Genomic DNA, 115343 nt, shown 5'->3' with positions numbered 1-115343 from the left:
TGCGGCTTTGCCGTTCGCAACTCCATCAACGGCCTTGCCGACGCCCAGTTTGGCGACATCATCGGCTATGACTTGATCGTTGCCGAGAATAGCCACGTGAGCGAGGAAGAGCGCGTGGGGATAGATGCCGAGCTTGCCTCCGGTGCCGTCGCCAGCCACCTGCCTGTGCGCTACGAAAGCGTGACCAAGCGGGGCGGCGCCAAGGGCGATGACCAGAAGATCAATCTCCTTGTCCCTGAGGACGCGAGCGCTTTTGCTAGTTACCTGCGCATTCGCGAGCGCTCGACCGGCAGGGCGCTCGAGCTGTCTCCGGACGGCGCTGTGATTTCCGAGCGCCTCGCGAGCCTCATCGGCCTGCGCGTAGGGGATACTCTCACGTTCAAGGACGCGGACGGTCGCGAGTGCGGCGTGCGTGTGGCTGGCATCTGCGAGATGTACATGGAACACTTCATGTTCATGAGTGCGGAGGCCTACCAGAACTGCTTCGGCAAGCCCCTGGAGACGAATGCCTTTGTCGTGAACCTGACGGATAACGGCACGACGGCGATTCGCTCCGAGGCGGCGCGCTTCATGAGCCTTTCGGGCGTGATGGGGTGTGTGCAGAGTGCGGCGCTTATCGACCAGATCAACGTCGTGGTGAAGTCCCTCAACATGATCATGGGCGTGCTTATCGTGGTGGCGGTGCTGCTGGCGGTGGTGATCGTCTACAACCTCGTGACCATCAACGTGGCCGAGCGCATCCGCGAGCTGTCCACGATCAAGGTTCTCGGGTTCTATCCACGCGAAGTCTCGATGTACATCTATCGCGAGACGATCATCAACTCGTGTCTCGCGCTGCCGGTTGGCTGGCTGCTCGGTTGGATGCTGCAGCAGTACATCATCGCCGCCGTGCCGCCGGAGAACGTGATGTTCGATCCTGCTTGCGGATGGCTCCCCTTCGTGGTGTCGACGGTCGTCATCGTGCTCGTGGTTGCGGCGATGTATGCGGTCGTCAACCAGTATTTGCGCCGCGTCGACATGCTCGAAGCACTCAAGAGCGTGGACTAGGCGGAAACGAGAATCGTGGTCGGTTACGGATCCAGGATGAAAAGGGCCGGCAGGGGAGCGTCCCCTGCCGGCCACATATTAGTGCGCGCAAAACAATATATGTGCGCGAAGAGGCTGGCGTTGGAATCGGCGTACATCTTGCGCTTGGCACCAGCCGCCTTCGCTTTGCGTCGGCTGGTATGCACCTAGTGTCGGCCGCACACCCCGCGCCAACAAGATTCGCGCATCTTGCGCGGCCTGCCGCTCCGCAATCGCTAGAAGGAGTCGTTGCCAGAAGTCTTCTGCTGCTCGATGCGCTTCTTGTGGATAGCGCGACGCGCGTTGAGCCAGCACAGCAGAACCGTAAAGGCCTGGTCAACCTCCTCGTCCGTGTACTGAGACCTCACGATGGACATCGACTCGCCAAAGTGAACCGCATCATAGTGCTCATGCGCAGCGTTGAGCTCGAGGCCCTTCTCGCTCAGCTCGAGGAACTGGCGGTTGTCCATACCCTCCGCTTTGTTCTTGACGATAAGGCCGCGCGCGACGAGCCTATTCACGATCTGGGAGAACGCGCCCTTGGTCTTGCCAAACGCGAGTGCCATGTCGGTGAGCGTGACACCGGGGTGATCGGCGATGTACTTGATGACGTGGGTCTCCCAGGCGGTGTATGCCTCGCCGGTGCCGTAGTCATGGGGCTTCTTCGTTCCGGAATAGAAAGAAGACATCTGATGGAGGATGTCACATGCCGTGACGTCGTCAATGGGGTGACGAATGCCGTCATTGGGTACTGGCTGCGTCATATACAACCTCCCTTCATTCGAGGTAACCGTATGAGTTTACTACTAAAACATACAGTATTAATAGGGGAATGGCGATACCGTTCGCGGTCGATAAACTACCGTTCATAGTTTAAGCGTAAAACAACGCAAGTTAGCGTCTAAACTACGGCGATGTAGATGCTAAACAACGCCATGGCAAGCCAGTTCGCATCTGGTCGTTTTATAACCTCAAAGAAAAGAGGAAGTGAGTCGATGAGTCCTGCAATCTCTGTTCTTCTGACGCTGATTTACATCGCATTCGTCGTGCGCTGCGTCCTGAAGAAGGTCAACTCCGTCTTCATCTTCATGATGTCCGGCATCGCCGTTCTGATGGCCTATTCCGCCTTCACCGGCACCTCCGTCCTCGGTGAGGACACCACCGGTAACATCATTCTCGACTGCGTCGTGTTCGCGAAGAACTGCTTCTCCAAGAACATGAGCGGCGTCGGCCTCACGCTTATGATGGTCACCGGCTACGCGATGTACATGACGCACATCGGTGCCTCCACCAAGCTGGCCTTCCTCGCCACCAAGCCCCTCGGTGGCATCAAGAACCCCTACATCGTTCTGAGCTTCCTGTTCCTCATCGGCTGCGCTCTTAAGCTCGTTATCCCCAGCGCTTCCGGCCACGCGATGCTCCTTATGTCCATCGCCTTCCCGATCATGATCTCCCTCGGCATCAGCCCGCTCTCCGCGTGCACCGCCGTCGTCATGGGCAGCTTCCTTGACTGGGGCCCCAACGACTCCTCCGCCATCTTCGCCGCTGAGAAGGTCGTCGGCATCCCGATGATTGACTACTTCATGCAGTGGCAGCTCCCCGTCGGTGTCATCCTGTCCGTCATCGCCGCCATCCTTCTTCCCATGTGGCTCAACCGCTGCGACAAGAAGGCCGCCGCTTCTGAGGGCGTCGAGGGTCTCCAGCACGAGGCCGTCAAGGATTCTGACTGCCCGGTTTGGTACTCCATCTTCCCGGTTGCCCCGCTCGTCATCATCATTGCCTTCGCCTTCAGCCCCATTAAGATGGACGTCGCTGTCGCGAACCTGCTCTGCCTGCTCATCGTCTTCCTCATCGAGCTTGTTCGTAAGCGCGACAAGGCCGTCACCGACGACATGGGCTTCGTCATGAAGGAGATGGGTGGCGCCTTCGCTCGCGTCGTCTCCATCCTCTCTGCCGCCGCCATCTTCGCTGAGGGCATCAAGCTCCTCGGTGGCCTGACGGTCGTCTCCGGCCTCCTCGCCGAGGCCAACGGTGCCCCGATCATCGTCGTCCTCTGCATGTCCTTCATCACGTTCTTCGGTGCCTTCATCCTCGGCTCTGGCAACGCCTCTTGGTACGCCTTCGGCCCGCTCGTCCCGGATATGGCCACCACCATGGGCATGGCCACCCAGAGCATCGCCGTCCCGATGCAGCTCGCCACCGCTATGGGCCGCTCCATGTCCCCCGTCGCCGGCGTCATCATCGCTACCGCTGGTATGGGCGGCATCGACCTGCAGGATCTCTCCAAGAGCTGCATGATCCCCTGCATCACCATGTTCCTGCTGAACGTCATCATCGGCTACGGCTGGACCCTGTTCTTCTAAGCCCTCCCTTGTTTTACTGGACGTACCGCTGCTACCATCCAAGTAGTGCGTTGTTTTGCAGTCCGTTCTAACTCAGAAAGAAATGGAGCAAATCATGAGCCACGTTTACGATTTCGATAAGGGCGTTGATCGCCGCGGCACCGACGCCAAGAAGTTTGACCCGTCCCTCTGCCCGGACGACGTCCTCCCCTTCTGGATTGCTGACTCCGAGTTCCAGAGCCCGGTTGAGCTCACCGAGGCCCTCCACAAGCGCGTCGACATGCCCCACTACGGCTACCCCTACATCGACTCCGCTTTCGAGAACGCCGTCGCTCGTTGGTACAAGGTTCGTCACAACACCGTGCTGAACCCCGACTACATCGACTTCTCGCCGAACGTCATCATGGCCATGATCTGGGTCGTCAAGGAGTTCTCCGCCGTCGGCGATAAGGTCCTCCTCCAGACCCCGGTTTACCCGCCGTTCCACGGCCTCATCAAGAACAACGGCCGTCAGCTCGTCTACAACGAGATGAAGCTCGTCGACGGTCGCTACGAGATCGACTGGGAGGACCTCGAGAAGAAGCTCAAGGATCCCGCCCTCAAGGTCATGTTCATCTGCAACCCGCAGAACCCGACCGGCCGCAACTTCACCCGCGAGGAGCTCACTCGCATGGGCGAGCTCTGCATCGCCAACGACGTTATGGTCGGCATCGACGAGATCCACGCTGACATCGTCTTCGACGGCGGCGAGTTCATCCCGTTCTGCTCCATCTCCGAGGAGTTCGCTAACAACTCCATCACCTTCGTCAACCCGGCCAAGACCTTCAACATTGCTGCCTTCCGCACCGCTGCTTGGTTCACGCACAACGAGAAGATCTACCGTCGCATGATGAACCAGCAGGCTTACGCCAAGGGCATGGGTCGCAACATCTTCGGCAACATCGCCCTCGAGGTCTGCTTCGGCCAGTGCGACGACTATGCTGACCAGTGCCTCGCTTACCTCAACGGCACCCGCGACATGTTCGTTGACTACATCAACGAGAACGTCCCGGGCATCACCGCCATCAAGCCCGAGGCCACCTTCATGAGCTGGCTCGACTGCCGCGGCCTCGGCTTCGAGACCCAGCAGGAGCTCAAGGACTTCATGTTCAACGACGCTAAGGTCCTGCTGAACGACGGCACCACCTTCGGCGCCAAGGAGGGCTTCGGCTTCATGCGCTTCAACTTCGCCGCTCCGCGCTCCATGGTCATGGAGGGCGCTAAGCGCATCGAGGCTGCCGTCAAGGCTCGCGCCTAGTTCTTACGTGCAAGCGACTAAAGCCAAGCTGCACTAAGTAGCTGACAGCGGGGTGGGGCGGAGAAATCCGTTCCACCCCGTTTCTGCTTGGTCTCATCTGTTTAGTAACGTAACTATGCGGGTAGAAGTGCGGCAGAGAAGAGCGGGGTTTGCGCCTCGTATGTCAGTGCGATAGGAGGGTCATACGATGACCAACGAAGAACTGCTTGAGATCGGCACCGCCGATGGCGCGCTTGTTGCGCTTGTCTCCGAGACTGGCGAGGTCGTTTGGAGCGCTCAGAAGAGCCCGGCTGGCACCATCGTCAAGGCGATGCTCGCCAATGAGGTTCCCGGCGCGTACGCCCTCGTGGCCACTCAGCTTGGCGCCGCGCTTTCGACCGTGGGAAAGAGGCTTGGCGTCAAGAGGTTTGCGTGCCGTCAGCTCTCTCAGCCGGGCCGTCGTTTCCTCGAGGCTGCCGGCGTCGAGTTCTATGCCGAGGAGGACATTGAGCTCGTGAAGTCCTCGAAGGACCCCTCGAAGGTCTGCCCTGTTGAGGCTGCCCTCTCCGAGATGGAGACCGCAGAGGAGATGTGGGCCTTCCTCGAGAAGAAGTTCTCCTCCGAGGAGAACCCCAGCTGCAGCGTGCCCTGGGCTAAGTAGGAGAAGGGCACTTCCTTTCCATGGGTTAGTCTCCACAAACTAAACGCTTACGAAGGGATGGCGTTTCGTGGTAGGGTTGCCCATGCAACATAGGATGTAGTCGCAGCCATGCATACGCATACGGGCGAGATGAAGTTCAGACTTCGTCTCGCCCGTTTTATTTTGGCTCGACACATGGCCGCGCGCGATGTCCCGCGGAGACAAAGAGAAGGGAATTGCCCACATATGCCTACCAACAAGCGAGAGAGCCTGATCTTCACCGTCATCATGTGCTTCTGCATGGTGCTTTGGATGTCCATCTACAACGTCGCGCGCATGTACGGCCACGTCGGGATGGACGTGATCTTGGATGCTTGGATTGGTTTTCCGCCTGCCTATGTCTTTGCAATGCTGTGCGACGTGTTAATCGCGGGACCGCTCGCCAAAGGCTTCGCGTTCAAGTACCTCGTAACCCCGGGCAAGAGTTCTCCTCGCGCCATGACGCTCGTGGTCTCTGGCTGCATGGTAGTGCCGATGGTGATCATCATGTCGCTCTACGGCGCCTTTGAGGGAGCCTTCCATGCCGGTACGCTCGCGATCGTCCCCATGGCCTGGCTTTCGAACATCCCCTGGAACTTCGTGATGGCCCTGCCGTGGAACCTCCTCGTTGCCGGGCCCTTCGCTCGCTTTGTGTTCCGCCGCGCGTTCCCCATGGGGACCGTGCTTGAGGAGCCGGTCGAGCTGGCGGACCTCGGGGCTATTGGCGACGAGGACGAGGCGGATGACTTCGCTGCCGAGGCGGTGTAGCCAGACCTATACTCAGAGGAGGCGGGCTTACGAGACCCGCGTTTCCTCGGCTGGGAGGCTTTGCATGGAGATTGACGGCATCCAGATTAAGAAGGTGGCGTCGGTCGGTGCCGGCGTCATCGGGTATAGCTACGCGCTTAAGTTTGCGATGGCTGGGCTTGACGTGTGGGCGCAGAACCGCACGGAGGAGTCGAGCGAGCTCGCGCGCGAGCGTGTGACGGCTTCGCTGGAGTCCCTCGTGAAGAATGGCGTCTATACGGAGGAAGAGTCGGCGGCAATCGCGGGGCGTATCCATTACACCACCTCCATTGCCGAGGCGGTCGCGGGCGCACAGTTCATCCAGGAGTCCTCGGCTGAGCACTATGAGGTCAAATGGGAGCTCGTGAAGGAGATTGAGGCGGCGGCAGAGCCAGACGCCATCGTTGCGAGCTCAACGTCTGGCCTGCTCGTGACTGAGATCGCCAAGAACGCCAAGCATCCAGAGCGCTTCTGTGGCGGCCATCCCTACAACCCGCCTCACCTCATTCCGCTCGTGGAGATTACGAAGGGCGAGAAGACCGGCGAGGAGACCGTCGTGCGCGCCAAGGCGTTCTATACGGCTATTGGTATGGAGCCGGTCGTGCTGCAGAAGGAGGCTCTCGGCTTTATTTGCAACAGGCTTCAGATGGCGCTGTATCGTGAGGTGGCGAACCTCGTGCTTTCCGGCGTGTGCAGCATCGAGGACGCTGACAAGGCGGTGACCTTTGGCCCGGGCATTCGCTGGGGCATCATGGGGCCGTCTCTCGTGTTTGAGCTGGGCGGCGGCAAGGGCGGCGTGTCCGGCCTCATGAATCACCTCAATGACTCGATCAACCTGTGGCTTGAGGACATGGCGGACTGGAAGAGCTTCCCGCCCGAGTTTGCGCAGGTGGCACAAGACGGCGTGAACGCCGAGCTTGCCGCGCGTCCCGCACAGACGGGCAATACGCCCGAGAGCCTAGCGGAGTACCGTGACCATATGCTTATCGAGCTGCTGAAGCTCCACAAGAAGCTGTAGCGAAATGGAGGGCGAGCCTGACGATCTGGCTCGCCCTCTTGCTGTGAGATTGGGTTCGGGGGCGATTTCCCGCCAATTCCTGTTCTTACAAATAGCGCGCCTGCACGTTGACCGTGCAGGCGCGCTTTTGTGTCTAGCGGGTTTTGGTGTCTCTACAGCGCGACGTAGGCGCAACGCGACGTAGGCGCGGAGAAGCTCGATCTACAGCGCGACGTAGGCGCGGAGAAGCTCGAAGGTGTTGCGGACGCCGTCCATGTGGGAGCGCTCGTAGTTGTGCGAGGCGTAGACACCGGGGCCGATGAGGCCGTGTCGGATGTCGAAGCCGGCCGTGAGCGTGGCCTCGACATCAGAGCCATAGTGCGGGTAGACGTCGATCGCGTAGTCGAGGCCGGCGGCCTTGGCCGCCGCCGCGAGGTCGCTCACGACGTCATAGTTGTACGGGCCGCCCGAGTCCTTGGCGCAGATCGAAACCATGCGCTCGGTGCAGCCGAGGTCCGCACCCACGCAACCCATGTCGACGCTGATCATGTCGCGGGTATCCTCCGGCACGACGCTACCGCCGTGACCGACCTCCTCGTAAACCGTGAACAGCAGAGAGACCTTGCGGCAGAGCGTGATCTCGCCGGCGGCGACGGCGCGGGCGAAGCCGATGAGGATCGAGGCGGAGAGCTTGTCATCCAGGAAGCGGCTCTTGATGTAGCCGCTCTCCGTGATCGTGGTGCGCGGGTCCATGGCGATGATGTCACCTGTCTGAATACCCAGAGCCAGGACCTCGTCCTTCGTGATTACGTTCTCGTCGAGGAGGATCTCCATGTTCTTCTCGACCTGCTCGACCTTGTCGTCTGCGACGTGGGCGGAGGGCTCGGTATTGAGGACGACACCGGTGTAGGTGCGGCCGTCACGCGTGTGGACGGTGCAGTTCTCGCCATCCGCGGTGCGCCACTGGTGGCCGCCGAGGGTCGTGGGGCGCAGGCGGCCGTTGTCCTTGATGGAGCGGATCATGGCGCCGAGCGTGTCGATATGGCTGGCGAGCACGAGAGGGTTGCCCTCGCCGCCCAGCTGGACGAGCACGTTGCCCTTGTTAGAGATTCCGGGCGCGAAGCCAAGCTCGGTGAGGGTCTTCACGAGATAGTCCGCTGCATGCTTGGTATAGCCGGTGGGGCTGGGGATGGCGGTGAGCTCCGTGAGGCGCTCCGCGATGTAGGTGAGGTTGGAATCCAAGGTTTGCTCCGTGGTCGTGGTTGTTGCTTGTCCTCCATTATCGGCCAGACGTGGGGCGAACGACGCCGAGGCTCGGGCGCCGGCGCACAAAAAAGCGCCCCGGCTCGCGAGGGAACCGGGGCGCCTGATGGCAAGTGGCTACCTGAGTGACGGACGGCTGCCACCTGAAAAAGGGACTGTCCCTTTTTCAGGTTACATGGACTGTCCCTTTTTCAGGTTACATGAAGTACTTCACGCCGCTTTCGAAGACGGGCATGAACTTGTTGCCCGGCACGTTGGCGTAGAGGCCGTCGCCACGGCGCTCGACGTGGCCCATCTTGCCGAAGACGCGGCCGTCGGGGCTGGTGATGCCCTCGACGCAGGCGATGGAGCCGTTGGGGTTCACGTCGAGATCCATGCTCGGAACGCCGGCTTCGTCGACATACTGCGTGGCGACCTGGCCATTGGCGATGAGCTGGGCGAGAACCTCGTCGCTGGCGACGAAGCGTCCCTCACCGTGGGAGATGGCGACGGTGTAGTCGCTACCCTGCTCGCACTGGGCGAGCCACGGCGAAAGGTTGCTCGCGACGCGGGTACGCACGAGGCGGCTCTGGTGGCGGCCGATGATGTTGAACGTCAGCGTGGGCGCCTCGGGCGTGGCGTCGACGATGTCGCCGTAGGGAACGAGGCCAAGCTTGATGAGGGCCTGGAAGCCGTTGCAGATGCCGAGCATGAGGCCGTCGCGCTGCTGGAGCAGGTCGCGAACCGCCTCGGTGACCTCGGGGGCGCGGAAGAAGGCCGTAATGAACTTGGCGGAGCCATCGGGCTCGTCGCCGCCGGAGAAGCCGCCCGGGATCATGACAATCTGGCTCTTGCGGATGCGCTCGGCCAGCTCGTGGGTGCTCTCGGCAACAGCGGCAGGCGTGAGGTTGTTGATGACGAAGACGTCGGCGTCGGCGCCGGCGGCGGTGAAGGCGCGGGCGGAGTCATACTCGCAGTTGTTGCCCGGGAAGACGGGGATGGTCACGCGCGGGCGACCGAGCTTGGCGCCACTGAAGACGTGGACGTCCTTGGCCTGGTAGTTGATTGCATCGACCTTCTCGGCCTCGACCTTGGTGCGGTAGGGGAACACGCCCTCGATGCCGCTCTCCCAAGCCTCCTGGAGGGTCGCGAGATCGCAGGTCTCGCCGGCGGCAACGAACTCGTAGGCCTCGGTCGTGGTGCCGAGGAGCTCGACGGAGACGTTGTCGGTCGAGGCGGGCAGCTCGGCGCCGTCGGCGAGCTCCACGAGGAAGCTGCCGTAGGCCGGGTCGAACAGGCTGTCGGCAGGGACGTCCTCGACGAGGGTGACGCCGAGCTGGTTGCCGACGCACATCTTGAACAGGGCTTCGGCCTCGCCGCCGTAGCCGGGCGTGGAGATGGCGAGCGCGGCGCCATCGCCCACGAGCTTCTCGATGACGTCGAAGGTCTCGAGCAGGCCGGTGGCGTTCGGGCGGTAGTCGTCGCCGTACTCGGCAGGCTCGACGCAGATGACGCGGTGGCCGCTGGCCTTGAACTCAGGCGAGGTGGCGCGGGCGGTCTTGCCCACGGCGACGGCGAAGCTGATGAGGGTGGGCGGGACGTTGAGCTCGCCCTCGGCATCCTCGAAGCTGCCGCTCATCGAGTCCTTGCCGCCGATGGCACCAGCGCCAAGGTCCATCTGGGCCATGAGGGCGCCGAGGACGGCGGCCATGGGCTTACCCCAGCGCTCGGGCTCGGTGCGCAGGCGCTCGAAGTACTCCTGGAAGGAGAGGTAGGCGTCGCGGTGGGCGAAGCCAGCAGCGACGAGCTTGGAGATGCTCTCGACGACGGAGAGATAGGCGCCGGCGAACTGGTTCTTCTCCATCAGATAGGGGTTGAAGCCCCACGCCATGGCGGAGGCAGTGGTGGTCTCGCCGTCGACGGGGAACTTCGCGACCATCGCGGAGGTGGGGGTGAGCTGAGTCTTACCGCCGAAGGGCATGAGGACCGTGGCGGCGCCGATGGTGGAGTCGAAGCGTTCGGACAGACCCTTGTTGGAGGCGACGTTGAGGTCGCGGACGAGCGAGTTCATGCGCTCGGCGAGGGTGTCGCCTGCCCACTCGGGCTCCCAGCGCTCTGCCTTCAGGACGTGGACGTCCATGTGCTTCGGGGCGCCATTGCTGGCGAGGAACTCGCGGGAGAGGTCGACGATGGTGTCGCCACGCCACGTGATGTGGACGCGCGGGTCCTCGGTGACGGTGGCGATGACGGTGGCCTCGAGGTTCTCCTCGCGGGCGTAGCCCATGAACTCATCGACGTCGGAGGCGGCAAGGGCCACGGCCATGCGCTCCTGGCTCTCGGAGATGGCGAGCTCGGTGCCGTCGAGGCCCTCGTACTTCTTGGTCACGCGGTCGAGGTCGATGTCGAGGCCGTCGGCGAGCTCGCCCACGGCGACGGAGACGCCGCCGGCGCCGAAGTCATTGCAGCGCTTGATCAGACGGCAGGCGTCGCCACGACGGAAGAGACGCTGGAGCTTGCGCTCGACAGGGGCGTTGCCCTTCTGGACCTCGGCGCCGCACTCCTCCAGGCTCTCGACGTTCTGGGTCTTGGAGCTGCCGGTGGCACCGCCGATGCCGTCACGGCCGGTGCGGCCGCCGAGAAGGACGATCTTGTCGCCGGGGGCGGGGCACTCGCGACGCACGTGGGAGGCGGGGGTGGCGCCCACGACGGCGCCGACTTCCATGCGCTTGGCCATGTAGCCGGGGTGGTAGAGCTCGGAGACCTGGCCGGTGGCGAGGCCGATCTGGTTGCCGTAGCTGGAGTAGCCGGCAGCTGCGGTGGTCACGAGCTTGCGCTGCGGGAGCTTGCCGGCGCGCGTGGTGGAGACGGGGACCGTCGGGTCAGCGGCGCCGGTGACGCGCATGGCCTGGTAGACGTAGCTGCGGCCGGACAGCGGGTCGCGGATCGCGCCGCCGATGCAGGTGGCGGCGCCGCCGAAGGGTTCGATCTCCGTCGGGTGGTTGTGGGTCTCGTTCTTGAAGAGGAAGAGCCAGTCCTGGTCCTCGCCGTCGACGTCGACCTTCACCTTGACGGTGCAGGCGTTGATCTCCTCGGACTCGTCGAGGTTCTTGAGGATGCCCTGCTTCTTGAGCCACTTGGCGCCGATGGTGCCCATGTCCATGAGGCAGACGGGCTTGGCGTCGCGGCCGAGCTCGTGGCGGACCTCGAGATACTTGTCGAACGCGGCCTTGACGACCTCGTCATCGATCTGGACGTTCTCGAGCTGGGTGCCGAAGGTGGTGTGGCGGCAGTGGTCAGACCAGTAGGTGTCGATGACGCGAATCTCGGTGATGGTGGGATTGCGCTTCTCGCTGGCGAAGTACTCCTGGCAGAACTTGATGTCCGCGAGGTCCATGGCAAGACCGCGGTTGGCGATGAAAGCGGCGAGACCGGCCTCATCGAGGTTGAGGAAGGCGTCGAGAACCTCGACGTCGGCCGGGGTGGCGACCTCCATCTTGAGCGTCGCCTTGGTCGAGAGCGTCGCCTCGCGGGCCTCGACGGGGTTGATCACGTAGTGCTTGATAGCGTCGATGTCGGCGGCGGAGAGCTCGCCGGAGAGGACGTAAACCTTGGCGGATCGAACGTCCGGGCGCTCGCCGGCGCTCACGAGCTGGACGCACTCGCTGGCGGAATCCGCGCGCTGGTCGAACTGGCCGGGCAGGTACTCCACGGCGAAGACGGCGGTGCCGGCCGGGGCGGAGGCGACATAGCCGCGCTCATCGAGCTCGATGCCCTCGACGGGGAGCTCGGCAGTGGCGGTGTCGACCTGCGGCTCGCTGAAGACGATGGGCACGCAGCGCTGGAACAGGGCCTCATCGACCCCCTCGACGTCATAGCGGTTGATGACGCGGAGGCCCGTTAGGCCACCGATACCGAGGATGGTGCGCAGCTCTTGTGCGAGCTGCTGCGCCTCCACGTCGAAGCCCGGCTTCTTCTCAACGTAGATGCGAGAGACCATTGATCCTGCCCTTCTCGGCTTTTGGCCGATTCGCGGTGCTTGGTTTCCTTGCGATGTGAATGCGGCTGGCTAGGCGGTCAGACCCAGCGCCGCGCGTGCCGCGGCACAGCTGGGCGGCCGTTGGCACAACTCCTTATTATGCCGCGAGATCGGCCAGCGTGTTGGCCGCAAGTTGACAAAGGAACAGTCCCTTTGTCAACTTTGCGCGGGCTGCCACCTGAAAAAGGGACAGTCCCTTTTTCAGGTGGCGTGCGTGAGCTCGGACTGCGGTGGCGCTATGCTTGGAGAACTCGCGGGTTGACGGCTCAGGGAGGCCTTTCGCTATGAACGAGTTCGAGGCTACGAATGACGATTTCCGCCACTTGGATGACGGCCTTCCGCCGGAGATTCAGCGGCTCAAGGACGCGGGACAGCTCAAGCGCGCCATCCGCCTCATCGAGGGCGAGCTGCGTGCGGGAACGCGTCCCGAACTTGCGTCTTGCCTGCGTGCCGAGCGTGCCCGTATGCTGCGTACGCCGCTCGACTTCTGCGTGACGCGAGAGGCGGCCCTCGAGCAGGTGCGTGCGGAGTGGCCGGATTTCTCCGAGGACGACCTCGACCGTCTCGTTGACACGCGACGTATCGATTGGCGCCTCGTCGGGGGAGAGCAGCGCTTTCTCGACAACTTCGTCGACTCGCTGCGGAAGTATCCCGAAGACGTGCCTGGTCTCGCGTGCCCCGTGCAGGACCGCGCCGAGCAGCTTGCCGTTCTCGATGAGATGCGCGAGAAGGGCTTCGCCGAGCGACGCATTCGCATCCGCGCGAGCATCGCGGCGGGCGAGGGTGTTGACGTGGCGCCGGATACGCCCGTGCGCTGCTGGCTGCCCCTGCCCGCCAAATGCCCGCAGGTCTGCGACATCCAGCTGCGAGATGCCACGCCGGGCGTCCAGGTGGCGCCCGCCGACGCGCCGCAGCGAACGGCCTATTGGGAGACGTGCGGCGAGCGTGAGTTCTACGTGGACTACGAGTACACGATTCGCGCGCCGTACGTGGACCTTTGGTGCGAGGCGCCGGCTCCTGCCGAGAAGGACGCGCGCTTTGCCTCCGCGCCCGCGCCCGAGGTGGCGGATGTCGCCGAGCAACGGCCGCATGTTACGTTCACGCCCTACCTGCGCGAACTCGCGGATCGCCTGTTCGCGACCATCCCCGCCGATGACGCACTTGGCCGTGCGCGTGCCGCCTATGACTACGTGACGAACAACGTCGACTACCGTTTCCAGCCTGAGTACCTGCTGCTCGATCCCATCGCAGACTCGTGCGCGAAGTCGCTTCGTGGCGACTGCGGCGTGTTTGCCGTCACGTTCATCACACTGTGCCGCCTGGGCGGCGTGCCTGCGCGCTGGCAGAGCGGCCTCTATGCGGCGCCCGATTACGTGGGACCGCATGACTGGGCGATGTTCTACGTCGAGGGACTTGGGTGGCTCTGGGCCGATTGCTCGTTCGGCTCCTCCGCCCGCCGTGATGGCGACGAGGCACGCCGCCGCTTCTACTTTGGCAACCTTGGCCCGTGGCGCATGGTCGCGAACTCGCAGTTCATGGCCCCGCTTACGCCTGCGTGCGACACGCTGCGCGCGGACCCGTATGACAACCAGGTGGGCGAGCTGATTGTCGGCGATCGCGGACTCACCTTCCATGACTTCACCTGGCAAACCACCCTCGTCTCCATGAGCTAGTGGCCTCGCGCGAAACCTGCAAAAGGGACTGTCCCTTTTTCAGGTGGCGGCGCGCGGGTTGACAAAGGGACTGTCCCTTTGTCAACTTGTTTGGGATGAGAACTAGGGATGACATACCTGAGCTCTTGGCGCCGGCGGGGAATCGTGAGGCGTTCCTTGCTGCCGTCGCGGCGGGGGCGGATGCGATCTATTGCGGCGTTACCGGTGAGCTTAACGCCCGCCGCCGTGCGGGAGGTATCGGGCCCGGCGAGCTTGCTGGGCTCTGCGACTTCGCCCACTCCCGCGGCATTCGCGTCTACGTGACGATGAACGTTGTCGTGAAGCAGGCGGAGCTCGTCGGCGCCATCGGCGCGGCGGGCCGTGTGCTCGACGCGGGCGCCGACGCCCTTATCATCCAGGACCTGGGCTTTATTGCCGAGGTGCATCGTGCGTTCCCCTCGGCGGAGATTCACGTCTCGACTCAGGCGAACGTCCACGACGCGCGCGGGGTCCGCCTGTGCGAGCAGCTTGGTGCCTCGCGCGTGACGCTCTCTCGCGAGTTGCTGCTGGCGGAGATTGCCGTCATTGCCGCGGAGACGAACGCGGAGCTCGAGGTTTTCTCGCATGGGGCAATTTGTCCCAGCTATTCGGGCATATGCATGCTCTCGAGCTTCCTGCGCGAGGGCCGCTCTCCCAACCGGGGTCTCTGCGCCCAGCCGTGTCGCTTGCCGTTCGATCTTGTGGACGAGCGCGGCGTGCGCCTTCAGGTGCCGGATCGCGGACGCCCGCTCTGCACGCATGACAACTGCGTGATCAATGACCTGAGGCCCATGGTCGATGCGGGCGTTTCTGCCTTCAAGCTCGAGGGACGCATGAAGCCGGCGGCATACGTTTGGGCCGTTACCTCGGCATATCGAGCGGCGCTTGACGCGATCACTGCCGGCGCCGACGTACCTGGCTCTGCGCGGGCCCGTCTCAAGCGCACGTTCAACCGTGGCCTCACCGACGCGTATCTGCACGGCACCTCGGGAAACGAGCTCATGAGCTATGAGCGTAGTGGCAACCGTGGCGAGGTCGTGGGCGAGGTCGTGGGGTTCGAGCCCGAGCCCGGCTTCAAGCCGCGCGATGGCCAGCAACTGCGTGGCACCGTGCGCGTGCGCCTCTCCGCGCCCGTGGGGGAGGGCGACTCCATCGAGCTCAGGCCACAGGGGGATCCCGAGCGCTTCCTCGTGGTTAAGGCTCCGTGCGACGCGCGAGCGGGAGACGTCATCGAGTGCTCCTGTCCCAGGCCGATGGAGTCGGGTGTTCCCGCTCGAGTCACGAAATCCGTGGCGTTGGAGCTTGCGGCGGCAAAGGCGGTGAGCGAACTTGAGCAAGAACTCTGAGCTCTGCGCGCTCGTGCGCAGCATTGATGATGTGCCCGCTTTGCGCGCTGCTGGTGCCACCCGTATTTACCTCGACGTTATTGACGCGCAGCCCGCGCCTGAACTTCTCGCTCGCGTGGCGGAGGAGGCCGTCATCCCCGTCTTGGACGAGGTTTGCCGCGAGGCAGACCATGCCCGCGTTGACCCGTGGCTGCGCGGCGGGATGCCAGCGGCGGTGGGTAATGTCTCCGAGCTCGCCCTCGCTCGCGAGCGTGGCGCCCTTGTCGAGACGCGCTCCTGTATTCCTGTGCACAACACGTCTACGCTGCGGCTTATTGGCGATCTTGGCGCTCAGTTCGCCTGGCTGTCTCCGGAGCTCTCGCTTGATGAGGCGTGCGAGCTTGCGCGAGCGGATGCCTTGCCGCTTGGTGCGACCGTCTATGGGCGTCCGCGCATCATGACGTGCGAGCACTGTGCCTTGCAGGTCGCCTATGGCTGCGATCGCGACCATGTGCATTGCCCGCATCGGAGTGAGGCCCATTGGCTCGTGAACATCGACGGGCGCGCCCTGCCCGTGCGCACGGATGCCAGCGGTCGCTCTCGCATCTACCTCGATGAACCTCTCGACCTTGTGCCCTATGCGGCCAAGCTTGCCGAGGCGGGCGTTGCCCGTCTGCTCGTCGACGCGGCGTCGACGAGTGTTGACGAGGCCTGCGACGCACTCGCGAGGCTTCGCCGCGTGCTTGCCGATGAGGATGTGGAGCAGCGCGGCATCGAAGGCCTTGCCCAAACGGGCGTCGAGTAGCTAGCCTCCCGGACAGCGTTCCATTGTGGCGAGGCATCCCTGCGGCGAGAACCCCCCTGCGCAGAGATACCCCGCGTTGAGCCGCCCCCGTGCCGAGTCGCGCCCTCTACCGCTCCGCCTCGCCCATGACCTCTGCCGCCGAGCGCCAGGGGCGCAGCCGCGACGGATCTACCTCGACATGAGCGTGCTCCAGCACCTCATGCCACTTGACGGTGTACCCCGCGCCATGGCTGCAAAAGACCGAATCCGGCGTGTTGAGAAGGTCCGCCTCGGGGTTATATCCCGCTTCCGTAATAATGCGATCCGCGTCGTGACACGGCTCATAGCCGGAGAGCTCGAGAGAGATCCTTCCCTGGCCACTCGTGTATTCGGCAAGCTGCAAGGCGTAGTCGCCGAGCTCAGACGCGGGAACCTCGCCTGTGAGGCGAGCCTCGTCACCCATCTGCTCGGGAGAGCCGAAGCGAGCGGACATCCTCGTGAGGTCAGACATCGCACGGCCGACCTTATCCGTGGGTAGCTCGAGCTCAAACGCGTACCACGGCTCCAGCAGCACGCATTCTTCGAGCTCACGGGCGGTCATGAGCGCCTGTCGCATCGCGCGGTAAGTCGCCTGCCTGAAGTCGCCGCCCTCGGTGTGCTTGAGGTGCGCGCGGCCTCCAACGAGGGTTATGCGAACGTCAGTCACGGGCGCACCGGTGAGAACGCCAACGAGCTCTCGTTCCTGCGCGTTCGTGAGAATGAGGCGCTGCCAGTTGCGGTCAAGATCATCCTCGGAGCACTCGGAGCCAAATGTCACGCCGCTGCCACGCGGCGCTGGGTCGAGGCGGAGATGAACCTCGGCGTAGTGACGCAGGGGCTCGAAGTGGCCAACGCCCATGACTGGCCTAGAGATGGTCTCCTCGTACAGAATGCTGCCTGGGCCAAAGTCGATATCGAGGCCAAACCGACGCGCCATGAGGTCGCGGACGACCTCGAGCTGGACCGCCCCCATAAGCCTCAGGCGAATCTCCTGCAGGTGCTCGTCCCAGGAGACGGCGAGCATGGGGTCCTCCTCGGCAAGCTCTCGCAAGGCGCTGAGTACCGTGTGGATGTCGGCGTCGCCCGTGAGCACGCCGTAGGTGAGAACGGGCGCCAAGACGGGACGCTCTGGCGCGGGTTCGGCGCCCAGCACGTCTCCTGGGCGAACGTGCGAGAGACCCGTTACGGCGCAGACGCCGCCGGCGGAGACGAGCGAAACGGGTTCGAAGCGCGAACCCGTGTAGATGCGGAGCTCGTTGATCTTCTCGGACCAAGGGGTGCCGTCGGCGGTGCCGTCCACCTGCTGGCGAGCGCGGAGCTCGCCACCGGTGACCTTGAGCCAGGCGATTCGCTCGCCGCGCTCGCCACGGCCTACGCGATACACGCGTGCGGCAAATTCGCTGGGCCAAGCACGAGTGGGCGCGAGTCTCGCGATGGCATCCAAAAGCTCGGCCACGCCCTCGTTCTTGAGGGCCGAGCCAAACAGGCACGGAAAGACGTGGCGCTCGGCGAAGAGGCGCCGAGCGGTCGCGTCGCTGAGCCGGCCTGTCTCGAGAAACTCCTCGAGCGCCGCCTCGTCCGTCATGGCAGCGGCTTCGCCGGTTAGCTCCTTGATGGGGAGGCATCCCTCGGAGAGCCTTGCGCGCAGGGCCGCGACCAGGGCGTTCTTCTCGGCGAGAGAACCCGCATCAGGCAGAAGGTCGATCTTGTTCGCGAAGATGATGGTAGGGATGCCGTGGCGCTCGAGCAGGCGCCAGAGGGTGCGGGTGTGCCCCTGGATGCCGTCGTTCGCGCCTACGACGAGCACCGCGAGATCGAGGGCGGCGAGCGTCCGCTCCGCCTCGGCGGAGAAATCGACGTGCCCGGGGGAGTCCACCAGCGTGATCGCGGCGTCTGCGTGTTCGAGGGCTGCCTGGGAGGAGAAGATCGTGATGCCACGGTCGCGCTCCATGAGGTCAGTGTCGAGGTGGGAGTCGCCGCGGTCGACGCGCCCGCAGGTGCGGATGGTGCCCGCGTCGAACAGCATCGCTTCTGCGAGTGTGGTCTTACCTGCGTCGACGTGCGCCAATATGCCGACAACCGTTTGCCTCATAGGTCTCCCGGGCGTTGTGTGCTTACGTGTGGGTGCAATCGTCTCCCCGGTGAGCGTCTTGGTCAAGACGTGAGGCGGCCTTACCGTCCCGTCCCGGGCGCCTAAAGACCGCGGGGGCTATGGTGCCGTTCGAGCGGGCCTGCGGTTGCCCTGCGTGCCGATATCGACGCGCTGCCCATTCGTGAGAAAAGCGGCCTTGGCTACGCGAGTGCCAACGGTCGTGATTGCCCACGATGCTCGTTCTCTCCTTGCCGATGCCCTCAAACCATTTGGCGGATGCGTGGCCCGATGACCCTTCTGCGTGGGTATCGTTACACCATTGCACGTATGCGTTGGCGCCTGGGCGCCGGACAGGGGGATACCATGGCAGATCTTATTGGCAAGCGCGCTCTCGTCATTGTCGAGGGCTATGGCACTGAGGAGCCTGAGCTTCTCCAGCCCGTCGAGTTCCTGCGCGAGCGTGGTGCGGAGGTTGATATCGCCGCAGCTCAGAACCCGATTGATTGTGTGACGGGCGATCGCTACGACTCACAGCAGATCGTTCCTGACAAGATGCTCGCAGAGGCTGGTGCCGAGGGTTATGACGTGCTGATCGTTCCTGGTGGTACGGTCAACATGGACCGTCTGCGCATCAACCCCGAGGCGCACCGCATCATGCGCGAGTTTATGGAGGCCAAGAAGGTCGTCGCGTGCATCTGCCACGGCCCGTGGCTGCTCGTGAATGCCGGCGTTGCCGAGGGCAAGACCGTGACCAGCTGCGAGTTCAATCGCATTGACATGGAGAACGGCGGCTTCGTGTGGGTCGACGAGGAAGCTCACGTCGATGACTCTGACGGCCAGACGCTCATCACGAGCCGTTGCCCGGATGACCTGCCGGCGTTCTGCGCCGCCATTGAGTCTGCTCTGGCGTAATGCGCAGGTCTCGGAGGTGACTCGCCTGCTTGAGGTACGCCACGAGGGTATTTGTTAGCGACGAGTCGACAAGGACTACTTTGACGGGGCTGCTGTCCGAATGGGCGGCAGCCCACTTTTGTGAGCTTCTGAGCTGCGGATATAGCATATAAGTCATATTCACAACAAACGATAGCTGCATGGGGACGGGTTTATCTACCTGGCCTTATGACATATAAGTCATATTGAGAGATGAGTTCCTTTTCGGTACGTCTAGCTGCGGATATGACATATACGTCATATCCGGCAAGTACAAGAGCAGCGCCATTAGCAGCCGATATGACATATACGTCATATGGTTCGAGTCAAAAGGCGCGGCCAGCGGATAAAGCAAACGCGCCGGCAGCTTGCTCTTGGCGGCTGCCGGCGCGTCATTCTCGCGCGGTATGTTGGTGCGCTCGGTGGCTCGGTCGCCGCGTCCTAGCTCTGGCGACTGTAGTTCCCTAGCTCTGGCGACTGAATCTAGTGCCCCGGCCATTACGACTGGGCTGAGCGGTTTGGTTTGCCCTAGTTCGCCATGACCCCGTCAGACCAGGCTTCGGTGTCCTCGATGCGCAGGACGTTGGCGACCTCGCGCACACACTCCGCCTCGGCGAGTTCCGTGGCCGCAGCCTGCATGTTCTTCTCGAGCGCCTTGTGCGTCAGGAAGATGACGGAGCAGGTGTCGCTGTCAGAAGAGGCATCCTCGAGCTGGTTGATGAGGGAGATCGAGATGTCATGCTTCGCGAAGACGTTGACCGTCTCGGCGAGGGCGCCCACGCGGTCTGCCACGGTGAGGCGCACGTAGTACTTCGTCTCGAGATCGTCCATGGAGCGCAGCGGCAGCGTGTGGGAGAAGGGCTCTGCCTCGGGCAGCGGCGTGGCGCCCTTGGAGATGGGGTCTGCGAGCGTCATGATGTCGCCCACGACGGCGCTCGCCGTGGGGAAGGAGCCGGCGCCGGCGCCGTAGAACATCGTCTCACCCACGGCGTCGCCCACCACGTAGACGGCGTTCATGGCGCCGGAAACCTTGGCGAGCTGGTGATCGAGCGGAATCATCGTGGGATGAACGCGCACGTCGACGCCCTTGGGGGTGTTGCGGGCGATGCCCAGCAGCTTGATGGTGTAACCCAGCTCGTGCGCCACAGCGATGTCCTCGGCAGCGATGGTGCGGATGCCCTGCTGGTAGACGTCATCGGTGGTGACGCGCGTGCCGAAGCCGATGGAGGCGAGGATGGCAGTCTTGCTCGCGGCGTCGAAGCCATCGACGTCTGCGGACGGATCGGCCTCGGCATAACCCTTGGCCTGGGCGTCTGCGAGGACGTCCGCGTAGTCGGCACCCTCGGACTCCATGCGGCTGAGGATGTAGTTCGTGGTGCCGTTGAGGATGCCGGCGATGGTGAGGATCTTGTTGCCCACGAGGTCACGCTCGAGCGTGCTCACGATGGGGATGCCGCCGCCGCAGCTGGCCTCGCACTTGAGCTGAACGCCGTTCTCGCGTGCCTTGGCGGCGAGGGCTTCGACGTGGCGGCCGAGCAGGGCCTTGTTGGCGGTGACGACGTGCTTGCCGGCGGCGAAGGCGGCCTCGTAAATCTCGGTTGCGGGGTGCTCGCCGCCGATGAGCTCGACGACGACGTCTACGGACGGGTCGCTTACGACGTCGTGCCAATCCGTGGTGAAGGCGTCGTCGGGAACGCCGCAGGCGCGCGCGGCCTCAGGATCGAGAGCGCAAGCGCGGGCAATGCCCAGGTCGATGCCGTAGTTGGCAACGTAGTCATCGTGATGGGAGAGAATGAGGCGGGCGACGCCGCCGCCCACGGTGCCCAGGCCGATGATGCCGACGTTCACAGTGCGCATGGGTTACTCCTTCGTGCCGCTAGCGGCGTCGCGTGCATGTTAGATGGTGCAAATTGTAGCCGAGGCAGGTCCAGCGTAGGTTGCCGACGTGTGTCCTTGTCGCCCCTATGCATCCTGGGCGATAGCGTCGAGAAAGGCCTGTCCGTAGCGCTCCGCCTTCTTCTCGCCCACGCCGGAGACCTCAAGGAGCTCGTCTGCCGTGGCGGGACGCTTGCGGCACATGTCCTCGAGCGTGGCGTTGTTGAAGATGAGGTAGGGCGGCACCTGTTGCTCACGCGCGATGGAGAGGCGAAGCTCGCGAAGGCGCTCGAAGAGCTCTGCCTGATCGGGCGTGAGGTCGGGCGTCTCCTCGCCGGCGCTGCGCGCCTTGCGCGTGCGGCGTTCATCGCGCTTGGGTGCGCGGGGCTTGCCCTTGGCGACGCGCATGATGAAGGGCTTGTCCCCCTTCATGAACACCACGCCGCGGCCGGCAAGCTCGATGGTGGGAAAGTCGCCGGACGAGCGTGTGAGGTACTCGCGAAAAACGAGCTCGTCGATGATGGCACGAATGCGCGGCACGGGCACCTCCGACATGATGCCGTAGGTGGAGAGCGAATCCCAGCCGCGCTCGAGCACCTTCGCGGCGCGGGACCCCCGCAGGATGTCGACGAGCGAACCCGCGCCCACGCTCGTGGCGGGGCTGTTGGTTGCAATCGCGTGCTGGCGGACGCGCGCGACGCAGCTCAGGATCTTGAGGGCATTCGTGCGCTCGTCGACCTCCTCGAAGTCTGCCAGGCAGTTACCGCAATTGCCGCAGTAGGCGGGTGCCTCCTCGCCAAAGTAGCGGAGGATGAAGGAGCGCAGGCAGCCCGTCGTGGTGGCGTAGAAGACCATCTGGCGGAGGCGTGCCTCGTCTGCCTCGCGCATCGTCTGGAGCTGCTCCGGCGTGAGGTCGTCGCGCTGGGTGCGTGAGAGGAGAAACTCCGCGGTGTGGACGTCCCCGGGGCTGTAGAGCAGCAGGCACTCCGCGCGCGTGCCGTCGCGGCCGGCGCGGCCCGCCTCCTGGTAGTAGTTCTCAAGGGAGAGCGGCAGGTTGTAGTGGACGACGTAGCTCACGTTGCTCTTGTCGATGCCCATGCCGAAGGCATTCGTCGCCACCATGACGGTCTTGCGGTCGAAGAGGAAATCCTCCTGGTTGCGTTCCCGCTCCTCGGGCGAAAGGCCAGCGTGGTAGCGCGTCGCCGCAAGGCCTGCTTCGCAGAGGGAATCACACACCTCCTCGACGGCGCGACGGCTCATGCAGTAGACGATGCCGGAGCGATCATCGCGGGCGCGTGCGAACTCGAGCAGCGCGGCGTTCTTATCCGCGCGGCTCGACGGGCGCTCGACGGAGAAGGAGAGGTTTGGGCGGTCGAAGCTCGCCACGACGCGAAGCGGATCGCGAAGGGCAAGCGAAGTCTCGATGTCGTTGCGGACCTGCTGCGTTGCCGTGGCGGTGAGCGCCATCACGGGCGGACGCGTGGGCAGGGCGTCAATGAAGCTGCGGATACGCTGGTAACTGGGGCGGAAGTCATTGCCCCACTGCGATATGCAGTGCGCCTCGTCGATGGCGAGCAGCGCCACGCCGTGCTCGCTTGCCATATCGAGAAACGCAGGGTCATCGAGGCGCTCTGGCGCGACGTAGAGCAGTGCGAGCTCTCCGCGAGACGCCTGGGAGAGGACCTCGCGGCGCTCCTCTGCGCCAAGCGCGCTATTGAGGCATGCAGCGGCCACGCCGGCCTGGCGGAGCGCCGTTACCTGGTCTGACATGAGGGAAATGAGTGGGGATACCACGAGGGCGAGGCCGCCGAGCGCGAGGGCGGGGACCTGATAGCAGATGGATTTGCCTGCCGAGGTGGGCATTACCGCCAAGACGTCGCGACCGGCGAGCGCGGCGTCGACAATCTCTGCCTGGTGCGGGCGGAAGGCCTCATACCCAAAGGTGGAGCGCAGAATGGCGAGCGCGGTGCCCTCGCCATGGCGGGACCTGGCGAATCCCGATGTGCCGCCCCTGCCTATGCTGCCGTGGCTCGTGTCGATATCTCCCATGCGCCCTCCCTCGTGAGTCTTGGTTACGACATTGTACGAGTCATTGCGGACATGTTTTAGCTATCCGGTCACGCTGCTATGCTAGGCAATGAAACCAAGACACAGAAAGGAACTCGTGTGATCAAGGCTGCATTCTTCGATATCGACGGTACGCTTCTCTCGGACAAGACCAACCACCTCATCCCCGCAAGCACCAAGGACGCGCTTGTCCAGCTCAGGCAGCGCGGCGTCAAGTGCTGCATCTGCTCCGGCCGCCCGACGGCCCAGCTCCCCTGGTGCATCAAGGACGGCTTCCCGGGCTTTGACGACGCCTTCGATGCCTATATCACCATGACCGGTTCGATGTGCTATGACGAGAGCGGCGTCTACGCGGACGTGCCCATCGACCACGAGATCGCCTGTCGCTTCGTGAAGTGCGTCGAGGACGGCATGTTCGATGCCCTGTTGCTCAACCGCAATGGCGTCTTCTGCAATCGTCGCTCGGAGAAGGTTCGTGAGCTTGAGCGCATGGTTGCCTTTGAGTACCCTGTGCTCGATTTCTCCGAGGCACTCAATGAGCCTGTTTACCAGTTCTGCGCGTTTGTTAGCCCGGACGAGGAGCACGAGGTCTCCGATGTCATGAGCGACTGCATCATCACCCGCTGGTGTGACCTGTTCTGCGACGTCGTTCCGTCCACGAGCAGCAAGCCCAAGGGCATCGAGGCCACCCTCAAGCACCTGGGCCTCTCTCGCGAGGAGACGATCGCCTTTGGTGACGGCGGCAACGATGCCACGATGCTCGCTTATTGCGAGATTGGCGTGGCGATGGGCAATGCGACTGATGACGCCAAGGCGTCTGCGGACTACGTGACGACGGACGTGGACAAGGACGGCATCGCTCTGGCGCTGCGTCACTATGGCCTGATTGACTAAGTGCTAAACCTGCGTGCGGCGAAAGGGGAACCATGAGCGAGATTGATGAGTTGGCACGTCTTGCCGAGGAAGACTTTGACCTTGGTGATTTCGCGCGGACGGTGCGAGCGTGCCGTAGCTATCGACGCTTCGATGAGGGCGACCCTATTCCCAGGACCCTTCTCGTCGAGCTTGCAAACCTCGCGCGCCTCACGGCGAGCGGCGCCAACCGCATGCCGCTGCGTTTTCGCCTTGTGAGCTCGGTAAACGAGCGTGATATGGTGTTTTCCCAGCTCAAGTGGGCTGGAGCTCTCAAGGATTGGGATGGCCCCGAGGAGGGCGAGCGTCCTACCGGCTATATCGTGATCTGTGACGCTGGCCATGGTGCGACGACTTCGGTCGATGAGGGAATTGCCGCACAGACCATCATGCTCGCCGCTGTCGAGGCCGGTTTTGGCGGCTGCATGCTGCATGCCTTCAACAAGGCCGGTGTGTCTCAAGCTCTTGGCCTTGCGGACGAGGGGGTCGAGCCCCTCATGGTGCTCGCGTTGGGGCGTCCTGCCGAGAAGGTCGTGCTCGAGCCCCTTTCCGCCAGCCCGGACGGATCCATCAACTATTGGCGTGATGCCGAGAGCGTTCACCATGTGCCCAAGCGCTCGCTCGAGGATGTCCTGATCGGGCGATAGATGGAGTTGGCTGTCGAGCGGGTGCTAACCGGCGGGCGGGCCGGGTCGATGGGCGATGGCTGCTTGCTGAACGTGAGCCTGCTTGGGAAGACGGCCATTCTTTGGCTTCGGCTGGGGGGCGGTCGGAATGCGCCGACCGCCCCCTTCTGTTGCGGGACCGCCACAGTTGGTCGCCGCTGGACCATCAAACGACGGTTTGCTTCGAAAATGCATATAGTATTCCGTCTTCTGTATATTATTTTGGCCGTAGGCGCGGAGGGGTCGAATTTGGCGATCTCAACGGCAACCTCGAAAGGCTACTTTCCTCCAGGGTGGTCAAAAACCATTGTGCGGCGGACGGAATTTCTAGGTTTTCGGCACCACAAGATGACGGTCCAAATGAGCTAAAAGACGAAACCGCAGGTAAGCGCGTTGGGGCTATGTGACGTCGATCGTGACGGCCGCAAGAAGAGCCTTATGCATACGATTTTGCCCTCCAGATTGTCTTGAAACGGGCAATGAACGTCCGCCGAGATGGTGTTTTTGACCACCCCAACGGAATTTCGTTTTCGTTGTCGTCGCTCGCGCGAGACACAGCTGACATACAGGCGCGATTCGCGCGAGACATAGCTGGTGTGCGGGGCGCCCACGCGTTTGACGGCGGACACGCCCTTGCTATGCGCTGAAGAGCTCGCGAACGTCGAGGTCGAGTGCGCTGACGGCGATTTGCTCCTTGCCACCGAAGACGCAGACGCCACGGCTCTCGGGAAGCTCGGCCAGGGGACGCGCGAGGTCTTGCAGCTCGTCGGCCGTGGTGGCAAGCACCTCGGAGCGGCGGCGCTCGCGCCAGTCCTCGCCTCGACCGGAGAGGCGCTGGGCGTCAAGCCTGCGTCCGAGCTGGCGCGGCTTCACGGGCGCGTCGAGACCGGCGACACTCGCGACGATGAAGCCCTCGAGCTCCTCGTCCGTCGGCTTCCAGTTGGCAAGCCATTCGGCGGCAGCCTCGAAGCGGCGAATCGTGGGGTCGACGGCGGGGTCGCGGAAGGAGTACATCTCAAGCAACGCGTCGGTCGTGCAGCGGAAACCGCAGCCATAGGCTCCACCCAGCACGCGCACCTCGTTCCAGAGGTACTCATAGGAGAGCGCCTGCGACGCGACGCGCCAAGTGCCACTCGACTTGGTGCCGTGCTTGAGACCGGGCATGCCCTCGGCTACGAAGCAGACGTTGGCGGGAACGATGAAGGCCTCGGCGCGAGCCTGGGGCGCGGGAACGACGAGCGCCTTGTCGGATTCGTCGGCGCTCGCGAGGGCGAGTCCGTCGGCTGCCTCCCAGAAGCGCTTCGCGTCCTCGCCAGGGCCTGTGATGCTCATCTCGCAGTTGCCGGCGGAGAAGATGCGGCGGCAGAGGTCGCCAAGCTTCGCCTCGAGCTCCTCGGCGCGCTCGTCGAAGTGATCGACCAAATCGCGCAGGAACAGATAGAAGTCAACGCCGCCAAGCTTCTCCGCGACGACGGAGCTTGCCATGAACTGCGAGTTCACACGCGAGAGCGCCGCGGCGTGGCCCGAGTTCACGAAGGACTGCTCCATCCCCAGACGACGCTGCGTGAGGCTGTCGGCGATGCGCTTGCGGTCGGTGAACTTGGTGGTAGACCAAATCTCGGCGGGCAGCTTCGCGAGCCACTCGACGTTCGAGGAGAGCGCGCTTGCGCCCACGACGAGCTTCGGACGGGCGCTCGTCTCGTCACCTTCGGTGTTGTAAGTCTCGGTGAAGAAGGAGAGGAAGCCGAGCTTGGACTCGCAGATCGTGTCGAGGTCGTAGGCGCTGCGTGTCTCCGTGTCGAGTCTGCCGAGAAGCCCTGCGAGCACGCTCACGTAGGGGAGTTCCTCGAAGCTCACCTTGTCGAGGCCAAAGTAGAAGTAGGCGTAGTCGATGCCGCGCGTGTCGATGTCGTGGCGGAAGCACGGGACGGGAGCCTCAACGGCAACGGTCTCGGGCTCGGCGGGGCCGTCTCCGATGTCAGAGAGCTCGAGACGCGGCAGCGTGGCCAGAGCCTCGGGGGTGTCCGGCGCGGCCTGCTCCGCATGGAGCTCCTCCGCCTCGCGGGCGATGTCGGCAAGCTCGGCGTCAGAGAGCTCGGCGCGCTTGGCAGCGAGACGCTGGGCCTCGTCGGAGCGCTCCTCCTCGGTGGGAACGACCTCGACCAGGCACTTGTGGTCGCACCCGCAGATGGCCTCGGAGAGCAGCCGCTCGAAGTATCCCTGCGTAAGGCCCTCATGCATGTGGGCGAGCGCGTCCTCGTAGCGGAGGTAGAGGGTCGCGTCCGCGTCATCGTAAAGCCAGCCGCTCATCGCCTGGATGGCGAGGCCGATGCCATCGGGGTAGCCCCAGTCACCCTCGCGCAGGTTGAACTCCGCCTGGGCGAGCGAGGCCTCGAGGTTGTCCTGCCCAAGCCCCTCGCGAGCGAGCGTGGCGCAGGTGTCCTCGACAAGCTTCTGGAACTGCTCGGCAACGCCAGGCTTGGCGCCCTTGAGCTCGAAGATGAGGATGGGCTGGAGGAGGCCGTCATAGAGGAAGCCGCTCACGTCCTGGCCGATGCCGCTCTCGAGTATGGCGCGCTTGAGCGGCGCTTCGTTCGAGCCGACGAGCGCGTCAATCAGGATGTCCGCGGCGAGGACGCGCTCGCGCTGGGAGGAGCGGGCGAACACGTAGGCGACGCCCACGCAGGCGTTGTCGGGCGTCGTCTGCATGGGAATCTGGACGAGGCCGCTCACGCGCGCAGGGCACGCGGGCAGGGGGTTGGGGTCACCTGCGTGGCGATCCTCGGCGCTCATGAAGCGTTCGTCGAGGAACGCGAGCTTCTCGTCGATGTCGAGGTCTCCGTAGAGGATCGAGTAGGAGTTCGAGAGCTGATAGTGGCGCGCGTGGGTGTCGAGAAACTCCTCGTAAGTGAGGGAGGGGATTGCCGCCGGATCGCCGCCGGAGACCCAGCCGTAGGGCGTCTCGCCGAAGAGCTGGCGGTTGATGCCCATGATGAGGATCTCGTCCGGGTCTGACAGAGCGCCCTTCATCTCGTTGTAGACGACGCCGTTGCAGGTAAGCGGACGGGAAGTGAGGCCCGCGGCGCTGGCATCCGCGCCCTCCTCGTCGCTGCCGGTGCCCGCATCCTCGGCGGTCTCGCCGCTGCCTGCGACCCGCGTCTCATCCGCGGCCTCGCCCAGCTCGTAGTGCCAGCCCTCCTGCTCGAAGATACGTGGGCGGCTATAGATGTTGGGGTGGAGAACCGCGTCGAGATAGACCTCCATGAGGTTTTCGAGGTCGCGGTCGTTCGTTGAGGCGACGGGGTACATCGTCTTGTCAGAGAACGTGAGCGCGTTCAGGAAGGTCTGCATCGAGCTCTTGAGCAGATGGACGAATGGCTCCTTCACGGGGAACTTGTCCGAGCCACACAGCACCGAGTGCTCGAGGATGTGGAAGACGCCTGTGTCGTTCGCGGGCGGAGTCTTGAAGGCAATGGAGAAGGCCTTGTTGCCATCCGGGCAGGCGAGCCACATGACGCGCGCTCCGGTCGCGTTGTGACGCATCACGTATGCGGTGCCTGAAATCTCGGGCAAATCCTCGGCGGTCTCGACGGTGAAGCCATGATAGATGCCACCGACAGAAAGCTTTAAATTAAGGGTGGAATATGCGGAAGACATGATGGTACCTTTCACAGGTTGCTGTTGGCACTGACTGTATCACGCAAGGGAAGCGAATGACGAAGGCAAACAACGTGAGGCGTGGCGTTCTCCTCACGCTTTTGGGCGGCACATGCTGGGGCTTTTCCGGCACATGTGCAAAGTTCCTGATGGATGGCTATGGGGTGACTCCGCTGTGGCTTCTCTGCGTGCGCCAGCTCACGGCATCGCTCCTGTTCTTCGTCTATGTCTTCGCCGCTCCGCGCGAGAGGGAGCACTTCGCCGAGCTTGGTGAGGCGGTCAGGACTAGTCCCGGGTCCTCCGGCATTGGCCTGTTCTTTGCGACGGCCTTCTGCATGATGGTTAACTCTCTCAGCTACATCACGACGATCAAGATCACGAACTCCGCGACGGCTACGGTTCTCCAGGCGCTCTCGCTTGTCCTGCTCATGATCTTCTCCTGCGTGGTTGCCAAGCGTCTGCCGCGCCGCCGCGAATCCCTGGGTCTCGCGCTTGCCCTTGGCGGCACGTTCCTGCTTGCTACGGGAGGGGATCCCAGCAAGCTCGCCATGCCGCTCAATGGCTTGCTCTGGGGCTTTGCAACCGCCACGACCTACGCCATTTACTCCGCCATTCCGGCGAAGATTCTCGAGAAATGGGGCAGTCCCGTCGTCAACGCCATCTCGATGCTCATCTCGGGCGGTGGCCTTGCCATCCTGATTCACCCGTGGGAGAACGTGCCGGTATTCGATTTCGCGGGCATTGTGGCGCTCGTCGCTATCTCCGTCGTGGGCAGCTTCCTGGCATACGCGTTCTACATGCAGGGCGTGAAGGACCTGGGGCCGCTTCGCGCGAACATGCTCGGCACGTCCGAGCCCATCTCCGCGACGATCTTCTCCGTCTTGTGGCTCGGCACGAGCTTCTCGCCGACGGACCTCATCGGCTTCGCAATGATCATCACGATGGTGTATCTCACCGCGTAAGGGCTCTGGCCGCGGGCCGGGTGCCTGCCCTGTTTGCTGTTGCGGATGAACCTTGGCGCCTTGCTTTGGTTGCGATGGGATCGTGCTGGGCTTTCGCGGCCGATGCTACAGGAAGCGATACTGAACGGCGCGAACGCCCCACTCATAGGGCGACGAGCAGCCGAAGGCCTTCCAGCAACCGCCAGCGAGGTCGAGGGCGCGGCCGTGCTGGGCGAAGCCACCCACGTCGTTCACGGTTGCGGTGATGGTCCTGCCGCCGTAGCGGATCTGAACGGTACGGCCAAGCAGATAGCGCTGACTCAGCGGAACAGCGACGGTCATGGAGTCGTCCGTGAGGATGTCGCCCGAGGCGGTGGCGTTGCCGCCGGTGTTGTCAGCGACGGAGTAGGCGGATGCATAGCCGATCATCCACTCGCCGTCAGTCTCGACCTCGGAGCCGTCGGTCGCGCCCGGATCGGACTTGCCCGTGTCGGTGCCTGCGTTGGAATTGCCGTTCGAGTTGTTGCTGGAGCCAGTCTCGGGCGTCTGATTCTGTTGGGTGTTCGCGTTCTCGCGAGCGGCTGCCTCTGCGGCTGCCTGAGCGGAAATCTGGGCGTTGAGCTGATCGAGCGCGGCCTGGGCCTGGTTCATGGCTTCCTGCGCCTGGCGCTGCTGGTTGTCAGCCTCTTCCTTGGCGGCGGCAAGCGTCTGCTGGGCGCTCGTGAGCTCGTTCTCCATGTTGACGAGCTCGTTGAGATCATCGGAGTTGGAACGCTGGATAGCGCTGATGTACTGGTAGGTCGTGAGGAAATCCGAGAAATCATTGGCAGAAAGGAGCAGGCTCACGAGACCCGGGGTGTCCTGCTGCATCTTGTAGATGGAGCTCATCGACACCGCGGCGCGGTCGCGCTGCTCGGGGAGGAGGGCGGTGACCTCGTCGATCTTTGCCTGCGACTCGTCGATCTTGGTCTGGAGCTCGTTGACCTTGGCCGTCGCCTCGTCATAGGCCATGGCCGCCTCGTCGACCTTGGCCTGGAGCTCATCGACTGAAGTGGCGTGGGCGATGTGAGCGGGGAGTGCCAGAACGCAGCACGTGGATAGGACGACGCTGGCCACTACGGTCAGAACCGCCTTTGCCTTCACGCTGCGTTTCTTCATGCTACTCCCGAGGTCAGTCTTAGGACCGCACGCGCTCCGGCCCCTTTTTTACCATTGGACAAGGCGGCGAGTGACGCCGGATGGCCCGTGTCCGCGAGACGAGGTTGTACTCGAATCGAAGGGCATACGGACAATAGTCTACCTTTTACCGGCCCACTTCACACATTCCCCAGCTAAATAGGGCTAAGCGCCGTCGATGGGATGTCCATCGACGGCGCTTGTGTGATTTTTGCCAGTTGACGTTCCGCGAGGCGAGCGTTTGCGTGGAGCTGGTGAAAAGCTCTGCCATTACATGCTTTTACCTGCGGCGGCGCTGCTTGGTACGGGCACGGGCCACGATGTGCGGCGGGGCTGCCCGTGTGGGCACGAGCCACGATGTGCGGCAGGGTGCCAGAGCGGGTGCTACTTCACGACGAGGATGTCGCAGTCGGTGTTGCGAAGCAGGAACGTCGAGATGGAGCCGAGCAGCGCGTACTTGATGCTCGAGAGGCCGCGTGCCCCGCAAAGTACGAGGTCGGGCTTAATGACGTCGAGCAGCTCCTCCTTGAGGGTCTCGCGAATGCGGCCGGTCTTTACCTGAACCTCGACCTTCGGGATGCGATCGTTCGCCTTGGCTTCGGTAACGAGGGGCTCAATGGACTCGCGGAATGCCTTGTCCATACCGGGAATGAGGTCTGACGGGAAGGCGCCAGCGGTCTCGAGGACCGTGGAGTCGATGACGTGGCCGATGTATAGCTCCGCACCGTTGTTAGCCGCCACGACGATGGCGCGGCTGAGCACCTTGTCCTGCTGTTCAGAACCATCGAGTGAGACGAATACCTTCTTGTAACCAATGTCGTTGAGGGTTGCCATGACGTACCTCGTTTCTCTGGGTGGGGTCCCTGAGAGCCCCGGCCGGTCATAGGGGTGTTCCGCGTCCGGTCATGCCCTAGGTATACCCCGGCTGCGGAATCTCGAGCGGCTCGTTGACATGCGGGCGAATGCGTCGGTGGACGGCGACCGTGCGCAATTCTGCCTCGCTTGGTTCCGCGGGCGAAGCGGCTGCGTCTGGTTCTGTGGGGTTTGTTACATCGGGTGTCCGATGGACGCCTCGCTCGTTCGGCGCATCATAATCAGTGACTGTGCTAACCGCAGCCACGCGATCAATCGCAGCATCCCGCCGCGCTCAAATCGAAAGGTCCTGAATGATCCCCATGAACCCCATCGACCTGCTCAAATCCTCCTTCCTTGGTCTGGTCGAGGGCATCACCGAGTGGCTACCCATCTCCTCGACCGGCCACATGATCCTGGTCGACGAGTTCGTGAAGCTGAACGTCACCGAAGAGTTCTGGAACATGTTCCTCGTCGTTATTCAGCTGGGTGCGATTCTCTCCGTCTGCGTGCTGTACTTCCATCAGCTCAACCCCTTTAGCCCAAGCAAGGGTAAGGAGGGTCGTCGCGCCACTTGGAGCCTCTGGGGCAAGATCGTCGTGGGTTGCATCCCTGCCGCAGTCATCGGGCTGCCGCTCGATGACTTCATGGACGAGCACTTCCACAACTCTTATGTGGTTGCCGGTGCTCTCATCGTCTACGGCATTGCGTTCATCCTGATCGAGAACTGGCGCGCGCGTCGTCGTTCCGAGATGGTTGCCGAGCGCCCCCACGGTGCGCACTTCGCCCCGGGCGTGACCGATGACCTTGCCGAGAAGGACTCCGACTTCGGTGCTATTACGAGTGTCGATGAGGTCACGTACAAGACGGCGATCGGCATCGGCTGCTTCCAGGTCCTCTCGCTTGTGCCGGGCACGTCGCGCTCGGGATCCACGATCATCGGTGGCCTGCTGCTTGGCTGCACGCGTGCCGTGGCGGCGGAGTTCACGTTCTTCCTCGCCATTCCCGTCATGTTCGGCGCGAGCTTGCTCAAGATCGTCAAGTTCGCGCTCAAGGGCGCCGTGATGAGCGCCAACGAGTGGGGGATCATGCTGGTGGGCCTTGTCGTGGCGTTCGTGGTGTCGCTCGTTGCGATCAAGTGGCTTACGGGCTTTGTGCGCAAGCATGACTTCAAGGTCTTCGGCTGGTACCGCATCGTCCTTGGCGTGGTCGTGCTCGCGTTCTTCCTCGTGATTGCTCCGGCGCTTGGCATTGCATAGGGGTCGCGTGTTCGCGGGCGGCAATTTGTCGGAGTGTATACTGGGGCCAATACTCCGATGACCAAGGAGGGTCCCATGTTTTGTCCTAAGTGCGGAACTCAGCTCCCTGACGGCTCTAGGTTCTGCGCGAGCTGCGGCTCCCAGCTCGGCGGTGCTCCCGCTCCCGCCGCCGCTCCTCAGGCTGGCTATGTTCCGCCCGCTCAGCCTGTCCAGCCCGTCAAGCCCGGCATTGCCGTTTCGGGCCTTGCGACGAACGACCTCGGCATGCTTGTGTCCGTCGTCGCTGCCATTGTGGGCATCGTGGCGTTCTTCATGCCCATCATCTCGCTGAGCGTCTTTGGCTCCACCACCACGTTGAGTGCCAAGCAGATGACCTTCGGCACCACGGTCTATGGTATGAGCATGGACGGCGAGTTCGCAAACATCCTGTTCCTCGTCATTCCGGTCATCGCACTTGTTGTCTCCCTTCTTGTGAAGGGCAAGCCTGGCGCGATCGCTCGCGTCGTTGTCGCCGTGATCCTCCTTGGCTTCGTCTTCGCCTGGAAGGGCCAGGTCGATGACCAGGGCTATGGCTTCTTTACCATGGGGATTGCCTTTAACCTCTTCGTTCTCTCTGGTGCCGCCGTCGCCGTTGGCGGAGTCTTGTCGTTGCTGAAGAAGTAACAGGCGCTGTTCGCAAGTAGCTCTAAATAGGCCGGCCCGGGCGACAAGTCCCGGGCCGGCCTTTGTTTTGAAGTCTGGCTGAGTCACACGTAAAGCTCGGCAATTGTTCCCGTCACGACGTAGGGGGCGGAGTGGTTGGCCGTAGGAGCACAACGGCCGGCCGGCACGGCATCATGGCTTGCGCGCGGGGCATGGCTTGCGCGCGGTGCATGGCGCGTGCGAATAACGGGTTTGTGCGCACGGTGTGTTTTGGGGCCGCAACGAAAAAGTGCGCGGTCCTGTCCGGGTTCTAGTTCACGGCGTTGGTGGGCGTGCGGCCCTCAATCAGAATCTCGGCGCAGGAATCGAGCGACATGCTCGCGAGCGTGAGCGTGCTCTCGCGCGAGAGGTAGGCCGAGTGCGGCGTCGTCACGCAGCGTGGGTGCTCGATGAGCCGGCGGTTGAGGTTGTCCGTGCCGTCGTTCTCGCCTGCGAGGGTGTCGAGCCCCGCCGCCGTGATGCCGCGCTCTCCGTCGCTGGCGATGCTCTCATCCAACGCCGCCACGAGCGCGTCTTCGTCCACGATCTCCCCTCGGGCGGTATTGATGAGATACGCGCTCGGCTTCATGAGGGCGAGCTCGCGCTTGCCGATAAACCCTTCCGTCTCGGGGATGAGCGGGCAGTGGAGGCTCACGACGTCGGACTGGACGAGGAGGTCGTCGAGCGTCTCGGCCTTTTCGACGTCAAACTCCGCGAGGGTCTCGGCGCTCTTCGTGGGCGCCCATGCGACGACGCGCATGCCCAGGCCGCGGGCCATGGGGGCGAGCGCCTGAGCGATATGTCCAAAGAACACGAGACCCAGGGTCTTTCCCGAGACGCGCGTGGTGGGGTAGCCCTCCACGGGGTCCCAGCCGCCCCCGAGCATGGAGCGGTTCTGGAACGTGATCTTGCGGAAGAGGTCGAGCATGAGGCCGAGGGCATGCGTCGCCACGTCTTCGGCGCAGTAGCCGGGGCAGTTCGTGACCGTGACGCCGTGCTCGCGGAGGGCGGCGAGGTCCATGTGATTGGTGCCGATGGACATGCTCGCGACGAGCTTCACGCCGGCGGCCTCCATGCGCGCCGCGCACTCGGCGTCGACGGGCATGAACTCGCCGATGACGGCTTCCATGCCGTCAAGCTCCTCGGCGGTGGGGGAGCAGTAGGGCGCGTGAACGCAATCGACGAGGTCGATGGCGTCGGCGTAGGGCTTCTGGGAAAGGACCTTGTGCCCAAAGTCGAGGTATTCGGGGAGGGCGTAGTAGAGGACTCGATGCCTGGGCATGGCGTTCCTTTCGTCGCAAAGAAATGCGGGACTAGTCAGCATCTGTCCATTCTAGGCGCTTTGAGTTTCTGTCCGCGGTCGCGGTTAGACTAGGAACGATAAATCTCGCGACGCGGTTCGTTCTGGCTTCGCGGCTGGGGTCTTCGCCCCGGTCTCGCCATCGGGTTTCCGCGCGCATGACCAGGGAGACTACGTATGACGCAAGGACCAGCCAAGAGAAGCGCCCGTGACCTGACGTTGCCCAACTTTGTCACGGGAGCGCAGGGCGCCGGCGCGCAGCCCGCGGTCACGAAGCCCGTTGCGCCCGTGACCGAGCAGCTCTTCTCGATCCCCGCCGCGGCTCCGGCGGTGGCTGCGACGACGGTCCCGGCGCCCGCGCCGGCCCCCGCCTCCGCACCGGTCCCGACGCGCCCACGCTGGACGCCGCCCGCGGTGACGATCGACCTCGCGAGCCTCAATCCAGCCCAGCGCGAGGCCGCGGAGTGCACGCATGGTCCGCTGCTCGTGCTTGCTGGTGCCGGCTCAGGCAAGACGCGCGTGCTCACCTACCGCATCGCCCACATGATTGCGGACGAGGGCGTGCGCCCCTGGCAGATTCTCGCCATTACGTTCACCAACAAGGCAGCGAAGGAGATGCGTGAGCGTCTCGACGCCCTGCTGCCGGGTGGTACGCGCGGCATGTGGGTGTGCACCTTCCACGCCATGTGCGTGCGCATCCTCCGCGATGACGCGGACAAGCTGGGTTACACCTCCAACTTCACCATCTATGATGACGATGACTCGAAGCGCCTCGTGAAGCAGATCATGGGCGACCTCAACATCGAGCCCAAGCAGTTCCCGCTTAACGGCATTCGCTCTCGCATCTCTAGCGCCAAGAACGCCCTCGTCCTGCCTGATGAGTTCGAGGGGCTTGCCAACACGCCACCCCTTCAGGCGACGGCTCGCGTCTATCGCGAGCTGCAGTCTCGCCTTGAACGCGCGAACGCTATGGATTTCGATGACCTGCTCATAAACGCCCACAAGCTGCTTCGCGATCATCCGGATGTCCTGGCCAAGTACCAACAGCGCTTCGTGCAGATCAGCGTGGACGAGTACCAGGACACCAACCACGTCCAGTACGAGATCACGAACATGCTCGCCGCGAGCCAACGCAACCTCATGGTCGTCGGTGATGATGACCAGTCCATTTATAGCTGGCGTGGCGCGGATATCCAGAACATCCTCGATTTCGAGAAGGACTATCCGGATGCCAAGGTCGTGAAGCTGGAGGAGAACTACCGCTCGACCGGCCATATCCTCAACGCTGCGAACGCCGTCGTCGCCAACAACAGCCGTCGCAAGGAGAAGCGCCTCTTCACCTCGCGTGGGGACGGCGAGCTCGTACAGGCCTACCAGGCGAGCGACGAGCGTGACGAGGGCCGCTGGATCGGCGCCCAGATCGAGAAGATTCACTCCGCGGGCATGAGCTACGACGACATGGCGGTCTTCTATCGCACCAACGCCCAGAGCCGCATCCTCGAAGATATGCTGCTGCGTGCCGGTGTCCCGTACAAGATTGTGGGCGGCACACGCTTCTTCGACCGTGCGGAGATTCGCGACGTCACGGCCTACCTCAAGCTCGTGGTGAATCCCGCGGATGACGTGAGCGCCCTGCGCGTGGTCAACACGCCGCGCCGCGGCATTGGCTCGACGAGCGTGGCGAAGATCCAGAGCTACGCCCTGGTCAACGGCATGCCGTTTTTGGCTGCCTGCCAGGCTTGCGTTGCGGAAGAGGGCCTCCTCACGGCGAAGGTCAGGGGAGCGCTTGCCCAGTTCACGGGCGTGATCGAGGCTGCGCGCCACAAATCCGGAGAACTCGCGCGCGTGATTGAGTCCATCGTTGATGACGCCGGCCTTATCAGTGCTCTTGAGGCCGAGCACACCATTGAGGCGGACGGCCGTATCGAGAACATACGCGAGTTCCTTGGCGTTGCCCAGGAGTTCGACGAGACCCACGATGACGTGGCGGAGACCCTCGAGAGCCTGGCGCAGCTGCGCGAGGCCGGCATGATTGATGCCGCGGGAGAGGTGCCCGCTGCCGCCCCCGCCGCTCAGCCGACTGACCCCAGCGTGACGGTTGCCGCCGAGAAGCTTCCCGCCTTCATGGAGTGGCTCGCCCTACGCAGCGATCTCGACGCCCTCGCGGGTTCGAGCAGCGCGGTGACGATGATGACGGTGCACTCCGCCAAGGGCCTGGAGTTTCCTGTCGTGTTCGTTGCCGGCATGGAGGAGGGCATCTTCCCGCATGCCGGTCACGAAGATGACCCGTCTGGCGTCGAGGAGGAGAGGCGCCTTGCCTACGTCGCCATCACGCGTGCGGAGCGCCAGCTCTTCCTCACCTACGCCGCAACGCGTCGCACCTATGGCTCCACTACGGCGAATCCGCCGAGCCGTTTCCTCCGCGAGATTCCCGAGCAGGATATCCAGCTCGTGGGTGTTGGTTCAGACGGCTTCTCAGGCGTTGGCTGGGAGAAGCGCGGGGATCGCCGCGGCACGTATGGCAGCGGCACGGAGGCCTATGGCGGCGCGGTGTTCGGCTCTGCCACGCGCTCTGCTGGCGGCAATGCGCAGGATCGTGCGGGTGGCATGAGCTTCCGCTCCGCGAGCGAGGGCTTTGGTGGCCGCAGCGCCTCTGGCATCTCATCCGGCTCTGGTCTGCCCCTCTCCGCCCTGGGCGGACGAGGGTCTGGTCCACGCACCTTCGGTTCCGGCGGCTTTGACGCCGCGGGGTCTGGTCGCGTGTTCGGTTCTGGTCGCGCGTCGGCTCCTGCGGAAGATCCGTTTGCCCAGAACCCGTCAGGTGGCATCAAGCGCGATGCGGCCAAGACGTCCGAGGGCTTTGTCAAGGGCGACAAGGTCTCGCACAAGACCTTCGGTCCCGGCGTGGTCCTCTCGGCCTCGGGTGATGTTGTCGAGGTTAAGTTCACGCGAACGGGCAAGATCAAGAAGCTTATGAAGGGCTTCGCGCCCATCGTCAAGATCGAGGGATAGCTATGGAAGAGGTCACGTTCCTCGGCATGTCGATGCCGGGCCTTATCGCTCGCGTGGTGACGCTCGGTGTCGCCGCGTTGGTGGCTGCCGGGCTTTCGCACGTGGTCACACGCGCTCTGCGTCGTGCGCTCGAGCACACGAACGTGCCGAGCGCCTCCATCTTCGTGAACCTCGCCCGTGCTCTCGTGTGGGCATTCGCCCTGCTCGCGGTGCTGCAGCCCGTGTTTGGCATCGCGCCCACGGCCTTCGTGACCGCCCTGGGCGTTACTTCCCTCGTTATTTCGTTCGGTATGCAGGACACGGTCTCTAACGTTATCGGCGGCCTCGGCCTTATGGCTGGCAAGGTGGTTCAGCCCGGCGACTTCGTCGAGGTCTCGGGTTTTAAGGGCGAGGTGGTTGACGTCAACTGGCGCAGCACCACCGTTCGTGACCGCTTGGGAAACGAGCAGGTGATTCCCAATTCCGTCCTCAACAAGACCGCGCTCACGCGCAGGGCGCCGGCGTCGGGCTCGCTGTGCGAGATGGGCATCATGGTCGCGCACGGATCAGACCTCGACACCGTGCGCGCGGACATCCTCGGCGCGGCATCTGAGATGAGCGATCTCCTCCGCGCCGATTGTGAGTCGTACGCGCGCTTCGTTGGCTCGGATGCGTATGGAATCCAATGCGTAATCGGTCTTTACCTGGCAGATGGCGTGGCTCCCACGCTGGGCGAGGACGCCCTGATGAGTCGCATCTCCGCTTGTGAGTGGATCGCGCGCGCCGCATAGAAGCCCGCTTCTCGCGGTATCGGTGCGTCACAACATAGAAGCCTGCTTCCCGCGGTATCGGTGCGTCACAAGGCCTACGCATGAAAAAGGGGCTCCCGTCCAGCCGATGGACGGGAGCCCCTTGTGCTAGAAGCGGGGGTCTGGAGAGCGGTTACTCGACGGAGAGGGTGAAGTCGGTGCCGTTGTCAGACTCGATGTCGAAGTCACCCTTCGAGCCTTCCCAGGTGAGCTCGTGGCTGAAGCCGCCGTCAGCATCGTCTACGTCGTAGTTCGAGGAGAGTGGGTTGGCGGTGTTGGCCTCGGTGGAAGTGTGGCCCCAGAAGTACGCGAACTCGTAGGTACCCGTGCCATCCTCGTCGATCTCAAACGTGGAGCTGCGCATGTAGTAGGGATAGTCGGGGTCGCTCGCGTCATAAGCGGTCACGATCATCATCCACTTGCCCCAGGGCTTGGAGGCCGTGGCGCCCTTGGGAGCGACGACCTTGCAGGTCTTCTGCTCGCAGCTGCTGAAGAGAGAGGTGCCCCAGTCACCCCAGCTGACGTTCTTCAGGGTATAGATCACGTTGTCGCCGTCGGTCTCGGTGGAGTCGATGGTGCCAGAGACCCTCTCGTCCTGGTCAATGACGGTGATGGTGTTTTCGTCCTCGTCCATCTCGATGCAGAACTCGTGGGTGTAGCCGTTGCCGGAAAGATCGAGCTCAGACCAGGAGCCACCCTTGCCAAACATGGGTACGACGACGAGGGCGATGACGGCGACGAGAACGACGGCCGCGATGCCGATGATCAGCGGGGTCTTGCTCTTCTTTGCGGGCGGAACGGCGCCTGCGCCGGGCGTCGGAGCGGCGTAGTTGACCTGCGGGGCGGGCGGAACCGGAGCGGCGTAGTTCGTCTGCGGCGCGGGCGGAACCGGAGAGCCGTAGTTGGCCTGGGGCGCCGGCGGAACCGGCGCGGCGGCGGGCACAGGGGTCGGTACGGGAGCGGCCTGAGGAGCCTCGTTCACGGGCGTGGGAATGGGCACTGCGACCGGCTCGGGAGCGGGCGCGGGAGGTACGGGTGCGGGAGACTCGGGAGCGGGCGTCGCAACCGGCTCGGGCGCGGACGGCACAACCGGTTCGGGCGCTGCGACCGGCTCGGGAGTGGGCGTCGCAACCGGCTCGGGCGCTGCGACCGGCTCAGGCGTGGGCGGGGCGGGAATGGGCTCGGGAGCGGGCGCGGGAGTCGCAACCGGCTCGGGCGTGGGCACCGGCTCGGGAGTGGGCGGCTCTGGCATGGGTGCCGGCTCGGGAGCGGGCGCGGAAGGCACGGGCGCGGGAGCAGGTGCCGGAGCCGCGGCAATCGGGCTACCGCAGCTGGTGCAGAACTTGGAGCCATCAGGGACTTGGGCTCCGCAATTGGTGCAAAACATATGTCCTCCTTAGGTTGGCCTGGTCGTCGAGGCGATTCGATCCCCATAAGCACAGTTTAAGAGATATGAAGGCCTTGTGAGCACGCTATTCGCCGAGATGCGGGAGGGGCTCGAGATTCGGCGTTGCGCGGTATTTCTGTCTAACACAAGAGCGTTATCATGGGTGCGTCGTTGCTCCAGTTGGGAGCCTGTTGGAAGGATTATTGGCATGGGTTTTCTCGATAGCCTCCAGAACTCGGTCAACAGCGCTACGGCAGCCGCTAGCCGTGCCACTTCAATCCTTAAGCTCAAGAACCAGATGAACGAGGCTCTCAAGCGTCGCCAGGGCTATGCCGCCCAGCTTGGTGCCAGCCTCTATGAGGCGACGAAGGATAACCCCGAGCTGCGTGCCGGCCGCGAGGCCCTCTTTGACGGCATCGCCGCTTGTGACGCGGAGCGTGCTCAGCTCCAGGCCCAGATCGACCAGATCGAGGCAGAGGCTGCCGCTGCTGAGGCTGCCGCCTCCTACTACATCTGCCCGTTCTGCCACTCTCGCGTGGGTGCCACTGACCTGTTCTGCATGGGTTGTGGCAAGCCCATGGCGGAGATTCAGGCCGCGCTTGCCCAGCAGCAGGCCGCCGTCGCTTCCGCTCCTCAGCCGCAGGCTGTTGGGGCCGTATGCCCGCAGTGCGGTGCCCCGGTCAATCCTGGTGACGCCTTCTGCATGTCCTGCGGCTGCAAGCTTGGTGCCCCTGCGCCTGCGCCGGCCCCCGCTCCCATGCCAATCCCCGAGCCGGTTTCCTCCGCTCCCGTCGAGGCAGCAGACCCCGCGCCCGAGGCCGCGGAGGAGTAGCTCCGGGCTCCACGACATCTTTCTGTAATCGCTAACGAGACGACGCCCGCCTCCGCAGGGAGATGGGCGTCGTTTCGTTTGATTCAAGCGCTCGGCCGTGCCTCAAATGGTTCCCGGCTACAGCTCGTTCACGCGTCCACTTGGGCGCTCGCCGGCGATGCTCGCGAGCGCGTCCTGGAGCGCATGCCTGCGGGCGGAGCGCGACGGCGACTGACTGTTCACGAAGGGCAGGCGAGAGAGGAGCGCTCGATTGGCGGCGTGGGTGACCCAGATTTCGGCACGAGTGGCGGCTTCGACGTCGACCTTCGCCTCGTCGTCAAGGACGACCACGGCGGAGAGGTCGGGGTGAGACTCGAGAAGCTCGCTGTTCATCTCGCCGGATTCGAGCACGACGACATCCACGTCCTGAAGTGGGTCCGGCGCCGGCTTGGCTGTGGCATCGGCGTCGTCGGCGTTGAGCGCAGAGACTTGGGCGATTGCCACGCCGCGCTTGCCCCACTCCTCGAGCAGGTCGTGCTCATAGGAGAGGTCGGTTGACGAGCCAACATAGAGAATGGTGCGCATGATGTCTCCACTCAGGTCGAATGTATGTCATAAGCCTAAGCGGACAAGGTTGCCTCATGGTTACGTCCGTGACAAAGCGTCGTTACGGGGCGGGGCGGCGTGGTGGTGGGAGTGTACCCACCCCTACGCCTGGGAAAGACGGCCGAGGGATGCTGGGCCGCGCGTCGGCAAGGTGCTGGGGCGTGCGTCCGAACGTGTGCCCAATGCAGCGGAAGTGTGATCGCCCGGGCGCGCCTCCTGCGGTATCCTCGTGAGCGTATTGCGGGAGCGGGAGGTGGCGCTATGGCTAAGGTGACGCTGAAGGACATCGCCAGAGAGGTGGGGCTCTCTGTCACGTCCGTGTCGCTCGTCCTGAACAATCGCCCGTGCAAAATCAGCGAGGCGAGTCGCCAACGCATTCTCGAGACGGCGCGCCGCAAGGGCTACATCCCCAACCAGATTGCCCGAAGCCTCGTCATGCAGCATACGAACACCATCGGCCTCATCATTCCCAACATCGAGAGCCGCTTCTTCGCGTCACTTGCAAAGAACATCGAGCTCAGGTGCCGCGAAAGGGGCTACGCCCTAATTATTACGAATTCCGACGATAGTCCGGAAAACGATGCCAAGCTCGTTCGCCTGCTCGTGAACCGCGGCGTTGACGGACTCCTCATCGTCGTTTCGGACGAGTTCGCCACTGACGAGCACCTCCTCGCGGACCTTTCGCACCTTCCCACGCCCTTCGTCATGGTCGACCGTTTCATCGAGGGCCTGTTCTGTGACAAAGTTCGCTTCAACAACGAGCTGGGCGGTTACTTGGCGACGCGCCATCTGCTTGACCAAGGTCACGAGAAGATCGCCTGCATCGTGAATCCAAACTCCAACACTGGCCGCGAGCGCTTTGACGGCTATTCCCGCGCTCTGGGGGAGGCGGGCATCCGGGTGCGCCGAGACTACGTACTCAGCAGCGATTACTACATTTCCAGCGCCTATGAGGTGGCGGGCCGCCTCGTGAAGACGGATGCCACGGCGGTTTTTGCGAGCTCGGACAACATCGCCCTTGGGCTGCTCAAGCGCCTCTACAGCTTTGACCTGCGCGTGCCGCGCGATTACTCGGTCGTGAGCTATGACAACTCCGCGGCAGACGTGCTGTTCGAGCCGGAGCTCACCTCGATCGAGCAGAACGTGCCGGAGCTCTCCGGCGCCGCGCTCGATCTCCTCTTCCGGCGCATCGAGGAGTCTGAGACGGGCGAGCTGGGTGGCCCGGATGAGGTCGTCCTCAACCCGAAGCTCGTCCTAAAGGACAGCGTGCGCAGGCTCTAGTAAAGGACGGCGCTCGCGGACTCTAGCCACCCATATGTGGCGACGTCGTGGTGACCTCGTAAGCCACGCGTCAGTCCCGTGCAAGCTGAGTCCACAAAACAGTTAATTCTGTAACTAAGGCACTACCGTCCGCGGGTATAACACTACCGTTCGCGGAGTTAAACGGTTAGGCCGCTTGTAAGTAATTCAAATTCCTCTCCAAGTAAAACGATTTACCCTCATATACTCCGTACCGGTTAGTCAAAGAGGCGTTTCAAGCCAAGCCGGACGGATACCCACGCCCACGCGAAGGCAGAGAAGCGCCACAGCGCCCCGAAAGGGGCAAAGTCGAGCGCGGTCTACCACCGCGCAGGAAGAGGAGAGGCACAATGGCACATCCCGTCATCGGCACCCCCTGGCAGAAGCTCGACGCTCCGGTTCCCGAGCAGGAGCTCGAAGGCATCGAGAAGTACTGGCGCGCTGCGAACTACCTGTCCGTCGGCCAGATCTACCTCCGTTCCAACCCGCTTATGCGCAAGGACTGGGTTGACGAGAAGACCGGCGAGACCCGTGACTTCGGTCGTCCCGACGTCAAGCACCGTCTCGTTGGCCACTGGGGCACCACGCCGGGCGTGAACTTCCTGTTCGGTCACGTGAACCGCCTCATCGCCGACCACAAGCAGAATGCCGTCTTCCTCATGGGCCCCGGTCACGGTGGACCTGCCGGCACCGCTCAGTCCCTGCTTGACGGCACCTACTACGACATCCGTCCGGACATCACCAACGACGAGGCTGGCCTCCAGAAGTTCTTCCGTCAGTTCTCTTACCCCGGTGGCATCCCCTCTCACTACGCTCCTGAGACCCCGGGCTCCATCCACGAGGGCGGCGAGCTGGGCTACACCCTGTCCCACGCTTACGGCGCCATCATGGACAACCCGAGCCTCCTCGCTGTCGCCGTCGTCGGCGACGGTGAGTCCGAGACCGGCCCGCTTGCCACCTCTTGGCAGTCCAACAAGCTCGTGAACCCCAAGACCGACGGCATCGTCCTCCCGATCCTGCACCTCAACGGCTACAAGATCGCCAACCCGACGATCCTCTCCCGCATCTCCGACGAGGAGCTCACCGAGTTCTTCGAGGGCATGGGCTATGATCCGCATTTCTTCGTTGCCGGCTTCGACAACGAGTCCCACATCTCCATCCACGCTCGTTTCGCTGCCCTGCTCGAGGAGGTCTTCAACCAGATCTGCGACATCAAGGCTGCTGCCGAGGCTGGCGACGAGACCCGTCCGGTCTACCCGATGATCGTCTTCCGCACCCCGAAGGGTTGGACCTGCCCGAAGCACATCGACGGCAAGAAGACCGAGGGCTCTTGGCGTGCTCACCAGGTGCCGCTGGCTTCCGCCAAGGACACCCACGAGCACTTCCGCGTGCTCCGCGGCTGGCTCAAGTCCTACAAGCCTGAGGAGCTCTTCGACGAGAAGGGTGCCATCCGTCCCGAGGTGACCGCCTTCATGCCCGAGGGTGACCTCCGCATCGGTGCCAACCCGAACGCCAACGGCGGCGTCGTCCGTGAGGACCTCGTCCTCCCCGACATCCACGCCCACGAGGTTCCGGTTGCCGAGAAGGGCCACGGCTGGGGCTCCACCGAGGCTGCCCGCGTCTTCGGCGCCTACACCGCTGACGTCCTCGCCAACAACATGGAGAACTTCCGCATCTTTGGCCCGGACGAGACCGCTTCTAACCGTCTCCAGGATGCCTACAAGTACACCGTCAAGCAGTGGGAGGGCGGCTTCTACGCCGACGCTGACAACGACGAGCTCCTCGCCCCGCAGGGCAAGGTCGTCGAGCAGCTCTCCGAGCACCAGTGCGAGGGCTTCCTCGAGGCTTACGTCCTCACCGGCCGTCACGGCGTCTGGAGCTCCTACGAGTCCTTCATCCACGTCGTCGACTCCATGGTGAACCAGCACTGCAAGTGGCTCGAGGCCACCGTCCGTGAGATTCCTTGGCGCAAGCCCATCGCCGGCCTCAACATCCTGCTCTCCAGCCACGTCTGGCGTCAGGACCACAACGGCTTCTCCCACCAGGACCCGGGCTTCGTCGACCTGCTCCTCAACAAGGCTAACGACACCCACGTCGTCAACGCCTACTACCCCTGCGACGCCAACATGGCTCTCGCCGTTGCCGAGCGTTGCTACCAGTCCACGAACTGCGTGAACGCCATCTTCTGCGGCAAGCAGCCCGCCCCGACCTTCCTGACGGTCGACGAGGCCAAGGCCGAGCTCGAGAAGGGTGTCGCCGAGTGGAAGTGGGCCAGCTCCGCTGAGTCCCTCGCTGACGCCGACATCGTCCTCGGCACCTGCGGTGACGTGCCGGCCCTCGAGGCTCTCGCTGCCCTCGACATGCTCAAGGGCGAGGGTGTCAAGGCCAAGTTCGTCAACGTCGTTGACCTCCTGAAGATCCAGAGCGCCTCCGAGAACGACCTCGCCATCTCCGACGAGGAGTTCGCCGAGCTCTTCGGCAACGGCGAGAAGCCCGTCCTCTTCGCCTTCCACGCCTACGCCGGCACCATCCGTCGTCTCGTCTGGGATCGTCCGGGCCACGACGCCTGGCACGTCCACGGCTACGAGGAGAAGGGCTCCACGACCACGCCGTTCGACATGCTTCGTCTGAACAACATGGATCGTTGGGCTCTCGCTGCCGATGCTCTCCGCATCATCGACGCCGAGAAGTACGCCGACAAGATCGCCGAGTGGGAGAAGTTCCGTCAGGACGCCTTCCAGTTCGCCGTGGACGAGGGCTACGACGTGCCCGAGTTCACCAGCTGGGTCTGGCCGGACGCTGCCGCTGCTACCGAGGGTGAGCTCTCCGCTACCCAGATGACCGCTGGCGACAACGAGTAAGTCGTCCGCATCAGTTGGCTAGCCTGTCGGCTAGCTGTCTGACAAGTGTTTTCACGGCTCGGGCGAGGTGAGGCCGCCTCACCCGCCCGAGCACACCACACCGGCTCGAAGCTCTGGGGGGAGCTTCGGGCCGGTCTTTTTGTCTAGGAACGCTGCACTTTTGGAGTAGAACGCTCCGCCTTCCAGCTTTGCCCCGATAATAGGCTGCGTTTGATTGCGCGGCCGGATGCGGTCGGCGCCCGGACTTCGCGAGATTTGGGAACCCATGCCGCACGGACTGCACATTCGCCTGCCTAAGAACTTCGTGCTTGAGGAGCGCCTCGAGCGCTATTCCGCCGCCATTGAGACCAACCCGTATGGGTGGGCAGGACGTTGGGCACGTGACTGCGCTCCCATGGATGGACCTGCTTTTAAGGAGGTCCGTCTCGATCTGGGATGTGGCCGAGGCTCCTTCACCGTGGAGATGGCGCGTCGTGAGCCGGACGTCTTGTTCCTCGGCATGGACGCGGAACCAATTTGTATCGCCCACGCGGCGCAGGCGGGTTGCGAGAGCGGCCTTTCCAACGTGCTTTTCATCCCGGGTACGGGCATGCGCATCACGGAGATGTTTGCGCCTGGCGAACTTTCGTGCATCTACCTCAACTTCCCCACGCCGTTTCCGCGCAAGAAGGAGTCGCACAAGCGGCTCGTGAACCTCGAGCGTCTCATGGACTACCGCCGCGTTCTGCGCGATGGGGGAGAGGTGCGCCTGCGCACCGATAGCCAGCCGCTGTTCGATTTCGCGCTCACGCAGCTGCCCATCGCCGGCTATGAGGCCGTGTGGAGCAGCCTTGATGCCCGTGCCGATCGCCCGGATGACCCCACGAGCGAGTACGAGGTGAAGCTGAGTGCCAAGGGCGCTCGCGTGTGCTCGTACATCGCCGTGCCGGGGCCTGAGCCGGAGAATCCCGCACAGACGGCCGAGATGAGCCTCGCCGCCTACATCGCCGAGGACCTCTCCGCCTATGACGGATACGCGCCGCATGGCATGGAAGCCACGGTGACCAACCTGCGCAACCGCGCCGCCAAGAACGACGGTAGCTGGGCGGGTGGCGTGACGCCGTAGTTCGCGCGCCCACGTCGTTGCTGCGGGCCACGTTTCGCGTGGGGCTGTTCGCCCCGCGGCACGTTCTGCGTGCGGGTGCTACCGTGCGCCACGTTTCGCGTGCCGCCGCCATCGCGAGTCACGTTCTGCGCGCGGGCGCCCTCCGTGAGCCACGATTTGCGTGCCGCTGCTCGCCCCGCGGCCTGTGCCGCCGTCTTCGCAACGGGCTGCGAAGCCGCTGCTAAGCGCCCCAACACATCAATTGACTACATCTCTTGTTAACATGTCTTTACAGGTGTCTTGTCAGCTGTAAAGACATGTAGCATAGTGGGCTGTTGAAATTCCGCGCGGGTGGGGTGCCCGCGCCCAACGAGAGGGGCCGGATTGGCCAGCATACATGCAATTGACAGTGCGGACGCGCAGGCTCTGGCGCAGCTTGTGGCGGATGGCGTGGGGTCGTGCACCACGGCTGCCGAGCGCGCCGCGCTTATTCCCGCCGAGCTTTCCTCCGCCATCAAGCGGCTCAAGGCCGAGCGCGACGCCGTGATCCTCGCGCACTACTATGTGGCTCCCGAGGTCCAGGCAGTGGCGGACTACGTGGGTGACTCGTTCTATCTGGCAAAGCTCGCGAAGTCGCTGCCGCAGAGCACGATCGTGCTCGCGGGCGTCGAGTTCATGGGCGAGAGCGCGAAGCTCCTCAACCCGGACAAGCACGTCCTCCTCCCCGAGCCCACGGCGGATTGTCCTATGGCACACATGGTCAAGCGCGAGACGGTGGATGCCGCGCGCGAGCAGTATGGCGATGACCTCGCCGTCGTGTGCTATGTGAACTCGACCATGGAAATCAAGAGCTGGAGCGACGTCTGCGTGACCTCCTCCAACGCCGTGGACATCGTCTCCAAGCTGCCCCAGCACAACATCCTGTTCATCCCAGACCAGAACCTGGGCCACTATGTGGCAGAGCAGGTGCCCGAGAAGAACGTCATCCTCAACAAGGGCTATTGCCCGCGTCACCACGTCATCACCGCGGAGCAGATCGAGGAAGCGGTTGCCGCTCACCCTGGCGCGCTCGTGCTTGCGCATCCCGAGTGCAAGGCGGAGGTGCTCGCGGAGGCGGACTACATCGGCTCCACGGCCGGCATCATCACCTATGCCGAGAAGAGCGAGGCTTCCGAGTTCATCATCGTGACGGTTGCCGGCGTCCTGTTCGAGCTCGAGCGTCGCACGCAGGGGACTGGCAAGAAGTTCTACTTCCCGAAGACGCGTCCTACCTGCATCAACATGGACATGATCAGCCTTCGCAAGCTTGTCGCCTGCCTCGCCTCTGGTTCCGGCGAGGTCGAGATCGGCCTCTCGGAAGAAGCCGCGGCTCAGGCCAAGCTCACGCTCGACCGCATGCTCGAGTACGCCGCGAAGTAGTCAAAACCTGAAAAAGGGACAGTCCCTTTTTCAGGTTTTGCAGGTTTCTAAGTGCCGGGAGGACTTGATGGCTTCCAAGAAGTATGAGGATATGAGCTGCGACGTGGTGATCTGCGGGTGTGGCGTGGCGGGGCTTTATGCCGCGCTCAACCTGCCGCAAGCGCTCGACGTCGTGATGCTCTCCAAGAGCAAGGTTGACGAGTGCGACTCGATGCTTGCCCAGGGTGGCATCTGCGTGCTGCCGGAGGGGGAGGACTACGAGGCCTTCTTCCGCGACACGATGGCCGCGGGCCACTGGGAGAATCGCCGCGAGAGCGTTGATGTCATGATCCGTTCGAGCCGCTCCGTGATCAATGACCTCGTGGCTCTGGGCGTTGACTTCGAGCGCGAGGAGGATGGTAACCTCGGCTTCACACGCGAGGGCGCGCACAGCCGCCCGCGCATCGCCTATCACGCCGACATCACGGGCAAGGAGATCACGACGAAGCTCCTTGCCGCGGTGCGTCGCCTCCCCAACGTGAGAATCCTCGAGCATGTCGCGATGGTCGACATCATCGAGCGCGACGGAGCCTGCGCTGGCATCATCGCGCGTCCGGTGGACGAGGAGAGCTCCCTCGCTCCCGCCGACGAGCTCTCGAGCAGCCGCGAGAAGTTCGAGATTCGAGCGTCCAACACGCTCTGGGCAACCGGCGGCATCGGCGGCGTGTATGAGCATTCGACCAACTATCCGCAGCTCACGGGTGATGCCTGCTACGTCGCCATAGAACACGGTATTACGTGCGAGCACCTCGATTACGTGCAGATCCACCCCACGGGCCTCTTCTCACCCCAGCCTGGCCGCACCTTCCTCATCTCCGAGAGCTGCCGTGGCGAGGGCGCCGTGCTGCTCAACCGCGACTGCCGTCGCTTCACTGACGAGCTCCAGCCGCGCGACGTCGTGGCCGCTGCGATCCGCGCCCAGATGAAGAAAGATGGCATGGAGCACGAGTGGCTGAGCTTTGCCCCGGTTGAGTCCGAGGTCATCACGGGTCACTTCGCCAACATTCGCGAGCGTTGCCTCGAGGACGGCCGCGATATCCTCTGCGAGCCGATTCCCGTTGTGCCCACGCAGCACTACTTCATGGGCGGCGTGCGGGTTGACCGCGACTCCGCGACGACCATGCCCCACCTCTTCGCCGCTGGTGAGGCCAGTTGCAACGGCGTTCACGGCCACAACCGTCTCGCGAGCAACAGCCTGCTTGAGTCGCTCGTCTTCGCGCGCCGCGCCGCGCATACGATGCTCACGGGCGAGAGCCTGCCCGTCGAGCTCGCGGGGTCTCCGGCGCTTGACGGCATGCATCGCGTCAATGGCGACGGCACGCTTGCCATCGACGAGCTTTGTGCCGAGGATGGTACGACAACGGAGGATGCCGCCGTCTTTGGTGACGCCCCCGTCGACTTTGACTCGATCATGCCCGAGAAGGAGGCGTAGACGATGGATCCTATCGCCATGAAGCTCGTGGGAGACGACATCATCCTCCGGGCGCTCAGGGAGGACATCACGTTTGAGGACGTGAGCACTGCCTCCGTGTGCCCCGATCCCCGCGCCGCGGAAGTACAGCTCATCGCAAAGGCGGAGGGCGTCATCGCGGGCCTGGACGTGTTTGCCCGCGCGTTTGCCCTCCTCGACCCCGCCACGCGCGTCGAGGCGACGGTTGCGGACGGCGACGTCGTGTCTGTGGGCCAGCGCCTCGCCACCGTCTACGGAGACGCCCGCGTGCTGCTTGCCGGCGAGCGTGTCGCGCTCAACTTCCTGCAGCGCATGAGTGGTATCGCGACGTATACGCGCCGCATGGCCACAGCGCTCGAGGGCACGGACACCGTTCTCGTTGACACGCGTAAGACCACGCCTTGCCTGCGCGTGTTCGAGAAGGCCGCGGTGGAGATTGGCGGTGGCCGCAATCACCGCTATAACCTCTCGACCGCCGTCATGCTCAAGGACAACCACATCGACGCGGCTGGTGGCGTCACGCAGGCTATCGAGGCCGCGCGTGCCCACGCGTCCTTTACCTGCACCGTTGAGGTTGAGTGCGAGAACCTCGAGATGGTTCGCGAGGCCGTCGAGGCCGGGGCTGACATCATCATGCTCGACAACATGGCTCACGACGACATGGCCGAGGCAATCGCCCTCATCGGCGGACGCGCCAAGACCGAGGCCTCCGGCAACGTGGACGCCGAGAACATCCGCGCCCTCGCCGATCTCGGCGTTGACTTCATCAGCTCTGGCGCCCTCACGCACTCCGCGCCAATCCTCGACCTGTCTCTCAAGCACCTGAGGATGCTGGACGATGGCGAGGGCTGCTAACGTGGGCGGCGCCGAACGCAGGGCCGCCATCATCTCCGAGCTTGCTGCCGCGACCCAGCCGGTTTCTGGCAGCGCGCTCGCGAAGGCCGTTGGCGTGAGCCGGCAGGTCGTCGTCCAGGACATCGCGCTTTTGAGGGCGGACGGACATGACATCGTGGCCACGAGCCGCGGCTACGTGCTGCAGGAGGGTAAGGGGGCCTCGCAGGTGCCCACGCGCCTTCTCAAGGTCCATCATGGCCCCGATGACCTGGAGGATGAGCTCACGACGATCGTCGACCTTGGCGGTGCCGTGCTGAACGTCATGGTCAACCATCGCGTCTACGGCAAGATAACGGCGGACCTCGACGTCAGGAATCGTCGCGACGTCGAGTGCTACCTCGAGAGCATCCGCACGGGGAAGAGCTTTCCGTTGATGACGGTGACGAGCGGCTACCACTTCCACCGCATCGCCGCGGAGACCGAGACGCAGCTCGATGAAATAGAGCAGGCCCTGCGCGAGAAGGGCTATCTCGCACAGGTCCTGCCCTACGAGGACGATTTGCAGTAGGGGAGGGGCTTTCGCCTACGCGAGGGCGGCGCCAAGGGCGCGACAGGCCTCGAGGGCTTCGTCGTCAGGCTCGAGGTTGGCGATGACAGTGTCAACGACCTCGGCACCGTCTCCCTCGGTGCGCTCGCGCCAGGCGTCCATCCAGTCGCCGGTGCCCCAGTCGTAGCTGCCAAACAGGCCGACCTTCTTGCTGGAGAGCTTGTCTTCGACGCTTTCGAACATGGGCTCGAACTCGTCCTCCTCGAGGGATTCGTCGCCCATGGCCGGGCATCCGAATGCGACGGCGTCAAAACCTGCCAGGGCATCTGCGGAGAAGTCCGCCGCTTGGATCTCCTCGACCTCAGCACCGGCGCCGCGCGCCCCATCCGCGACGGCGCCCGCCATGGTTTCGGTGTTGCCCGTGCCGCTCCAGAAGACGACTGCGATCTTGCTCATGGTCTGTCCTTTCGTATGCCAACCCGCCTGCCGGGTCTGGATTCGTTGATGTGGCTGGAGGCCTATGCCGCGACGGTCATGCTTGTCAGCTCCGCGAGCGTTGCCCCGCGACCAAGCATCGCCTCACAATCCCTTGTGCAGCGCTTATATCTCGCGAAGCATGCCTCGGCGCTTTCCTGATCGGAGTAGACCTTCCAGCAGCCGCAACACAGGTAGTCGCGGCCCTCATGCTCGATGAAGGCCATGACGTCGTCATAGGGATAGCCGAGGAAGAGCCCCACCTCGTGGGGGAATCCTCCGTTGGCGCTGCACCGCTGACGGTTCTCGAGCTTGCGGCCCAGATGCGCGATTGCCGCTTCGAGCCAGCCGGAGCCTGTCGTCTCATAGCCCCACGAGAACATCGTCGCGGCGGCGCGCGGTGCAGAGAGCTCGCGCGCGAGAAGCTGTGGCCGGTATACGAGCACGAGCGCGCCGCAGCTCCTGCGAGCGAGTACGCGCACATGAACGCTCGTGCCTGCAAGCTGGCGATTTGCGCGCGCGACGAGTGCGTCGAGCCGGGCGTTGCGTAGCCGTGATGGGCCCTGCTCGCTGGTTGACTGGCCCGATGCACCCCGCGTGCCGGGCGCCTGCCGCGAGCGATCCTGCTCGCCGGTTGATTGTCGTTTCTCGTGCTGTGCGAAGTCTCCGGGCACGTTAAACAGGCATGCGGGCTTGATGCCCACTAGCGTGGGCGAGCAATGTTTGACGATGGCGTGCTCGAATCCATTTCCATCCAACGTCATGCCTGCTCCCTCAAAATAGTCAGCCGCGGTTAACTATGGTGCAAAGAGTAGCCGTAAAGTTAGACAAGGTCAACTAACGAGGGCCGTGCGGCTGGGAACCGAGTGCCGAACGCGTCTCACGCGGAGAGCCTTGCGGAGGAGGCCGAGTGCCGAGTGGCTCGCGCAGAACGCGGCGGGCGGCGACGGCGCACGCGCAGAACGTGGCTTGCAACGTGCGACGCCGGGCGCGCGCTGCCTTCGAGAACGCCACCTCGTCACGAGCTGGAAACCCTACTGCGTTACAATTTCGAGCTACATCGGCCACCAGAATGTGAGGGACACCATGAGTGACGAGACCACGAACGCTAACACCACGTCCAACCGCGCCATTGTCTCCGTTCTTGGCGCAGACCGGTCCGGCATCGTTGCCGCAGTCGCAGGTCTGCTCGCAGAGCGTAATGTCAACATCCTCGACATCTCCCAGACGATCCTCCAGGGTCTGTTTACGATGACGACCCTCGTCGACCTAGGTGATGCCGACTTCGCGGAAATCCATATCGGTCTCGATGAGCTTGCCAAGCAGCTTGGCGTGCAGATCACGATTCAGCGCGAGGATGTCTTCAAGTTCATGTATCGCCTGTAAGGAAGTGTCATGGCGATTTTCTCATCGCATCTAACGCCCCGCAGCGCTCGCGAGCGAGTCGCGCGTCGCATCCTGTCGACGAACGACACCTCGGCACTCCTGAGCGCCACGGATGTCACTCCCATGCCTTCGGACGAGGCTTCGCTCGGCCGTCCCGTGGAGAGCGAGGGTCTTTACGAGGGCTATGCCAAGGTCGACAAGCTGCCGGAGGAGATGTTCCGCGAGTACGACGTCAAGCGCGGCCTGCGCAACGCCGACGGCTCGGGCGTGCTCGTGGGTCTCACGACCATCTCGGACGTTCACGGCTACAACAAGGTCGATGGCAAGGTCGTTCCTGACGAGGGCGACCTCATCATCCGCGGCTACCACCTCGAAGACCTCGTCTCGCAGACGCATGGTGCCGGTCGCTTCGGCTACGAGGAGATAGCGTACCTGCTCATCTCCGGTCGCCTGCCTAGCGCGGGTGAGCTTGCGGACTTCAACGCTCGCATCGATTCCCGTCGCGAACTGCCCACCGGCTATCTGAGCCTGTTCCCGCGCACGACGGAGTCGAGCTCCGTCATGAACGTGCTCGCGCGTTCGACGCTGCTGCTCTACGCCTTCGACGAGTGTCCCGACGACACGGGGCACCAGCATGAGGTCGATGTGGCCCTGTCGCTTCTCGCGCGCCTGCCGCGTATCGCGGCTATCGCCCACGAGGCTTCCGTCTCCGCGCGCGCCGGAGAGAAACTGCTCGTTCCCCCCGTCCGCGAGGGTTATTCCATGGCGGAGACGGTCCTGGATGTTCTGCGTGGCGCCGATGGCTTCACGCGCGAGGAAGCCATGATGCTCGACGTCATGCTCATGCTTCATGCGGAGCACGGCGGCGGCAACAACTCGACGTTCACCTGTCGCGTACTCTCGAGCTCGGGCACGGATGCCTACTCGTCCTACGCTGCTGCCATGGGCTCGCTCAAGGGTCCCAAGCACGGTGGCGCCAACTCCAAGGTGGGTGCCATGATCGAGGACGTGGCCGCTCACGTCGAGCGCTGGGATGATGACGACGAGCTTGCGAGCTATCTCGAGAAGCTCGCGACGAAGCAGGCGTTCGATCGGACGGGGCTCATCTATGGCATGGGTCACGCGGTCTATACCAAGAGTGATCCGCGTGCTCGCCTCGTGAAGCGCTATGCGCGCAATCTGGCTGCCACAAAGGGCTGCGAGGACAAGCTCGCCCTCATCGAGGGCATCGAGCGTCTGACTCCCGAGGTCATCCATGGCGTGCGTGGGACGAACAAGCCCATTTGCGCCAACATCGACCTGTACACGGGCTTTGTCTATTCGATGCTGGGCGTGCCGGCTGATCTCTACACGCCCATCTTCGCCATGGCGCGTCTTGCTGGCTGGACAGCTCATCGCATGGAGGAGCTCTACGGCTGCGGCCGCATCATCCGCCCGGCGTACAACTCCGTCGTTGGCCGCAAGGACTATGTGCCCATCGAGGAACGCGGGGAGTAGAGATTCCCACATACAACGATAAGCGGCGGCACCCCTCGCTCGGGATGCCGCCGCTTTGCTTGAGACGGGTTAGACGGAGACGCTAGTCCTCGTTCTCCTCGGTGCTCTCGTCCTCTTCGTCATCGGCGGAGACGGGGCGGAAGACCGCGGTGTCGCCACCAATGATGCTGTCCTCGACGTAGCGTGCCTCATCATCGTGGGCCTTGCGGACGGCGGCGTCGAAGAGGTCGACGTCTTCCTCTTCGTTGAAGTACTTCTCGGCGTCATCAAGCTGGACCCTGCGGCCCGTGCGAAGGGCGACATACTCGTCGTTGTTCTCGTCATAGGCAAGACCGGCGCGCCTGAGGGCGTCGGGGAGCTCGACGTAGTCGAGGGTGTGCTGGCGCTTCGTGCGGGCGAACAGCGGCACGTACTCGAAGATGACGGAGGAGTTCTGGAGGCCATACCAGTGCGCGGGCGAGCCGCAGACGCGACGGATGATGTACTTCGCGTTGATGATGTTGCGGTCGAACGTCGAAATGTCGGCGGAGCTGGACGGCACCTTGCGTACGAGGCAGAAGCGGAAGTCGCCGACCGAGCTCTTCTTCTTGTAGATCGAGTACTTGTGGTGCTGCGGCGCGATCATGTTGTCCTGAACGAGCTTCTCGACGATCTGGTAGAGGTACTCGTTAACGCGCTGGTTCACGCGGAAGCCAAGGCGGATCTGCACCTTGAAGATGAAGTCGGTGCCAAAGGTGTTGACCGAGAACTCGTGGGTGTACGGCTCGTCGGTGACCTGGATGTTCAGGAAGAAGTAGGCGCGGGCGCGCTTCGGACGCTTATCCAGGATCGAGTAGAGGATGTCGCGGTCGAGCCTGTCGGGCGAGGAGTCGTTCGTGAGGAAGACGAGGTTGTCGGCGAGGTACGGGATCTCATCGTCCTGGCGGAGCTCGGCGAGCTGGTCGATGTACTGCTTGGTGGGCAGATAGACGCTCTGCGTGCGCTCGATGGCGGTGCCGCGGCGCCAGATGTACATGACGACGAAGATGAGGGCCGCGATGACGACGGTGACGTAGCCGCCATGCAGGAATTTCGTGAGGCTCGAGAAGAAGAAAGCCAGCTCGATGGCCATGAAGAAGAGGAGGAACGGCCAAGCGGCGACCTTGCGCTTGCGGACGCGCATGAGGTACGTGAACAGCAGCATCGTGGTCATCAGCATCGTGACGGTGATGGCCAGGCCGTAGGCGGCCTCCATGTGGGAGGAGCTGCGGAAGTACAGCACGACGCCGATGCAGGAGACCCACATGATGTTGTTGACCAGCGGGATGTAGATCTGGCCCTTGGTCTCGCTCGGGTAGGCGATGCGCATGTGCGGCATCAGGTTGAGGCGAATGGCCTCGGAGATGATCGAGTAGGAGCCGGTGATCAGGGCCTGAGACGCGATGATGGCGGCGAAGGTCGAGAGGACGACGGCGAAGACGCGGAGGTTCTCCGGAAGCATCTGGAAGAACGGGTTGAGCTCGTGCAGGCCGGCGAGCTCGGCATTGGTGTTGTTGGCAAGAATCCAGGCGCCCTGGCCGAGGTAGTTGAGAATGAGGCATGCCTTGACGAAGGGCCAGGAGGCGTAGATGTTGGCCTTGCCGACGTGGCCCATGTCGGAGTAGAGGGCCTCGGCGCCGGTCGTGCAGAGGAAGACATTGCCGAGGACCATGAGGCCGGCCTTGTTGAGGTTGCCGTCAAACAGGAACGTGATGCCGCGCAACGGGTTGAGCGCACGGAAGACGTTGAGATCCGCGCCGACGTTCACGAGGCCGACGATGCCAAGGTAGAGGAACCAGATGGTCATGATTGGGCCGAAGGCCTTGCCGATCATGGAGGTGCCGGCGCGCTGCATGGCGAACAGCACGCAGAGGATGGCGATGGTGATAAAGACGACGACGTTTTGGTTGTCGCCGATGATGCCGTGGAAGAACGGGATCGTACGGAGACCCTCGATGGCCGTGGTGACCGTCACCGCGGGGGTGAGGATGCCGTCCGCGAGCAGCGCGGCGCCGCCAACCATGGCGGGGATGATGAGCCACTTGGCGCAGCGCTTCACCAGGCTGTAGAGGGCGAAGATGCCGCCCTCGTTGTGGTTGTCTGCCTTCATGGCGACGAGCACGTACTTGACGGTAGTGATGAGGGTCATCGTCCAGATGACGAGGGACAGCGCGCCGATGACGACGTCCTGGCTCATCGTGGTGAGGCCGCCGTTGCCGCTCATGATCGCCTTGAGCGTGTACATCGGGCTCGTTCCGATGTCGCCGTAGACGACGCCAAGCGTAACGAGAATCATCGCCGCGGATAGCGGGATGCTGGCGGACTTTGCCGACGACCTCTTCTTTGTCGAGGGTTCGGCTGCGCGAGAAACGCCCATGTTCCTTGCTCTCCTTGTGACGGGGGCTCTTCGCCCCGGCCGCTCCTGTGCGCGTCCGGGCCACTATGGTCTTGTTTGTGGCCCATGGGGTCGCAAACTGGACGACGCAGATAAAACTGCCTGACCTCGGCGCGGGCGCTGAAGTCAAGCAGCTTAAGGTACCACTTTATGCGGTCTTTATGTGTGGAGGACGGCGGTCGGTGCCGCTCGCGCGGTCTTTAGTACCTTCCGCGGCCCGGACCGCGGCGGTCCGAGGGCGATGACGAGCGGCGGGGACCGTCGGAGTAGCGGCGCGGGCCGTCCGTGCCGCGGCGGTCGTCGCGCGAGAAGCGGTCGCCGCGCGGGCCGCGGTTATCTCGCGAATAGCGGTCGCCGCGCGGGTTGCGGTCGTCTCGCGAATAGCGGTCGTCTCGCGAATAGCGGTCGCCCCGCGGGCCGCAGTCGTCGCGCGAGAAGCGGTCGCCGCGCGGGCCGTGGTCATCTCGCGAATAGCGATCGTCACGCGTGCGTCGGCGGTCGTCCGGGCTACGGCGGTCGTCATGCATGCGGCGGTTGTCGCCCGAGCTACGGCGGTCACCTTGCGGGTAGCGGCGATCGCTCGAATCGCGACGAGGGCCGTTCTGCTCGCGGCGGAAGCTGGCCTGTTCGCGGCGCGCCTCCTCCGGCAGGTCGCTGGCGCCCTCGGGGCGCGGGGTCCTCTTCACGAGGTAGACGTGGTGGATCTTCGCGTTGCGGCTGAAGTCCTCCGGGATGGTGCCCTCCGTGACGTCCTCGATTTCGACGCCGTACCTCTCGAGCTTCTCGGCGTCGGGCGTGAATCCGCGCAGATTGCAGGAGAACAGGCAGACGCCGTCCGCGGTGAGCAGGCGAGAGACGCCGATGAGGAGCTCGGCGTGGTCTCGCTGCACATCGAAGAAGTCGCGGCCCATGCGCTTGGAGTTCGAGAAGGTTGGGGGATCGCAGAAGACGAGGTCCCAGCGGTTGCGCGTGCGGCGCTGCTCGCTGATCCAACGGACGACGTCGGCCTGGACGTACTCGTGCTCGTCCCCGGTGAAGCCGTTTCGCTCCATGTTGCGCTCGGCCCAGTCGAGGTAGGTGCGAGAGAGGTCAACCGTCGTCGTGTACTTCGCCCCGCCGTCCGCGGCGTAGCAGGTGGCGGTGCCGGTGTAGGCGAACAGGTTGAGGAAGCGCTTCGAGCCCTTGGTGCCCTTGGCGAGCTCGCGCACCTGGGCGCGCACATCGCGATGATCGAGGAAGAGGCCCGTGTCGAGGCGCTCGGCGAGGTTGACCTCGAAGATGAGGCCGCCCTCGTCTACGAGGTGGGAGCCGGGGGCAAGCGCGAGGCGCGAGCGACGGCCGGGACGGGTGTCAGCGCCTTCCTCCTGCTCGCTCGCGTACTGGGAGCCGCCCTTGGCGCGCTTGCGTACACGTAGGGTGACGTCGTTGGGGTCGACGCCAAGGACGCGCGGCGCGATGGCGAGGACGTCGAGTAGACGGCGATGTGCGAGGTCGAGGTCGATGCCCTTGGGTGCGGCGTACTCCTGGACGACGAGCCAGCGTCCGCCCTTGTCGCGGCCGCGCGAGGCCTCGCTCGCCTGGTAGAGGTCGATGGCGACGGCGTAGTCGGGGAGGTCTGCGTCGTAGACGCGGTAGCAGCTCACGTCTTCGCGCTTCGACCACTTGGCGCGGAGCTTCGCGACTTTCTGGAGGCGCGCCGCGAACTGATTGGACGCGGAGACGAGCACGGGGATGGTCGTGCCGTCCTTGAGGGTGACGGTGGCGCGCGGCGCGGGTGCCGCGAGCGCCTCGTTGTCGTCGCTGGTGGCGCGGGTCTCGTCCGTCTCGGTGTAGAGGCGAATCGTGGCCTCGTCGCGGCCGAGTAGCGTTGCGACGCTGTCTGCCGGCGCCATGCCGAGGGCGGCGTCGAGGCTGTCGCCCAGCACGAACGCGGCAAGCGGCGAGCCCGTGGGCAGGGAGTCCGCAAGGGTGGTGACGCAGCCGAGGGCGGAGACCTCGCGTGCGAGCTCTGCGGTACGGAGCCAGGAGAGGTCGCAAACGCCGAGCGTGGAGGAAGCGTCGGCGCCCGCGAGAACATCCGCGAGGGTATCGCGCGAGGTCAGCGTATCGAGAGAGACGTCGAGGCCCGCCGAGCGCAGGGCCGTGCGGGCGGCGGAGGCAGCGCCGGGGCGGTCGTCAAGCGAGATGAGACGAAGGGAACCGGCACGCTCGCCGCCCTTCTCGGCACGCTCGTCCGCTTCGTCGAGGAGGGCCTCCCAGGCTGCGGCGTCATGGCCCAGCCAGCGGTCGAAGCCCCAGCGGGAGCGAAGCAGGCCAGGGGCGCGGTCGAGCGCGGCACCGGCTGCTTCGACGAGGATGGTGCCCGAGCCGGCGTATGCGGTGGCGAGGGTGGGGGCGTCGTGGCGCAGGCAACGGTGCCAGGAGCCGGCGGCGAGCATCGCGGCCGCGTAGTCTGCGCGGAGGCCGCCGAGGCCGTCGTCCGCAGAGCGCCTGCCGAAGCCACGGTGGAAGAGTGGCTCGCCGGAGAGGTCGATGCCGAGGGTCACGCGCTCGCCGCGGACGCGTGCGATGATCGTGACGTCAGGGTGGCGGGCCTCGACGCTCGGGCGGCCGCCGAAGCGAGCCTGCATCCTGTCACAAACCGCGTCCTTGACGCGGAGGGCGACGAACTGGGTGTTCCTGAGCTGGTCGTTCACGCCGTGGGCATCGACGGCAAAGGTAGAGGATAGGGAAAGGTGGCTCTCCCAATCGATCGAGGAGGCTGCGTCATAGAGCTCGTCTGCATCGGCCGCGGCACCGTGGGAGAGGACGAGGACGACGCGCGAGGCGATGCGGCTCCAGAGACAGACGCGGTAGGCGTCGGCGAGGGCGCCGGAGAAGGCCACCTGGCCGTGGAGGGCGCGGACGCCCGTGGCTCCCAGGCTCGCGAGTTCGCCTGCGAGCAGGCGCTCGAAACCCTTGGGACAAGTTGCGAAGAACTCATGCGTGTCTGCCATGCGCATCACCTTTCGATCGGGTCACCATTTGCCCGTAAGGGGGCTGCTTGCCCCTCACATCTCCTGCCGAGGTTAACCCATATGGGCGTAAACGCGCGGCTCACCGGCCGTATACACAGAAAACGCCCCGCTCGAGCAAGGTGCTGAGCGGGGCGTTGGAAGGGAGTCGCGTGGATTGGGGCTCGAGCGCGCTGAGGCGCTTGAAGCTACAGGTCCATGGAGAGGTAGCGCTCGCCGGTGTCGGGGAGGATGGCGACGACGGTCTTGCCGGCAAACTCGGGGCGCTGGGCGACGGAGAGCGCGGCGAAGGCGGCGGCGCCGGAGGAGATGCCCACGAGGACGCCTGCCTTGGCGGCGAGCTCGGCTCGCTCGGCGATTGCGTCGGCCGAGGCGACAGGCAGGATCTCGTCGACGACCTCGCGCTTGAAGTTCTCAGGCTCGAAGCCGGCGCCGATGCCCTGGATCTTGTGGCCACCGGGCTTTCCGCCCGAGAGCACGGGGCTCTCTGCCGGCTCGACGGCGACGGCGTAGACGCCCGGCTTGTGCTCCTTCAGGAACTTGGAGGTGCCGGAGATGGTGCCGCCCGTGCCAACGCCGGCGACGATGGCGTCGACGGAGCCCTCAGTGTCGGCCCAAATCTCGGGACCGGTGGTCTCGTAGTGGGCGCGCGGGTTGGCGGGGTTGGTGAACTGGCCGGCGACGATGCTGTTGGGCGTGGAGGCGTGCAGCTCGTCAGCTTTGGCGATGGCGCCCTTCATGCCCTCGGCGCCGGGGGTGAGGACAATCTCCGCGCCGTAGGAGGCGGCCAGCTTGCGGCGCTCGATGGACATGGTCTTGGGCATGGTGAGGATCATTTTGTAGCCGCGGGCGGCCGCGAGCATGGCCAGGCCTACGCCGGTGTTGCCGCTTGTGGGCTCGATGACGGTGCCGCCTGCCTTGAGCTCGCCGGATGCCTCGGCTGCGTCAAGCATGTAACGGGCGACGCGGTCCTTCACAGAGCCGCCGGGGTTGGTCGCCTCGTACTTGCCGAGGACGCGGGTGCCCTTGGCCTGGGCATCAGCGGGGAGGAGCGAGGAGAGGTCAACGAGAGGGGTGGAGCCGATGAGTGCCTCGACATGGTTTGCGACGTGCATGAGAGCCTCCTTGTGGCTGCGGACGGAGCGCGGCTCCGACCAGACTGGCGGACGGGTTTTGCCGTCCATGGGTGAGAGGAGCGGGTTCTCCTCTTTGCCGAAGCGGGGGGGTGAGCGCGCGTCGCGCGGGACCTCCGCTTCGTTGGGGCAAGTATGGCACCAATAAACCAACTAATCCAGTAGGAATTTATGGTTTTTCATCAACTGGCAATGAGGAATTGTTTGGCGGGCGCGACGTGTCGTTGCGAACACGGCGTTCTCGCCAGTGTGGACATGGCGCCATATTGTTGTGTACACGGCGGCGTTGTCATTGCGGGCACGACGTCATGTTGTTGCGGACACAAAAAATAGTGTCCGATTCCGACGCATCTGTATGTTTTGCTACGCAACACACATATAGATGGTTTCTAAATTCAAACATGCAGCTAGCATAGCTCATGGTTAATCCGCTATTAAAAGCAAGGCCATCTCTCTTCCCGGCGTTGGAAAGTCTGACGGCACTATGGTGAAGGGCGTTGGGAGAACGATGAGAGCAGTTGACGGGTCGTGGCTCCATTCGGGTATGGTCGTAATAGCCGTCGTGGCTTATCGACCATTTGGCGGAAGGCATGGGAGGAAGCCCCGGAGTTGCTCGGCGGATGACGACGTCGCGACCATGCCCGACTCTCCTGACCTGCTCAAGTCTTATATCGCCGACTTACAATTTCGCCTCGATCTGGCGCGCGCCGCGAATATGCTGCTTAGGGAATGCCAGGGCTCCGAAGAAGACGAATAGGCGGACTGGCTTCTGCTGAGTACAATCTGCCCATTTTGAGCTGCCGTCGCGAAGCAAATGGCGCGCGAGTGTTGCACGCCACCGGCCTTAGTTCGCCTCGAGGGTGCCGATCAGGGCCTTGTGGTCCGTGCCGGCGATCTCGACGGTCTTGAGCGAGCTCACCGTGATGCCGGAATCCCTCGCATAGACGATGTGGTCGATCTCGATGAGCGACGGCACGATCTTGTTCGAGGGGTAGGTCATGTGGAAGCCTTCGCCGGACGCCTGGCTGGCGTCAGCGAACCGCGTGCCTAGAAGCGTGCGGAAGCGTGCGTGGTCCCAGGTTGAGTTGAAGTCACCCAAGATGAGGTAGGCGTGCCCATAGTCGGAAAGCGATCCGATTACGGAAAGCCCCTTGTCCCAAAGGTCCTCCGCCCCGCGGACGGGCGAGTTTGGGTGGACGCTCACGATGCGAACGGTGGCCGAGCCAATGACGATGTCTGCGGCGGGCATGGAGCTCGTCTCGATGGGCAGGAGATTGCGCGAGACGTTGCTCTGGGGTGCCGCCGTCCAGATGCCGTTACGGCCACCGTTGCTGATGGCGGATGCACCCTCGGAGACCACGTGATAGGGGAGTACCTCGTCGATTCCCGCCGCCGTGAGGTCTGCCACCATGCCGTCCGTGAGTTCCTGCAGACAGAGGACCTCGACGTGCTCGGCGCGGCAGACCTCGACGATCTGCTTGGCGCTCGCGGCTCCGTTCAGTGTGTTGACCGTCATGACGCGCGCATATGAGTCGTCCGTGGTGGCGCTCGTGGACACGGCGTATTCGGCGGCAGGGGAGACCCGCGTGCGGCCCGCGAAGTATCCGGCGTGCCACCAGCCGTTTATGGCGAGCGCGAAGACACAGACGACAAGGAGGAGGCGCCTTCTCGACAAGAGGGCGATCGCGAGGCAGATGATGGTTGGAATGAGGGCGAGCGGGACGAACGAGACCACTTCGGGGACAATCCGGCCGTTCGCGAGGTCCGTAGGCAGAACCCTTAGCGCCATGAGCGTGTAGACACCAAGCATGGCGAGCCAGAGCAATGCCGAGACGAGCAGGTGACGCGGGCGGTGGTGCCTCCGCGCGGGTCGACGAGCGGGCTTCGCCGCGCGCCTCGCCGCTCTTGCGGAGGTCTTATGCGGGAGGTAGGGCGCTTGCTGCGCGGGAGAGGGGATCGGCGCGCCGGATGCGACCCTCGCGCCCCCGTTCTCCAACGGTGCCGCGCCGTGCCTGTACCCGCTTGTGGAACTGCCCCGCGTCATGTACTGCCCTCCCCGTTGTCAGCATTCATGCTAGCTGAGGAGAGCCGGCAGCGACCATATCTGACGAAACCGCCGCATGGCTTGCAGCGATTGTGTCCTAAACGTGCGGGTCGGTAAACGGTTGCAAGATATTGCTCACATTGTGAAATACTGCGCACGCTGTGTAATAAAAGGAGCCTGGTGGCTCGATGACGCCGCCAACGCCAAGACCTCTGGAGGTTGCGTGCAAGACCTTCTCACTCAGGCTGCTGCCGCGCGCCGTCGCGCCAGAGCCGATAGGCGCTGCATTCGCTCTCGCTCCCAGCTTCGCGACGCTCTCGCTGCGGAGATTCAAGCCACGGGCGACCTGTCGCGCGTGACGGTTACCGCCGTCACCGAACGAGCGGGTCTCACGCGCCGCACGTTCTACTCGCACTTCCGCGACATCCCGGATCTTGTCGACGCCGTCGAGCGCGAGGCCCTTGATGACATAAGGGGCCTCGTCGAGAACATCTCGTCGTCGCACCTCGACGAGCTCACCGCCGCCCTCGCATCGCTCGAGGCCGCCCCCGGAACCGTCGAACTCCTGAGCTACTTCCGCGACAACGCCTCGCATCTCACGGCGCTTCTGGGCAAGGGTGGCGACCCCGCCTTCGTCGAGAAGATCAAGGATGTCTGCCGCGAGGCGGTCGTCTCTCGTGCCCTCGACGGCATCGACTCCCGAGCCCTCGGCCCGTTTTTCGACTACTACCTCGCTTTTGCGGTGTCTGCCGAGGCCGGCGTCCTTACGCGCTGGCTTACGGGTGGCATGCGAGAGGATGTCCGCACGATGGCGCTGATCATGACCTCGCTCATGTTTGTCCGCCCGGGCGACCTCTATGGCAAGTCCATTGACTTCAACGTGCCAGCCTATGCGCTGGCCCTCATGCAACTCAAGAACAATGCGGAGCGCGGGGGCGCTTTCGCGGAGGAAAAGGAGCCCATCCATGACTAACAATCCCGCAGCATCCAATGCGGCGCAGGCCAAGTTGGCCCGCGGCATCGAGCTGGTTGAGGATGGGGCCGAGCTGCGCCCCGCCAACACCACGGACTTCTCGCGCGCCAACCTGCGCCTGGGCATCGATGTGGGCTCCACCACGGTCAAGCTCGCCGTCATCAACGACGCGGACCGCATCGTCTATGCAAATTACCAGCGCCACCACACCGACATCCGTGCCACGGCAAAGGAACTCTTCGAGAAGGCCCGCGCCGTGCTCGGCAACGCCTCCATGCGCGTCTCCATCACCGGTTCTGGCGGCCTCCTGCTCGCCAAGTGGCTTGACCTCGAGTTTGTCCAGGAGGTCATTGCGAGCAAGCGCGCCGTCGAGACCCTCATTCCGGAGACTGACGTCGCCATCGAGCTCGGTGGCGAGGACGCCAAGATCATCTACTTCGATAACGGCATCGAGCAGCGCATGAACGGCACCTGCGCGGGCGGCACGGGCGCGTTCATCGACCAGATGGCGAGCCTGCTGCACACCGACGCCGGCGGGCTCAACGAGCTCGCGAAGCAGGCGACCCATATCTACCCGATCGCCAGCCGCTGCGGCGTCTTCGCGAAGTCCGATGTCCAGCCGCTGCTCAACGAGGGCGCGGCTCCCGCGGACGTCGCCGCCTCGATCTTCCAGGCCGTTGCCAACCAGACGGTCTCCGGCCTTGCATGCGGTCATCCCATTCGCGGCCACGTCGCCTTCCTCGGTGGTCCGCTCCAGTACCTCTCCGAGCTGCGCCATCGCTTCTACGAGACGCTCTCGCTCGACGAGGAGCACCGCATCGTCCCGACCAACGCCCATCTGTTCGTGGCCACCGGCGCCGCCCTTGCCGGCGAGTCCGACAAGCGCGTGACCTTCGCTGAGGTCATCGACGCCCTCGAGAACCTTGGTGACATGCAGGGTAGCGAGGTCCAGCGCCTCGACCCGCTCTTCGCCAATGACGAGGAACTCGCCGAGTTCCACGCCCGCCATGACGCGCAGGTGGTCCCCAAGGGCGACCTCGCCACGTATCGGGGCCGCGTCTTTATCGGCATCGACGCCGGCTCCACCACGATGAAGGCCGCCGTCGTGGGCGAGGACGGCGAGCTGCTCTACACCTGGTACGGCAACAACCGTGGTGACGTTCTGGGCACCGCTCGCGTCATCATGGATGACATCTACGACAAGCTCCCCGAGGGTTGCACCGTCGGTCACGTCACCACGACGGGCTACGGCGAGGCCCTGCTCATCGAGGCCCTCGGCGCCGACTCGGGCGAGATCGAGACTGTCGCTCACCTTCGCGGCGCCAAGGCCTTCGTCCCCGACGTCGAGTTCATCCTCGACATCGGCGGCCAGGACATGAAGTGCCTGCGCGTGCACAATGGCATCATCGAGCACATCATGCTCAACGAGGCGTGCTCCTCGGGCTGCGGCAGCTTCATCGAGAGCTTCGCGGATTCGATGGGCCTCTCCGTCCAGGACTTCGCGCACGCCGCCATGGGTGCCGAGAAGCCCGTTGACCTTGGCAGCCGCTGCACCGTCTTCATGAACTCGCGCGTGAAGCAGGCCCAGAAGGAGGGCGCGACCGTTGGCGACATCGCGGCCGGCCTCTCCTACTCGGTCATCAAGAACGCGCTGTTCAAGGTCATCAAGATGCGCGACCCGGAGGAGATCGGCAAGTATGTCGTCGTCCAGGGCGGCACCTTCATGAGCGATGCGACGCTGCGCGCGTTCGAGAAGCTTACCGGTCGCGAGGCGATTCGCCCGGATATTGCCGGCTGCATGGGCTGCTATGGCGCCGCCCTGCTCGCCCGCGACCGTGCCGGCAAGGACGGCACCTCGACCCTGCTCAGCCGCGAGCAGATTGACAACCTCCAGGTGAAGCAGACCAAGGCCCACTGTGGCCGTTGCTCCAACAACTGCCTGCTCACGATCAACAACTTCGGCAACGGCCGCAAGTTCATTACGGGCAATCGCTGCGAGAAGGGCTCTGGCGGCAAGCGTGCCAAGGCGCTCGCCCCCAACCTCTTCGCCTTCAAGAACAAGCTGTTGTTCGATCGTCCGGTGCTCGACCCCAAGACCGCGCCGCACGGCACCGTGGGTATCCCGCGCGCCCTCAACATGTACGAGAACTACCCCTTCTGGCACGCGTTCTTCACGGAGCTGGGCTTCTCGGTCGTGCTGTCTGACCAGTCGAACAAGAAGACCTACGAGGCGGGTATCGAGTCGATGCCGTCCGAATCCGTCTGCTATCCGGCGAAGCTTAGCCACGGTCACATCATGAACCTGCTCGAGAAGGACCCGGACTTTATCTGGATGCCCTGCATCCGTTGGGAGCGCAAGGAAGACGAGACGGCGGGCAACCACTACAACTGCCCGATCGTCATGAGCTACCCGCAGGCGCTCGGTCTGAACGTCGACGAGCTCGCCGCGCCCCAGGTCGAGTTCCTCGACGCGTTCATCCCGTATGACGACAAAAAGGAGCTCAAGCGCCGCCTCTACGAGCTCATCTCGGTCCAGCGCGAGAAGGACGCAGCCAATGGCCGCGGCCGCTTCCGTGGTGAGCACATCACCCGTGCCGAGGTTGACCGCGCCGTGAACGATGCCTGGGAGGCAGACCTCGAGTTCAAGGAGACCATGCGCCGCAAGGGCGACGAGACCCTCGAGTGGATGGAGACCAACGACGTCCACGGCATCGTGCTCGCGGGCCGTCCCTACCACAACGACCCCGAGATCAACCACGCCATCCCCGAGCTCGTGAACAGCTTCGGCTTCGCGGTCCTCACCGAGGACTCCGTCGCTCACAAGATGCGTCCCGAGCGCCCGATCCGCGTCGTCGACCAGTGGATGTACCACAGCCGCCTCTACCGTGCCGCGCGCTTCGTCGCCAGCAGGAACGACCTCGACCTCATCCAGCTCAACAGCTTCGGCTGCGGCCTCGACGCCCTCACGACGGACCAGGTCCAGGAGATCCTCGAGGCGTCCGGCAAGATCTACACCACCCTCAAGATCGACGAGGTCTCGAACCTCGGCGCGGTGCGCATCCGTATCCGCTCGCTGATGGCGGCCCTCGTCGAGCAGCGTGAGGAACTCGAGCGCGAGGCTGCCGCGGGCGAGCTCGTGGCGGCGGGCCCCGTGGACGTCCACCGCGCGAACGGCTCGCTGGAGCGCGCCAAGCCGCTGGGGGTTCGCGAGGATGGCAAGGCTGCGCTGCCCGTATGGCGCGAGGCGAAGAGCGCTGCCGTTCACAAGGTGCGCTACACCAAGGAGATGCAGGACAGCGGCTACACGCTGCTGTGCCCGCAGATGTCGCCCATCCACTTCGAGCTCGTCGAGCAGCTGCTCAAGAAGAACGGCTATAACGCCGTGCTGCTGCCTTCCGTCGACCACGGTGCGGTCGAGGCGGGCCTCAAGTACGTCAACAACGACATCTGCTACCCGTCCATCCTGGTCACGGGCCAGATCATGGAGGCCATCGAGAGCGGCAAGTATGACCTCTCGCGCACGGCCGTCATGATCTCCCAGACTGGCGGCGGCTGTCGTGCCACGAACTACATCGCCCTCATTCGCAAGGCCCTGCGCGACGCCGGCCACCCTGAGGTTCCCGTGGTCTCGCTTACCGCGGCGAAGGGCCTTGACGAGGACAACCCCGGCTTTAACATCTTCAAGCCCGAGATCCTCGTTCACGCCGTCTATGCCCTGCTCTATGGCGACCTGCTCATGCAGGTGCTCTATCGCGTGCGTCCCTACGAGGCCGAGCCCGGCTCTGCCGACGCGCTGTATTACCAGTTCATGGCTCGCGCCAAGGATGAGGTGACCAGCTGCGGCCAGCATGCGTTCCTGAAGCTGTGCCAGGACACGGTCGACGCGTTCGAGACGCTGCCCGTCGTGGCCGATCGCTCCAAGCCGCGCGTGGGCGTCGTGGGCGAGATCCTCGTCAAGTTCCACCCGACGGCTAACAACCAGGTCGTCAAGGTCATCGAGCAGGAGGGGTGCGAGGCGGTCGTGCCCGGCCTCGTTGACTTCTTCCTCTTTGGCATGACGAGCCCGAAGAACATGAAGGGCGAGCTGGGCACCAAGCTCAGCAAGCGCCTCACGCACCAGGCCGGCATCAAGCTCATCGAGTCGATGCGCGAGCCCATCAACCGCATGCTCGAGAAGTCGACCCGCTTCGAGCCGTATCCGGACATCTACGAGCTCGCCGCCAAGGCGAAGCAGGTGCTGTCGCTGTGCAACACGATGGGCGAGGGCTGGCTCCTCACGGCCGAGATGTGCGACCTCATCGAGTGCGGCACGCCCAACATCGTGTGCTGCTCGCCGTTCGCATGCCTGCCCAACCACGTCGTGGGCAAGTCCGTCATCAAGCGCCTGCGCGAGATGCACCCCGAGAGCAACATCGTCGCCGTCGACTACGACCCCGGCGCGTCCGAGGTCAACCAGCTCAACCGCATCAAGCTCATGATCAGCGTGGCCAAGGAGAACTTCCGCGCCGCTCGTGCGACGGCGGCGGAGATGGGCGGCGCTGCGGAGAACGTGGCCGAGTTCCGCCTCGAGAATCCCGTTGATCCCACCACGAATGTCGTGGCTCCCTATGTGGAGGAGGGAGAGCGGGATCGTGTCGAGGATGCCGCTTGCGGGCTTGGCGCCAATACCGCCGACGATTCCGGCGTCCTTCCGCTGAGCCGCATGCAGCTTGACCGCATCGAGGCCGCCAAGGCCCGCGCTGCAGAGCGCGCTGCTGCCGCCGACGCGAATGAGCCCGCTCCTGTCGATGGCCCCGAGGTTGGCGCGGAGGATGCCGACGGATTCGAGGAGGGTGCTGGCGTGGCAGACGCTCCCAAGATGTCTGATGCGTCACAGAATGAAACGGAAGCGAACGAATCCTAGCTCGCTCGATTACCATAGAGCCCTAAGAGATTGACGGGCGGCCCGATCGCGCAAACGGGTGCGGTCGGGCCGCCTCTTACGTAGGGGGGATACGTGATGGACGAGAACAACGAGAGCAAGGTCGCGCAGCCTGCCGCGGAGCCCAAGCCCCTGTGGGGCGGGCGCTTCTCCGCCGCGCCGACGGGTGAGCTCGAGAGGTTCGGAGCGTCGCTCCCGTTCGACAAGCGCATGTGGAAGCAGGACATCCGCGGCTCCAAGGCCCATGCCGCCATGCTCGCGCACCAGGGCGTGATCTCGGCGGAGGACGCGGAGGCAATTCGTGCCGGCCTTGACGAGATTGCCGGCGAGATCGAGCGTGGCGAGTTCACGTTCGACGTTGACCGTGACGAGGACATCCACATGGCCATCGAGCGCGTGCTCACCGAGCGCATCGGCCCTGCCGGCGGCCGTCTCCACACCGGTCGCTCTCGCAATGACCAGACCGCTGTCGACACGCACATGATCGCTCGTGACCTCGCTGACGAGCTGCTTGGCTCGCTTGAGGGAATCCAGCAGGTGCTGCTCGATCGTGCCGAGGAGCAGTTTGGCGTCGTGATGCCTGGCTACACGCACATGCAGCCGGCGCAGCCGGTGCTCCTCTCGCACCACCTGCTCGCCTACTTCTGGATGTTCTCCCGCGACCACAAGCGCGTCGCCGACGCCCGGGCCGCTGCCAACAAGTGCCCGCTCGGCGCCGCCGCGCTCGCCGGCACCACCTATCCGCTCGATCGCGCAATGACGGCTTCCGAGCTCGGCTTTGACGAGCCAGTCGCCAACTCGATGGACGCCGTCAGCGACCGCGACTACCTGCTCGACCTCATCTACGCCTGCAGTGTCTGCCAGATCCACCTCTCTCGCCTCTGCGAGGAGCTCGTCTGGTGGAGCTCGGCGGAGTTTGGCTTCGTGGAGATGGACGACGCCCACTCCACTGGCTCCTCGATCATGCCCCAGAAGAAGAACCCGGACTTCGCAGAGCTCGTTCGTGGCAAGTCCGGTCGCGTCGTGGGCGACCTCATGAGCCTGCTCGTCACCGTGAAGGGCACGCCGCTTACTTACGATAAGGATCTCCAGGAGGACAAGGAGCCGCTCTTCGATGCGGCTGATACCGTCCTGGGTTCGCTTATGGCCTGCACGGGCATGCTTGCCACCTGCACCTTCAAGGCCGACCGTATGCGCGAGGCCTCGCACGAGGGTTACATGGCCGCGACGGACCTTGCGGACTACCTCGTGGGCAAGGGCCTGCCGTTCCGCCAGGCTCATGCCGTGGTGGGTCGCATCGTGGGTGATTGCGTGCGCGAGGGTGTGACCCTGCAGCAGCTCACCACCGATGAGCTCCGTAGCTACTCCGAGCTCTTCGATGACGGCGCTCACGAGGCGCTCGACATCGACAACATCGTGCGCCGTCGCACGACGCTCGGTGGCACTGGCCACGACGCCGTGCGCGCGCAGCTTGCCCAGGCTCGTGACGTGCTCGCCGCCGAGACGGCGTAGGTCGCTGCCGACCCCGCGCCGGGCTTTGACGTTGGGTTGCCGGGATGGCCGCTGACTTGCAAGCGGCGCCGCCAGCCCGCGCAATCTGAGGTGCCCGCGCGCGACATAGCTCACAGGTTAAGAAGAACGCCCGTCTGCCGAAGCAGGCGGGCGTTCGTGTTTTCGCTGGCCGGAGGACGGGCTCGAAAGGACTACTGCCCCTCGGTTGGCGTGTCGGGGTCGGGAGTCGGCTCCGGGGAAGGCGTAGGCTCGGGCGTTGGCGTCGGAGTGGGTTCGGGCGCCGGCGTGGGCTCGGTCGTGGTCGTCGCGTTCTCCGTCGTGGCGGCCTCGGTCGTCGCTGCCTCCGTGGTCGCGGCGTTCGGGTCGTTCTCGCTGGCGCTCGTGTTCGAGAACTTCCAGCTCGTATTGGGCTTGTAGGAGGGATCGGACGCGCTTGCCATCGGCCAGTCCGCACGCGGGGTGTCGGACAGGACGGCGTTGACGAAGTAGGCAAAGGCCTTGTTCGATGTCTGGAACGGGTGCGCGCCCGCGCCGTAGCCGAGCCTTACCGTGTAGTCTCCGTCCTTGTGGCCCGTCCAGACGGCGACGGAGACCTGGGGCGTGATGCCGCAGAACCAGAGGCTCTCGAGGTTGTCGGTAGAGCCGGTCTTTCCGGCGACGGGCTGGTTGATGGTGAGGAGGCCGGGAAGCTGCTTGGCCGTGCCGCGGCCGTAGGTGAGGACGCCCTCGAGCGTCTGGACGGCGACCTTGGCGACGCTCTCGTCGAGGACACGCGTGGGGCTGTCCTTGTGCTCGTAGACGACGTTGCCGTTGCGGTCCTCGATCTTGCTGATGGCGACGGCGTCGCGGTGAAGGCCACCGTTCGCGAGGGTGGCGTAGGCCTCCGCCATCTCGAGCGGGGAGCAACCGTTGGCGCCGAGGATCGTGGAGCCGTAGGGGTCGAGGTCGCTCGAGATGCCCATGTCGTGGGCGGTCTGGACGACGTTGTCGACGCCGACGGCCATACCGACCTGAACGTATCCGGTGTTCGAGGAGATGGCGGTGGCATCGGCGAGGCTGAGGGTGCCGTAGGGCTCGTTATCGGCGTTCTGGACCTTCCAGGAATTGTTGACCTGGATGGGGGAGTTGCAGTTGATCTTGGTGGTGGGGTTCATGCCCGCCTTGATTGCGGCGACAAGTGTGAACATCTTGAAGCTCGAGCCGGTCTGCTTGGCGTTCGACGTTGCAGCGTTGACCTGGGCGGTGGCGGAATCCGCGTAGAAGTCACGACCGCCGACCATGGCCTTGATGTAACCAGTCTGTGGGTCGATCGCGACGAGCGCTCCGTCGTTGTCGGGGTTGCCCGTCTCGTCGAGCATGCGCTCGACCGCAGCCTGGGCGGCGTCCTGGTAGGTGGGGTCGATGGTGGTGTAAATCTTCAGGCCGCTCTGGACGATGGTGTCCTGCGAGAAATCGCCTTCGAGCAGGCCTTTGATGTAGTTGGTCCAGTAGGGGTAGGTACCCTGGCTGTCCATGTTCGTGTTGCCGAGGTTGAGCACGAGGTCCTCCGCCTGCGCGGCGTCGTGCTCCTCCTGCGTGATGTCGCCGAGACGCAGCATGTTGTCGAGAACCTTGTTGCGGCGCTCCTTGGCGGCGTCGGGGTTTTGCGTGGGGTCATAGTAGGAGGGCGAGTTGGGCAGGCCGATGAGCGTGGCCGCCTCCGCGAGCGTGAGCTCGCTGCAATGCTTGTTGAAGTAGGTGATGCTTGCGGCCTCGATGCCGTAGGCGCCATGACCGTAGTAGATCGTGTTGAGGTACATCAACAGGATCTGTTCCTTGGAGTAGGTCTTCTCCATCTCGACGGCGATGTAGGCCTCGCGGATCTTGCGCTTGAGGGACTTCTCGAACTGCTCGTCAGACAGGACCGTGTTGCGCACGAGCTGCTGGGTGATGGTCGAGGCGCCCTCGGAGCGGCCGGAGAGCTGCGAGATGACGGCTCGGCCAATGCCGATGGGGTCGACGCCGTTGTGGCTGTAGAAGCGCTCGTCCTCGACGTCGACGGTGCCCTTCCAGACGTAGGGAGAGACCTCGTCTTGCGAGATGGAGCGGCGGTTCTCGAGGTAGAACGTCGCGATGACGTTGCCGTCCGCGTCATAGACCTCACTCGGCTCGGCGACGAGGTAGGCGTCAGCGGAGGTGTAGTCAGGCAGGTCCTGGAGCCAGGACTCGATCACGGCGCCGAGAGAGACGGCGAGAGCGATGGCGAGCAGCACCAGGAAACCTAGGACGCCGGCGGCGGAAAAGCCAACGATGTGCGTCTTAGAGTGGGCGCGGGCGCGACGGTTGCGAATTCCCATGCAGTCCTCCAATACGGGTACACAGACTTATCTATTATCTGCTAAATCGTGGTGGAGCGTTGAGCGCGCGGGTGAGTTAACGCCGCGTCCACATCGCTTGAGACGTGCCTGCCTTAAACTATGGACATGACTGAAGGGAATTGCATGGAGAGTCGTGTCGAGGCCCCGGAGGGGTCCTATGGGCGTGCGCGTCATCGCCGCGCCGAGCATGAAGGCGCAAAGCGCGAGATGAAGTGTCCCAAGCGCGATGGTCGCCCGCGCGAACCCCGCGCCATGACGGCCGTCGGGGTCGCCGGCGTCGCGCTGCTGGTGGCCGTTCTCGTACCCCTCGTGCTCATCAGCGCGTACAACCACTCCTATGCGGATGACTGGCACTATGGCGTCTGGGCGCATCTCGCGCTTCAGAGGACGGGCAACATCGGCGTCGCGTTGATTACCGCGCTCCAGCAGGCGGGGAATGCCTGGTTCGACTGGCAGGGCACCTACTCCGCGATCTTCCTCATGGCGCTCGAGCCGAGCGTCTTTGGGGAGCAGTTCTACGTGATCGCCGCGCCGCTCGTGCTCGCAAGCCTCATCGCCGGCACCTTCTTCTTCACGCATGTCGTCATGGTTGAGCTGCTCGGTGCCGAGAGGGGTGCCTGGCTGGGGCTGTCCTGCGTGATGGTGGCCGTCCAGCTCCTTCTGCAACCGAGCCCCGTCGAGGGTATCTTCTGGTTTAACAGCGCCGTCTACTACACCACCTACCACGCTGCCGCGCTTGCCCTCCTGGGTTGCGTGGCGCGCATCGCCGATCCCGCCCGCCGCACGGCTCCTCGAGGGGCCAAGATCTGGGCGTGCGTGCTCGCCGTGTTCGTTGCGGGTGGCAACTTCGTTACGGCGCTCGTTGTGGTAGAGGTCATGACTTGCGTGCTCGTCGTGCTGATTGCCCGCCGTAGGCGGGCCTCGTCTGATGTCCTTGCGCCGTTTGGACTCCTGGTCGTGGGGCTTGCGCTGTCGCTTGCCGCTCCCGGCAACGAAGTTCGTCAGCAGACGCAGTTCCCCGAGGACTCCGCGGGGGTTGTCGGTACCATCGTGAAGTCGTCGCTTGCGGCGTTCCAGTATCTGGAGGAGTGGAGTGGCGGTCTCGTGCTGCTCCTTGCGGTGCTTGCAGCTGTCATTGCCGTGCGCGTCTGCGTCCGCGCCGCCGAGCGCGGCTGGCGCTTCCCCATGCCCGCCCTCGTCGCCGCCGGCTCGATCGCGCTGTTTGCCACGAGCTTCACGCCCACGTTCTGGGCGGAGGGAACGGTGGGCCCTGGCCGCGTTCAGAACTGCCGCTTCGATCTGTTCGTGGTGCTTGTCGTCCTGAACGTGTTCTGGTTCTGTGGCTGGGTCGCAGCGCGTCGCCGTGAGCTGGGTGCGGGCTCGACGCGTGGTCACGTTATGACAGCTCAGCACGTTGGAATCGCGGCTGGCCTCGTAATCCTGGTGTTTGCGTGCATCGTGGGCTCCATGGCTACCGATAAGGATATGGGTGAGGAGCTCTCGAGTGTTTCCGCGGCGCGCTCGATTATCTCCGGGCAGGCCGCTGCATATGACGCCCAGGTCGAGGATCGTCTCGCGGCCATTGAGACCTCGACCGCGGACGAGCTTCGCGTGCCGTTCTACACCAACGTGCCGCACGTCCTGCTCATGGGCGACATCCGCGACAACATGGACAACTACATCAACTACCGCCTCTGCCAGTGGTATGGCAAGAAGTCGATTGTGGCCTATCACGCGCCTTCCGGCACCATGGCGAGCGACGTCGTGACGGATGCGGGCGCGACGGATGCGCCCGCGGCTGACGCTGTCGTAACAGATACCGTCACGACGGATACCGCCACGACGGATGTGGCTGTCTCGTGAGCCCGGATAACGCGATGATGCCCGCGACGGATGGCGTCGTGCATCAGCCCCTGTCGGGTAGGACCATCGCGCGAAAGGTGGCCCGTCTCCCCGAGCGCTCCAGTGCCTTTAATGATGGCGATCGCTGGCGCCGCGTCGGCGACGGCCTCGCCCGTCTCGGCCTCGCGCTGTGCGCGCTCATGCTCGGCGTGGTCCTTCTCGTGGTGGCGCTTTCCACCGTCTGGCTCATGGTGGGCGCGGAGGACGGCAACCTCACGCAGTCCATGTCGATCTACACCTGGGCGGGCCCAACGGCGTCCCTCATCGCGGGCGCCGTTGGCGGCGTGGCGACCGTGGCCTTATGCTATGTGGCTTGGCGCCACGGCAGCGTCCTCGATGGGCCGCGTGCCACGAGGGCGCTTGTCCTTGGCGCGCTCGCCTTCCAGGTGCTGATGATTCTGGGCATCCAGACGCGCGATACCTATTGGGGCGACTCGTGGATGATCCGCGACTTTGTCCATAAGGCGATTGAGGGAGGGGGCGTCGCGGCGGCGTTTTCCGGCCCGTACGGGACGCTCTTCACCGACGCGCGTCTTTATTTCTGCTGCTATCCGTTCCAGGCATCGCTCTTCTGGATCATGTATGCGCTTCGCCTCGCGTTTGGCGAATACTCCTACATGGTCTTCCAACTGCTGTCGTCGCTGGCGACCTGCCTCGGCGTGTGGGCGCTGCTCGACCTGGGGTCGAACGTTGGGGTGAGCGCGGGCGCGCGCCGCATCCTCTGGGTGCTCGTGGCCATGTGCCTGCCGATGTACTGGCTCTCCGCGTTCCTCTACGGAAACGCGATGGGTTGTGGCTTCGCGCTCGCCTTCCTCGCCCTACAGGCTCGTGCGATGCGGGCAGATGAGCTGGGCGTCACCCTCAGGTGGCTGGCGCTTTCGTTCGTGCCGCTCGTTCTTGCGCTTTGCGTCAAGGCGACCTTCGTGCTCTTCGCAATCGCCGCCGCGCTCGCATGGTTCGTACTTGCCGTCAGCCGCAAGAGCGCCTGGGGCCTTGCGGCGTGCCTTGCCGTCGTGCTTCTCGCGCGCTCCGTGGCGGGTTTGCCCTTCGAGGCGCTTCGTGCGGCCTCTGGCTATGAGTTTGGCGATGCCTTGACCACGCTTAACCACCTCGAGCTTGGGCTTCGCATGGGCGCGGGCGAGTTCTACGTGAGCGTGGACGGCGGCGCGCCCGAGTTCGCGCCTGGCGGCTGGTCCAATCACGCCAACGCCACGTGGTTCTTCTCGGGCGAGAGCGCCGACATTCAGAACGAGATCGCTGTTGGGGAAATCGCGGCAGACGTCACCGAGTTCGTCTCCGACCCCTCCTACGCGGCGCGCTTCTTCTCCATCAAACTCGCCACGGAGTGGGCGGACCCGACCTATCAGTCCCTCTACTACCTCTCGATGTGCGGGATTCCCGGTGGCGGACGCCTTAACCTGGGAGATGCGAGCAAGCCCCTGGGCGTCATTTCCTCGTGGCTGACCTACCTGCTCGACGGCTACCAGACGATTGAGTTCGCCGCTGCGTTTGGCTATGTGGCCTGGGCCTGCCGTAGATGGGGGAGGGACAACGAGGGGAAAGAGGCCACAGGCTTGCCTGCGCCTGACCCGGCTGGCGGCGCCGGCACCTCTGCGGGCGCACGGCGGCATGACGTCGCCCCGACTCCTGACGTGCGCGTGGGCGGTGGTTCCGTGACGTGCGCGACCCTGCTCATTGCCGCGACCTTCTTTACGGGGTTTGGCTGCTACCTGCTTTGGGAGGCAAAGGCCGTCTATGTGTTGCCCTTTGCCATCGTGGTACTTCCCCTTGCGGCGGAGGGCCTTGAACAAGCTTTACAATGGGCGAAGTCTGCAATTGGGGGCGGGCGCTCGGTCTAGCACGTCTCCTTGTCCGTTTGGAGACGCTCGATGCCGATAGAGCCAAAGCCCAAACCTGTCAGTTGCGATTCGCGAGCCGTCGCCTCGCGCGTTCCGCAAGGTAGCGCATGCCGCATGGTCGCACCCCTCTTGCTGGCGCTTCTACCTGTGGTGGCGCTCTGCCTTTTGCACGCGCCGGTCTATGCCACCCCTCCGGATGACTTCGTGCAGGAGCTCTTTGCGCGTGGCCAGTTCCAGGCCGCCGCGAGCTCGCTCATGCCCTATACGCTCGTCTTCGTGAGCGCGCCGCTCTCGGCGCTCTACCAACTTGCGCCGCAGGTTCCGTGGTACGCGCTCATGCTGCTCGCGATGCTGGTCGTGTCGTTCTGGATAGCCTGGAGCCAGCTCTTCTCCCTGGGCCTCTCTCGCGCGCGGCTTGTGTGCCTTGGCGCCGTGCTGCTCTCGTGCGAGATCGTCTGCGTGTGGTACTTCACGTACACCATCGTTGCGTTCATTGTGCTTGCCGCCGGCCTTATGCTCATCATGCCGCGCGCGGTCTTTGGCGACGCCGGCCGCCCGAGCCCGGCTGACGTCGCGGGCTACGTGCTCGTGGCGCTCGGTTTCTCTCTGCGCCCCGAGTCCGGAGTCGCAGCCCTCGTCCTGTTCGTCCCCTTCCTCGTCTGGGCGCTCGTTCGTAGTCGTCGCGCGGGTACGTTGCTCCGCGCTGTGGCGGTTGTTGCCGTGATTGCGATTTCCTATGGGGCTGGCCAGGCCGCTTACCGTGCGACTCCTGGTTGGGAGGATTTCCCCTCCTATCTCGACGCCGGCCGCAAGGTGCTCGACACGCAGCGAATGGACGTCTCGAAGGTCCGCGAGCAGGCGCCGGAGCTCAGCGACAATGATGTCGCCATGATGTACGACTGGGACTTCGTCGACCATGAGGTCTTCTCGACGGACCTGTTCGAGCGCATCTCAAAGGCTGAGTCCACCTACGGGCCCGCGCATCTCATCGCGTCGTTCAAAGCGAAGGTCACGTATCTGCTGATCGCGTTGTCGGCTCTTCTGCTCGCTGTTGCGGCTGCCCTTTCGCGGATGAAGGGTCTGGAGAAGTCCGTTCGCATCCTTTCGTTTGGCGTGGTCGCGATGGCGCTCCTGAACTACATACTCATCGTTATGCGTGGCCGTCCGAGGCTCCATATCGTTATTCCCGTGGCGATCGTCACGCTATTCGCCCTTCTTGTCTGCTGCCAGGGCCCCACCGAGCGTAAGGGCCGTCACAGTGCTGATGCGGTTCCTGTCCCGGGCACCCGTGCCCGCGTGGTGGCAGCGATTACGTGCGTCGTCTGCGCGGCGGGCCTCGGCATGTTCTGGGTGTCGACGGTGCGCCCGCTTCAGTCGAGGCTTTCGCTTCCCTTCGCGGCTGCGGCGAGCGAGTTCGTCGAGAGCCACCCGGACGAGCTCGTGGTGTTCGGCCACACCCAGAGCGCTTGGTTCAGCGGGACCGATGCCTTCGCATCCGCGAGGTGGCAGTGCCCGGACAACATCCTGCTTGTGGGAGGATGGGAGAGCGAAACCGCGCCGTGGGACGCCTGCCTCGAGCGCTGGGGCCTCACGGATGCCGCACCGCTCATGCAGCTCGCCACGCGCCGCGACATGACGCTTGTCGCGACCGAGGCGACGGCGAAACTCTATGAGGTCTATCTGCAAGAGCATGTCGACCCCTCGGTGATCGCCACCAAGGTCTCTGACCTCGGCGCCGGCGCCATCTCGAGCAAGATGATCTCGGTGTGGAGCTTTAGCTCTGCCACGGGGATGCCTACCGCATAAGCGACAGCTCGCTTGGCGCCGCTTTTCGCTACACTTAGCAACCGTCCCGTTTATGCGGGCGAGCCGCGCTTGTGCGGCGCCACACAATCATGAGCACCGCCCAACCGGGTGAGGGTGCTAGCAGGTATTTTGGAGGAACAGTGCTTTCAGTTGACGAGCAGATGAAGGTCATCACTTCTGGCGTCTCCCAGATCGTCCCCGAGGAGGAGCTCCGCGAGAAGCTACGTCGTGGAAAGCCCCTGAACATCAAGCTGGGCGTCGATCCCACGAGTCCGGACCTCCACCTGGGCCACGCCGTGCCCCTGCGCAAGATGCGCCAGTTCCAGGACCTGGGCCACAACGTCACCCTGATCATCGGCAACGGCACCGCTCTCATTGGCGACCCGTCCGGTCGCGACTCCACTCGTCCGCCCCTCACGGAGGAGCAGGTCGAGGCCAACGCCGAGACCTACGTTGCGCAGGCCATGAAGGTCCTCGACCCCGAGAAGACGACCATCGTCCACAACGGTGACTGGATCAAGCCGCTCAACCTTGGCGAGATGCTTGGCCTCATGAGCAAGTTCAACGTCGCTCGCATTCTCGAGCGCGAGGACTTCCACAACCGCTACACCAACGGCCTCTCCATTGCCCTGCACGAGTTCATCTACCCCGTGCTCCAGGCCTACGACTCTGTCGTCGTCAAGGCCGACGTCGAGATGGGCGGCAACGACCAGATCTTCAACCTGCTCGCCGGCCGTGACCTCATGCGTGCCGAGGGCATGGAGCCGCAGGTCGCCCTCACGATGCCGCTGCTCGTGGGCACCGATGGCGTGAAGAAGATGTCCAAGAGCTACAAGAACTACATCGGCCTTACCGACGAGCCTGCCGATATGTTTGGCAAGGTCATGTCCATCGCCGACGAGATCGTCCCGATGTACTACCGTCTCTGCTCGACCAAGACCATCGAGGAGATCGAGGCCATCGATGCCGCGTTTGCCGACGGCTCCGCCGATCCTTACAAGCTCAAGCGTGAGCTCGGCATTAACATCGTCGACCTCTACCATGGCGCGGGTGCTGGCCAGAAGGCGCTCGAGGCTTTCGACGCCCAGTTCAAGAAGGGTGAGGTTCCCGAGAACGTGCCGGAGTTCCCCGCCTCTGTCGTCGAGGTGAACGATGAGGGCCTGGTCTACCTTGGCAAGCTTCTCGTTGACCTGGGGATTGCCAGCAGCGCCGGTGAGGCTCGTCGTCTCGTTGACGGCGGTGGCGTCAAGGTGAATGGCGAGGCTCTCGCGCCGAAGTGCTACAACGTCGACCCCACGCCGTTCGTGGCGGGCGCCGTTGTCCAGTCCGGCAAGAGGCGCTGGGCCAGGCTCGTCTAACGCGCCCGCGACCAGGTTCGCCTAAAGCGCCAACGGGCGGGCCGCCTGATGCGCCAGCGGGCGGGCTGCCTGACGCGCCAGCGACCAGGTTCGCCTAGCGCGCCAGCGGGCGGGCTCGTCTAGCATGCCCGTGGGTTTGTTCCTCCAGCTCCGTCTGCGGGCTGAGCTCAACCGCGCTTTGCCCCTGGTGCGTTCGATGGCGAGCATCAATCTGCTTTGTTTCATGTGACGTAAGGCCCCCGGCCCCGTTCGTGTTCGCGAGCGGGGTCGAGGGCCTTCTGTGACAACAAGTAATTCCCTGCAGATCGTTTCGTCCTTCTCGGAATGGACCACCAGTATCGTCGCAGGTAAAGCTTTTGTAGTGTCATTGTTTGACGCACTTTGGCTCGTTTTTGCGAAAACGTGTTGGATTCATGTCGGGTTTCGGTTTGAGCGCGGGGGACTTTCTTGGCCTCGATCTTCGCGGACGTATGCGAGCCTGATAGCGTTGTGCCATGGCTATCTGCATCTGCGACATATCGGCACTCGAACTCCTTCGCTCGCGAGGCAAGCTCGCCCCAGAGCTCCTAGGCATGTGCCGTGCTTCAACGCTTCAGGGCTGCGGAATTCCAGGAAAGCTAGAGCTCGAAGATGCTCTTGCGACGTTTGGAGGGGTGTCGCGTCCTTGCCATTTGATGATTCGGGCAGATAAGGCGCGCAACAAGCCGTGGGCCATTAGACACGAATGGAGGGCCGACCCTCCTCCCAAGGCTCTCATTCGATTGTCGAAAGATATCCTGGTGGAATCACCGGAGCTCTTGTTCTTCGACCTGGCCTCTTCATCAGATTTTGACGTTGTGGACCTCGCGCTGGTGGGTCTCGAACTGTGCGGAACGTATCTCCTTGACAATGACCAAAGCGGTTGGGACGGCTTCGTTAATATCGATATACCGATGACATCGAGGCGGTCGATTGAGCGAATTGCGAGCCACTTGAAGTGGAGGCCTGGCCTGGGGAAGGCACGAGAAGCCATGGGGCTTGTGGTCGATGGCTGCCATTCCCCAATGGAGAGCGTGCTTCTTGCCCTTCTGACGTTTCCGCGCCGCTTGGGAGGTCTTGGTCTGTCTGGTGCGAGGGCAAACTATTGCATCGCCACCCCGTCGGGAGATCGTTTTGCCGACATTGCATTTCCAGAGCTTAAGGTTGTTTTTGAATACAAAGGGCGTAGGTATCATCTGCCTGAGCAGGCTGGACGTGACGATAGAAGGCAGAACTCACTGGTCGGGCTCGGGTGGACGGTTATCAACGTTTGGTACGAAGACCTTGTTGACCCACAACTGTTTGCGCGTTTGGAGTCGGTGGCATTAAAGGCGGCGGGGAAGCGCGATAGGATTCGCTCGGATAGCTTTCGCGGCCGACAGCAATGCCTTCGAGCTCGATTGATTCCGCGTTTGAGGAAGTGGGCATCGATAGCCTGACGAGAATTCCCGGAGATGAAAAGACGGTCGTCTATCCGTGCGATTTGTCTCGGTTATGGGTGCATGGTGCGGCCGTCTCGCGATGATGCCTGCCATAAATGGCAGGCGGTATTTTGACCAGATGGTCAAAATACCCATCTTGGCGTACGCGATATCGAATTGGCGAACTATGAAAGAGCACCCTTGATGGAGTTTGGCAAAACAGCGTTGCCATAAGTGAGCAAAATGGGCGCGATTTGCCCACTTAATGAGACTGTGTCTCATTAATATTTAAGAGAAGACCCCCGAAGGCCCTTCGTGGCGTGTCGCGCGTACGCCAAGATGGTGTTTTTGACCATCGCCGACGAAAAACGTCTCCGAGCGCTCTTGGGATACCGGAATGAAGGGCGCTCGTCGACATGTGCTCCTGCTGTCTGACTGTTATTCTAAAAAGTTGGAAACGAAAGGCGGCTTGCGCCGCATGCGATTGGGGATTCGATGACGATGGAGCTATTGGCTCCGGCGGGTGGCCCGGAGCCGTTCCGTGCGGCGCTGGCTGCTGGTGCTGATGCAATCTACTGCGGTGTCGGCAATGATTTCAATGCTCGCCGTAACGCTCACAACTTTGATTTCGATGCTTTTGAGGCCGCGTGCCGCGAGGCGCATCTTGCGGGCACGCGCGTTTACGTGACCATTAACGTCGTCGTTCGCGATGAGGAGATGCCACGCGCTCTCGCCCTCGTGCGAGAGGCATCCGCGCGTGGCGCTGATGCCTTCATCATTCAGGACTGGGGCCTATTCGACCAGATTCACAAGACCTGGCCCGAGCTTGAGCTGCATGTGTCCACGCAGGCGAACGTCCATGATGCGCGCGGCGTTGCCTGGGCTCGCGAACAGGGCGCGCACCGTGTGACCTTGTCCCGCGAGCTCTCTCTTGCCGAGATCTCTCGCATCGCGGAGGAGGGCGTCGAGCTGGAGGTATTCGGTCACGGAGCCCTTTGCTTCTGCTACTCCGGCGTGTGCCTCATGTCGAGCATGGCCGGAGGTCGCAGCGCCAATCGCGGTCTGTGCGCCCAGCCCTGCAGGCTACTCTATCGCCTTGTCGATGAGGCTGGAAATGACATCGCCGCTCCGGGGCGCACACGTCCCCTCTGCCCGAAGGACGCTTGCACCGCCGGCGATGTCGCTGCGCTTATGAAGGCCGGCGTCGGTTCGCTAAAGGTCGAGGGCCGCATGAAGGCGCCTGATTACGTCTGGAGCGTTATCGGGGCCTATCGCGAGCAGATCGATTCTGTGTTGGCGGGAGCACCCGCGTCGGCCGAGCTTGGCGGCACGCCCGTTCCCGCCCATGTCGCGCGTCGTCTCAAGCGCGCTTTCAACCGCGATTTCACCGATGCCTACCTGCGCGGTTCCGCTGATGACGAGATGATGAGCTACGAGCGCTCGAACAATCGCGGCCAGCTCGTTGGCGAGGTCCTCTCGAGCTCGGGCGGCCAGCTCCAGCGCAGGGACGGAAGGGGCAACCTCCACCGCGATCCACGCCAGGACAAGAAGAGCGCTCGCTGTACCGTTGTCGTGCGCGTCGACGAGCCCGTTGGAGCCGGCGACCTGCTCGAGCTTCGTCCGGATAATGACCCCGACGCCTTTCTCACGGCGACCGTTCCCAGCGATGTTCCCGCGGGCGGTACGGTCGAGTGTCGAGTGGCGCGCCCGATGCCGGTGGGCTGCCCGGTCAGGGTCATCCGCAGCAAGGCAGCGCACGATGGTAGCTCGGCGGACCTTTCTCGCGAGGTCGCTCGCAAGCGCGCGGTCGACGTGCGCGTTGTCGCGCGGCTAGGAGAGCCCCTTTCCGTTGAGCTCACCTGCGCGAATGGTCCCGCGTCGCCCGATGGCTCACTTCCGCAGGCTGTGGCTTCGGGCCCGGTTGTCGAGGCCGCGCGCACGAAGGCGCTGACGAGCGAGGACCTGGCTGAGCATGTCGGGCGCATGGGCGCCTCGGCCTTTGAGCCGCGTTCGATCGAGGTCGAACTTGACGAGGGCTGCGGCATGGGCTTCTCCGTCGTGCACAAGGTCCGCGCCGCCGCTTGCGAGGCGCTGGAGGAAGCCATTCTCGCGCCGTATGCTGACCGTGCACGTGCGCTCGCACCTGTCTCCGCGATGGCTGCCGTTGCCATCACGCCTGCCGCCGCCTCTAGTGCGGAAGACATTGCCTGCGCTGTCGCGACGCCAACTCCGGAGGTCTGCGTCATTGCGCCGTCGCCTGAGGTGGCCCGTGTTGCCACTGCAGCCGGCGCTACGCGTGTGTACGTCGCGTCCGACGAGCTTGGCGAGCCTGGAAGCCCTGCGCCCGTCTGGCCTGTCGGCAGCGTCCCTATCCTCGACGAGGTCTGCCGCGACCCAGAGCATGCCCGCATCGACCCCTGGATAACGGCCGGCGCTTCCGTTGCCGTGGGTAACGTCTCCGAGCTCGCGCTTGCTGCGAGCTGCGGCGCGAAGGCGGAGATTCGTGGTTGCATCCCCATTCACAACGCCTTCGCCCTCGATAAGCTCGAGCGTGCCGGTGCGGCCGGGGTCTGGCTTTCGCCGGAGCTTACGCTCGCGGAGATCCAGTCTCTCGCCCCGCGCGCCAACGTGCCCGTGGGTGTCGTCGTCTCGGGCCGCCCTCGTGTTATGACGAGCGAACATTGCGTTCTGAAGGCGGCGAATCGCTGCATCCACGATTGCGCGCGGTGTGCGCTACGCCGGCGCATGATCTCGCTTCGCGATCGAGACGGCCGTCTCCTGCCCGTCAGAACGGATCTCAATGGCCGTTCGCGCATCTATGACGCGGTGCCCCTCGACCTGACGCCGCAGGTAGGCGAGCTCATTGAGGCGGGCGTGACACGCTTCGCGGTCGACGCGACGCTTCTCAACGAGGCGGAGACCAGGGCTGCCGTTGAGCGCCTCGTCAACGCGCTCGCCGCCGTTCGAGAGGGTCGCAAGCCCGCCTCGCGCGAGCGCCACGCCTCAAGTGGGCATCTGTTCTGGGGCATCGGATAGGCGCGAGTCGGGTAGCATCCAAGAGTGATTTGAGAACGCGCCCGCTTTGCGGGGGAGAGGATAGACATGGCTGACAACGAGAACACCACGGAAAGCGCGCCGGAGAAGGACAAGACGGCCAAGATCGACCACCGTCTGCTCGAGGACGTCCTTGACGCGATTCGCCCGAGCTTCCAGGCTGACGGCGGCGACATCGAGCTTATCGGCGTCGATGACGAGACCGGCGTCGTCACCATCGAGATGACGGGTGCCTGCGCTGCCTGCATGTTCGCTTCGACGGACATCTCCGAGGGCATCGACACCATCATCAAGGAGCACGTCCCTGGCGTCACCGCGGTGCGCCCCGTAATGTACTAGCACTCGATCGGGCGGCGCGTGCCCGCGGCTCAACCGGGCAGCGCTCACGTTTGCTCGCCTCATGCGAACGGCAAGGAGGAGACATGGCGATTGACAAGGACCTTCTCGAGGTCGTGCTCGATGCGGTGCGTCCGAGTCTTCAGGCGGACGGCGGCGACTGCGCCCTCGTTGGCGTTGATGACGAGACTGGCATCGTCACCATCGAGATGACGGGCGCCTGCGCGGGCTGCTCGCTCTCCGAGGTCACGATCTCTCAGGGCATCGAACGCGTGCTCAAGGACAACGTCCCCGGCGTCACCGGCGTGAGGGCGGTGATGTAGGTGGTCCTCTCAGACCGCGACATCAAGGCCGAGATGACCGCCGGCCGCATCGTCATCGAGCCGCTCGACATGAAGGACGTCCAGCCGGCTTCGGTCGACGTGCGCCTTGGCTCGAGCTTCAGGGTCTTCCGCAACTCCACGCACGCCTACATCGACCCGACGCTGCCCCAGCCGGACCTCACCGAGGAGGTCGTGGTCCCCGAGGGCGGACAGTTCGTGCTGCATCCTGGGCAGTTCGTGCTCGGCACGACGCTCGAGCGCATCGCCGTGCCCGATGACATCCTCGGCAAGCTCGAGGGCAAGTCGACGCTGGGCCGCCTCGGCCTCATGATCCACTCAACCGCCGGCTATGTCGATCCGGGCTGGGACGGTGAGATCACGCTTGAGCTCTCCAACGTCGCCACGCTGCCCATCGTGCTTCATCCGGGCATGCGGATCGGGCAGATGTCTTTCGAGCGCATGTCGAGCCCGTCCGAGCGCCCGTATGGCTCTGCCGGCCTTGGGAGCCACTACCAGGGTCAGCGCGGTGCCGCTGCCGCCCACACGCTCACACGCTAAAGACGGCCTCTGGTGTGCTGTCAGGGGATCGAGCCCTGGGCCGCCCTCATATGTTCACGCGCTAGAGACGGCCGTATCGTCCCGCGCTGAGGCGCGTTCCCGATGGTGCCTTGTGCGCTGCGTCTGGTGCGCTGCGTCTGGTGCGCTGCGTCTGGTGCGCCGCGTCTGTGTGCGCCGCATCCGCGTGTGCCCCGCCTGTTGCGCCGCGTCTGCGTGCGCCCTGTTGGCCCGGCGCTCAAATATCGTTTCGAGGAGTTACATGCTCAACGAGCTTTACCACAGCCTCAACCCCGTCGCGATTTCGATTGGGTCCCTCCACATTTACTGGTACGCGCTTGCCTACCTTGCGGGCTTTGTCCTGACGGGCATAGTGATCTACCGCGTCTCGCGTCGCTGGGGCCTGGATATCACCGGGGACGAGGTCGCGAATATCATCGTTGCGATGGCGTGGGGCATCATCATAGGCGCCCGCCTGTTCTACGTGCTCTTCTACGGTGATGGCTACTACTTCGCCAACCCGCTGAAGATCTTCGCCCTGAACGAGGGCGGCATGAGCTTCCACGGCGGCCTCGTGGGCGCCATCGTTGGTGGCTCGCTCATGTGCCGCTCCTGCCACCTCTCCATCCCGACAGTCTGCGACCTCGGCGTTATCGGCGCGCCTTTGGGCCTGTTTTTCGGTCGTTGCGCCAACTTCGTGAATGGTGAGCTCTGGGGCAAGCCCACGGATCTTCCGTGGGGCGTGGTCTTCGAGACGGGCGGCAACGTCGCGCGCCATCCCAGCCAGCTGTACGAGGCCATTCTCGAGGGTCTCGTCATCTTCAGCGTGCTGTGGATGATGAGCCGACGCAGGCCCGCTCATCCGCAGGGCACCTTCATGGGGACGTTCCTCGTGCTCTACGGCGTTTTCCGCTTCCTTATCGAGTTCGTCCGCGTGCCTGACGCACAGCTTGGCTACCTGCTTGGGCCAATCACGATGGGCCAGCTGCTGAGCCTGCCGCTCGTGTTGCTGGGCATCGTCGTGCTTGCGTGGGCGACGCGTGCCAAGCGCCCACAGATTGGGCACGTGGGGTAGGGGCGTCTGCATCCGCGCTCGATTTTTGTGACGTAATCAAGCCAATCAAAGATATGTCCGCAGATGACGTATGCGACACTGCAAAAGTGATAAAGTTCACTAGTTGTGCGCATGTGCCTTAGACCGTGCGCACGCTAGCTTGCAGTATGGGCGCTGGCCAGAGGGACCGGCGCTGTGTACAAGAAGGAGACGTGAATGTCCGGACACTCTAAGTGGGCAACCACCAAGCATCGTAAGGGCGCGCAGGACGCCAAGCGCTCCGCGCTGTTCTCGAAGCTCTCCCGCAACATCACCGTTGCGGCCAAGCTCGGCGGCGACCCGCTCCCGGAGAACAACGCCTCCCTGGCTGCTGCCGTGGCTAAGGCCCGCATGTCCTCCATGCCGAAGGACCGCATCAAGGCCGCCATCGACAAGGCCTTTGGCGCTGGCGCTGACGCCGCGGTCTACTCTGAGGTCACCTACGAGGGCTATGGCCCCGCTGGCGTTGCCGTCTACGTTGACTGCCTGACTGACAACAAGAACCGCACTGCCGCTGACGTCCGTTCCGCCTTCACGCACTCCGGCGGCTCTCTGGGCACCACCGGCTCCGTTGCCTTCCAGTTCGAGCGCAAGGGTTCCATCGCTGTCGACAAGATCATCAAGTCCGATGACAAGAAGGTCGCCGACAAGGAGAACGCCGTCGACGAGGACGAGTTCATGATGGCCGTTGCCGAGGCTGGCGGAGACGATTACGAGGACGCCGGCGAGGAGTGGGTCGTCTGGACCGCCTATGACAAGATGCAGGATGTCCAGAAGGCCCTCGAGGCCCAGGGCATCGAGGTCAAGGGCTCCGAGCTGACCATGGTCCCCACCACCCCGACGACCGTCACCGTCGCTGACGCCAAGAAGGTCCAGCGCCTCGTTGACCGCCTCGAGGAGCTCGAGGACGTCCAGAACGTCTACCACACCATGGACGTGACCGACGAGATCGCCGCCGCCCTGGAGGAGGACGAGTAGACCTCGCCCAAGCGGTTCTAATCCCTGCCCGGTATGTATCGTGTCAGAGGTTCGGGGTATTCTAGAGCAAGACGCGCCCTGGTCGGGAGGCCGGGGCGCTTTTTGTTAGAAAGGGTGCTCATGGGTGGCTTCAAGCGCATCGTTCTCTTCCTGTTCTCGCTGGCGGGGCTCTTTGCCCTCGCCATGCTCGCCCTGCCTGCGTTTGGCATCGGCGAGGCGGAAATCTCCGCGTTTCTGTCATATGACGCGGCCTATGTGGCGCTTGAGGTCTGTCTTGGTATGACGGCGGCGTGGCTCGTCTTCAACCTGCTGCGCTCGATCTTCTCGCGCCGCCCCAAGGCCGCCATCTCCGTCATGAATATCGAAGGCGGCGCCATCACGGTGACTCGTAACGCCGTTGCCTCGCAGGCGGGCCACATTGTGGAGGCCCTTGGCCTCGGCATCGCCAAGGATGTGGAGGTCCGCGCCTCAAAGCACGGCGTCGTCACCGTTGACGTACATGTGATGCCGTATGAGTCCGTCGATATCACGAGCGAGGCGCCGGTGCTCCACGAGGCGCTCGTCACCGGGCTCTCGGCCATGTGCGGCGAATGTCTGGGGGATATCAACGTTGAGTTTCTCGAGCCGCAGCGTGGCACGTCCCTCGTCGTCCCCGTTGAGGAGGATGAGGAGGGCGAGGGCGCTTCCGAGCACCAGTCCGCTGAGGCCGCGTCTGCAGCTGCATCCGCAGAGTCCACGGGTGACATCACGATTCCCATGAGCGTCGAGAAGGAGGCGTAAGACATGTCCGAGAAGCTCACTTGTCGCATCGAGCCAGCGGATGCGCCTGCTTCTGCCTCGTCAGGTAAGGTGCCAACCAACGGTTCGTCTGCAGCCGACGCCGCGGGCGCCCAGACCTCTGCCGCGCAGCCCTCGGGCGATGTGGCGCAGCCAGCGAGTGGCCCCGAGCCCACGGCGCAGCCAGCGAGTGGCACCGAGCCCGCGGCGCAGCCCGGAGTTCTCGCGCGCGCTTCGCGCTGGCTTGACGAGACGTTCCCCAATAGTCGCAATGCGGTTCTTGGCGGCGTGACAGGTCTTGTCGTGGCGCTTCTCCTCTTTTCGATTGGCGTCCTGAAGACCCTGGTCATTGCCATCCTCGTGGTTGTCGGCATCGCCTGCGGCCAGTACCTTGACGGCGAACCAAAAATCGTTCGCTTTATCCAGAACCTGATGAAGAAGCGCTAGGGCGCCCGCTGAGGGTCACGCCCGTGATTGCCGGGAAATCCCGGTGGATAGGAGCCAACATGAGCACGAAGCCCACCATCGCGCAGGAGCCTGAGGTCGAGGCCCCGCTCACCGAGGAAACCGTCGAGGAAACGACCGAGACTCCCGCTGAGGAGGCCAGCACTACGTCGCTTGCCGCCTCCGAGGAGGGTGACCTTACCTTCTCCGATGCCGATGAGGACCTTGATTCCGAAGACTCGCTCACCTTCTCCAACGGTGTCATCGAGAAGATCGTCGCCATTGCCGTGCGTGACGTCCCGGGCGTCCTTGGCATGAAGGGCGGCTTCATCAACCGCGTCCAGGAGACCTTTGGCGCGGCGGATCCCACGAAGGGTGTCTCCGTCGAGGTCATGCCGGACAGCTCTGTCCGCGTGAACATCTCCGTGCTCATCGAATATGGTGCGTTCGCCCCGCAGGTCTTCGAGGACGTCAAGAAGGTCGTCGTCAAGCAGGTCGTCGGGATGACGGGCCTTGAGGTTGGCGGCGTCAACCTGCGCATCGAGGATGTTCTCACTCCCGAGGAGTACGAGAACATGCAGGGCGGTAGCCACGACGAGGAAGAGGCGGAGTAGGCCGTGGGTCTCAGAGCCTCTCTCGCGCAGGGTCTCGGCCGCGCCTGCGCCGGCGCACTGCACATGGCGGGCCGTTCCGCCTCGCAGCTGCCTGGCCGCATCGCGCTCGCCATCGATCCTGCCTCAATCTCACACTCCGCCAAAAAGCTCACGCGGGGTTCCATCGTCGTGTGTGGAACCAACGGCAAGACGACCACGAACAACGTGCTCGCGAGTGCTGTCGAGGCAAGTGGCGCCCGCGTTCTGTGCAACCGTGTTGGCGCCAACATGGCTCCCGGCGTCGCGGCGGCCCTTCTTTCCGGCCGCTCTGCCGACTGGGCCATCATGGAGGCGGACGAGCTCTCTACGATCAACATCCTGCCCGAGCTTCGCCCACGCTACCTCGTGCTCCTGAACCTCTTCCGCGATCAGCTCGACCGCGCCGGCGAGATCGAGCGTGTCCAGGACGTCATCGTCTCCGCGCTCTCTGCCTCGCCTGAGACCACGCTTGTGGCCTGCGGTGACGACCCCCTCGTTATGGGCGTCGCGCGTCGCGCACGTGAGGCTGGCACCAAGGTGCTGGCGTTTGGCATCGGCGAGGACCTCCACCTGCCGGCGGACCGCGTGCCCGAGGCGCGCTTCTGCCAGGTGTGCGGTACGGAGCTCGCCTACGACTACCGCGCTTACGCCCAGCTGGGCGCCTTCCGTTGCCCCAAGGGAGACTTCTGCCGCCCCGAGCTTGACTGGCGCGCCACTGGCGTCAAGGTCGGTCGCGAGGGCGTCTCCTTCGACGTGAGCGGTGCGGGTCTTGATAAGCCCGTGCGCGTGAGTGCGAGCTTCGGCGGCGTATACATGGTCTATAACCTGCTTGCCGCCTTTGTGGGCGCGACTCTTGCCGGCACCACGCCCGAGCAGTTCCAGACCGCTCTTGACGCATATCATCCGGAGAACGGTCGCCTCCAGCGCTTCCGCGTCGACGGGCGCGATGTGATTCTCAACCTGGCGAAGAACCCCACGGGTTTCAACCAGAACATATCGCTCATGCTGGCGGATGACCGCAAGAAGGCGGCCTTCTTCGTCATCAACGACAACCCCAACGATGGCAAGGACATCTCCTGGATCTGGGACGTCGACTTCGAGCGTCTCGCCGTGGGGAGCCCCCGCGAGTGTGGCGGCGTCGTCGAGCCTGATGACCTCACCGTTGTTGCCGGTGGCCACCGTGCGGATGACGTTCGCGTTCGCCTGAAGTACGCGGGGATCTCAGCGCCTATCGCGCTGACCGTGCGCGAGGCGCTCGATGCCGTGGCAGACCTGCCGCTGGATCGCCCCCTGTATGTCCTGACGAACTACTCGGCCCTGTGGCCCGCGAAGGCGGAGCTCGAGCAGATGGGGGAGCGACTGTGAGCGAAAAGTCCCTGCGTATCGCGCATCTCTATCCTGAGCTCCTGAACCTCTACGGCGACGGCGGCAATATCCTCGTGCTGCGCAAGCGCCTCGAGTGGCGTGGCATTCGCTGCGAGGTGGAGGAGGTCCACATCGACGACCGCCCGAGCTTCTCGGACGTGGACATCGCATTCATCGGCGGCGGCTCGGACCGTGAGCAGAGGATCGTCTGCGAGCATCTTTTGGCGGAACGCGAGGAGCTCGTCTCCTTTGTCGAAGACGGCGGTGCCCTTGGTGCCGTCTGCGGCGGCTACCAGCTTCTTGGCCATTCCTACCTCATGGGTGACGAGGAAGTCGAGGGGCTGTCGCTCGTCGACCTCTACACGGACCGCGGCGCGCCGCGCCTCATCGGCAACATTGCCATCGAGAGTCGCATCGTGGACCGTCCCATCGTCGGGTACGAGAACCATGGCGGTCGCACGCATCTGGGTGCCGGTGTTGAGCCTCTGGGCCGTGTGATTCATGGTCATGGCAACGACGGAAAGACTGGGTACGAGGGGTGCCTCTACAAGAACGTCGTGGGCACCTATATCCACGGCCCGCTGCTGCCCAAGAACCCCGGCGTGGCGGATTACCTCATCTCGCGCGCGCTCGAGCGCAAGTACGGCGACGGCACCCTTGAGCCGCTCGACGATACTGCGGAGCTCGCCGCGAACGAGACGATGTACCAGCGCCTCATCTCCGGCGAAGAGAAGGAATAGCGCCGCCCGGGCTTGCCTTACTCCGCGAGGAAGTCGACCGCGTACTGGGCGGCGAGCATGGAGCCACGCACGAGGACTGATTCGTCGGGGTCATAGAAGCAGCTGTGCTGTGGCCAGACCTTGCCGTTGGGATCTGCCGTGCCGCTGCCGAGAAACGCGAATGCGCCCGGAACCCTCTTCAGGTACTCGGAGAAATCCTCGCCGGGCATGGAGCCCTGGTAGCGAACGAGCGCGTCTTCGCCAAGCACCTCGCGGGTCGCGCGCATGGCACGCTCGCTCGCGGCGGCCTCATTCACGACGGTGGAGTGGGCGTTCTCGTACGTGAGCTTTGCCGTGCAGCCAAACGCCGCAGCGACGTCGTTTGCCATGCGTTCCATGAGGCCGGGAATCAGCTCGTGGGCATCCTCGTGGAAAGTGCGGACGGTTCCCTCCATCCAAGAGCTGCCGGCCATGACATTGCGTGCCGTGCCGCCATGGAATTGCCCCACCGTCACCACGGCGGGCTCGAAGGGGCTCATGTTGCGGCTTACGATCGCCTGCAGGCTCTCCACGATGGCGGCTCCGGCGAGCACCGCGTCGGCGCCCTGGTTGGGCATGGCGCCGTGGGCGCTACGGCCGGTGACGTCGATGCGCCACCAGTCGGTCGCCGCCATGCGGGGGCCGGCTTCTACGGAGACTTTGCCTGCGGGAACATCGCTCCAGATGTGCATGCCAAAGACTCCGTCGACACCTTCGAGGACGCCGGCTGAAATCATGGTCTTGGAGCCGTCGCCGCCCTCCTCGGCCGGTTGGAAGACAAGACGAACTTCACCTTCGAGCTCGTCGGTCATGCCGGCGAGGAGACGGGCGGCGCCCAGGAGCATCGCGATGTGGCAGTCGTGGCCACAGGCGTGCATGAACCCGTCGTTTTCTGACGAGAAGGACTCGCCGGTCCTCTCCGCCACGGGGAGGCCGTCGATATCGGCGCGGAGCATGATGCGTCGGCGCGGGGAGTCGGCTGCGCCATGGGCGCTCTGGGCGGTGCCGCGGATGGTCGCCACGACGCCGGTTGCCGTTGGGCGCTCGTAGGGGATACCCAGGGCTTCGAGGTCTGCGCAGATCTGCTCGGTGGTGGCAACCTCGTGATAGGCAATCTCGGGATGGGCGTGGTACCAGCGACGACGGTCGATGACATAGTCGCTCGTCTCCGCCTGCCTCGCGATGATCATGCTTGCAGCGCGTGCCTCGCGCTCGATATCCGCCTCTTGTGCCATGTGCATCTCCCCGTCGCTCAGGTCTAATCACCAATCGAGGGTAACACGCTCGCGCTTGCGGAGCTCCGCATGCGTCAAGATGGAACGCGATGATAATGAGGGAGCGCTTCTATGGCAGCTCGGGCGCGCGCGATTGGGGACGCCTCTTCGGCGGACAGAGTGCGCGTGATAGGGGCGCCTCTTCGGCGGTCCGGGACCGCGCGATGAGGGACGGGTGTATGGTTGCGATCGCTCTGCACTCCCGAGAGCGTGTGCGGCTCGAACGAGATGCGAGCGAGAGGGGACGTGAGAGGGGAAATGGCGAAGAACGAGCTTACGCGCAGGGAGATTCTCGGTGTGCTCGGCCTTGCGGGGGCGTCGGTCGCACTTTCTAGCTGCGGCCTTGGCCAAGACCCTGAGGGTGTCGCGACGCCGGGCACGGTGGCGTCCGTGGCACCGGTGCCCGTAACAACGGCGCCCGCCATGTCGGATTCTTCAGCCGCGGAGCGAATCCTCGGAACCATGACGCTCGAGCAGAAGGTGGCACAGCTCTTCTTCGTGACGCCCGAGCAGCTTACGGGCACGGATTGCGTGATCGAAGCCGGCGAGGCTATGGAGGCCGCCCTCGCCACCCTGCCCGTTGGCGGCGTCATATGCTTCTCGCAAAACATCGAGACGCCGGGACAGCTTCGCGAGATGCTTGCGAACATAGGACGTTTCTCGAAGGAAGCGACCGCTGGCATCCCTGTGTTTCTCGGCGTGGACGAGGAGGGCGGGCCGCTTGTGTCCCGCGTTGCGAACTCACCAGCCTTCGACGTCGCGACCTTCCCCCATATGGCAACCATCGGATTCACGGGAGACGTGACCCAGGCTGAGCGAGTGGGCGCGGACATAGGTTTCTACCTGCATGAAATTGGCTTTAACATCGATTTCGCGCCGGTTGCGGACGTGCTTACCAACCCCGAGAACACGGTTATCGGGCCGCGTTCCTTCGGCACGGACCCGCACTTGGTCGCAGACATGGTTGTCGCCGAGACAACCGCGATGCTCGCGGCCGGCGTCCTCCCTTGCGTCAAACACTTTCCCGGTCATGGCGACACGAACGCCGATTCTCACACGGGCGAGGCGGTGTCGACGCGTACTCGCGAAGATCTTGATTCGTGCGAGTTCGAGCCGTTTCGCCGTGCCATCGCCGCCGGCGTGCCCCTCGTCATGGTGGGTCATATCAAGACGCCCAACGTCGCGGCGGACGATCTTCCGGCATCCCTCTCTCGCGTGATGATAGGGAAGACCTTGCGCCGTGAGCTGGGATTTAACGGCATCATCATCTCGGACTCATTCCAGATGGGGGCTGTGACCGAGCGCTTTTCGTCGGCGGAGGCGGCCGTCAGGTTCCTCGAGGCTGGGGGAGACATGATTCTCATGCCTGAGGACCTCGATGCTGCTTACCAGGGCGTTCTCGATGCGGTCGCGAGTGGCATCCTTTCTCGGGAGCGCATTGACGAGTCATGTCTGCGCGTACTGGGGACCAAATCCGTGCTCTAGTCGTGTTCGCGCGCCGGGACAGAGCCGCACCCTAGCCGATGTGCGCTGGAAGCCAAGACGGAGCTGGTCGCCGAGGCGCAAATCCCACCAAAATGCTAGGTTGTACCTGGGCATTCGCACGCCTATTCTCATGGGCATGCAAACAGCGCCAAACCGAGGGAGTCACATATGAGCGAGCAGCCCACCAACAACAGCGCCGCCAAGACTGTCGGGACCGTGTGCGTGCAGGGTGGCTATCGCCCTGGCGACGCCGAACCGCGTCAGGTGCCGATCTGGCAGTCCACCACCTGGAAGTACGACACGTCCGAGCACATGGGCAAGCTCTTCGACCTTGAGGAGTCCGGCTACTTCTACAGTCGCCTCCAGAACCCCACCTGCGACCTCGTCGCGGCGAAGATCGCCGAGCTCGAGGGCGGCACGGCGGCAATGCTGACGAGCTCCGGTATGGCGGCGAATTTCCTCGCCATCTTCAACCTGGCTGCCGCGGGCGATCACGTGGTGGCGAGCTCTGCCATCTACGGCGGCACCTACAACCTTCTCGCCCACACCATGGGTCGCATGGGCCTCACCTGCACCTTTGTGGCGCCTGACTGCACGGATGAGGAGCTCGAGGCGGCCTTCCGACCCAACACCAAGCTCGTCTTTGGCGAGACCATCGCCAACCCGGCGCTCGCCGTGCTCGACATCGAGCGCTTCGCCGCCGCGGCGCACGCACATGGCGTGCCCCTGATCGTCGACAACACCTTCCCAACGCCGGTGATGTGTCGTCCGTTCGAGTGGGGCGCGGATATCGTGACCCACTCCACCACCAAGTACATGGATGGCCACGCGGCGTATCTCGGCGGCGTCATTGTCGACCATGGCCAGTTTGACTGGATGGCGCATGCTGACAAGTTCCCGGGCCTCACCACGCCGGACGAGAGCTATCACGGCGTCACGTACGCGGAGAAGTTTGGTATGGGTGGGGCCTTCATCACCAAGGCGACCGCGCAGCTCATGCGCGACCTTGGCCCCATGCAGAACCCGCAGGCGGCTTTCTTCCTCAACAGCTCGCTCGAGAGCCTGCACGTTCGCATGCCACGCCACTGCGAGAACGGCATGGCCGTGGCCAAGTACCTCGCGAATCACCCCAAGGTGCGCTTCGTGAGCTATCCCGGCCTCGAGGGCGACAAGTACTATGACCTCGCCCAGAAGTACATGCCCAATGGCACGTGCGGTGTCGTGAGCTTTGGCTTTAACGGCGGCCGCGCGGCGGCGGAGACCTTTATGAAGAGCCTCGAGATGTGCCAGATCGCCACGCACGTGGCCGATGCCCGCACCTGCTGCCTGCATCCGGCGAACGCCACGCATCGCCAGATGAACGACGAGGAGCTCCTCGCCTGTGGCATCTCCGCCGATATGGTGCGTCTCTCCTGCGGCCTCGAGGACACGGCTGATCTGATTGCCGACCTGGATCAGGCTCTCGCCAAGTGCTAACGCGCTAGTGGCTCGGCCACATTGCTCCGGTGCGCCCCGTCGCGAACAGTCGCGGCGGGGCGTTTTTTGCCGCGCGTGCGGAAGCTATTTGGTTTGGGACGCCGGCTCCCCAGGGTTTGGCACCCCAATCCGGGCGTCCTGAGTAACACGCCGGCAACTTGTGGGTGTCGAAGCTGCGCTATCATGTCTTCTTGCGCGAGTTACCACGCTGTCTACGCGGCGCTCGCCGTCTGATGGCAGGCCGTCCGTACCGACACGGGATGGCCCAGACGAGAGGAATCATATGCACGACACCAGCACCACCCCCGCCGTCGAGGAGCAGGCCGCCAGCGCCTTCGCCGCCGAGACGGGCGCCATGCACGAGCACTCCATGCACACCCACACCGCCGGCGAGCTTCGTCGTGAGGACATCGGCCGCGAGGTCACGCTCACGGGTTGGGTGTGGCGTCGCCGCGATCACGGTGGCCTCATCTTCGTTGACCTCCGCGATCGCTCTGGCATGACCCAGTGCACCTTCGACCCCGAGCACTCCGGCGGCACCGCTTTCCACGCTGCCGAGACCATCCGCCCCGAGTGGCCCATCTGCGTCCACGGCGTCGTTCGCGGCCGTGACGAGGAGACCATCAACCCCAAGCTCCCCACCGGCGAGATCGAGGTTCGCGTCGACACCATCGAGATCCTCAACCGCTCCAAGACGCCGCCGTTCCAGATCGAGGATGGCATTGACACCGCCGAGGACACGCGCCTGCGCTACCGCTACCTTGACATCCGCAGGCCCGAGATGATGGCCAACCTCAAGCTGCGTTCCGATTTCACCTTCGCCATCCGCGAGGCGCTTCACAACCGCGCCTTCATGGAGGTCGAGACGCCGAGCCTCTTCAAGTCCACGCCCGAGGGCGCGCGCGACTTCCTGGTGCCCTGTCGCATTCAGCCGGGTCGCCTCTATGCTCTGCCCCAGTCCCCGCAGCTCCTCAAGCAGCTGCTCATGGTTGGTGGCGTCGAGCGCTACTATCAGGTCGCCAAGTGCTTCCGTGACGAGGACCTCCGCGCCGACCGCCAGCCTGAGTTCACTCAGGTCGACATCGAGATGAGCTTCGTCAACCAGGACGACGTCATGAGCGCTCTCGAGGACGTCCTCCACGACGCCTTCGCCAAGATGGGCGTCGACATGCCCACGCCGCTGCGTCGCATGGACTACTGGGATGCCATGGATACCTACGGCATCGACAAGCCGGACACTCGCTATGGCATGCACCTCGTTGATGTCACGGATATCTTTACCGAGTCCAAGTTCAAGGTCTTCTCCTCCGCTGCGAACACCGAGGGCTCCGTCGTCAAGTGCATTAACGCCAAGGGTGCTGGCACCTGGCCGCGCGCCCAGATTGACAAGCTCGAGGGCGTGGCAAAGGCCTTTGGCGCCAAGGGTCTCGCCTGGATCGCCTTCCGCGAGGATGGCTCCATCAACAGCCCCATCGTCAAGTTCTTCTCCGATGAGGAGATGGCCGCCCTTCGCGAGCGCGCTGATGTCGAGCCCGGCGATCTCGTGATGTTCGCCGCCGGCCCGCGTCTCGCTTCCTGCGAGATTCTCGGCGGCATGCGCTGCCACATGGCTGATGCCCTCAACGTCAAGCGCGAGGGCCATGACTTCCTCTGGGTCGTCAACTTCCCGCTGTTCCACTGGGATGAGGAGCGTAAGGCCTATGCGGCGGAGCACCAGCCCTTCACCCTCCCGACCGAGTCTGACGTCGAGAAGATTAAGGCTGACCCGCTGGCGGCTGGCAGCTTCACGTATGACTTCGTCATGGACGGCTATGAGGCCGGTGGCGGCGGCATGCGTATCCACGACGCGGAGATGCAGCTTCAGATGCTCGAGCTCCTCGGCTTTACGGAGGAGCGCGCCCGCGAGCAGTTCGGCTTCGTCATGGACGCCCTTGAGTTTGGTGCGCCTCCCATGGGCGGCTTCGCCCTCGGCCTCGACCGCGTGTGCATGCTGCTCACCGGCTCCGATTCGATCCGTGAGGTCATGGCGTTCCCGAAGACCTCGAGTGGCTCCGACCTCATGAGCGACGCTCCCAGCGAGGTTTCTTCCAAGCAGCTCAAGGAAGTTGGCCTCCGCCTGATGTAGTCCGCCGGCGCCTCAGTCGTCGCCGAGCTTCATTACTACCTCGAGATGACAACTCGAACATGAGAAGGGCCCCGTCACCAAGTGGCGGAGCCCTTCTCTATGCTTGACGTCACCGGGCGATGGGAGTTGAGGGCACGGCAATAAGTCAAGCGATCTGGTTGTCTGCTCCTGCTTCTGACTTGGCTCGAGGCCTATCGCCGCAGATAGTGCAGCCTTATGTTCGGGGGCTATTTCGTGTCGCGGACGGCGCGCTTGCGGTAGCTCTTGAGCGTTTCGGAGAGCTCGGCGTGAATCGAGAGGTACTCGGTCACTAGCAGCACGAGGAGGATGCACATAACGATGAGGTATCCGAGAACCGCGCCGGGAAGGCCTGTGAAGCCGATGAGCAGCGGCGGTACGAACAGCGAGAAGCCGAGCGTCAACAGGTAGACGCGCGTGACGGCCTTCTGGCGGCGCAGCACCGTGATGATCTGGTAGAGGAAGTCGATTGCGGCGCAGACGCCTCCCGTTGCGATCATGACGTAGCACAGGCCGCGGAACTGCTCGAAGTCGACGCCGTACATGAAGCTCATGATGGGAATGCCGGCGGTTGCCATGAAGACACCGACGCCACCCGTGAGTGCGACGATCAGTAGGAGCACGGCGAGAACGATGATGTCGAAGCGGCCGCGGCGCTCGGGGTCAGCCCAAATCTCCGCAAGACGCATGAGCTGCGGCTTATAGACGAAGCCAATCACCATGATGATCATGTGCGCGGGCGAGAAGAGCGCGTTGAAGTAGAGCTGGTTGTCGTACGACAGCACACCTTCCATGGCGAACTTAGGCATGTTGTCGATGAGGTTATAGAGGAACAGCGCTACGAACAACGGGAAGCACTGAACGAAGAGATCCTTCACGCTCGTCAGGCGGAGCTTTTCGCTCTTGGGCGTTTCGAAGAACGTAAGCGGAAGCGTGAGCAGGACGAACGATGCGACGGCGGCGACGCCCATGGCGATGCCGGCAGCAGAGATGCTCCTCGTGATGAAGATCAGCACGCAGTAGGCGACGATGGCAGCGGCCGAGCGTACTGCCTGCGAGATGCCGGCGAGGTAGAGCTTGTCCATCTGCTGGAGACGGCCCTCATAGACATCCGCGAGGCCATCGACGGCGCGATAGACGAACATGCCCATGCAGAGGCCGAACATCTCCGGATCATAGCCGCGGATCTGGCAGTAGAGCACGCCGATGAGCAGCATCGCGGCGACGGTGACGACACGGCAGGCCTGGTAGTCCGCGAAGGAGTGGTTCTCTGAGATGTCAGACGCCTGGTAGGTGCGGACGCCGAAGTTGGCGATGAAGAGGAGCAGCGTGCCCGTGACGAAAGCCATCGAGAAGCGACCGCCTTGCTCGACGTTCAAGAGCTGCGTCGTGACGACGGAGAGGACGGGGAAGACCACGCCCCAGGCGCCAAGGCCCACGGAGTTCCAAATGTAGTCCTGCGTGGTGTTGTGGGCGGCATACTGCTCGGTCTGGCTCGAGAGGGAGCCGGAGTATACGGCACCGATGAGGCGGTTCCACCAACTGCCAACGATCATGCCGAGGCGGCTAGGCTTGCGAGGACGCTTGGGACGCTGGGCGCGGTTGCCACGACCACCACGACCGCGCATCCTGCTGCGTCCGCGGCCTGCCTCCTCGTCCATCGTCTCATCATTGTCGGCGTCAGAGGAGAAACGGGCGCCCCTCGGACGGACGGCAACCTCGCTGCTATTGCGCAGCCTTCGTCCGCGCGTTGCGTTTCGCTCGGATCCCGACCTATTAGCTAGCGGATTGATCATGTGTGCCCTTCGTCGTGTGAATTGTGGTTCATTCTACCCAAGCCCCGAAACGACGATCACACCTTTGCCATGGCTTAACAATGCTGCTACGAGTGCTCGCCGGGCGCTGGCGACATCGGTAGCGTGTGCTCACGCCCCTGCGCAGCCGAGTTGTTGTCCTGCGCGCATTTGCCTCAAATCCGCAGCGTTGTCCTGTGCTCATCTGCCCTAAATCCGCCGCGTTATCCCGTCGCTACTCCGCGGACTTGAGCGCTCCGACCATGTCGATGCGGTCGATCGAGGGCCTCGTGATGAGGCAGACGATGACGGCGAACACGAGCGATAGCGTGCAGGAGATGATGACGCCCGCGGGCGCGACCTCGACGGCAAAGTACATGGAAGGCATGTTGAGGACATAGGTGAGCGACTGTGATAGCGCAAGACCAAGCGGAACGCCGAGAACCGTGCCGATAAACGTGAGGATGAGCATCTCCTTATTGATGTAGGTGCGCAGCTCGCCACGACGGAAGCCGAGGACCTTGATCGTCGCGAGCTCACGCTCTCGCTCGGACACGTTGGTGGTCGAGAGCGTGAACAGCACAACGAAGGAAAGACCTGCGGCAAGCACGATGAGCAGGGCCGTCACGCAGCGGATGAGGATGAAGACGTCCGAGAAGTCGCGCACGCCCTGGCGGATGTTGGTGACGTTAAGGTAGCGCGTGTCATTGGCGAGCTCGTCGCAGAAGTCGATCTTCTCGTCATCCGTGCCGAGGAGGATGGCGATGAGGGCATTGGCCTCGAGTTTCTCGCCAAAGAGCTTCTCATAGGTGGACTGTGTCATGTAGACGGCGTTGCCGAGGTAGCTCATGACGATGTCAGACGCCTTCATGTCCGCCTGGTTGAGCTTGGTGTCCTTGAGCGTAACCTCGTCTCCAGCGCCAAAGCCGAGGACGTTGGCGGTGCTCTTGGTGAAGAGCACACCGCCATCGCGCGTGGCGTCGTCGAGGGAGACGCCGGTGCCATCCTCGGTGTGCAGGTCGATGAAGCCGTCGAGAGAGAAGCCGTCGGGTACGACGATGAGCTGGGCGGTGTCCTGACTGCCGTTGCGCTCGACGGTGACGTTATCGGTGTAGACGCAGGTGTATGTGGCAACCTCGGGTGCCCGAGTGAGTTCGCGTGCCACTGCCTCGAGGTCATCCGCCTGGGTGACGGCAAGTAGGTCATAGGAGTAGACGCCGGTGCGGTCGTCGGCGCCGTACTGGTTGGCGGAGAGGCCCTCGACGGTGTCGTTGATGGCGAAGCCGGCAATCATGAGTGCGCAGCAGCCAGCAACGCCAAAGACCGTCATCGCGAGGCGGCCCTTGTAGCGGAAGAGGTTGCGGGCCGTGACCTTGTTGAGGAAACCGAGATGGTTCCAGATGATGGGCATACGCTCGAGAAGGATGCGCTTGCCTGCCTTGGGCGCACGCGGACGCATGAGCTGGGCGGGCTGCTCCGTGAGCTCGCGGCTTACGGTGAGCGCCGTGGTGGCACCGATGCCGAGGACGAAGATGCCCATGGCGAGCGCGCAGAGCGCCGGCGAGAACGAGAGCTCGAAGGCGGGCAGCGTATACATGAGCGCGAAGAACTTGAAAAGGAACAGCGGTAGTGCGACGAAACCGAGAATGGCGCCGACGATGCCGCCGGCGAGGGCAGCGCCCGCGGTATAGAGGACGTATTTGGCCATGATGCTGCCGCGGTGGTAGCCAAGCGCCTTGTAAAGGCCGATGAGTCCGCGCTCCTCCTCGACCATGCGCATTGCCGTCGTGAGGGCGACGAGAATGGCGACCACGAGGAAGATGACCGGGAAGACGAAGCCCAGCGTCTCGATGCAGCTGGCGTCCGTGTCGATGGAGGAGAAGCACGAGATGGAGCCTCGGTCCTGGACATACCAGGTGGCATGCCCTATGTCTTCGACCTTGGCGCGGGCGTCGGCGATCTTCTGGAGGGCCTCGGCCTTCTGGCGCTCGAATTCGGCGCGGTTCTCTTCGAGTTTGGCGGCACCCTCGTCAACCTCGCTTTGAGCGTCAGCGAGCCTTGCCTCGCCGGCGGCAAGCCGGGTATCGAGCTCGGCGCGGGAGGAGTTCAGCTCGGCCTGGCCCTGGTCGAGCTGCGCGCGGCTCTCGGCGATGCTGCGGTCGACCTCGGCCACGGCGGCGTCTTCCGTCTGCTGCCTTGCGGCGGCCATGCCGGCCTCGAGCTGGGTGATAGTGGACTCGAGCGCTTCGGGTGTGAGGTTCTGGAGGGCAAGCGCTGCGGTGATGGCGGTGATGCCGTCGTTCACGGTGCCAAGCTGGGCCTCGACCTGGGCGAGCTGCGCCTCAGCCTCCGCGAGCTGCGTGTCGAGCTTGTCGATCTTGCCCTCGACCTCGGCGAGCTGGGCCTTGAGGTCATCTGTGGGAAGGCCCAATGCCTCGAGCTGGGCGATGCTCTGCTTGAGCGTGTCCCTTGCGGTTTCGAGCTCGGCCTTGCCTTGCTTGAGTTGGTCTATGGCAGCTTCAAGCTGGCCCTGCGTTTCCTCGAGCTGCGCTTTGGCGTCGACGAGCGCGTCGTAGTTCTGTTTGGTCTGGACGAGGGCGTCGCGCGTGGAGACGAGCTGCTTGTACTGATCGCTCTCTTCGAGGGCGCAAATCGCGGAGGCCTTTGCCTGCTCGACGGCCTGATCGCGGGTCGCGGGGTCTTCGAGCTGTGCCCGGCCGGAGTCGATTTTTGCCTGGGCTTCGGCAAGCTGGTCGAGCGCGGACGCCTTCTGTTCCGCGAGCTCGCTGCGGCCGGATTCGATTTGGGCAATGGCGTCGTCGATGGTCTTCTGAGCCTCGGCGAGCTTGTCTTCGGCCTCGGCGAACTTGTCGTTGGCAGCCTGCTCGGCATCGTCGATGCGGGCGTTGGCGTCGCCGCGAATCTCCGCGTCGCGCGCGGCCTCGCGCTCGGCCTTGATACCCTCGGCCTCGCTTGTCACGCGGCTCACGACGTCCTTGTACTTCTGGGAGAAGCAGGAGAGCTCGGCGGCGCCGGTGGCGCGCAGGTAGACGACGGAATAGGCCTCTGCGGTGGCGGCGCTTGCGGGTACGAAGAAGCTGTACTTCGGGCCGGAGGAGCGGAATGACGAGGAGCCATTCTTGGCGGAGACGTTGGTGGGGTCGATGACGCAGGCGGTGATCGTGTAGGTGCGACGGGTGAAGAGCTCGTTGTCTTGCTCGTCTTCGCTGTCGAGCTCGAGGCCGTCGAGGTCCTCGTCGTCATCATCGGCATCCGTCTGCGGCTGGGCCGTGTCGGCGGCTGTCCATGTCGTGTCGTCTGCGCTGACGCCAAAGGTGAGGGTATCGCCCACGCGCTTGCCGGTGGCGTCGAGGTAGTCCTGTGTAACGGCGACCTCGTCTGAGTTCTCGGGGAGGCGGCCCTCCTCGAGATAGGGCTGGTTCATGCCGCCGGTCTTGAAGGCGTTCACCGAGACTGAGGCGTGGGCGCCGCCGATTGTGGTGTAGGCGGTTTCGCTCCAGCTACCCTCGGCCTCCTCGACGCTATCGAGCGCCGCGAGGGCATTGACGTCGTCCTCCGTGAGACCAAACGTGGACTGCACGCTCACGTCATAGAGCCGCTGCTGGTCAAAGAACTTGTCTGCGGAGAGGCGAAGGTCCCTGCACGCAATCGTGAGGCCGACGAGCATCGTGACGCCGAGCACGCAGATCGCGGCAAGCGAGAAGAAGCGCTTGGCGCTGTTGCAGATGGTGCGCAGGGTATCTGTGACGAGGGCAGAGCGCATGGGCCTGTCTTTCCGTGCTTGTGAGCTGGCGTTGCGTGTTGCATGTGGGGCGTTTGATTTGCGAGGGGCGTGGCCCGGCTACCACTCGATCTGGCTGATCGGCGTGGGGGAGGGGTTGACGCTCATCTCGGTGACCTTGCCGCTCTTGAACCTAATGAGACGGTCTGCCATGGGGGCGAGGGCGGCGTTGTGCGTGATGAGGATGACGGTGATGCCGTCCTTGCGGCAGGTGTTCTGGAGCAACTGGAGAATCTGCTTGCCGGTCACGTAGTCGAGTGCGCCCGTGGGCTCATCGCAGAGGAGGAGCTTCGGGTTCTTGGCGACGGCACGCGCGATGGAGACGCGCTGCTGCTCGCCGCCGGAGAGCTGGGCGGGGAAGTTTGAGAGCCTGTTGGCGAGGCCGACCTTCTCCAGGGTCTCGCGCGCGTCGAGCGAATCCGGACAAATCTGGGCTGCGAGCTCGACGTTCTCGAGGGCGGTGAGGTTGGGCACGAGGTTGTAGAACTGGAATACGAAGCCCACGTCCGCGCGGCGATACTCGACGAGGTCATTCTCGCTCGCGCGCGTGATGTCGCGGCCGTCTACTACGACGCGGCCCGAGGTGGCGGTGTCCATGCCGCCTAGGATGTTGAGGGCGGTGGTCTTGCCGGCGCCCGAAGCGCCGAGAATCACGGCGAGCTCGCCCTTCTCGACGGCGAAGCTCGCCTCGTCGAGGGCGTGAATCTCGGTCGCGCCAGACCCGTATGCCTTCACTACATGATCGAACTCGATGTATGCCATGAGCAACCCCCTGGCTATGCCGGCGGGCCTTCCCGCGGTCGTGGGTGAGATGGGCGCAAAACTGCATAGCGCCAGCGTCTCTATAGTATATCGCCCTGGCGGAATACCTGGGGAGTGCTTGTCCCGGAATGGGAGCGGCCCGGCTCGATCGACGTCTTGTTCGCGTAGGGTATTCCTGCTTACGCGGCCGTTGCTGCTTGCACGAGACGCTTGCGATGCCTATAGTTAGCAGAAGTAAACTTATGTGCTCCGGTATGGTGCATGCCGTGCGTGGAGATGAGACTCAGAACGGTGCGGTGCCGCGCCTCGTGCCGTCGGACGAGTTGGCCTCGCATAGCCTGCTCGGCTGATGCTCGGCTTGGTCTTTCCCGACGACGACATCGGAATACCCTAGCTACGAGAGGGGATGCGAAATGAGTCCCATTGATCTGATCATCATTCTCGTGGTGCTCGTCGTTTTTGCGCTGTGCGTCCGGTCCATGGTTCGCGGTGCCAAGAGCGGCGAGTGCGCAGACTGCGCCTCGAGCGGCTCGTGCAATGCGGGCAAGAGTGGCCATTGCAAGGAGAGCGCCAAGCTCATGGCGAGTGCCGCCGCCGCAGCGGAGCGCTACAAGGCGGAGAAGGGTGCCTAGCCGTGGCGTAGGTGGGCCCGTGCCTCGGACGAGAATGCCTGCTCGCGGTACTGGCAAGCTCGCATCTCTGCCGAGCGGTCACCTGATTGCAGCGTTGGCAGACTTACGCCCCGCGGGGTGAATCGCCCGGGCAAAGTGTCCGATCAAGGCGTCTCGCCGAGATGATGCTACCGTTCGCCGATGGCAAAATTCGATTGTCGGGGAGGTTCGGTAAGGGTAACAGCTCCGTAACACGCCTGTGGGAAAGTTGTTGCGTACACTGGCACAACTAGATTCAGCCTTGCCGGTCCCATTCTTGCTAATCCTGCGTCCGTCTGCGAGGTAGCTCGATGACTAACGAGCAGAACATCGATTTCGTACTGCGCTCCGTCGAGGAGCGCGATATTCGCTTCGTGCGTCTGTGGTTCACTGACGTGCTCGGCAACCTCAAGTCCTTCGCCATCTCCCCCGAGGACCTCGAGGAGGCTTTCGAGGAGGGCATTGGCTTCGATGGCTCTGCGGTGAAGGGCTTCTCCTCCCTCGAGGAGTCCGACATGCTGGCGTTCCCGGATGCGTCGACCTTCCAGGTCCTGCCGTGGCGCCCCTCCGAGAGCGGCGTCGCCCGCATCTTCTGCGACATCAAGACTCCCCAGCGCGAGCCCTTCCTGGGCGATCCGCGCGCCTGCCTGCTGCGTCAGTTCCGCGAGGCGGACAAGGCTGGCTACGTCATGAACGTCAGTCCTGAGATTCAGTTCTTCTACTTCAAGGAGGACACGACGGTCTCCAGCGGCTCTGCCGTTCCGGTCCCGCTCGATAACGCCGGCTATTTCGACCTCACGCCCGAGGACTCCGCCCGCGACCTTCGTCGCGACCTGACCCTCGCCCTCGAGCAGATGTCCGTGCCGGTCGAGTACTCCTACCACGCGCTGGCTCCGTCGCAGAACGGCGTGTCGCTTCGCTACTCCGAGGCCATCACCTGCGCCGACAACATCATGACGGCTCGTCTCGTCATCAAGCAGACGGCATTCTCGCATGGCCTGTTCGCCTCGTTCATGCCCAAGCCGCTCTCGGGCGTTCCCGGCTCGGCCATGTTCCTCTACCAGTCGCTGTTCGATCATGACGGCAACAACCTGTTCTGGGCGAAGGGAGAGGGCTCGATCCACCACCTCTCGAAGACGGCCCAGCACTACGCCGCGGGCATCCTGAAGTACGCTCCGGAGTTCGCGCTCATCACGAATCCCACCGTCAACTCCTACAAGCGTCTCGTCCCCAACGGCGAGGTTCCGTGCTATGCCACCTGGGGTTCGAAGAACCGCTCCGCGTTCGTGCGCGTTCCCACCTATAAGCCTGGCAAGGAGCTGAGCCGCCGCATCGAGCTCCGTGGTCCGGATCCCACCTGCAACCCCTACCTCATCATGGCCGTGACGCTTGCCGCCGGCATGAAGGGCATCGCCGACGAGCTGCCTCTGCCGCCCGAGTCGACCGTGCCGTTCGACCAGCTTGCCGAGTCCGGCGCCGCGCGCCTTCCTCGCGACCTTGGCGAGGCCATCCGCGAGTTCGAGAACTCCGAGTTCGTGCACGAGGCGCTCGGTGACCACATCTTCAACTATCTCCTCGAGGAGAAGCGTCGCGAGTGGGCCGAGTACTCGCAGACCGTGACTGACTGGGAGCTTCGCCACTACTACGGAGGCTTCTAAGGGATAGGAGGGCCCGCGCGGCTTGCATGCGAGCTTGCGTGGGGCCACAGGCATTCGCACCCGTGTGCGAACTTGCGCCGAGATGAACTGACAGGAACGCCACTCATCGCGGGATGGGTGGCGTTCTGCTTTCGTTATAGAGGTGCTCCGGAAGTATCCATTCGAGCGCATAAAATGCACGGACAGTTTGTATCTTGTTGGAAATATGCAAGAAATAGAATATTCAGCATTTGTAATGCATTGAAATGACTACAATAGGAAACCAATCGCGAGCATGTGACTAGTTGGTTGCATCTTTGCGGCGGGGCAAGGGCTCCAGGGAACGGCGCCTCCGGGCGCGGGTGGTTTTGCGCCCGTATCCATGCGTCAATAACCGCGCCGTTGGGCGCGAAGGAAGGGGATTTACATGAACAAGAACATGAGCAGGCGTGAGTTCGTCGCCACCGCTGGCCTTTTTGCCGGCATGATGGGTCTTGTCGGTTGCGGTGGCTCGGGCAGCGCCGCCACCACTGCCGCCGCCTCCTCTGCCGCCGCCGACGCCGGCCTCGGCCTCGTCACCGATGGCAAGCTCACCGTTGGCACCTCGCCGGACTTCCCGCCGTTCGAGAACCTCGAGAATGACCAGTACGTTGGCCTCGACATCGACCTTGCCCAGGCACTCGCTGACAAACTTGGCCTTGAGCTTGAGATGAAGACCCTGCAGTTTGACGCCATCGTCCCGGCTGTTGCCGCTGGTGGCCAGGTTGACCTCGGCATCTCTGGCATCACGATCGATCCGGAGCGCGAGGAGCAGGTCGACTTCTCCGATTCCTACTATATCGATGACCTCTCCGTCGTCGCCATGAAGGCCAACGCTGACATCACGGCGGATACTTTCGCCGATGCCCTCAACCAGGCTGGCGTCACCATTGCCGTCCAGTCCGGCACCACGGCTGAGTCCTATGCTCAGGAGAACTTCCCCAACGCCACCACCCAGCCCTACGGCAACGCCACGGATGCCTTTGCCGCGATGCAGGCTGGCCAGGCCAACGCCGTCATCACCAACAAGGCCGTCGGCGCTAAGATGGTTTCTGAGTCCTACACCGATGCCCAGGTCATCAAGGAGATCGCCACGGGCGAGGAGTATGGCGTTGCCGTCAGCAAGGACAACAGCGCCCTGCTCGACGCCGTCAACGATGCTCTCGCTGCCATCACCGATGATGGCACCCTCGACAGCATCGTGAACAAGTACTTCGGCTAACGAGATCGCTTTGCGGCGCCCCTCCGTCCGCCGTGGCGGAGGGGCGTTTGCCGTTTGCGGGCAATCCACGGCTTTGTGCGCGCGTGCGCATGGCGGCGGGTTGCCCGCAAGCGACAGCTGGATGGAACGGATGAACATGTTCGACAACACTGACAAGAGGAACCTCTTCGGCGCGAAGCGCTCGCTTACCCTCGCGCTCGCGGCCGTCGTGGCTGCGTGCGCCTTCGCGTTCGCTGTCCCCGCGCCCGCCTACGCGCTCGAGACCGCGAAGTGCACGGCCAAGCCCAACGCGAGCGGTTCGAGCGACGTCCTTGGTGGTTCCGAGACGCGTATCACCTGGGAGGGCCAGGCGGATTCCTCCGAGCAGGTCAAGAGCATCACGCTGACCCTTCCCGAAGGCACCTCATTTGGAACGGATGACGCCCGCGTGACGCTGCTCTCCGGCGCTGACCTTATGGATCGCGAACGCCCCTCCGTCGAGGTCTCCGCCGATGGCCAGGCGCTCACGTTCGACCTTGACGAGGCGGCGCCTGCCGGCTCCTATATCCGCCTCGAGGTCTACAAGGTGAAGTTCCCCACTGCTGGTGGAGAAGAGCAGGTCCAGGCCTCCTATGAGCTCGCCGACGGCTCCACCAAGGAGCTCTCTGACGTGCCTTCCATCACGGTCACGGGCGTCTCGATGTGGGACGGAGCCGCCACTTGGCTCAAACAGCAGGACTGGGTGAAGAAGTGGAACGAGAACACGTTTCTGCGCCTCTTCCTCAACCCGCCCATCCTCGTCTCGAGCATCCCCTCGGTCTTCCAGGGCTTCCTTATGGCACTCGCCATCGTGCTCGTGGCGTTTCCACTTGCGATTCCCTTCGGCTTCATCCTGGCGCTCATGCGCATCTCCCACTCGCGCGTCCTGCGCGGCATCGCGGGCTTCTACGTGAACATCATCCGCGGCACGCCGGCGTTCCTGCAGATTTACATCGCGTTCTTTGGCCTGCCTCTCGCTGGCGTCAAGATCCCGAGCTATCCGCTTGGCGTCATCGTTCTGGCGATGAACTCCGCCGCCTACCTGTGCGAGATCTTCCGCGCCGGTATCCAGTCGATTAGCAAGGGCCAGAACGAGGCCGCGAGGTCCCTTGGCATGACTGCGGCCCAGACGATGGTCTACGTCATCATCCCCCAGACCTTCCGCAACGTCCTCCCGACGATGACGAGCGAGTTCATCCTGCTCTACAAGGACACGTCGCTGCTCGCGGCGGTGGGCGTCATGGAGGTCGTCATGTACTCGAAGACGATCGTCGCCTCCACCGGCTCGATCACGCCCTACATCGTCGCCGCCCTCTTCTATCTCGTGGTGACGATCCCGCTCGCTCGCGTCGTGAGTATGCTTGAGTCGCGCATGCTCGGAACGGATGCCGGCAAGCGCCGCAAGAAGACCCTCAAGGAAGCCGGCGTTATCGACGGCGATCACATCGCGTAAAGGGACACCATGGCTGATATGACCCAGGCCGAGAAGGCCCAAGAGACCAAGACCGCCGAGAAGGACGAGGTAGTCGTCCAGATTCGCGACCTGCACAAGACCTATGACGGGGAGAACGTCATCCTGAAGGGCATTGACCTTGATGTCCATCGCGGCGAGGTCGTCGTGGTGTTGGGTCCCTCGGGCTCGGGCAAGTCCACGATGCTACGCTGCATCAACCTGCTCGAGACCCCAACGAGCGGCACTATCACCGTCGAGGGAACCGAAATCACCGGCAAGAACGTGGACATCAACGAGGTCCGCACTCACCTCGGCATGGTGTTCCAGCAGTTCAACCTCTTCCCGCATCTCTCGGTGAAGAAGAACGTCATGCTCGCCCAGCAGAAGGTGCTTAAGCGTACCGCTGAGGAGGCCGAGCGTATCGCCATCGAGGAGCTCACGAAGGTGGGCCTCGCCGATCGCGTCGACTTTATGCCGAGCCAGCTGTCCGGTGGTCAGCAGCAGCGCGTGGCCATTGCCCGCGCGCTTGCGATGAACCCGCACGTGATGCTGTTCGACGAGGCAACGAGCGCCCTTGACCCGGAGCTCGTCCGTGACGTCCTTGGCGTCATGCGTGACCTCGCTCGCGAGGGCATGACGATGATTGTCGTCACTCACGAGATGGGCTTTGCTCGCGACGTCGCGGATCGCGTCGTCTTCATGGATGGCGGCGTCATCGTGGAGCAGGGAACGCCCGAGGAAGTCTTCGATCACACCCAGCACGAGCGTACCAAGGCGTTTCTTGGCAATATCAAGGACGTGTAGGACCGCGAAAGACGGCGTTGCGAATTGATTACACGGGGTGGGCGTCGTTGTAAACTATGCTTAACCAAAGGGTTTGGCTGGGACGGCCGTGTTAAGCTCTTTCAATCGTAACGTGGCCTTAACGGGCACCTTCTCAACCGTCGAGGATTAGGGGCACCCGGCATGCATCACAAGAAGGTTCTTCTCATATCGCGTACCACGCGCCTGCATGATCGTATGCGCGAGCTCTCCCACGAGCTCGACATCTCCATTCTGCTGGCCACGCCGGACACCTTCGACCAGGCCATTGCCAGTGGTAACGACTTTGGTCTCGTGACGCTCGACCTCGCGGGCGTGACGGGCGATCTCGTTGCTCGCGTCTCTGCCTGGTCTGCCGAGAACGGCTGCGTGCCGGAGCTTCTCGTTGTGGACGAGGAGAAGCTCGACAGCCTGCGCATGCCCGTTCAGGGCCGCAATGACTTCATTCTCGCCAGTGCCGGTCAGGCCGAGTTCGAGGTGCGCATGACGCAGCTCCTGTGGCCCGGCGAGGAGAATGCCCCGAGCGATATCGTGGTCATCGACAACATGACCATCAACCTTGCCACGTACCAGATCTACATCGACGATAAGCCCGTCGACCTCACCCTCATGGAGTACTCGCTGCTGAGTTTCCTTGCCACGCATCCCTCGCGCGCCTACTCGCGTGAGACATTGCTGCACCGCGTCTGGGGCTTCGAGTACTGCGGCGGCACGCGTACGGTCGACGTGCACATCCGTCGAGTGCGTTCGAAGGTGGGCCCGCAGGTGGCAAACCACATCGTCACCGTCCGTGGCGTGGGCTACTTGTTTAAGGTGTAGGCCTGTATTGGGTTGCGTCTGGGCGCGTCCTTTTGGGCGCGTCTTTTTTGTGGACGGGTGCTGTGCCGCGCGGGCGAGGGTGCCAGGCCGCGCGTGGGCGAGGCCGCGGGTGCCGGGTCGCGCGTGGGGAGGTGCCGTGCCGGCTCCGTCTTCCTGGCTGAATTGTTTTCAGGCTCCTGCAAGCGTTGTTTCGCGACTGTGATTCATGGACGTTGAAGCTGGGTGGTGCGGTGCGGTAGGGTACAACAGTCACAAGCGAAATTCGCGAGCGATCGCATATATAGAACGGGGAGCGATCATGCCAACTGACAACCAAGGTCCGGTCTATCCGGGCGCTCAGCCGACGCAGCAGGTTCCGCCTGTACCGCCGGCCCAGACGTACCACCAGCAGTCCTCCGCTCAGCCGACGTACGGCCAGCAGGCCGCGGGCCAGGTGCCGCCCGCGCAGACGACGCAGGCATATGCGCAGCCTACCGCGGGTCAGGCATATGCGCAGCAGACGGCGGGCCAGGCGTACGCGCAGCAGGCGGCCACGAGCCAGGTGCCGCCTACGCAGGTGCCGCCCATCCCGGGCGCTGGTGCCACTGCCGGCGCACCTAAGCCCAAGAAGCCGCGCGTCGGCCTCAAGGCCCTCGTGTTCGGTTTGATCGGTGGTGTCCTGGGCGCTGCGGGCGTCGTGGCGGCGCTGAACTTCGGTGGCTTCTTCGACAGGCCCGCCACCGTCACAACCGTGACGAACGCAGGTCAGTCCATCACGATCGATCCCTCCTCCGAGGACACCTCGCTTGCGACCGCCGTCGCGGCGAAGTGCCTGCCTTCCGTCGTCTCCATCAACGTGGAGACGAGCGATGCCGAGGGCGTCGGCTCTGGCGTCGTCCTCGATACGGATGGCAACATCCTCACCAACTATCATGTCATCGAGGGAGCGCAGACTATCTCGGTCTCTGTTGGCGGCGAATCGTATGACGCTACGGTCGTCGGCTCTGACGAGTCGAGCGACCTCGCCGTCATCAAGATCAATCCCAATGGCGCGACGCTCACGCCCATCGAGGTGGGAGACTCGAGCTCGCTTCAGGTTGGCGATTGGGTCATGAGCCTGGGCAGTCCCTTTGGTCTCGAACAGTCCGTCTCTACGGGTATCGTGAGCTCGCTGTATCGTTCCACGATGATGCAGAGCACCTCGGGCAACACGATCTACACCAACCTCATCCAGACTGATGCGACGATCAACCCTGGCAACTCCGGCGGTGCGCTCGTGGACGACGAAGGCAAGCTCGTTGGCATCAACTCGCTCATCGAGAGCTATTCGGGCTCGAGCTCGGGCGTGGGCTTCGCCATTCCGGGCAATTATGCGGTCGAGGTGGCACAGAAGATCATCAACGGAGAGACGGTCACACATGCCTATCTCGGCGGCTCCTTCCAGACCGTGACGCCGCAAAACGCACGTGAGAACAATCTCTCCGTCAATCAGGGTGCCTATGTCGCCGAGGTCACGAGCGGAAGCCCGGCTGAGCAGGCGGGCATCCGCAAGGGCGATATCATCACCAGTCTTGACGGCGAGGAGATCACGAGCTCAGACGGCCTGGTACTTGCCGTGCGCTCGCATAGTGTGGGCGACAAGGTGGCCGTAACCCTCATACGCGGCAGCAAGCAGATGTCCGTTGACGTGACGCTTGGATCGGACGAGTCCATGCAGAACAGTGAACAGGACGAGTCCTCGCAGGGCTCTCTTCTCGAGCAATATCTCAACCAGTATGGCTACGGCAACGGGAACGGTAACTCGGATTCCCGTGGTAACGGGTTCAGCCAGCGATAAGGCGGGCGTGCGGGCGGCCTGATGCCTGGGACAACTTGGCTCGCGGGTTGCCTGATGCCCAGAACGACAGGGGGCTCGCGGATAGTCTGATGCCCGGAACGATCTGGCTTGATGCAAGGCGCCGGTCTCGCGCGAATTCGCGTGGGGCCGGCGCCTTTGCGTGGCGCAACGGGTTGTGAGGCGCTGGCGTTTGCTTGAATGACCGCATCAGTCTCGCGGCGTGTCCGGGACCTGCGGTACCATTCTGAGCAATCGACAGTGACCGATGGGAGTCTCGATGGCGCAGGGCAAGTCAAATAACACGCAGGTAGACGGGCAGATTTCTCTCTTTGGCGATATGCCGGAGGTAGAAGAGGCTGCGTCCGAGGCGCCTGCATCCGATGCTGCGAAGTCTCCGCGTGCCCGTGCAGCGGAGCTCAACCGCCTCCTCAATACCTATGCCTATCGTTATTACGCGCTCGATGACCCCGCCGTCACGGATGCCGAGTTTGACCGTCTCGTCCGCGAGCTCAAAGCTATTGAGGATCTTCATCCCGAGCTTGTTGGTCCGGACTCCTACACTCAGCGTGTGGGCGGCTATGTCTCCGAGCAGTTCGAGCCGGTGCGCCACGCGCGCCGCATGTACTCGATCGATGACGCGATGAACCTCGAGGAACTTGACGAGTGGCTTGCCCGTACGGACGAGGCCCTGGGTTCCACGCCGGAGCGCCCCGTTGCCTACACTTGCGAGCTCAAGATCGACGGTTTGGGCGTCGCCCTCACATATCGTGATGCGCAGTTTGTTCGCGCGGCGACGCGAGGTGACGGCACCACTGGCGAGAACGTCACCGCCAACGTGCTAACGATCGCTGACATCCCGCATGCGCTTGCCGCGAATGGTCTCGCTAAGGTCGCCGACGGCGGCCTCGGCCAGTCGATTGAGGTGCGTGGCGAGGTCTATATGCCCAAGCACAGCTTCGTTCGCCTGAACGAGGATGCCGATGCCGCGGGCCGCGAGCCCTTCGCCAACCCGCGCAATGCCGCCGCTGGTAGCCTCCGCCAGAAGGACCCGAAGGTCACGGCTCATCGGGACCTCGAGACCTTCATCTATGCCGTGGCTGACGAGGCCCCGCTCGCCGTGAGCACGCAGTGGGAGTTCCTCCAGTGGCTCCGTGCCTGCGGCTTCTCGGTCAATCCCAACGCCCGCCGTTGCACGAGCGCCCATGAGGTGCACGAGTTTTGCGCCGATGCGCTGGCACATCGCGAGGACCTCGACTATGACATCGACGGCGTGGTGGTCAAGGTCGACTCGTTCGCTAGCCAGGAGGCACTGGGCTTTACGGCGCGTGCTCCGCGCTGGGCGATTGCCTTCAAGTTCCCGCCGGAGGAGAAGCGTACGGTGCTTCGCGAGATCCGCATTCAGGTGGGGCGCACGGGCGTGCTGACGCCGGTCGCCGAGTTCGACCCCGTCTTCGTGGCGGGCTCTACCATCGCACGAGCCACGCTTCACAACATCGACGAGATCAGCCGCAAGAACGTGCGTGTGGGTGACACCATTGTGGTTCACAAGGCCGGCGACGTCATCCCCGAGGTCGTGGGCCCGGTGCTCGAGCTGCGCCCGGAGGACGCGCCCGAGTTCCACATGCCTACTACGTGTCCCAGCTGTGGAAGCCCCGTCATCCGCGAGGAGGGCGAGGTTGCCTATCGCTGCGTCTCCATCGACTGCCCCGCACAGGCTCACGAGCGTCTTTGCCACTGGGTGGGTCGCAAGGCGATGGACATCGACGGCCTGGGCGACGAGCTGATCGGCAAGCTCGTGGCTGCCGGCATGATCTCTGACGTGGCAGATTTCTATGACCGCCTGACGGAGACGGTGCTTGCCGCGTGCCCGACGGGCCGCGTGAGCGTCGCGGGCGACGACATCCTCGTGGGCAAGACTATTGCCGCCAAGGTGATGGCTCAGGTAGAGGAGTCGCGCGGACGCGGCCTGGCGCGCGTGCTGTTCGGCTTGGGCATTCGTCACGTGGGAGAGCAGGTTGCGCGCTCACTCGCGAAGGAATTCGGCAGCCTCACGAGCCTGATGTCGGCAGACGAGGAGCGTATCGCCGCGGTCGAGGGCGTGGGGCCAAAGATCGCCCACAGCGTGCGCGAGTTCCTCTCCGTCGAGGAGAACGCCGCCGTGCTCGAGCGCCTGCGTGAAGCGGGCGTCGTGCTCGAGGAGGAGCAGGCGGGGGAGACTGCCCCACAGACGCTCGCGGGTCTCACGTTCGTGCTGACCGGCACGCTCGAGCGTCACACGCGCGACGAGGCAAAGGCCGCGCTCCAGGCGTTTGGCGCCAAAGTGTCCGGCTCGGTCTCGAAGAAGACGAGTTATGTCGTGGCGGGCGCCGCCGCGGGTTCGAAGCTAACGAAGGCGGAGCAGCTCGGCGTGCCCGTGCTTGACGAGGAAGCGCTTGACCATATCCTCGAGACAGGCGAGGCACCCACCGTCTAAACCTGCAAAAGGGACAGTCCCTTTGTCAACTACTCGTGGCAGCTGCAAAAGGAGCAAACGAAGTAAATGAAATCGCCCGGTCCCTTTGGGGTCCGGGCGATTTGCTTTGCGCGCGTACTGCGCGGGATTGCTTGTTTGCTGGTTGCAGCTTTAAGCCAGGGCGCGATCGGCCTCGAGCCAGGACGGCAGCTGCTCGCTCACTACGCGCGCGGCCGCGTAGGCGCGCGACAGGGAGGCAACGGCCGCCGCCTGGTAGGCGCCGCTCGGCATGAGCTCGAGGACCAGCGCGCAGTCGATGCTCGTGTCGTCAACGAGAGCGAGCGGCAGGAGCATGAGCTTGCGGCCGAGAGCGGCGTCGAAGGCGGGCGTGACGTGGCGATAGCTGCGGCGCGCGCGGCGCAGCGAGAGGTCGATGGCATCGTCGAGCGCACGGCACGCCCGGCGATAACG

The 115343-nt window shown here is 63.8% G+C and carries 81 protein-coding genes (1 of these 81 running past the window's edge); 57 read left to right on the top strand and 24 right to left on the bottom strand.

Annotated features, from left to right (window positions below):
• Positions 1 to 1047: the end of an FtsX-like permease family protein gene (locus tag Q0H23_RS03915; protein ID WP_293835914.1), read on the top strand. The gene continues 2262 nt to the left of window position 1, outside the view; 1047 of the gene's 3309 nt are visible here — the last part of the coding sequence; the start codon falls outside the window, past its left edge; the stop codon is at positions 1045 to 1047.
• Between the two features lie 254 nt (positions 1048 to 1301).
• Here the strand turns inward: Q0H23_RS03915 and Q0H23_RS03910 are convergent, their stop codons facing one another.
• Positions 1302 to 1829: a MarR family winged helix-turn-helix transcriptional regulator gene (locus Q0H23_RS03910; RefSeq protein ID WP_293815786.1), complete on the bottom strand. Its 528-nt coding sequence runs from the start codon at positions 1827 to 1829 to the stop codon at positions 1302 to 1304.
• Between the two features lie 231 nt (positions 1830 to 2060).
• Between Q0H23_RS03910 and dcuC the strand changes: the two genes are divergently transcribed.
• From dcuC to Q0H23_RS03885, 5 genes are all read left to right on the top strand, one after another.
• A complete protein-coding gene (gene dcuC / locus Q0H23_RS03905) occupies positions 2061 to 3428 on the top strand; it encodes a C4-dicarboxylate transporter DcuC (protein ID WP_293815784.1) in 1368 nt (455 codons plus the stop codon).
• A 94-nt stretch (positions 3429 to 3522) separates the two neighbouring features.
• The gene (locus Q0H23_RS03900) at positions 3523 to 4704 is read left to right on the top strand and encodes a MalY/PatB family protein (RefSeq protein ID WP_293815781.1); all 1182 of its coding nucleotides are present in this window, start codon (positions 3523 to 3525) and stop codon (positions 4702 to 4704) included.
• A 187-nt stretch (positions 4705 to 4891) separates the two neighbouring features.
• Positions 4892 to 5344, top strand: a complete 453-nt coding sequence (locus tag Q0H23_RS03895) for a DUF1893 domain-containing protein (protein ID WP_293835912.1) — start codon at positions 4892 to 4894, stop codon at positions 5342 to 5344.
• A 225-nt stretch (positions 5345 to 5569) separates the two neighbouring features.
• Complete coding sequence (locus tag Q0H23_RS03890) at positions 5570 to 6130, top strand: DUF2798 domain-containing protein (RefSeq protein ID WP_293835910.1); 561 nt, start codon at positions 5570 to 5572, stop codon at positions 6128 to 6130.
• 64 nt (positions 6131 to 6194) lie between these two features.
• Positions 6195 to 7166: a 3-hydroxyacyl-CoA dehydrogenase family protein gene (locus Q0H23_RS03885; RefSeq protein WP_293835908.1), complete on the top strand. Its 972-nt coding sequence runs from the start codon at positions 6195 to 6197 to the stop codon at positions 7164 to 7166.
• A 201-nt stretch (positions 7167 to 7367) separates the two neighbouring features.
• Here Q0H23_RS03885 and Q0H23_RS03880 read toward each other — a convergent pair whose 3' ends face one another.
• Both Q0H23_RS03880 and Q0H23_RS03875 read right to left on the bottom strand, forming a co-directional pair.
• Complete coding sequence (locus Q0H23_RS03880; RefSeq protein ID WP_293835906.1) at positions 7368 to 8387, bottom strand: M42 family metallopeptidase; 1020 nt, start codon at positions 8385 to 8387, stop codon at positions 7368 to 7370.
• 217 nt (positions 8388 to 8604) lie between these two features.
• Positions 8605 to 12384, bottom strand: a complete 3780-nt coding sequence (locus tag Q0H23_RS03875; protein WP_293835904.1) for a phosphoribosylformylglycinamidine synthase — start codon at positions 12382 to 12384, stop codon at positions 8605 to 8607.
• Positions 12385 to 12707: 323 nt separating this feature from the next.
• On the opposite strand from Q0H23_RS03875, the gene Q0H23_RS03870 reads away from it, so the two are divergent.
• The 3 genes from Q0H23_RS03870 to Q0H23_RS03860 all read left to right on the top strand — a co-directional run bounded on the left by Q0H23_RS03870 (position 12708) and on the right by Q0H23_RS03860 (position 16244).
• A complete protein-coding gene (locus Q0H23_RS03870; RefSeq protein ID WP_293835902.1) occupies positions 12708 to 14096 on the top strand; it encodes a transglutaminase-like domain-containing protein in 1389 nt (462 codons plus the stop codon).
• A 95-nt stretch (positions 14097 to 14191) separates the two neighbouring features.
• Complete coding sequence (locus Q0H23_RS03865; RefSeq protein ID WP_293835900.1) at positions 14192 to 15460, top strand: peptidase U32 family protein; 1269 nt, start codon at positions 14192 to 14194, stop codon at positions 15458 to 15460.
• Positions 15444 to 16244 (top strand): U32 family peptidase, encoded by an 801-nt coding sequence (locus Q0H23_RS03860; RefSeq protein WP_293835898.1) that lies wholly within the window; start codon positions 15444 to 15446, stop codon positions 16242 to 16244. The genes Q0H23_RS03865 and Q0H23_RS03860 overlap by 17 nt, the downstream gene beginning before the upstream one ends.
• Before the next feature lie 106 nt (positions 16245 to 16350).
• On the opposite strand, the gene Q0H23_RS03855 is transcribed toward Q0H23_RS03860, so the two are convergent.
• Positions 16351 to 18354, bottom strand: coding sequence for a TetM/TetW/TetO/TetS family tetracycline resistance ribosomal protection protein (locus Q0H23_RS03855; protein WP_293835895.1), 2004 nt, complete (start codon positions 18352 to 18354; stop codon positions 16351 to 16353).
• A gap of 363 nt (positions 18355 to 18717) precedes the next feature.
• Here Q0H23_RS03855 and Q0H23_RS03850 point away from each other — a divergent pair, with 363 nt between their 5' ends.
• A complete protein-coding gene (locus Q0H23_RS03850) occupies positions 18718 to 19266 on the top strand; it encodes a DJ-1/PfpI/YhbO family deglycase/protease (RefSeq protein WP_293835893.1) in 549 nt (182 codons plus the stop codon).
• A 546-nt stretch (positions 19267 to 19812) separates the two neighbouring features.
• Here the strand turns inward: Q0H23_RS03850 and Q0H23_RS03845 are convergent.
• Positions 19813 to 21141 (bottom strand): homoserine dehydrogenase, encoded by a 1329-nt coding sequence (locus tag Q0H23_RS03845; RefSeq protein ID WP_293835890.1) that lies wholly within the window; start codon positions 21139 to 21141, stop codon positions 19813 to 19815.
• Between the two features lie 105 nt (positions 21142 to 21246).
• Positions 21247 to 23208, bottom strand: a complete 1962-nt coding sequence (recQ, locus tag Q0H23_RS03840; protein ID WP_293835888.1) for a DNA helicase RecQ — start codon at positions 23206 to 23208, stop codon at positions 21247 to 21249.
• 117 nt (positions 23209 to 23325) lie between these two features.
• Here recQ and Q0H23_RS03835 point away from each other — a divergent pair, with 117 nt between their 5' ends.
• Together Q0H23_RS03835 and Q0H23_RS03830 are read left to right on the top strand one after the other, a co-directional pair.
• On the top strand, positions 23326 to 24120 hold the full coding sequence (locus Q0H23_RS03835) for a Cof-type HAD-IIB family hydrolase (protein ID WP_293815747.1): 795 nt from the start codon (positions 23326 to 23328) through the stop codon (positions 24118 to 24120).
• A gap of 32 nt (positions 24121 to 24152) precedes the next feature.
• Positions 24153 to 24785 (top strand): nitroreductase family protein, encoded by a 633-nt coding sequence (locus Q0H23_RS03830; RefSeq protein WP_293835886.1) that lies wholly within the window; start codon positions 24153 to 24155, stop codon positions 24783 to 24785.
• 654 nt (positions 24786 to 25439) lie between these two features.
• Here the strand turns inward: Q0H23_RS03830 and Q0H23_RS03825 are convergent.
• On the bottom strand, positions 25440 to 28460 hold the full coding sequence (locus tag Q0H23_RS03825; RefSeq protein WP_293835884.1) for an insulinase family protein: 3021 nt from the start codon (positions 28458 to 28460) through the stop codon (positions 25440 to 25442).
• A gap of 56 nt (positions 28461 to 28516) precedes the next feature.
• Here Q0H23_RS03825 and Q0H23_RS03820 point away from each other — a divergent pair, with 56 nt between their 5' ends.
• On the top strand, positions 28517 to 29422 hold the full coding sequence (locus tag Q0H23_RS03820) for an EamA family transporter (protein ID WP_293835882.1): 906 nt from the start codon (positions 28517 to 28519) through the stop codon (positions 29420 to 29422).
• Positions 29423 to 29527: 105 nt separating this feature from the next.
• Here the strand turns inward: Q0H23_RS03820 and Q0H23_RS03815 are convergent, their stop codons facing one another.
• Together Q0H23_RS03815 and Q0H23_RS03810 are read right to left on the bottom strand one after the other, a co-directional pair.
• Positions 29528 to 30559 (bottom strand): hypothetical protein, encoded by a 1032-nt coding sequence (locus Q0H23_RS03815; protein ID WP_293835879.1) that lies wholly within the window; start codon positions 30557 to 30559, stop codon positions 29528 to 29530.
• A gap of 402 nt (positions 30560 to 30961) precedes the next feature.
• Positions 30962 to 31411 (bottom strand): universal stress protein, encoded by a 450-nt coding sequence (locus Q0H23_RS03810; protein WP_293835877.1) that lies wholly within the window; start codon positions 31409 to 31411, stop codon positions 30962 to 30964.
• 341 nt (positions 31412 to 31752) lie between these two features.
• Between Q0H23_RS03810 and Q0H23_RS03805 the strand changes: the two genes are divergently transcribed.
• Together Q0H23_RS03805 and Q0H23_RS03800 are read left to right on the top strand one after the other, a co-directional pair.
• Positions 31753 to 32688: an undecaprenyl-diphosphate phosphatase gene (locus tag Q0H23_RS03805; protein ID WP_293836029.1), complete on the top strand. Its 936-nt coding sequence runs from the start codon at positions 31753 to 31755 to the stop codon at positions 32686 to 32688.
• A 75-nt stretch (positions 32689 to 32763) separates the two neighbouring features.
• Entirely contained in the window at positions 32764 to 33351 is a 588-nt protein-coding gene (locus tag Q0H23_RS03800; RefSeq protein ID WP_293835874.1) for a zinc ribbon domain-containing protein, read from the top strand.
• A gap of 289 nt (positions 33352 to 33640) precedes the next feature.
• Here Q0H23_RS03800 and Q0H23_RS03795 read toward each other — a convergent pair whose 3' ends face one another.
• Complete coding sequence (locus tag Q0H23_RS03795) at positions 33641 to 34651, bottom strand: 2-hydroxyacid dehydrogenase (protein WP_293835872.1); 1011 nt, start codon at positions 34649 to 34651, stop codon at positions 33641 to 33643.
• A gap of 195 nt (positions 34652 to 34846) precedes the next feature.
• Between Q0H23_RS03795 and Q0H23_RS03790 the strand changes: the two genes are divergently transcribed.
• Together Q0H23_RS03790 and Q0H23_RS03785 are read left to right on the top strand one after the other, a co-directional pair.
• Positions 34847 to 37681: a UvrD-helicase domain-containing protein gene (locus Q0H23_RS03790; protein WP_293835870.1), complete on the top strand. Its 2835-nt coding sequence runs from the start codon at positions 34847 to 34849 to the stop codon at positions 37679 to 37681.
• 2 nt (positions 37682 to 37683) lie between these two features.
• A complete protein-coding gene (locus Q0H23_RS03785) occupies positions 37684 to 38451 on the top strand; it encodes a mechanosensitive ion channel domain-containing protein (RefSeq protein ID WP_293835868.1) in 768 nt (255 codons plus the stop codon).
• Between the two features lie 151 nt (positions 38452 to 38602).
• Here Q0H23_RS03785 and Q0H23_RS03780 read toward each other — a convergent pair whose 3' ends face one another.
• Positions 38603 to 39856 (bottom strand): zinc-ribbon domain-containing protein, encoded by a 1254-nt coding sequence (locus tag Q0H23_RS03780; protein ID WP_293835865.1) that lies wholly within the window; start codon positions 39854 to 39856, stop codon positions 38603 to 38605.
• 208 nt (positions 39857 to 40064) lie between these two features.
• Between Q0H23_RS03780 and Q0H23_RS03775 the strand changes: the two genes are divergently transcribed.
• Entirely contained in the window at positions 40065 to 40688 is a 624-nt protein-coding gene (locus Q0H23_RS03775) for a zinc ribbon domain-containing protein (protein WP_293835862.1), read from the top strand.
• 117 nt (positions 40689 to 40805) lie between these two features.
• Here the strand turns inward: Q0H23_RS03775 and Q0H23_RS03770 are convergent, their stop codons facing one another.
• The gene (locus tag Q0H23_RS03770; protein ID WP_293835859.1) at positions 40806 to 41252 is read right to left on the bottom strand and encodes a hypothetical protein; all 447 of its coding nucleotides are present in this window, start codon (positions 41250 to 41252) and stop codon (positions 40806 to 40808) included.
• A 282-nt stretch (positions 41253 to 41534) separates the two neighbouring features.
• On the opposite strand from Q0H23_RS03770, the gene Q0H23_RS03765 reads away from it, so the two are divergent.
• The 7 genes from Q0H23_RS03765 (at position 41535) to Q0H23_RS03735 (ending at position 50827) form a co-directional block, all read left to right on the top strand.
• On the top strand, positions 41535 to 42554 hold the full coding sequence (locus Q0H23_RS03765; protein ID WP_293835856.1) for a LacI family DNA-binding transcriptional regulator: 1020 nt from the start codon (positions 41535 to 41537) through the stop codon (positions 42552 to 42554).
• 368 nt (positions 42555 to 42922) lie between these two features.
• Entirely contained in the window at positions 42923 to 45433 is a 2511-nt protein-coding gene (locus Q0H23_RS03760; protein ID WP_293835854.1) for a phosphoketolase, read from the top strand.
• Positions 45434 to 45698: 265 nt separating this feature from the next.
• Complete coding sequence (locus Q0H23_RS03755) at positions 45699 to 46538, top strand: methyltransferase domain-containing protein (RefSeq protein WP_293835852.1); 840 nt, start codon at positions 45699 to 45701, stop codon at positions 46536 to 46538.
• 468 nt (positions 46539 to 47006) lie between these two features.
• On the top strand, positions 47007 to 47936 hold the full coding sequence (gene nadA, locus Q0H23_RS03750; RefSeq protein WP_366509939.1) for a quinolinate synthase NadA: 930 nt from the start codon (positions 47007 to 47009) through the stop codon (positions 47934 to 47936).
• Between the two features lie 67 nt (positions 47937 to 48003).
• The gene (locus Q0H23_RS03745; RefSeq protein WP_293835843.1) at positions 48004 to 49407 is read left to right on the top strand and encodes an FAD-binding protein; all 1404 of its coding nucleotides are present in this window, start codon (positions 48004 to 48006) and stop codon (positions 49405 to 49407) included.
• Between the two features lie 3 nt (positions 49408 to 49410).
• Entirely contained in the window at positions 49411 to 50280 is an 870-nt protein-coding gene (gene nadC / locus Q0H23_RS03740) for a carboxylating nicotinate-nucleotide diphosphorylase (RefSeq protein ID WP_293835841.1), read from the top strand.
• Positions 50264 to 50827 carry a transcription repressor NadR gene (locus tag Q0H23_RS03735; RefSeq protein ID WP_293835838.1) on the top strand — a complete coding sequence of 188 codons (564 nt, stop codon included), beginning with the start codon at positions 50264 to 50266 and terminating at the stop codon, positions 50825 to 50827. Before nadC ends, Q0H23_RS03735 begins: the two co-directional genes overlap by 17 nt.
• A 15-nt stretch (positions 50828 to 50842) precedes the next feature.
• On the opposite strand, the gene Q0H23_RS03730 is transcribed toward Q0H23_RS03735, so the two are convergent.
• Positions 50843 to 51262 (bottom strand): flavodoxin, encoded by a 420-nt coding sequence (locus Q0H23_RS03730; RefSeq protein WP_293835836.1) that lies wholly within the window; start codon positions 51260 to 51262, stop codon positions 50843 to 50845.
• A gap of 62 nt (positions 51263 to 51324) precedes the next feature.
• Positions 51325 to 52044: a DUF3793 family protein gene (locus Q0H23_RS03725; protein ID WP_293835833.1), complete on the bottom strand. Its 720-nt coding sequence runs from the start codon at positions 52042 to 52044 to the stop codon at positions 51325 to 51327.
• 322 nt (positions 52045 to 52366) lie between these two features.
• Here Q0H23_RS03725 and Q0H23_RS03720 point away from each other — a divergent pair, with 322 nt between their 5' ends.
• Both Q0H23_RS03720 and Q0H23_RS03715 read left to right on the top strand, forming a co-directional pair.
• Positions 52367 to 52666, top strand: coding sequence for an ACT domain-containing protein (locus tag Q0H23_RS03720; protein ID WP_293835828.1), 300 nt, complete (start codon positions 52367 to 52369; stop codon positions 52664 to 52666).
• A gap of 9 nt (positions 52667 to 52675) precedes the next feature.
• Entirely contained in the window at positions 52676 to 54163 is a 1488-nt protein-coding gene (locus Q0H23_RS03715; protein ID WP_293835822.1) for a citrate synthase, read from the top strand.
• 82 nt (positions 54164 to 54245) lie between these two features.
• Here Q0H23_RS03715 and Q0H23_RS03710 read toward each other — a convergent pair whose 3' ends face one another.
• The 4 genes from Q0H23_RS03710 to Q0H23_RS03695 form a co-directional block, all read right to left on the bottom strand.
• Positions 54246 to 56558 carry a KUP/HAK/KT family potassium transporter gene (locus Q0H23_RS03710; protein ID WP_293835819.1) on the bottom strand — a complete coding sequence of 771 codons (2313 nt, stop codon included), beginning with the start codon at positions 56556 to 56558 and terminating at the stop codon, positions 54246 to 54248.
• Positions 56559 to 56776: 218 nt separating this feature from the next.
• A complete protein-coding gene (gene rlmKL / locus Q0H23_RS03705) occupies positions 56777 to 59572 on the bottom strand; it encodes a bifunctional 23S rRNA (guanine(2069)-N(7))-methyltransferase RlmK/23S rRNA (guanine(2445)-N(2))-methyltransferase RlmL (protein ID WP_366509938.1) in 2796 nt (931 codons plus the stop codon).
• A 206-nt stretch (positions 59573 to 59778) separates the two neighbouring features.
• Positions 59779 to 60705, bottom strand: a complete 927-nt coding sequence (gene cysK, locus Q0H23_RS03700) for a cysteine synthase A (protein WP_293835817.1) — start codon at positions 60703 to 60705, stop codon at positions 59779 to 59781.
• Between the two features lie 862 nt (positions 60706 to 61567).
• Positions 61568 to 62533: an endonuclease/exonuclease/phosphatase family protein gene (locus Q0H23_RS03695; protein ID WP_293835814.1), complete on the bottom strand. Its 966-nt coding sequence runs from the start codon at positions 62531 to 62533 to the stop codon at positions 61568 to 61570.
• Between the two features lie 457 nt (positions 62534 to 62990).
• Between Q0H23_RS03695 and Q0H23_RS03690 the strand changes: the two genes are divergently transcribed.
• The 3 genes from Q0H23_RS03690 to argH all read left to right on the top strand — a co-directional run bounded on the left by Q0H23_RS03690 (position 62991) and on the right by argH (position 70173).
• Complete coding sequence (locus Q0H23_RS03690; RefSeq protein ID WP_293815092.1) at positions 62991 to 63740, top strand: TetR/AcrR family transcriptional regulator; 750 nt, start codon at positions 62991 to 62993, stop codon at positions 63738 to 63740.
• Complete coding sequence (locus Q0H23_RS03685; protein WP_293835812.1) at positions 63733 to 68643, top strand: 2-hydroxyacyl-CoA dehydratase; 4911 nt, start codon at positions 63733 to 63735, stop codon at positions 68641 to 68643. The genes Q0H23_RS03690 and Q0H23_RS03685 overlap by 8 nt, the downstream gene beginning before the upstream one ends.
• Before the next feature lie 96 nt (positions 68644 to 68739).
• Entirely contained in the window at positions 68740 to 70173 is a 1434-nt protein-coding gene (gene argH, locus Q0H23_RS03680; protein ID WP_293835810.1) for an argininosuccinate lyase, read from the top strand.
• Positions 70174 to 70364: 191 nt separating this feature from the next.
• On the opposite strand, the gene Q0H23_RS03675 is transcribed toward argH, so the two are convergent.
• Positions 70365 to 72509, bottom strand: coding sequence for a transglycosylase domain-containing protein (locus tag Q0H23_RS03675; RefSeq protein ID WP_293835808.1), 2145 nt, complete (start codon positions 72507 to 72509; stop codon positions 70365 to 70367).
• Positions 72510 to 72653: 144 nt separating this feature from the next.
• Between Q0H23_RS03675 and Q0H23_RS03670 the strand changes: the two genes are divergently transcribed.
• The 16 genes from Q0H23_RS03670 (at position 72654) to Q0H23_RS03595 (ending at position 91191) form a co-directional block, all read left to right on the top strand.
• Positions 72654 to 74393: a DUF6056 family protein gene (locus Q0H23_RS03670; protein ID WP_293835805.1), complete on the top strand. Its 1740-nt coding sequence runs from the start codon at positions 72654 to 72656 to the stop codon at positions 74391 to 74393.
• Complete coding sequence (locus Q0H23_RS03665; protein ID WP_293835802.1) at positions 74390 to 76291, top strand: hypothetical protein; 1902 nt, start codon at positions 74390 to 74392, stop codon at positions 76289 to 76291. The genes Q0H23_RS03670 and Q0H23_RS03665 overlap by 4 nt, the downstream gene beginning before the upstream one ends.
• A gap of 114 nt (positions 76292 to 76405) precedes the next feature.
• Positions 76406 to 78097, top strand: a complete 1692-nt coding sequence (locus Q0H23_RS03660) for a hypothetical protein (RefSeq protein ID WP_293835799.1) — start codon at positions 76406 to 76408, stop codon at positions 78095 to 78097.
• 140 nt (positions 78098 to 78237) lie between these two features.
• Positions 78238 to 79455 (top strand): tyrosine--tRNA ligase, encoded by a 1218-nt coding sequence (gene tyrS, locus Q0H23_RS03655; protein ID WP_293835796.1) that lies wholly within the window; start codon positions 78238 to 78240, stop codon positions 79453 to 79455.
• Between the two features lie 761 nt (positions 79456 to 80216).
• Positions 80217 to 80912: a hypothetical protein gene (locus Q0H23_RS03650; RefSeq protein WP_293835794.1), complete on the top strand. Its 696-nt coding sequence runs from the start codon at positions 80217 to 80219 to the stop codon at positions 80910 to 80912.
• Between the two features lie 477 nt (positions 80913 to 81389).
• Positions 81390 to 83930, top strand: coding sequence for a U32 family peptidase (locus Q0H23_RS03645; protein WP_293835791.1), 2541 nt, complete (start codon positions 81390 to 81392; stop codon positions 83928 to 83930).
• Between the two features lie 66 nt (positions 83931 to 83996).
• Positions 83997 to 84287 (top strand): NifU family protein, encoded by a 291-nt coding sequence (locus Q0H23_RS03640; RefSeq protein WP_293815072.1) that lies wholly within the window; start codon positions 83997 to 83999, stop codon positions 84285 to 84287.
• 83 nt (positions 84288 to 84370) lie between these two features.
• Positions 84371 to 84607: a NifU family protein gene (locus tag Q0H23_RS03635; protein ID WP_293815070.1), complete on the top strand. Its 237-nt coding sequence runs from the start codon at positions 84371 to 84373 to the stop codon at positions 84605 to 84607.
• On the top strand, positions 84608 to 85165 hold the full coding sequence (gene dcd, locus Q0H23_RS03630; protein ID WP_293815068.1) for a dCTP deaminase: 558 nt from the start codon (positions 84608 to 84610) through the stop codon (positions 85163 to 85165).
• Between the two features lie 259 nt (positions 85166 to 85424).
• Entirely contained in the window at positions 85425 to 86237 is an 813-nt protein-coding gene (lgt, locus tag Q0H23_RS03625) for a prolipoprotein diacylglyceryl transferase (RefSeq protein WP_293835789.1), read from the top strand.
• Positions 86238 to 86432: 195 nt separating this feature from the next.
• Positions 86433 to 87233 carry a YebC/PmpR family DNA-binding transcriptional regulator gene (locus Q0H23_RS03620; RefSeq protein ID WP_293815065.1) on the top strand — a complete coding sequence of 267 codons (801 nt, stop codon included), beginning with the start codon at positions 86433 to 86435 and terminating at the stop codon, positions 87231 to 87233.
• Between the two features lie 120 nt (positions 87234 to 87353).
• The gene (locus Q0H23_RS03615) at positions 87354 to 88013 is read left to right on the top strand and encodes a hypothetical protein (RefSeq protein WP_293835787.1); all 660 of its coding nucleotides are present in this window, start codon (positions 87354 to 87356) and stop codon (positions 88011 to 88013) included.
• Between the two features lie 3 nt (positions 88014 to 88016).
• The gene (locus tag Q0H23_RS03610; protein ID WP_293835785.1) at positions 88017 to 88457 is read left to right on the top strand and encodes a DUF2273 domain-containing protein; all 441 of its coding nucleotides are present in this window, start codon (positions 88017 to 88019) and stop codon (positions 88455 to 88457) included.
• A gap of 59 nt (positions 88458 to 88516) precedes the next feature.
• On the top strand, positions 88517 to 89068 hold the full coding sequence (locus tag Q0H23_RS03605) for an Asp23/Gls24 family envelope stress response protein (RefSeq protein ID WP_293815061.1): 552 nt from the start codon (positions 88517 to 88519) through the stop codon (positions 89066 to 89068).
• 3 nt (positions 89069 to 89071) lie between these two features.
• On the top strand, positions 89072 to 90451 hold the full coding sequence (locus tag Q0H23_RS03600; RefSeq protein ID WP_293835782.1) for a MurT ligase domain-containing protein: 1380 nt from the start codon (positions 89072 to 89074) through the stop codon (positions 90449 to 90451).
• On the top strand, positions 90448 to 91191 hold the full coding sequence (locus tag Q0H23_RS03595) for a glutamine amidotransferase (RefSeq protein WP_293835780.1): 744 nt from the start codon (positions 90448 to 90450) through the stop codon (positions 91189 to 91191). Before Q0H23_RS03600 ends, Q0H23_RS03595 begins: the two co-directional genes overlap by 4 nt.
• Before the next feature lie 17 nt (positions 91192 to 91208).
• On the opposite strand, the gene Q0H23_RS03590 is transcribed toward Q0H23_RS03595, so the two are convergent.
• Complete coding sequence (locus tag Q0H23_RS03590) at positions 91209 to 92444, bottom strand: amidohydrolase (RefSeq protein ID WP_293835777.1); 1236 nt, start codon at positions 92442 to 92444, stop codon at positions 91209 to 91211.
• 297 nt (positions 92445 to 92741) lie between these two features.
• On the opposite strand from Q0H23_RS03590, the gene Q0H23_RS03585 reads away from it, so the two are divergent.
• The 3 genes from Q0H23_RS03585 to aspS all read left to right on the top strand — a co-directional run bounded on the left by Q0H23_RS03585 (position 92742) and on the right by aspS (position 97569).
• Positions 92742 to 93968 (top strand): glycoside hydrolase family 3 protein, encoded by a 1227-nt coding sequence (locus Q0H23_RS03585; protein ID WP_293835775.1) that lies wholly within the window; start codon positions 92742 to 92744, stop codon positions 93966 to 93968.
• A gap of 168 nt (positions 93969 to 94136) precedes the next feature.
• A complete protein-coding gene (locus Q0H23_RS03580) occupies positions 94137 to 95444 on the top strand; it encodes an O-acetylhomoserine aminocarboxypropyltransferase/cysteine synthase family protein (RefSeq protein ID WP_293815051.1) in 1308 nt (435 codons plus the stop codon).
• 355 nt (positions 95445 to 95799) lie between these two features.
• The gene (gene aspS / locus Q0H23_RS03575; protein WP_293836027.1) at positions 95800 to 97569 is read left to right on the top strand and encodes an aspartate--tRNA ligase; all 1770 of its coding nucleotides are present in this window, start codon (positions 95800 to 95802) and stop codon (positions 97567 to 97569) included.
• Positions 97570 to 97796: 227 nt separating this feature from the next.
• On the opposite strand, the gene Q0H23_RS03570 is transcribed toward aspS, so the two are convergent.
• The 3 genes from Q0H23_RS03570 to Q0H23_RS03560 all read right to left on the bottom strand — a co-directional run bounded on the left by Q0H23_RS03570 (position 97797) and on the right by Q0H23_RS03560 (position 103944).
• Entirely contained in the window at positions 97797 to 99248 is a 1452-nt protein-coding gene (locus Q0H23_RS03570; protein ID WP_293835772.1) for an oligosaccharide flippase family protein, read from the bottom strand.
• Positions 99249 to 99615: 367 nt separating this feature from the next.
• The gene (locus Q0H23_RS03565) at positions 99616 to 103164 is read right to left on the bottom strand and encodes an FtsX-like permease family protein (RefSeq protein WP_293835769.1); all 3549 of its coding nucleotides are present in this window, start codon (positions 103162 to 103164) and stop codon (positions 99616 to 99618) included.
• Positions 103165 to 103242: 78 nt separating this feature from the next.
• The gene (locus Q0H23_RS03560) at positions 103243 to 103944 is read right to left on the bottom strand and encodes an ABC transporter ATP-binding protein (RefSeq protein WP_293835766.1); all 702 of its coding nucleotides are present in this window, start codon (positions 103942 to 103944) and stop codon (positions 103243 to 103245) included.
• Between the two features lie 413 nt (positions 103945 to 104357).
• Here Q0H23_RS03560 and Q0H23_RS03555 point away from each other — a divergent pair, with 413 nt between their 5' ends.
• From Q0H23_RS03555 to ligA, 8 genes are all read left to right on the top strand, one after another.
• Positions 104358 to 104576, top strand: coding sequence for a FeoB-associated Cys-rich membrane protein (locus Q0H23_RS03555; RefSeq protein WP_293835763.1), 219 nt, complete (start codon positions 104358 to 104360; stop codon positions 104574 to 104576).
• A 329-nt stretch (positions 104577 to 104905) separates the two neighbouring features.
• Positions 104906 to 106252: a glutamine synthetase family protein gene (locus Q0H23_RS03550; RefSeq protein ID WP_293814720.1), complete on the top strand. Its 1347-nt coding sequence runs from the start codon at positions 104906 to 104908 to the stop codon at positions 106250 to 106252.
• A 406-nt stretch (positions 106253 to 106658) separates the two neighbouring features.
• On the top strand, positions 106659 to 107492 hold the full coding sequence (locus tag Q0H23_RS03545; RefSeq protein ID WP_293835761.1) for an ABC transporter substrate-binding protein: 834 nt from the start codon (positions 106659 to 106661) through the stop codon (positions 107490 to 107492).
• A gap of 136 nt (positions 107493 to 107628) precedes the next feature.
• Positions 107629 to 108963 carry an amino acid ABC transporter permease gene (locus Q0H23_RS03540; RefSeq protein ID WP_293835759.1) on the top strand — a complete coding sequence of 445 codons (1335 nt, stop codon included), beginning with the start codon at positions 107629 to 107631 and terminating at the stop codon, positions 108961 to 108963.
• 18 nt (positions 108964 to 108981) lie between these two features.
• Positions 108982 to 109767: an amino acid ABC transporter ATP-binding protein gene (locus Q0H23_RS03535; protein WP_293836024.1), complete on the top strand. Its 786-nt coding sequence runs from the start codon at positions 108982 to 108984 to the stop codon at positions 109765 to 109767.
• Positions 109768 to 109929: 162 nt separating this feature from the next.
• Positions 109930 to 110604, top strand: a complete 675-nt coding sequence (locus Q0H23_RS03530; RefSeq protein ID WP_293814717.1) for a winged-helix domain-containing protein — start codon at positions 109930 to 109932, stop codon at positions 110602 to 110604.
• A gap of 298 nt (positions 110605 to 110902) precedes the next feature.
• On the top strand, positions 110903 to 112420 hold the full coding sequence (locus Q0H23_RS03525) for a trypsin-like peptidase domain-containing protein (protein ID WP_293835756.1): 1518 nt from the start codon (positions 110903 to 110905) through the stop codon (positions 112418 to 112420).
• Positions 112421 to 112757: 337 nt separating this feature from the next.
• Positions 112758 to 114893 (top strand): NAD-dependent DNA ligase LigA, encoded by a 2136-nt coding sequence (gene ligA / locus Q0H23_RS03520; protein WP_293836022.1) that lies wholly within the window; start codon positions 112758 to 112760, stop codon positions 114891 to 114893.
• Positions 114894 to 115043: 150 nt separating this feature from the next.
• Here the strand turns inward: ligA and Q0H23_RS03515 are convergent.
• Positions 115044 to 115343: DUF3825 domain-containing protein (locus Q0H23_RS03515; RefSeq protein ID WP_293835753.1), on the bottom strand; the 300-nt coding region annotated here is incomplete at its 5' end.

The sequence above is a fragment of the uncultured Parolsenella sp. genome (assembly GCF_934660935.1).
Lineage (GTDB): Bacteria > Actinomycetota > Coriobacteriia > Coriobacteriales > Atopobiaceae > Parolsenella.
The sequence above is the reverse complement of the archived record's forward strand: the minus strand, read 5'-3'. Positions and strand labels throughout refer to the sequence as shown.

Coding starts and splice junctions, on each gene's coding strand:
- Q0H23_RS03555 (WP_293835763.1), top strand. CDS start 104,358: ATGAGTCCCATTGATCTGATCATCATTCTCGTGGTGCTCGTCGTTTTT.
- Q0H23_RS03610 (WP_293835785.1), top strand. CDS start 88,017: ATGTCCGAGAAGCTCACTTGTCGCATCGAGCCAGCGGATGCGCCTGCT.
- Q0H23_RS03525 (WP_293835756.1), top strand. CDS start 110,903: ATGCCAACTGACAACCAAGGTCCGGTCTATCCGGGCGCTCAGCCGACG.
- recQ (WP_293835888.1), bottom strand. CDS start 23,208: ATGGGAGATATCGACACGAGCCACGGCAGCATAGGCAGGGGCGGCACA.
- Q0H23_RS03745 (WP_293835843.1), top strand. CDS start 48,004: ATGGCTTCCAAGAAGTATGAGGATATGAGCTGCGACGTGGTGATCTGC.
- Q0H23_RS03775 (WP_293835862.1), top strand. CDS start 40,065: ATGGGTTTTCTCGATAGCCTCCAGAACTCGGTCAACAGCGCTACGGCA.
- cysK (WP_293835817.1), bottom strand. CDS start 60,705: ATGCACGTCGCAAACCATGTCGAGGCACTCATCGGCTCCACCCCTCTC.
- Q0H23_RS03850 (WP_293835893.1), top strand. CDS start 18,718: ATGGCAGATCTTATTGGCAAGCGCGCTCTCGTCATTGTCGAGGGCTAT.
- Q0H23_RS03720 (WP_293835828.1), top strand. CDS start 52,367: ATGAGTGACGAGACCACGAACGCTAACACCACGTCCAACCGCGCCATT.
- Q0H23_RS03725 (WP_293835833.1), bottom strand. CDS start 52,044: ATGACGTTGGATGGAAATGGATTCGAGCACGCCATCGTCAAACATTGC.
- Q0H23_RS03695 (WP_293835814.1), bottom strand. CDS start 62,533: ATGCTTGGTGTCTACACGCTCATGGCGCTAAGGGTTCTGCCTACGGAC.
- Q0H23_RS03710 (WP_293835819.1), bottom strand. CDS start 56,558: ATGGGCGTTTCTCGCGCAGCCGAACCCTCGACAAAGAAGAGGTCGTCG.
- Q0H23_RS03885 (WP_293835908.1), top strand. CDS start 6,195: ATGGAGATTGACGGCATCCAGATTAAGAAGGTGGCGTCGGTCGGTGCC.
- Q0H23_RS03895 (WP_293835912.1), top strand. CDS start 4,892: ATGACCAACGAAGAACTGCTTGAGATCGGCACCGCCGATGGCGCGCTT.
- Q0H23_RS03585 (WP_293835775.1), top strand. CDS start 92,742: ATGGCGAAGAACGAGCTTACGCGCAGGGAGATTCTCGGTGTGCTCGGC.
- Q0H23_RS03830 (WP_293835886.1), top strand. CDS start 24,153: ATGAGCGAGATTGATGAGTTGGCACGTCTTGCCGAGGAAGACTTTGAC.
- Q0H23_RS03590 (WP_293835777.1), bottom strand. CDS start 92,444: ATGGCACAAGAGGCGGATATCGAGCGCGAGGCACGCGCTGCAAGCATG.
- Q0H23_RS03845 (WP_293835890.1), bottom strand. CDS start 21,141: ATGCGCACTGTGAACGTCGGCATCATCGGCCTGGGCACCGTGGGCGGC.
- dcuC (WP_293815784.1), top strand. CDS start 2,061: ATGAGTCCTGCAATCTCTGTTCTTCTGACGCTGATTTACATCGCATTC.
- Q0H23_RS03635 (WP_293815070.1), top strand. CDS start 84,371: ATGGCGATTGACAAGGACCTTCTCGAGGTCGTGCTCGATGCGGTGCGT.
- Q0H23_RS03645 (WP_293835791.1), top strand. CDS start 81,390: ATGACGATGGAGCTATTGGCTCCGGCGGGTGGCCCGGAGCCGTTCCGT.
- Q0H23_RS03890 (WP_293835910.1), top strand. CDS start 5,570: ATGCCTACCAACAAGCGAGAGAGCCTGATCTTCACCGTCATCATGTGC.
- Q0H23_RS03735 (WP_293835838.1), top strand. CDS start 50,264: ATGGCGAGGGCTGCTAACGTGGGCGGCGCCGAACGCAGGGCCGCCATC.
- ligA (WP_293836022.1), top strand. CDS start 112,758: ATGCCGGAGGTAGAAGAGGCTGCGTCCGAGGCGCCTGCATCCGATGCT.
- Q0H23_RS03550 (WP_293814720.1), top strand. CDS start 104,906: ATGACTAACGAGCAGAACATCGATTTCGTACTGCGCTCCGTCGAGGAG.
- Q0H23_RS03755 (WP_293835852.1), top strand. CDS start 45,699: ATGCCGCACGGACTGCACATTCGCCTGCCTAAGAACTTCGTGCTTGAG.
- Q0H23_RS03560 (WP_293835766.1), bottom strand. CDS start 103,944: ATGGCATACATCGAGTTCGATCATGTAGTGAAGGCATACGGGTCTGGC.
- Q0H23_RS03615 (WP_293835787.1), top strand. CDS start 87,354: ATGGGTGGCTTCAAGCGCATCGTTCTCTTCCTGTTCTCGCTGGCGGGG.
- Q0H23_RS03800 (WP_293835874.1), top strand. CDS start 32,764: ATGTTTTGTCCTAAGTGCGGAACTCAGCTCCCTGACGGCTCTAGGTTC.
- Q0H23_RS03785 (WP_293835868.1), top strand. CDS start 37,684: ATGGAAGAGGTCACGTTCCTCGGCATGTCGATGCCGGGCCTTATCGCT.
- Q0H23_RS03715 (WP_293835822.1), top strand. CDS start 52,676: ATGGCGATTTTCTCATCGCATCTAACGCCCCGCAGCGCTCGCGAGCGA.
- Q0H23_RS03660 (WP_293835799.1), top strand. CDS start 76,406: ATGGTCGCACCCCTCTTGCTGGCGCTTCTACCTGTGGTGGCGCTCTGC.
- Q0H23_RS03620 (WP_293815065.1), top strand. CDS start 86,433: ATGTCCGGACACTCTAAGTGGGCAACCACCAAGCATCGTAAGGGCGCG.
- Q0H23_RS03795 (WP_293835872.1), bottom strand. CDS start 34,651: ATGCCCAGGCATCGAGTCCTCTACTACGCCCTCCCCGAATACCTCGAC.
- rlmKL (WP_366509938.1), bottom strand. CDS start 59,572: ATGGCAGACACGCATGAGTTCTTCGCAACTTGTCCCAAGGGTTTCGAG.
- Q0H23_RS03815 (WP_293835879.1), bottom strand. CDS start 30,559: ATGAAGAAACGCAGCGTGAAGGCAAAGGCGGTTCTGACCGTAGTGGCC.
- lgt (WP_293835789.1), top strand. CDS start 85,425: ATGCTCAACGAGCTTTACCACAGCCTCAACCCCGTCGCGATTTCGATT.
- Q0H23_RS03570 (WP_293835772.1), bottom strand. CDS start 99,248: ATGGACGAGGAGGCAGGCCGCGGACGCAGCAGGATGCGCGGTCGTGGT.
- Q0H23_RS03770 (WP_293835859.1), bottom strand. CDS start 41,252: ATGCGCACCATTCTCTATGTTGGCTCGTCAACCGACCTCTCCTATGAG.
- Q0H23_RS03535 (WP_293836024.1), top strand. CDS start 108,982: ATGACCCAGGCCGAGAAGGCCCAAGAGACCAAGACCGCCGAGAAGGAC.
- Q0H23_RS03530 (WP_293814717.1), top strand. CDS start 109,930: ATGCATCACAAGAAGGTTCTTCTCATATCGCGTACCACGCGCCTGCAT.
- Q0H23_RS03670 (WP_293835805.1), top strand. CDS start 72,654: ATGGAGAGTCGTGTCGAGGCCCCGGAGGGGTCCTATGGGCGTGCGCGT.
- Q0H23_RS03790 (WP_293835870.1), top strand. CDS start 34,847: ATGACGCAAGGACCAGCCAAGAGAAGCGCCCGTGACCTGACGTTGCCC.
- aspS (WP_293836027.1), top strand. CDS start 95,800: ATGCACGAGCACTCCATGCACACCCACACCGCCGGCGAGCTTCGTCGT.
- Q0H23_RS03855 (WP_293835895.1), bottom strand. CDS start 18,354: ATGAGGCAAACGGTTGTCGGCATATTGGCGCACGTCGACGCAGGTAAG.
- Q0H23_RS03870 (WP_293835902.1), top strand. CDS start 12,708: ATGAACGAGTTCGAGGCTACGAATGACGATTTCCGCCACTTGGATGAC.
- Q0H23_RS03640 (WP_293815072.1), top strand. CDS start 83,997: ATGGCTGACAACGAGAACACCACGGAAAGCGCGCCGGAGAAGGACAAG.
- Q0H23_RS03565 (WP_293835769.1), bottom strand. CDS start 103,164: ATGCGCTCTGCCCTCGTCACAGATACCCTGCGCACCATCTGCAACAGC.
- Q0H23_RS03765 (WP_293835856.1), top strand. CDS start 41,535: ATGGCTAAGGTGACGCTGAAGGACATCGCCAGAGAGGTGGGGCTCTCT.
- Q0H23_RS03540 (WP_293835759.1), top strand. CDS start 107,629: ATGTTCGACAACACTGACAAGAGGAACCTCTTCGGCGCGAAGCGCTCG.
- Q0H23_RS03900 (WP_293815781.1), top strand. CDS start 3,523: ATGAGCCACGTTTACGATTTCGATAAGGGCGTTGATCGCCGCGGCACC.
- Q0H23_RS03675 (WP_293835808.1), bottom strand. CDS start 72,509: ATGGGAATTCGCAACCGTCGCGCCCGCGCCCACTCTAAGACGCACATC.
- Q0H23_RS03605 (WP_293815061.1), top strand. CDS start 88,517: ATGAGCACGAAGCCCACCATCGCGCAGGAGCCTGAGGTCGAGGCCCCG.
- Q0H23_RS03685 (WP_293835812.1), top strand. CDS start 63,733: ATGACTAACAATCCCGCAGCATCCAATGCGGCGCAGGCCAAGTTGGCC.
- Q0H23_RS03825 (WP_293835884.1), bottom strand. CDS start 28,460: ATGTCTTCCGCATATTCCACCCTTAATTTAAAGCTTTCTGTCGGTGGC.
- Q0H23_RS03810 (WP_293835877.1), bottom strand. CDS start 31,411: ATGGCAACCCTCAACGACATTGGTTACAAGAAGGTATTCGTCTCACTC.
- Q0H23_RS03805 (WP_293836029.1), top strand. CDS start 31,753: ATGAACCCCATCGACCTGCTCAAATCCTCCTTCCTTGGTCTGGTCGAG.
- Q0H23_RS03730 (WP_293835836.1), bottom strand. CDS start 51,262: ATGAGCAAGATCGCAGTCGTCTTCTGGAGCGGCACGGGCAACACCGAA.
- argH (WP_293835810.1), top strand. CDS start 68,740: ATGGACGAGAACAACGAGAGCAAGGTCGCGCAGCCTGCCGCGGAGCCC.
- Q0H23_RS03580 (WP_293815051.1), top strand. CDS start 94,137: ATGAGCGAGCAGCCCACCAACAACAGCGCCGCCAAGACTGTCGGGACC.
- Q0H23_RS03820 (WP_293835882.1), top strand. CDS start 28,517: ATGACGAAGGCAAACAACGTGAGGCGTGGCGTTCTCCTCACGCTTTTG.
- Q0H23_RS03780 (WP_293835865.1), bottom strand. CDS start 39,856: ATGTTTTGCACCAATTGCGGAGCCCAAGTCCCTGATGGCTCCAAGTTC.
- Q0H23_RS03865 (WP_293835900.1), top strand. CDS start 14,192: ATGAGAACTAGGGATGACATACCTGAGCTCTTGGCGCCGGCGGGGAAT.
- nadC (WP_293835841.1), top strand. CDS start 49,411: ATGGATCCTATCGCCATGAAGCTCGTGGGAGACGACATCATCCTCCGG.
- Q0H23_RS03760 (WP_293835854.1), top strand. CDS start 42,923: ATGGCACATCCCGTCATCGGCACCCCCTGGCAGAAGCTCGACGCTCCG.
- Q0H23_RS03910 (WP_293815786.1), bottom strand. CDS start 1,829: ATGACGCAGCCAGTACCCAATGACGGCATTCGTCACCCCATTGACGAC.
- Q0H23_RS03875 (WP_293835904.1), bottom strand. CDS start 12,384: ATGGTCTCTCGCATCTACGTTGAGAAGAAGCCGGGCTTCGACGTGGAG.
- Q0H23_RS03545 (WP_293835761.1), top strand. CDS start 106,659: ATGAACAAGAACATGAGCAGGCGTGAGTTCGTCGCCACCGCTGGCCTT.